The following is a 113,594-nucleotide window of genomic DNA, read 5'->3' as shown; positions in this document are numbered from 1 at the left end:
GGCGGTGGTCGTGGTCATGGGTTCACGGTCGCCGCGCGGTGTTCGGGTTTGCTTATGGTGGTGTCATGCGCTTCGGAGTGCTCGGTCCCGTGCGGGTCTGGACCGACGGCGGACGGCCGGTGAGGGTCCCGGAGCTGAAGGTACGCGTGCTGCTGGCCGCGCTGCTCGCCCGCGAGGGGCGGCCGGTGCCGCCGTGGCGGCTGGTCGACGACCTGTGGGACGCCCATCCGCCGGGGAAGCCGACGGGCGCGCTCAGGGCGAAGGTCTCCCAGTTGCGCCGGGCGCTGGGGGACGCCGAGCCGGGCGGGCGGGAGCTGGTCGCCTCGGGCGCCGCGGGGTACGTGCTGGAGGCCGCCACCGACGCCGGGGACTTCGCGAAGCTTGTCCGGCGGGCCCGTACGGCGCCGGGTCCCGCGCGCGCCGCCGACCTGCTCACCGAGGCGCTGGCGCTGTGGCGCGGGCCGGCCTTCAGCCCGTACGAGGACGCGCCCTTCGCCCGCGCCACCGCCGCGCGGCTGGAGGAGCAGCGGCTGACCGCGCTGGAGGAGCTGGCGCAGGCCCGGCTGGAGCTGGGCGAACACGGGCCGCTGGTGGCCGAGTTGACGGACCTGGTGGGCGCCCATCCGGTGCGCGAGCGGCTGACCGGGCTGCTGATGCGGGCGCTGTACGGATCCGGCCGGCAGAGCGAGGCGCTGGCCGCCTACCGTGCGCTGCGGGTGCGGCTGCGCGAGGAGGCGGGGCTCGACCCGGGGCCGGAGCTGGCCGGGTTGCAGCAGCGGATCCTGGCGGGCGACGAGGCGCTGGCCGCCGCGCGGCCCGCGGCGCCGCGGCTGCGCCCGCCGCGGCTGCCGGCGCCGCTGACGCCGCTTGTCGGCCGGGCGGCGGAGATTGCGGAACTCGGGCCGCTGCTCGGCGGGGAGCGGCTGGTGACGCTCACCGGACCCGGCGGCGTGGGCAAGACCCGGCTGGCGCTGGCCCTGCTGGGCGAGCGCCCCGAGCCGGGCTACGTCGCGGAACTGGCGGGGGCCGGCGGCGGGAGCGTCGCCGACGTGGTGGCGACGGCGTTCGGCGTGCCCGACGAGGACCGGATCGCCGCGGCGCTGGGCGACGCCCCCGCGGTGCTGCTGCTCGACAATGCGGAGCACGTCGTCGAGCAGGCCGCCAAGCTCGCCGACCGGCTGCTGCGCGCGGCGCCCGGGCTGCGGGTGCTGGCCACCGGCCGGGAGCCGCTGGGCATCGCTGGCGAGGTGGTGCGGACGGTGGCGCCGCTGGCCGAGGCGGACGCGGTGCGGCTCTTCGCCGACCGCGCCGCCGCATCCGCGCCGGGCTTCGCGCTCGGCGCCGGGAACGCGGCGGAGGTCGCCGAGGTGTGCCGCCGGCTCGACGGCATCCCGCTGGCGCTGGAGCTGGCCGCCTCCCGCGTCCGCGGTCTGGGCGTACGGGGCCTGGCCGCCGGGCTCGACGACCGCTTCCGGCTCCTGGACGACGGCCCGCGCGGCCTGCCGGAGCGGCAGCGCACGCTGCGGGCGGCCCTGGAGTGGAGCTGGCGGCTGCTGGACGACCGGGAGCGCGCGGCGCTGCGGCGGCTGGCGGTGCACGGCGCGGGCTGCACGCTGAGCGGGGCGATCTACGTCTGCGCGGACACCGGCGCGGGCCCGGACGGCGGGGTGTCCATCGAGGCCGGCGGCGAGCAGGCGCCGCCCGCGGGGCTGACCGCGGAGGAGGTGCCGGGGCTGCTGGCGCGGCTGGTCGACCGGTCGCTGGTCTCCCGGGACGGCGAGCGCTTCCGGCTGCTGGAGACCGTCGCGGCGTACGCCTGGGAGCGGCTGGAGGAAGCCGGCGAGACGGCGGAGGTGCTGCGGCGCCGCGACGACTACTACGTCCGGCTCGCGGAGTGCGCCGAGGCGGAGCGGGCGGGCCACGCGCGGCAGCGCTGGATCGGCCGGCTGGATGCGGAGATCGCCAACCTGCGCGAGGCCCTCGACGGCGCCACCCGCCGCCGCGAGACGGCCCTGGCCACCCGCATCAGCGGCTCGCTGGCCTGGTACGAGGCCGCCAGCGGCCGCCCGACGCCGCGCTGACGCGGGTCCCGGCACGCCCAGGACGTACGGCCTACGCCCCGGGCTCCCGGCTCACCGCCACCGCCGCCTTCAGGTCCGCCCAGAACTCCGGGCGCGCCGCGATGCGGTGGCCGAGGCGGTAGACCGTCGTACGGGACCGGCCGCGCACCCGCAGGTGCACGTCGGACGGGCCGGGGTGGGCCTGGAGCACGGCCTTGAGCCGGCCCACGGACTCGGGCGTGACCTGGGCCTCGGTGATGTCGAGGCGGACGGGGGCGCGTTCGCCCGCGGTACTGAGGTCGGGGACGGCGAGTTCCATGGCGACCAGCCGGGGCACGTCCTCGCGCTTGTCGAGCCGTCCCTTGACGAAGACGACGGCATCCTCGACGAGTTGGGTCGCCACGAGCTGGTAGGTGGCGGGGAAGAACATGCAGTCGATGGAGCCGCCGAGGTCCTCGACGGTGGCGATGGCCCAGGCGTTGCCCTGCTTGGTCATCTTGCGTTGCAGGCCGGAGATGATGCCGCCGATGGTGACGATGGCCCCGTCGGCGTGGTCACCCCCGTTGAGCGCGGCGATGGAGGCGTCGGCCTTGTCGTTCAGGACGTGCTCGATGCCGAAGAGCGGGTGGTCGGAGACGTAGAGGCCGAGCATCTCCCGCTCCTGGGCGAGCAGATAGGACTTCTCCCACTCCTCGTCCGTGAACTGCACGTCGAGCCCGAGGCCCGGCTCGTCCGCCGCGCCTGCCTCCCCCATGTCGCCGAAGAGGTCGAACTGCCCTTCCGCCTCCTTCCGCTTGACCTGGACGACGGCGTCGATCATCGGCTCGTACCGGGCGAGGAGACCTTTGCGGGTGTGTCCGAGAGCGTCGAAGGCACCCGCCTTGATCAGGGATTCGGTGGTGCGCTTGTTGCAGACGACCGGTTCGGACTTGTCGAGGTAGTCGGGAAAGGAGACATAGGGCCCTCTGGACTGCCGGCCGCGCACGATGGAGTCCACGACGTTCCTGCCGACGTTGCGGACGGCGGTGAGGCCGAAGACGATCGTGTCGTCGCCGCGGGGGGTGAAGTCGGCGTCGGACTCGTTGACGTCCGGCGGGAGCACCTTGATGCCCATCTTCCGGCACTCGTTGAGATAGACCGCGGACTTGTCCTTGTCGTCGCGTACGGACGTCAGCAGCGCGGCCATGTACTCGGCGGGATAGTTCGCCTTGAGATACGCCGTCCAGTACGACACGAGCGCATACGCCGCCGCATGCGCCTTGTTGTACGCGTAGCCGGCGAAGGGCACCAGGACGTCCCAGACCGCCTGCACCGCCTCGTCCGGATAGCCGCGCTGCCGGCAGCCGTCGCGGAAGGGGACGAACTCCTTGTCGAGCACTTCCTGCTTCTTCTTGCCCATCGCCCGGCGCAGCAGGTCCGCCTGGCCGAGCGAATAGCCGGCGAGCACCTGCGCGGCTTTCTGCACCTGCTCCTGGTAGACGACGAGCCCGTAGGTGATGTCGAGGACTTCCTTCAGCGGCTCGGCGAGCGCCGGGTGGATCGGGGTGATCTCCTGGCGGCCGTTCTTGCGCAGCGCGTAGTTGATGTGCGAGTTCATGCCCATGGGACCCGGCCGGTAGAGGGCGGTGACGGCGGTGATGTCCTCGAAGTGGTCGGGGCGCATCAGCCGGAGCAGCGAGCGCATCGCGCTGCCGTCGAACTGGAAGACGCCGAGGGTGTCGCCCCGGCCCAGCAGTTCGAAGGTCCTGGCGTCGCTCAGTGGCAGGGACAGCAGCTCGATGTCGGTCCCCTTGTTGGCGCGCACCATTTTCACGGCGTCGTCCATGATGGTGAGGTTGCGCAGGCCGAGGAAGTCCATCTTCAGCAGGCCGAGCGACTCACAGGTCGGGTAGTCCCACTGCGTGATCGTCACCTGGTCGCTGTGGCGCACCCAGACCGGGACGTGGTCGACGATCGGCTCGCTGGACATGATCACGCCGGCCGCATGCACGCCCATCTGCCGCACGAGCCCTTCGACTCCGCGCGCTGTGTCGATGACCTTCTTCACGTCGGGCTCGTTCTCGTACATCGACCGGACCTCGCCCGCCTCGGCGTGGCGGGGGTGCGCGGGGTCGGTGATGCCCGCGAGGTCGATGCCGTGGCCGCCGACGTCGGCGGGCATGGCCTTGGTGATGCGGTCGCCCATCGCGTACGGATACCCCAGCACCCGCGCGGAGTCCTTGATCGCGTTCTTCGCCTTGATCGTGCCGTACGTGCCGATCATCGCGACCTTGTCGGCACCGTACTTCTCCGTCACATAGCGGATCACCTCCGCCCGCCTGCGCTCGTCGAAGTCGATGTCCACATCCGGCATCGACACCCGCTCCGGATTCAGGAACCGCTCGAAGATCAGCCCGTGCTCGATCGGGTCCAGGTCCGTGATCCCCATCGCGTACGAGACGAGCGAACCCGCCGCCGAGCCGCGGCCGGGACCGACCGCGATCCCGTTGTTCTTCGCCCACATGATGAAGTCCGCGACCACCAGGAAGTATCCAGGGAACCCCATCTGGATGATGACGTCCATCTCGTACTCGGCCTGCTTGTGGTAGGTCTCGTCCCAGCCGTCCGGGTAGCGGCGGCGCATGCCGTTCCACACTTCCTCGCGGAACCAGGTGACCTCGCTGTAGCCGTCGGGCACCTCGAAGCGGGGCATCAGGTCGCGCTTCTCGAACCACCCCGCGGTGTCGATCTGCTCCGCCACCAGCAGCGTGTTCGCACACCCCTCCTGCCAGGCGTCCGAGGAATCGACCGCATACATCTCCTCGGTCGACTTCAGGTAATAACCCGTCCCGTCGAACCTGAACCGGTCGGGATCAGAAAGATTCTTCCCCGTCTGAATACACAACAACGCATCATGCGCCCCCGCCTCCTGCGCATACGTGTAATGCGAATCATTCGTCACCAGCGGCGGAATACCCAGCTTCCGCCCGATCTCCAGCAGCCCGTCCCGCACCCGCCGCTCGATCCCCATCCCGTGATCCATCAACTCCAGGAAATACCGCTGCTTCCCGAACACCTCCTGATACCACGCCGCCGCCGCCAGCGCCTCGTCGAACTGCCCAAGACGCAACCGCGTCTGCACCTCACCCGAAGGACACCCCGTAGAAGCGATCAACCCCTCCGCATGCTCCGCGATCACCTCCTTGTCCATCCGCGGCCACTTCTGCAGCCACCCCTCCTTGTACGCATCCGACGACAACCGGAACAAATTATGCAAACCCGTACGAGAAGACGCCCAGATCGTCTTGTGCGTATACCCACCGGAACCCGACACGTCATCACGCTTCTGATGCGGCTGCCCCCACTGCACCTTCCGCTTGTTCCGCCGCGACTCCGGCGCCACATACGCCTCGATACCGATGATCGGCGTCACCCCCGCCGCCGACGCCTGCGCAAAGAAGTCATACGCACCATGAAGATTCCCATGATCCGTCATCGCGATATGCGACATCCCCATCTCACGACACGCCGCGAACATATCCTTCAACCGCGCCGCCCCATCCAGCAGCGAATACTGCGTGTGCACATGCAGATGCGTAAAAGGCGGCTTGGCCACGACGGCTCCTCACACAACGGGGCGTTGTCAGGAGCGCCATCAAAGCCCCGGGTCGCGGACCGTTTCAAACAACAAACACGCCCCGCTGGACAACCCGGGGTTGTACCGGAGTAGTTGCCTCAGCGCGGGAGCACGTGCCGGGCCGCGGGCGGGGCGCCGCACGGAAGCCGGCCGCCACTACCCCGTCCGGACCCATGACGGCGGGGCCGCCTCTGCGGGACAATGGACGTTCGTTCGCGTCGCGACCTGCTTCGACCGTGGCCTGTTCGGATCCGGCTACGCCCGGCGGGAACCACCGCCCGCGCACCGCCCGGTTGCGGGGGTTTTGCCCCGGCCGTACGACGGACGGGGCGCCGGACCGGTGCCGGACAGGCAACGATTCGGCCGCATCGGTCCCGGATGGGCCGATCCTTGCCTAGCCTCACGGGGTGGGGCCGGCCGCGGCGGGGGCCGTATCTCCGCGCCGTCCGAGGTGCAGGGCCGACCAGCGGCTGGAGTAGCGAGTAGCGCATGACCGACCGGAAGTTGCCGCATCACCGCACGCTCAACGCGCTGCCGTACGCCGTCATGGGCTGCGTCGCGGTCGTGGACGTCACCGCGGGGCCCGACATCGGGTTCCTCCCCCTGGTCTCCCTGGGGCCGGCCTTCGCCGGCCTGGTCGGCGGCTGGCAGCGCACGGTGTTCGTCGGCGGGATCGCGCTGGTGCTCTGCGTCCTGCTGGGCATCTCCGACGTGATGTTCGAGTCGCGGCGCGGCTACGTGGCCCTGCTGTCCGTCGTCGGCGTCACGGTCGCCGCCCTGCTCGCGGTGCGGATGCGGCATCGCCGCGAGGAGGAACTCGCGAGCGTGCGGTCGATCGCCGAAGTGGCGCAGCGCGTGCTGCTGCGCCCGGTACCCCGCAGCGCGGGGCGGCTGCGGGCGGCGGTCTCGTACACCTCGGCCGTGGCGGAGGCGCGGATCGGGGGCGATCTGTACGAGGTGGTGACCTCGCCGGCGGGCGTCCGGCTGATCGTCGGGGACGTCCAGGGCAAGGGTCTGGAGGCCGTGGAGACCGCGGCGGTGGTGCTCAGCGCCTTCCGCGAGGCGGCGTACGACGAACCGGACCTGACGGCCGTCGGGGAGCGGCTGGAGCGGGCGCTCGACCGGCAGCTCGACGGCGAGAAGTTCGTCACCGCCATCCTCGCCGAGGTGGGCTCCGGCCAGGAGGTGACGCTGCTCAACTTCGGGCACCCCGCGCCGCTGGCGGTGCGCCAGGACGGCGACGTGCGCTATCTCGCGCCGCCGCAGCGGGCTTTACCGCTGGGTCTCGGGGAGCACGGCGTCGCCCAGCCGCAGCCGCACACGGCGGGGTTCGCGCCCGGAGACCAACTGCTGTTCTACACCGACGGCGTCACCGAGGCCCGCGACCGCGCCGGGGCCTTCTACCCGCTGGAGCAGCGCGCCGGGCTGCTCAAGGACCCCGATCCGGAGGGGGCGCTGACCGCCCTGCGCCAGGACGTGATCGAGCACGTCCGGGCGCCGCTGCACGACGACGCGGCGATGCTGCTGCTGCGCTACCGGGACGGCTGACGGACCGTCAGCCGAGGCGGCGGGCGATCCGCAGCTCGGTGAGGTAGCGCTTGACGATCCGGCCGCCGTGCCGCCCGTCGATCAGGCCCGCGAGACAGGCCAGCAGCGCGTCCCTGGCCGGGGCGGGCAGCGCCCGGTGGCCGGAGTACGTGCGCAGCACGTCGAGGTACTCCGCGGTGGAGTACGGCAGCTCCCACTCGTACCGGTGGAAGACCGGCGCCGCGAAGCGCTCCTCGCCGCGGAGGTCGTCGCGGTCCTCGGGGACGGCGGCCGCGGGCCGCAGCCGCAGGCCCGGCGGCGTCGCCGGGTCGAACCGCTCGTAGCAGCCCTGTGCCGCGGCGAAGAACTCCTCGCTGCCGCCGGCCACATGGTGCGTGCGGACGGTGGCCAGCACCCCGCCGGGGCGCAGCGCGTCCGCCGACTTCGGCACCCGGACCGCGGGGTCGACCCAGGCGAACGCGGTGGCGGCGAGCACCACGTCGAACGGCTCGGGCGGCAGCGGCCACTCCTCGAACACCGCGTTCTCGACCCGCACCTCCGGGAACGCGGCGAGGTTGCGGCGCGCCACCCGCGCCATGCCCGCGCCCAGCTCCACCGCGGTCACCCGGCAGCCGCGCTCGGCGACCGGCACGGTCGCCTGCCCGGTGCCGCAGCCGATCTCCAGCACCCGGCAGCCGGGACCGAGGCCGCCGGGCGCGGCGGCGTCGAGGTCGCCGTACATCTCCCGGGGGTAGCGGGGACGGGCGCGGTCGTACAGCTCCGGCGCCTCGGTGAAGGTCGCCCGCAGGCGCTCGCGTTCGTCGTCTGTCACCGCCTCACCTTATGATCGGCTTCCTTGCCCGTGCATCGTCATTTCGCGGCAGCCGCCACCGAGAGGAACGCCCCCTTGATCCGACGCGAGAGCTACTGCGGCGGCCGGCTGGTGAAGGAGGTCGAGCAGGTGCGCGACGACCGCGCACCCTCGGGCTTAGCGGCGCCGGGCGGCGACGGGCCCGTGCTGTGGCTGCTGGACGGTGAGCGCGTGGAGCCCGCGGAGGCGGAGGCGTTCTGGGTGGTATGGACCTCGGTCCGGCGGCGGCATCCGCTGGGCGAGACGGCGCGGAGCTGGCCGGTGGTCACGATCGGGTGCGCCATCGTGCTGTGGCTGGTGACGATGGTGCTGACGCAGTTCGGGTGAGGGGCGTACGGGCCGGGTGCCGGGCGCGGCGGAGGCCGGGGGCGCCGGGCGCTCAGTCGTCCTCGTCGCCTTCTTCGTCCTCGCCGTGGCCGCCGTCGCTGCCGCCGTGGTCGCTCCGGGCGCCGTCGCCGAAGTGCTTCTCGCAGAAGCCGGCGACGGCCTTCTCGCCGCCGGCCTCGCGGACGAGCCGGTTCCAGGACTTGTTGTCGTTGACCGGGCCCTCGCCGTCGCGTTCGGCGAGGAACATCTCGCACTGCCGGTGCACCGAGTTGCCCGGCGCGCCCTGCTCCTCGCCCTGGCCCGAGCCGCCCTGGCCGGCGTCCTCGTCCTGCGTGCCGTCCGGCTCGGCGGTGCCGTCGGCGCCGCCGCCGGGCGCGGTGCCGGTGTCGGGCTCGTCGCGTCTGCCCTCGGGTCTGTCGTCCAACCGGCTGCCGCCCGCGGACGCGGCACCCTCGTTGGCGTAGTCGCCACCGGTGGGGTCCTGATCCGGGGTGGCCGTCGGCGAGACGGCGGGGCCCGTGGAGGGGCCGGGGGTGTCGGGCGGCGTGCGCAGGATCGCGCCTGCCCCGAGCGCCACGCCGCCGAGTACGCAGCCGGCCGCGGTGACCGCGGCGGCGGTGCGCAGGCGCCGCAGCCGCCGGGGCGTACGGCGTGCGGGGGCGGCACCCGCGGCGGACGGCGCGAGCCGCACCACCTGCTCGGCGGGCACCGGCCTCCGCGGCACGCCGACCTCGCAGCCGGGGCGGGAACCGTTGACGGCGCGGCCGTTCACCGCCCGGCCGTTGGCTGCCCGGCCGCCCGGCGCCCGGTCGCCGGCCGCCTCCTCACCGCGGGCCGGCTCCAGCGGGCCCGCGGCGCGGGCGGCGCGGAACGCGGCCAGCGCCGCCTGCTCCCCCGGCAGTTCGGTGTCGAGCGCCGGGCGGGCGGCGCGGGCCGCGGTGTCCAGCAGCGCCGCCAGCCGCTCGGCGGTGTCCCGGTCGGCGGGCGGCAGCGCGGGCCCGGCGTCCAACTGCTCGCCGGCGATCAGCCGCTCGGCGGCGCGCTGGTCGAGCCAGGTGTTCCGGTCGTCGTCGCCCATCACATACCCCTGAGCATCCACGTGGCCGTGCAGGTCGCGTCACCTGCCGGTGCGCCGGCCGGACAGGCGCCGACCGCGGCGTCGCCGAGCTGGTCCGCCAGCAGGCGCAGGCCGCGCAGGGTGGCGGAGCGGGCCGCGGCGGGGCTCGTGCCGAGCACGTAGGCGGCTCGCTCGGCGTCCAGCCCCACGATCGCCCGCAGCGCGACGGCCTCGGCTTCCGCGCGCGGCAGCCAGGCGATCAGGGCAAGGGTACGCCCGCCCTCCGGCCGCTCCGGGACCCCCTCGGTCCGCGGGCCGCCGCCGGGGTCCCGCGGACCGCGGCCGGGGCCGCCGGGGCGGTCGCGGAGGCGCGCGAGCGCGCGGGTGCGGGCGATGCGGGCGCACCAGGCGCGAAAGCTCAGGGCGTCGCCGTCGAACGCGCGCAGATCGCGGGCGATGTCCTGCCAGGCGCCCGCGGTGACCTCCTCCGCGTCGCCGTCGCCCGCGGCATCGCCGACGAGGGTGCCGACGTAGCGGACGAGGCAGGGGTGCAGGGATCTGTAGAGATGCACGAACGCGGTCTCGTCGCCGGCCTGTGCGGCGCGTATCGCCTCCGCGAGCGGTGCGTCAGCCTCTGCCATGCCGGGTCAGCCCGTCCGTGGCCCGCTGGCCGGGCGCATACAGAACGGATCCATTCGGTAAGCACCCCCCAGGTGCCGGTTGATCGGGAGGCCGACCACATGCCTTCGCTGTCCGCCCGCGCGGAAGAGCACGCTACGGCCCGCCGCGGGATCGCGTCCAGTCCGCGGACACCCGGCCACACCGCTTGGGACGTAAGGGAGTTCTTGCACCGAATGGGTCGTGTGCGGGGCCGTCGCCCGGATGGTCACTGATCTTCGTCCGATCGCCCGCGGCCGCTGCCGAGGCCGTCGAGGAGCTGGCGTACGAGGGTGGCGGCGAGGTCGTCGGCGAGCGGGGCGTGGCCGAAGAGCAGCCGGTGGTAGACGGGCGCGAAGAGCTGGTCGAGGGCCGCGGTGACGTCGGTGTCCGGCCGGAGTTCGCCGCGGGCCACGGCGTCGTGGAGCAGCCGGGCGCAGGCGGCGCGCCGCGGGCGCACCCACCGCTCGTCGAGCGCGGTACGGATGCCGGGGTCGGCCTGCGCGGCGGCGGCGAGGTCGGCCACCAGGGGCCCGGCGGCGGTCTCGCGGAAGATCCGGACGAGCGCGCCGGCCTCGGCGGCGAGGGCGTCGGCGAGGCTCGTGCCGGCGGCCGGCCCGGCGGGCGGGTCCCCGGTGACGTGCGCCAGGCTGTCGAGCATCACGTGCCCGCGCGTGGGCCACCACTTGTAGACCGTCGACTTGCTGACCCGCGCCCGGGCGGCGATCGCCTCCATGGTGACCGCCTGCACCCCGCCGGCCACCAGCAGTTCCGTGGCGGCGGCGAGCACCGCGGCCCTGGCCCGCTCGCTGCGCGGCCTGCCCCGCGGCGAGCGCGGCCCGCCCGTTTCGCCCATGCCCGCCTCCGGCGTCCGCCTTATACTGAACGCACCGTACGATAAAGGGAAGGAGCACGTGTGACCAGCGTCCCGGTCCGCAGGCTCAACGACGGTACGAAGCTCCCCGCCCTCGGCCTCGGCACGTACCCGATGGACGACGCGCAGGCCGAGCGGGCGGTCGCCACCGCCCTGGAGACCGGCTACCGGCTGGTCGACACCGCGCTCAACTACGGCAACGAGACGGGCACCGGCCGCGGCATCGCCCGCAGCGGCGTGCCCCGCCAGGACGTCGTGGTCACCACCAAGCTCCCCGGCCGCCACCACGGCTACGAGGAGACGCTCGCCTCCTTCGAGGAGTCCCGCATGCGACTGGGCGTGGGCTACGTCGACCTGTACCTGATCCACTGGCCGCTGCCGCGCGTGGACCTGTACACCGACTCCTGGCGCGCGATGATCAGGCTGCGCGAGGAGGACCTCGTACGCTCCATCGGCGTCTCCAACTTCACCGTCGCCCAACTGGACCGGCTGGAGCGGGAGACGGGCGTCCTGCCGGCGGTCAACCAGATCGAGCTGCACCCGCACTTCCCGCAGGAGGAACTGCGCTCGTACCACGCCGAGAAGGGCATCGTCACGGAGAGCTGGAGCCCGCTGGGCCGGGGCACCGACGTGCTGCGCGACGCGTCGATCGCGCGGGTGGCCGAGGCGCACGGCGTGACGCCCGCCCAGGCGGTGCTGCGCTGGCACACGCAGCTCGACGCCGTGCCCATCCCGAAGTCCGCGGATCCGGTGCGGCAGCGCGAGAACCTCGGCGTCTTCGGCTTCGAGCTGTCGGCCGCCGAGATGGCCGCGGTCGCCGGCCGGCCGCAGCGGCGCGTGGGCGGCGACCCGGACGAACACGAGGAGTTGTGACCCGCGGTCCGTCGGATACGGCACCGCGCAGCCGAGCAACCACAGAGGAGTCCGCAAGGTGAAAGCAGCAGTACTGGGAACGGGCGTGATGGGCGCGGGCATGGCGCGCTCGCTGCTCCGCGGCGGCGTCGAGGTGACGGTCTGGAACCGCACGCCGGAGCGCGCGCAGCCGCTCGCCGCCGACGGCGCGCGGGTCGCGCCGAGCGCGGCGGAGGCGGTGCGCGACGCCGACGCGGTACTGATCGCGCTGTACGACGCGGACGCCGTGCTCGCCGTCCTGGGCGACGCGCTGGCGGCGTCGCCCGAGGACACCGTGTGGGTGCAGACGGCCACCGTCGGCCCCGAGGGCACCCGCAGGGCCGCCGAGTTCGCCGCGCAGGCGGGGCGCACGCTGGTGGAGGCCATGCTGCTGGGCACCAGGAAGCCCGCGGAGACCGGCCGCCTGACGCTGCTGACGGCGGGCGACCCTGCCGTCTTCGCCCGGATCGAGCCGCTGACGGCGGCAATCGCGGCGAAGACGGTGTGGACCGGTCCCGAGGTCGGCGCGGGTACGGCGCTGAAGCTGGCGTGCAACGCCTGGATCGCCTCGATCACGGCTGCGGCCGCCCAGTCGCTCGTCCTGGCCGGCGCGCTCGGGCTGGACCCGAAGCTGTTCCTCGCGGCCATCGAGGGCTCGCCCGCGGACTGCGGGTACGCGCACGCGAAGGGCGAGGGGATGCTCGCGGGCTCGTACGAGCCGCAGTTCGCGCTCGACGCCGCGCTCAAGGACGTCGACCTGATCGACGGCGCGGCGCGCGGCGCGGGGGTCGACACGACGCTGCTGGCGGCGCTGCGCGGGCTGTACGGGCAGGCGTCGGCGGCGGGGCACGGCCGCGAGGACGTGGCCGCGGTGTACACGAGCTTCGGCGGGCCGGGCAGCGCGGGAAGCTGAGCGGCGCCCCGGGCGGAGCGGGCAGGGGCACCACGGGCGCGGGCGGCGGCGGTGCGGGCCTGGCCTGGCCGCCGTACGGGCCGGGCGGCGGCACGGCGCCGCTGCCCGCCCGGCGGCCGGGGGCCGGCCCCGTACCGCCGGGCGGGCGTGGCGGTGGCCGGGGCTCAGCCGCCGTAGACGGTGGCCTCCTTCGCGGTGGCCGCGATGCCGTCCTGGCCCTGGAAGAAGCGCCGCCCCCAGTCGGTCAGCGCGGCCGGGTCGAAGTTCCGCACCATGTCGAGGTATTCGACGCCGCCGCCGTTGCCGCTGTACGACCAGCCCAGATAGCCGAGGCCCAGCTCCCGGGTGAGGCGCATGACGGCGTCCTCGTCGGGGTTGCCGTCGGAGTGGTTGTGCCCGAACTCGCCGACGGCGATGGGCAGTCCCGCCGCGGTGAACGACGTCAGGTAGTCCTCGATCTCCGCGGCGGTGTCGTAGACGCCGTACATGTGGATCGAGAAGAGCGTGTCGCCCTGCGGGTCGGAGTCGGCGACGGCGCGCGCGTTGGTGCGCATGGTGTTCGTCCAGTCCTGGCCCCAGTTGGGGGCGTCGGCCATCAGGGTGTGCTGCAGTCCGGCGGCGCGCAGCTTGGCGATGGCGCCCCGGGTGTCGGCGGTCCAGCGTTCGTAGCCCTGGTTGCCGTGCGGCTCGTTGCCGAGGTTGACGATGACGTAGTCCTCCTCGCCGACGAGGGCGTCGCGGACGCTGATCCAGTAGTCGGCGGCGCGGTCGAGGGAGACGGCGGCGCCCTCCTCGCCGTAGCCGGTGGTGTCGTGGACCTCCAGCACGCAGATCAGCCGGTTCGCCTTGCACTGGGAGACAACGTTGTCGACGTCGGCGGTGTCGCTGCGCGGCCAGCGGTCGCCGGTGGCCAGGACCACGCGCACGCTGTTCGCGCCCAGTTGCTTGATCTCGCGCAGCGAGTCCAGCTCGCCGGTGTACCAGGCGTGCGGGTGGTTCACGCCGCGCAGCACGAAGTCGCTGCCGTTGCCCTCCAGCAGCCGGCCGCCCTCGGTGTGCAGTCCCACGGCCGCGGCGGCGGGCTCGGCCTGCGCGCCGGGGCCGAACCCGGCGACGGCGGCGGCCAGGCCGAGCAGGGCGGCGAGCAGGGCGCGTCCGGTACGGGTCCGGCCGCGCCGGCGGCGTCCGCGAGCGGTGGGGGGTGTGGTTCTCGGTGCGCTCATGTGCGGCTCCTCGCAAGTCGGTGACGCGGAATATGGGAGCGCTCCCATACATCCACTCGCGGCGGCGCGCGTCAAGGCCCGCGGCAGCGAGCGCCGTCCGCGGCCGTCCGCGTACGGACAGAACGCGCCGCGCGCTGTCAGTCGCGGCCGGTAGCGTTCCCGAAGAGATCCCCGGGCCGATCGAGGAGTCGACCATGGCGCAGCCGGAGCGCACCGCGGACGCCGGGCCGGGCGCGGAGCCCGCCGGACTCGTGATCGAGGGCTGCACCGCGCTGGTCCACGGTCCCGGCGGCGAGGTGGACTTCGCCGAGGACGCCGGGATCGTGATCAGGGACGGCGCCATCGCGGCGGTGACGACGGCGGCCCGGGCCGCGCGGGTGCCGGCGGCCGAGCGCATCGACGCCCGCGGCCAGGTCGCCATGCCGGGGCTGGTCAACTGTCATACGCACGCGCCGATGGTCTTCCTGCGCGGGTTCGCCGAGGACGTGCCGGTCGAGGAGTGGTTCAACGACTGGATCTGGCCGGTGGAGAGCAACCTCACCGACCGGGACGTCGAGTTGGGCGCGCTGCTGGCCTGCGCCGAGATGATCCGCGGCGGCGTGACGACGTTCGCCGACCACTACTTCGCCATGGACCGGGTCGCCGACGCCGTCACGGCCACCGGGCTGCGCGCGGTGCTGGGCCTGGCGTACTTCTCGTCCCAGGGCGCGGAAGGCCGCGAGCGGTCACTGGACTTCGCGCTGCGTCGCGCCGGCGGCGCGGACGGGCGGATCACCACGTGCCTGGCGCCGCACGCACCGTACACCGTGACGGACGACGACCTGGCGGCCACCGCCGGGCTCGCGCGGGAGCACGGGCTGCTGGTCCATCTGCACGCCGCGGAGAACCGGGAGCAGACCGATGCCAGCCTCGCCCGGCACGGCCGTACGCCGATCGAGGTGCTCCAGCGCTGCGGGCTCCTCGACACCGGCGTGCTGATCGCGCACGGCACGGGGCTCACGGACGCCGACATCGAGTTGCTGGGCCGGGCGCCGGCCGCCGGGGTGGCGACCGCGCCGCGCGGCTATCTGAAGTTCGGCTGGGACACCACGCCCGTGCGCGCGCTGCGGGCGGCCGGCGTGCCGGTGGGGCTGGCGACCGACGGGGCCGCGTCCAACAACACGCTCGACGTGTGGGAGAGCATGGCGCTCACCGCGCTGGTGCAGAAGTCGGCCGAGCGGGACGCCGGCTGGGCCACCGCGCGCCAGGTGCTGCACCACGCGACGACCCAGAGCGCGCGGGTCGTCGGCCTCGGCGACCGGGTGGGTTCGCTGGCGTCCGGCCGCCGGGCCGACGTGATCCTGGTCGATCTGACCGGGCCGCACACGCAGCCCGTGCACGACCTCGCCGCCACCCTGGTGCACAGCGCCCGCGCGGGCGACGTGCGCACGACGATCGTCGACGGCCGGATCCTCATGCGCGACCGGCGGCTGCTGACCGTCGACGTGCCGGAGGTCGCGGCCGAGCTCGCGCCGCGCCTCGCGGCGCTGACCGAGCGCGGCCACGGCCGCCGGATCCAGAGCTACGGCACGTAGGCCCGCCGGGCTACCGCGCGGGGTCGGGCGTGGTGACGCGGACGTAGTCCATGACGAGCTGCTGCGGGAAGGACGTGCTGCCGTCCGGGTCCCCGGGCCAGTAGCCGCCGACCGCGAGGTTGAGGATCAGGAAGAACGGCTTGTCGAACACCCACCGCTTGCCGCCGAGGTCGGCGGGCGTGCGCGTCTGGTAGACGGTGCCGTCCACGGACCAGGTGATCTCGTTCGGCGACCAGTCCACGGCGAAGGTGTGGAACCCGTCGGCGAACGCCTCGCCGCCCGGCAGCGAGTAGCCGGCCCCGATGCCGCCGGAGCCGGAGTAGTCGGGACCGTGCAAGGTGCCGTGGACGGTGCCCGGCTCGAAGCCGACGTTCTCCATCACGTCGATCTCGCCGCTGGCGGGCCAGCCGACCTGGCCGATGTCGTCGCCGAGCATCCAGAACGCCGGCCACATGCCCTGGCCGCGCGGCAGCTTCATCCGCGCCTCGACGTGGCCGTACGTGGTGGTGAACCGCCCGGAGGTGTTGAGCCGGGCGGAGGTGTACTCGCACCGGCCATACCAGCACTGGTAGTCGCCGGGGTTCTCCTTGCGCGCGGTGATGACCAGGTTGCCCTGGCCGTCGAGCGCGGCGTTGGCGTTGCCGGCGGTGTAGTACTGCCGCTCGTGGTTGTTGACGTTGTCGCCGGTCTCGATCAGCCACTTGCCGCCGTCGACGGCGGAACCCGCGGGTCCGTCGAAGTTGTCTTCGAAGGTCACAGCCTGGGCGCCGTCCGGTGCGGCGCCCGCAGAGCCGGGTGTCCAGCTCAGCCCGGCGCAGACGGCCGCGAGCAGCAGGACGGCGGGCGTACGGCGACGCCGTTTGCTCCGTGATGTCATGAAGGTGCGCCTCGATCCTCTGGTGGGGGGTTGCCGACCGGGGGAACGCCGCTGGTGCCGGGCGTCCCGACTGGTCAGCCGGGTATCGAGCTTGGTCCAGACCTGTTTCGGTGCGAAAGTGAACTCCTTCGCGCGGGCGCCGTCAATGGATCCGGCGGATCCCGCCGCGTTCACCTCCCGAAGCGAACGGGGCCCGAACCCACGCCCGTTGCCCAACCGGGCACCGAACGGGCACGCGTCCTGGCCGGGGCGGGCACGCCCGGCGCGCGCCGAAAGCGGCCGACTGCCGCTCCCCAGCGGCGATACGGCGGTGAAAGCGGGCACAGTCGGTCACGACGTGCGGTGTATGAAGCCTGGCCTGTGGGTTCCGCCGCCTGTAGAAATGCCTTCGGAAGCCCGAACGGGCAGGGCTTCACCACTCCGACAGCACCCCCCACAGCCAAACCGCGAAGGCAGGTGGTCGTCGTGGACGGAGAAGAACGCAGACGGGTCATCCTGGAGACGGCTCGGCGCACCGGCAAGGTGGACGTCGCCAAGCTGGCCGCCGACCTGGGTGTGTCCCGGGAGACCGTGCGGCGTGACCTGACGCTCCTGGAGGACCACGGGCTCGTCCGGCGCACGCACGGCGGCGCGTATCCGGTGGAGAGCGCGGGGTTCGAGACCACGCTCGCGTACCGCACGACCATGCACGTGCCGGAGAAGTCGCGCATCGCCACCGCGGCGGCGGAGCTTCTCGGCGACGCCGAGACGGTCTTCATCGACGAGGGCTTCAACCCCCAGCTCATCGCCGAGGCGCTGCCGCGGCCCCGCCCGCTGACCATCGTCACGGCCTCGCTCGCCACCGCGAGCGCCCTGGCCGGGGACGACCGGGTCACGGTGTTACTGCTCGGCGGGCGGGTGCGCGGCAGCACCCTGGCCACCGTGGACCACTGGACGACCAGGATGCTCGCCGGCTTCGTCATCGACCTGGCGTACGTCGGCGCCAACGGCATCTCCCGCGCCTACGGGCTGACCACCCCGGACCCGGCGGTCAGCGAGGTCAAGGCGCAGGCGATGCGGGTGGCCCGGCGGAAGGTCTTCGCCGGGATCCACACCAAGTTCGGCGCGGTGAGCTTCTGCCGCTTCGCCGAGGTCTCGGAGTTCGACGTGATCATCACCGACACCGGGCTGCCCGCCGCGGAGGCCCACCGCTATTCGCTGCTGGGCCCGCAGGTCATCAGGACCTGACCAAGGACCGGCGCCCGTTCCGCACGTCCGCTCACCACACCCCATACCCGTGTACGCCCCGCCTTCCCGGAACGAGTAACAAGCCGGGTGGCCCGGCTCCATACGCCCCGATTCCCGCCCCCGACCCTCTTTGGGAGCATGCGATGCTCACTCCGACCCGCAGCAAGCGCACCATCCGCACCCTCGTGCCCGTGGCCACCGCCGCGGCCCTGCTCGCCGCGTGCAGCGGCGCGGGGGGCGGCGGCAGCTCCGGGGGCGACGACTCCGTCAACGTCGTCATGGTCAACAATCCGCAGATGGTCGAGCTGCAGAAGCTGACGGCCAAGCACTTCACGAAGAAGACCGGCATCGAGGTGAACTTCACCGTGCTGCCGGAGAACGAGGTCCGCGACAAGATCAGCCAGGACTTCGCCAACCAGGCGGGCCAGTACGACGTGGCCACCATCAGCAACTTCGAGGTGCCCTTCTTCGCTGAGAACGACTGGCTGCTGCCGCTCGACGAATACGCCGCGGACGACGCGAAGTTCGACCAGGAGGACGTCCTCGCGCCGATGCGCGAGTCGCTGACGGCCGAGGACGGCAAGCTGTACGCCGAGCCCTTCTACGGCGAGTCGTCGTTCCTCATGTACCGCAAGGACGTCTTCGCCGAGAACGGCCTGAAGATGCCCGACAAGCCCACCTGGCAGCAGGTCGCCGACCTCGCCGCCGAGGCGGACGGCGCCGAGCCCGGCATGAAGGGCATCTGCCTGCGCGGCCTGCCCGGCTGGGGCGAGGTCATCGCGCCGCTGACGACGGTGGTCAACACCATGGGCGGCACCTGGTTCGACGAGAACTGGGAAGCGCAGCTCACGTCGCCCGAGTTCACCAAGGCGGCGAAGTTCTACGTCGACCTGGTCCGCGAGCACGGCGAGGCCGGCGCGGCCCAGTCCGGGTACGCCGAGTGCCTGAACAACCTCACCCAGGGCAAGACCGCCATGTGGTATGACGCCACCGCGGCCACCGGCTCGCTGGAGGCCGAGGACTCCCCCGTCCGCGGCAAGATCGGCTACGCGCCGGCGCCGGTCGACAAGACCGAGTCCTCCGGCTGGCTCTACACCTGGGCGTGGGGCGTGCAGAAGGCGTCGGAACGGCCCGAGAGCGCCTGGAAGTTCATCTCCTGGGCGTCGAGCAAGGAGTACGAGGAGCTGGTCGGGAAGGAGCTGGGCTGGGCCAACGCACCCGCGGGCAAGCGCGCGTCGACGTACTCCAACCCGGACTACCTGAAGGCCGCCGGCTCCTTCGCCGACATCACCCGCGAGGCGATCGAGGGCGCAGACCCGCGCGACCCGGGCACCCAGCCGCGGCCCGCGCCCGGCATCCAGTTCGTCGGCATCCCCGAGTTCTCCGATCTGGGCACCAAGGTCTCCCAGGAGATCAGCTCGGCCATCGCGGGCAAGCAGTCCGTCGAGGACGCGCTGGAGAACTCCCAGGAACTGGCCGAGGAGGTCGGCGGGGAGTACCGGGACCGATGAGTACCCCGACCGCCGTACGCACCGAGCGCCCGGCGCCGCGCGCGGGCCGGCCGGCACCCCGCCGGCCGGGCCGCGGGGCCCGGGCCTGGGCCACCCGCGCGCCGCTGCTGCCGGCTCTGGTGTTCCTGATCGCCGTCACCCAACTGCCGTTCGTGGCGACGCTGGTGATCTCCCTCTTCGACTGGAACTCGCTGCGCCCCGACGACCGCAGCTTCACCGGGCTCGACAACTACAGCCAGGTGGCGAGCGACGAGAGTCTGCGCGAGTCGGTGGTGACCACGGCGCTGCTGACCGCCGCGGTCGTGCTGGTCAGTGTGGTGCTCGGGCTGCTCATCGCGCTGCTGCTGGACCGCGCGTTCCCCGGCCGCGGGGTGGTGCGCACGCTGCTCATCGCGCCGTTCCTGCTGGTGCCGGTCGCGGCCGCGCTGCTGTGGAAGCACGCGCTCTACAACCCCGAGTACGGCCTCTTCAACGGCGCCCTCACCTGGGTCGCGGAGCTGTTCGGCGACGACTCGCCGCCGCAGCCGGACTGGGTGTCGGACATGCCGCTGATCGCCGTCGAAGCCGCGCTGATCTGGCAGTGGACGCCGTTCATGATGCTGATCCTGCTGGCCGGGCTGCAGAGCCGGCCGACGGAGATGGTCGAGGCCGCCAGGCTCGACGGCGCCACGAGCTTCCAGATCTTCCGCTACCTCACGCTGCCGCATCTGCGCCGCTATCTCGAACTGGGCGTGCTGCTGGGCTCGGTGTACATCGTGCAGAACTTCGACGCGGTGTTCACCATCACCTCGGGCGGGCTCGGCACCGCCAACCTGCCGTACACGATCTACCAGACCTTCTACCAGGCGCACGAGTACGGGCTGGCCTCGGCCGCCGGCGTGCTCGTCGTCATCGGCTCCATCGTCATCGCGACCTTCGCGCTGCGCGTCGTGTCGTCCCTGTTCCGGGAGGAGGCGTCCCGCGCATGACCACGACCGTAGCGACGGCCCGGAAGCCGGCCCGCACCGGCCGCGCCGCGCTGCCGCCCGCCCTGCGCAAGGCGCGGCGCCGCAGCGCCGGGCTCGGGCTGCTCGCCTGGCTCGTCGGCATCGCGTTCTTCCTGCCGGTGGCGTGGATGGTGCTCACCTCGCTGCACGCGGAGACCGACGCCGCCGCCAACCCGCCGGCGGTCGCCGCGTCGCTCACGCTCGACGGCTACCGCACGTTCTTCGGCTCCGGCGGCGGCCCCAGCCCGTGGCCCGCGCTGCTCAACTCGGTGATGGCGAGCGTGTTCTCGACCGTGCTGGTGCTCGCGCTGGCGCTGCCGGCCGCGTACGCGCTGTCCATCCGGCGCGTGAAGCGCTGGACCGACGTGCTGTTCTTCTTCCTCTCCACCAAGATGCTGCCGGTGGTCGCCGGGCTGCTCCCGATCTACCTGTTCGCCAAGAACACCGGGATGCTCGACAACATCTGGCTGCTCGTCCTGCTGTACACGTCGATGAACCTGCCGATCGCGGTGTGGATGCTGCAGTCGTTCCTCGCGGACATCCCCGTCTCGATCGTGGAGGCCGCGCAGATCGACGGGGCGAAGCTCACCACCGTGCTGACCCGGGTGATCGCCCCGGTCGCCGGTCCCGGCATCGCCGCCACCTCGCTGATCTGCTTCATCTTCAGCTGGAACGAGATGCTGTTCGCGCGGGTGCTCACGGGGGTGACGGCGGAGACCGCCCCCGTCTTCCTCACCCGCTTCATCACCAGTCAGGGGCTCTTCCTCGCCCAGGTCTGCGCCGCCTCCGTCGTCATCTCCCTCCCGGTGCTCGCCGCCGGGTTCGCCGCCCAGGACAAGCTGGTCCAGGGCCTGTCCCTAGGAGCCGTCAAATGAGGGCCGCCGTCATCGAAGCCCCCGGCACGGTCACCGTGACCGACGTCCCCGACCCCTCCCCCGGCCCGCGCGAGGTCGTGGTGGACGTGGCGGCGTGCGGGCTGTGCGGAACCGATCTGCACATCCTGCAGGGCGAGTTCGCGCCCACGCTGCCGGTGGTGCCGGGGCACGAGTTCGCGGGCGAGGTCGTCGGCATCGGCCGCGACGTCACCGAGGTCGCCGTCGGCGACCGGGTCGCCGTCGACCCGTCGCTGTACTGCCACGAGTGCCGCAAGTGCCGTACGGGCCACGGCAACCTGTGCGAGCGGTGGGGGGCCATCGGCGTCACCGTCGCCGGCGGGGCGGCGGAGTACGCCGTCGCACCGGTCGCCAACTGCGTCCGGCTGCCCGACCACGTACGCACCCAGGACGCGGCGCTGATCGAGCCGCTGTCGTGCGCGGTGCGCGGCTACGACGTGCTCAACAGCAAGCTCGCCGCCCATGTGCTGATCTACGGCACGGGCACGATGGGGCTGATGATGCTGGAGCTGGCCAAGCGCACCGGCGCCGCGGGGGTGGACGTGGTCGACCTCAACCCCGAGCGGCTGGCCACCGCGCAGAAGGTGGGGTGCAGCCGGGCGGCGGCCACGCCGGAGGAGTTCGGGCAGCCGGAGGGGTGGGACGTCGTCATCGACGCCACCGGCAACGCGGCGGCGATCCAGGACGGCCTGGGCCGGGTCGGGAAGGCCGGCACGTTCCTGCAGTTCGGGGTGGCGGACTACGCGACGACGGCGACCATCGAGCCGTACCGCATCTACAACCAGGAGATCACCATCACCGGCTCGATGGCCGTGCTGCACAGCTACGAGCGCGCGGCGGAGCTGTTCGCCGCGGACGTGCTCGACCCCGAGCTGCTCATCAGCGACCGGCTGCCGCTGGAGCAATACCCGGCCGCCCTAGAGCAGTTCGCCTCGGGGAAAGGCCGGAAGATCGTGGTGGTGCCGTGACCGCCGGGGCCGGTGTGGGCGCCGTGTGAGACGAGTCTCAGGCGGCACTCATATATGCCGATTCAGTACGCTACAGCCGCAGTTGCCCGCTGGCAGACTGAGGAGTTGTCGGCAGACCCCTCCACGCCACGGAAGGACGGCGAGGTCAGGTGGCCATGATGGACTGTCCGGCCTGCGGCAGGTGGCACGACGCGGGCGGCGCGTCCTGGTGCGCCGCCGCCGGCCCGGCCCCGGACGCCCCGGTGGGCGGCGGGCCCGTCCCGCTCCAGGAGCCGGGCCCCGCGGTGCCGGGGCCGGATCCGCGGGATCTGGAGCTGTTCGCCGAGGGGCGCGCGGCGTACCCGGACACCGCCCCGTACGCGCAGGTGCCGCCGGACGACGACACGCTGGAGCACCCCGTCGCCCCCGGCCGTGCCCGGCACGGCCGGGGGCGGCGCCGGCGCCCGCCCCGCGCCCGGCTCGCGGCCCTCGCGGCGGCCGGGGTGGCGGCGATCTCCGGCGGGCTGGTCGCGGCGAACGTGCTCGGCGGTGACGGCAGGCCCGACGCCGACCGCGCCGACGAGCGCCCCGACGCCCCGTTCGGCCCGCTGCCGACGCACTCCGCCGGCACCCCCGACGCCCCCGGCACCCCGCCGGCGACGAGCCCGCCGGCCGCGCGGGCCGACGCGCCGGACCGCGCGCAGCGCTCCCGGCCCTCCACGGCCCCGCCGCCCGCTCCGACGGCGGACCCGGCGACCCCGGGGCCCAGCCCCAGCGGCAGCTCCACGGCGCCCGGCAGCCCGTCGTCGACCGCCTCCTCGCGGGCGACGGTGTCGGCGCCGAGCGCCACCCCGTCGGGCTCGCAGTCCTCCTCCCCTCCCACTCGCCCACCCCGGCGCCCACCGGCAGCGAGGGCGAGGAGGGCGAACAGGAGCGCAGCCGGCCGGACGGGCAGGGCGACCGGCACCCGAACGGGTGAGCCCGGAGCCGCTGCGCGCGGTGCCCGCAGGGGTGTGCGGATGCGCGATCCCCGTGCGGAGGCGAGATTGGAGGCATGGCCGGTGCCCAACCGAGCGCGCCCCGCGACGCGCAGCTCGACGCGCTGCTGCTCGGCGTCCTCTTCGACCGGGCACGCTCCGCGCTGCTGGTCTTCGACTCCGAGCTGCGGCTGCTGCGCGCCAACGCCTCCGCGCGCCTGCTGCCGGGGGTGCCTGAGGAGCCGGCGGAGGAGAACGGGGAGCGTACGGAGCGAAGCGCTCCGGCCGCGCGGGACGTGGGGGCGGTCGCCGACGGCGCCGAACTGCAGCAACTGCTCCGGCATGTGCTCGCGTCCGGCGACCCGGTACGCGGTGTGCGGATGGCCGGCGACGGCGACCGGGTGCTGTCGGTCTCCGCCTTCCCGATGGGGGACGGCGACGGCGCCCCTGTGGCCGCGCTCGCCCACGTCCGCGACATCACCGAGCGGCGCCGGGCCCGGTCCCGGCTGGAGCTGCTGTACGCCGCGGAGGCGCGCATCGGCGCGCTGCTCGACGTCGGCCGGGTGGCGCAGGAGCTGGCCGCGGTCGTCGTGCCCGCGCTGGCGGACGCGGTGATGGTCGACATCGCCGACTCGGTGTGGCGGGGCGAGCAGTCGGCGCCCGCGCAGGGCGTGGAGGTACTGGCGCTGCGGCGGGCGGCGGTGGCGCCGTCGGCGTACCGGGAGGAGGACGGCGTCGGCGCGCAGGTGCGCTACCCGTACGCCTCCCCGCAGTCCAGCGCGCTGACGGATTTGCGGCCGCGGCTCATCCAGCACCCCGCGCACCCCGGGCCCGCGGTCGGCGGCGACGGGGACCGGCGGCACTCCGTACCGGAGCCCGATCCCGCGAGCGGACCCCCGGGCGTGCAGGGCACGCCCGTGACCCTGCCCGACGCCGCGGACGACGCGCACTCGCTCATCCTCGTGCCGCTGACCGCGCGCGGCGCACTCCTCGGCCTGGTCACCCTCTACCGCTCCGAGCGCCCCACGCCCTTCGACGACGCCGACCTGCGGCTGGCCACCGAGGTCGCCGAACTGGCGGCGGTGAGCGTCGACAACGCCCGCCGCCAGACCCGCACCCACACCACCGCCTCCGCCCTCCAGCGCAGTCTGCTGCCCGCGCACCTGCCGGAGAACAGCGCGATCGAGGCGGGCCTGGCGTACGTGCCGGGCACCTTCCCCGGCACCGGCGGCGCGGGCGGCGACTGGTTCGACGTCATCGGGCTCTCCGGCGCCCGCGTGGCGCTGGTGGTGGGCGACGTCATCGGCACCGGGCTGCACGCCGCGGCGACCATGGGCCGGCTGCGCTCGGCGATCGACACCATGGCGGGCCTCGACCTGCCGCCGGACGAGCTGCTGACCCATCTGGACGCGCTGGTGTCCCGGCTGATGCAGGAGCCGCCCGACCCGTTCGCCGACCCGCAGCGCAACCGGCCGACGCCCGCGGCGACCTGCGTCTACGCCGTCCACGACCCCATCGCCATGCGGGTGACCCTGGCGCTCGCCGGGCATCCGCCGCCGGTCGTCGTGCGGCCGGACGGCAGCAGCGAGGTCGTCGAGGCGGCGACCGGCCCGGCGCTGGGCGGCGGCTCCGGCACGTTCGGCTGCGCGGAACTCGAACTGCCCGAGGGCAGTCTGCTCGCGCTCTACACCAACGGCCTGCTGCCCGAGCGGCACGAGGAGGCGCTGGCCCGGCTGCGCCGTACGCTCGCCCGCCCGGGGCGCCCGGTGCAGGACCTGTGCGACGCGGCCGTACGCGATCTGCTGCCCGCCCGGCCGAGTGACGACGCGGTGCTGCTGGCGGCCCGGCTCCGGGCGCTGCCGCCGGACCGCGTGGTCTCCGTCCGGCTGCCGGTGGACCACTCCGCCCTCTCCGATGCCCGCGACCTGGTGCGCCGGCGGCTCACGGACTGGGGGCTGCGGGAGCTGACCCTGCCCACCGAACTCATCGTCAGCGAACTCCTCGCCAACGCGGTCCGGCACGCGCCCGGCCCCATCGGGCTCAAGCTCATCCTGCAGTCGGTGCTGACCTGCGAGGTCTCCGACACCAGCCACGTCTCGCCGCATCTGCGGCACGCGACGAGCAACGACGAGGGCGGGCGCGGGCTGTTCCTCGTCGCCCAGCTGGCGGACCGCTGGGGTGTGCGGTACTCGCCCCGGGGCAAAGTCGTCTGGACTGAGCAGGAGATCCCGGGTAGTTGAGCCCTGCTGTGATGTGGCTCACACCTTCTCGTTTCACGTCACATTCGGCCGCCTGTTCCTGTCCTTTAGGTGGGAGTGCACCAGGGAGGCAGGAGCAACCGCATGTCCGTAACCCAGACGGAAGACTCATCGCAGGGCGCGATGGGCACCCGTCCGCCCACCCGGGCGAAGTCCGGCGAGCGCCTCGCGGACTGGGCCGATGGCCGGCTCGGGATACATGGCGCCGGGCGTAAGTACGCGAGAAAGGTCTTCCCTGACCACTGGTCGTTCCTCCTTGGTGAGATCTGCCTCTACAGCTTCATCGTCATCCTGCTGACGGGCGTCTACCTGACGCTGTTCTTCAACCCCTCGATGACCGAGGTCGTGTACGACGGCTCGTACGCTCCCCTGAACGGCGTGCGGATGTCCGAGGCGTACGCCTCCACGCTGGACATCTCGTTCGACGTGCGCGGCGGTCTGCTGGTGCGTCAGATACACCACTGGGCCGCGCTCATCTTCGTCGTCGGCATGCTCGTCCACATGATGCGGCACTTCTTCACCGGCTCGTTCCGCAAGCCGCGTGAGATCAACTGGGTGTTCGGCTGGACGATGCTGTTCATCGGCCTCTTCGAGGGCCTGCTCGGGTACTCGCTCCCCGACGACCTGCTCTCCGGTACGGGCCTGCGGTTCGTGGAGGGTGCGACGATCTCCACGCCGGTGATCGGAACGTACCTCTCGTTCTTCCTGTTCGGCGGCGAGTTCCCAGGCCACGACATCATCCCGCGCTTCTACGCACTCCATATCCTGGTGCTGCCAGGGCTGATGCTCGCCCTGCTGGTGGCGCACCTGATCCTGGTCTTCTACCACAAGCACACCCAGTGGGGCGGTGCCGGCAAGACCGAGAAGAACGTCGTCGGCGCGCCGTTCATGCCGGTGTACGTGGCCAAGGCGGGCGGGTTCTTCTTCCTGGTCTTCGGCCTCGTCACGATCATCGCGGCCGTGGCGTCGATCAACCCGATCTGGAACGTGGGACCCTACCGGCCGGACCAAGTGTCGACGGGCGCCCAACCGGACTGGTACCTGGGCTTCGCCGAAGGCATGGTGCGCATCATGCCCGGCTGGGAGATCAACGCCTGGGGCCACACACTCTCGCTCGGGGTGTTCATCCCCATCGCCCTCTTCCCGCTCATGCTGGTCGTCATCGGCGCGTACCCGTTCATCGAGGCGTGGGTCACGGGAGACAAGCGGGAGCACCACCTGCTGCAGCGGCCGCGCAACGTGCCCGTGCGGACGGCGCTCGGCACCTCCTGGCTGTCGCTGTACGCCCTGTTCCTCATCGGCGGCGGCAACGACATCTTCGCCACGCACTTCCACGTCTCGGTCAACAACGTCACCTGGGCCCTGCGGATCATGGTGTTCGTGGTGCCCGTGCTCACCTTCATCCTCACCAAGCGCATCTGCCTGGCGCTGCAGCGGCGCGACCGCGACAAGGTGCTGCACGGCCGCGAGACCGGCATGATCAAGCGGCTGCCGCACGGCGAGTACATCGAGGTGCACGAGCCGCTGTCGCAGGCCGAGCTGCACAAGCTCACCTCGCACGAGCAGCCGCAGCCGTACGAACTCGGCCCGGAGACCGACGCCAACGGCGTCCGCCGGCCTCCGGCCGGCATCACCAACCGGGTACGCGCCAAGCTGGCGCACGCCATGTTCGGCCCCCACACGCGCATCCCGAAGCCGACCATCGAGGAATACCGCGCGGTCGCACACGACCACGAGCACGCGGAGCTGCCGGCAGGCAGCGGGTCACGCGAGCTCGAATCCGCGGACGAGAGCCCGGGCGGCCCCTCGTCCGGATGAGGTACGGCCCCCCGACGGCCCTCATCCGGCACTGAGGCAGGCCCCCGACCGGGTGGGGCGCGGACCCCCGACCGCGCCCCACCCGACTTTTTTGGTTAGGCTACCCTAAGTTTCTTCGAGCGAGGGGTGGCGACGGCGTTGGGCATCGAGGTGTACCGCGACTCCTGGGGCATCCCCCACATCCGCGCCGCCGACCATCGCGAACTCGCCTACGCCCAGGGGCACAACGCCGCCTTCGACCGCGGCTGGCAACTGGAGGTCGAACGCCACCGCGCCGCCGGCACCTCCGCGGCGTTCCTGGGCGAGGCGGCCCGCGACTGGGACGTCTTCGCCCGCCGGGTCCGGCTGGACGACACCGCGCGCCGCTGCTTCCGCCGCCTGGCCGAGGAGGACCGCGAGACCGCCGGCTGGGTGTCGTCGTACGTCGACGGGGTCAACGCCGGGCTCGCCGAAGGCGCCGCGCGGGCCCCGGAGTTCGCGGCCACGGGGCTCGCGCCCGGCCGCTGGTCGCCGTGGACGCCGCTGGCCGTGTGGCTGTCCACCCACATCCTCTTCGCCGGCTTCCCCGCCAAGCTGTGGCGCCGGATGGTCGCCGGGTACCTGGGCGCCGGGGCGGTGGAGCTGTTCGCCACCGACGGCCCCGGCACCGCGGGCAGCAACGGCTGGCTGGTGTCCGGGGAGCGCACCGCGGACGGCGGCGCGCTGATCGCCGGGGACCCGCACCGGTTCATCGAGAACCCCGGGGTCTACCAGCAGCTCCATCTGGCCTGCCCGGAGTACGACGTCGTCGGCTTCGCCGTCCCCGGCGTCCCCGGGCTGCCGCACTTCGGCCACACCGGCGGCGTCGCCTGGGCCATCACCAACGCGATGGCCGACTACCAGGACCTCTACCGCGAGCGGCTGCGCCGCCGCGCGGGCCGTATCGAGGCGCTGGGCCCGGACGGCTGGCAGCCGGCCGCGGCGCACACCGAGACCGTCGAGGTCGCGGGCGCGGAGTCCAGCGGCATCGAGGTGGTCGAGACCGGCCGCGGGCCGGTGATCGCCGAGGTGCCGGGGAGCGCGGCGGACGGCGAGTGGGAGGCGCTGAGCCTGCGGTATCCGCCGCGGGTGTACGGGGAGCTGGGCTTCCCGGCGCTGCCCGCGCTGCTCAGGGCCCGCGGCGTCGCCGACGTGGACGCGGCGCTGGACCGCTGGGTCGAGCCGGTCAACGTGGTGCTGGCCGCCGACACCGCGGGCGGGCTGCTGCACCGGGTCGCCGGAACGGTGCCGGTACGCGACGAGGCCAACCTGCGCGGCGCCGTACCGGCGTGGGAGGCGGCGTACGCGTGGCGCGGGCGGCACGGGCCGATGCCGTCGGTGCCGGTGGCCGGCGGGATCGCCGTGATGGCCAACGAGCGTGGCCCGGCCGCCCCGTTCGGCGCCGAGTTCGCCCCGCCGTACCGCGCGGAGCGCATCCGCGAGCTGCTCGCCGGCGGCGCGTCCTGGCGCGCCGGGGACATGGCCGCCGTCCACACCGACACCCTCAACGCCGCGGCCCGGCCGCTGCTTGAACTGCTCGCCGGGCTCGACGGACTCGGCCCCGCCGCCGCGGAGTTGCGCGACCGGCTGCTGCGCTGGGATCTGCGGATGGGGGCGGACAGCACCGACGCGCTGGCGTACGCGCGGCTGCGCTCCGCCGTCGTCCGCGCCCTGGCCGCGCACCCCGCGCTGGTGCCGCTGGCCGACCCGCCCCCGTACCCCGCGCTGCTGCAGCCCTGGCTGGACCTGCACACCCGGATCGGGTACGCCCTGGGCACCCTGCTCACCACCGACCGGCTACCGGAGATCGACCGGCCCGCGCTGGTGCGGGCCGCCGCCGAGGCGACCGCCGCGCAGCTCGCCGCAGTGGCGCCGGGCGCCCCCGCGACCTGGGGCGAGGCGCACCGGCTGGCGCCCTGGCAGGCGCTGCCCGGCGGCACGGGCGGCTCCGGCGAGCCGTGGCCCGGGCTGGCCGGCGACCACGACTGCGTGCTGGCCACCGCCGCCGTCCCCGGCGTCACCGACCTGTGCGCCCGCGGCCCTGCCGCCCGCTACGTCTGGGACGTCGCGCGCCGCGAGGAGAGCCGCTGGGTGGTGCCGTTCGGCGCCTGCGGCGTCCCCGGCGCCCCGCACCACCGCGACCAGCTCGCGCCCTGGCGGCGCGGCGAGCTGATCCCCGTACTCACCGACTGGCAGGCCCTCAAGGAGTCCCATGGCGACCGCTGACCCCGCACCCCGCGACCGGACGCCGCGCCACGAGCAGCAGGCGGGCGGCTTCGGCACGGTGCGCGTCGTGCCGGTCGTCCCGGACGCGGACGCGGCCCTGCTGCACGGCTGGGTCACCGCGGAGCGCGCCCGCTTCTGGGGCATGGCCGGGCTGTCCCGCGCCCAGGTCCGCGACGTCTACGCGCACATGGACACCCTCCCCACCCACCACGCCCACCTGCTGCTGCGTGACGGCGCGCCGGTCGCGCTGGTGCAGACGTACGAACCGGCCGCCGACCGGGTCTCGGAGTGCTACCCCGCCGAGCCCGGCGACCTCGGCCTCCACCTGCTGGTCGGCCCCGCGGACGGCGCGGCGGAGCCCGGTTTCACGGCCGCGCTGATGCGGGTGATCACCGGCTTCGCCGCGGCGGCGGGCGCGCGGCGGCTGGTGGCCGAGCCGGACGCGGGCAACGGGCCCGCGATCGACCGGCTGCGCCGCGAGGGCTTCGCGCTGGGACCGGAGGTCACGCTGCCCGAAGTGGACCTGCCGGAGGTGCACTTGCCGCCGAAGCGCGCCCGGCTGGCGTTCCGCCCGCTGGCCGGGGGCTGACTTCTCCGGTCACCCGACCCGGGCACCGGCCCCGGCGCCGTCGTCGGGCGGCAGGCTGCTGCGGTACGGGGGCATGAAGCGCATCCGCGGCATCTGGTCGGCGAGCACGCCGCCGTCCACGACGATCCTCGCGCCGGTGATGTACGCCCCGGCGTCCGAGGCGAGCAGCAGCAGCGCGCCGACGCACTCCTCGGGCCGGGCGTAGCGGCCGAGCGGGATCCGCTCGCGGTACGCGGCCTCGAACCCCGCGCGCTCCAGCGGGAACTCGCCGTCGATGGGCGTGTCGACCATGCCGGGCGCCAGCGTGTTGGCGGTGATGCCGTGCGGCGCCAGCTCCACCGCCAGCGTCTCGGTGAGCAGTTGGGCGGCGGCCTTGGCGGCGTTGTAGTGGGCCAGCCCCGCCTCGGCGACGAGCGCGTTCTTCGAGGTGACGGTGACGATCCGGCCCGGCACCCGGTCGGCGGCCATGTGCTCGGCGAGCCGCTGGGAGAGGAAGAACACCGCGTCGGCGTTCACCTTCATGACGTGCGACCAGCTCTCCGGGGTGATCTCGTTGAAGCGCTCCAGGGCCGCGGTGCCGGCGTTGTTGACCAGGATGTGCACCGGCCCGGCCGCCGCGCGGATCCGGTCGGCGAGCCCGGCCAGCTCGCCGGTGCGCGCCAGGTCCTGCCCGTACGTCCGCACCCGCCGGCCGTGGGCCCGTACCGCCGCGGCCGTCTCCGCCAGCCCGGGGGCGTCCGGCAGGTCGACGAGCACGAGGTCGGCGCCCGCCTCGGCGAGCCCGGTGGCGAAGGCCCGGCCGAGGCCGCGGGCGGCGCCGGTGACGATGGCGGTGCGCCCGGTGAGGTCGAACCGGCCGGCGACCCGGTCCCCCGCGCCGGGCAGCCGCTCCCCCGCCCCGGTCACGTCAGCCCCAGCAGGTCGAGGGCCGGGCGGTGGATCAGCTTCTCCACCTCGTCCCGGTCCAGCGGCGGCAGCCCGGGGATCCCCGGGATCCGGGCGATCTCGCGCAGCCCGGCGACCGAGGCGTCGACCGTGGTGAAGGGGTAGTCGCTGCCGAAGAGCAGCTTGTGCCAGACGCCGTAGTCCTGCGCGAGGCGCAGGCTGTGCCAGAGCTGGAACGGCCGGTAGTGCAGGGCGCTGACGTCGGCGTAGACGTGCGGGTGCTTGCGGATGACGGCAAGGCACTCGCCCTCGAAGGGATGGCCGAGGTGGGCGAGGACCATGCGCAGCCCGGGGTGGCGGATGGCGACGGCGTCGAGGTGCCGGGGCATCGCGTACTCCAGCGGGGCGGCCGAGACGAACGTCGTGCCGGTGTGCACCAGCAGCGGCAGGCCGTGGCGTTCCGCGTAGCCGAAGAGGTCGTCGTACTCCTCGGCGGCGGGGTCGAAGCCCGCGTACATCGGCATCAGTTTGATGCCGCGCAGCCCCAGCTCCTGGTGGCCGTGGCGCAGTTCTTCCCGCCAGCCGGGCTGGGTGGGGTCGAGGGAGAGGTAGCCGACGAGCCGGTCGGGGTGCGCCGCGGTGTACGCGGCCACCGCGGCGTCGTCGACCCACAGCCCGCTGCGCCGGGCCTTGCCCCCGACGACGATGGTGCGGGTGTCACCGGGGGCGGCGGCCGCGTACTCCTCCCAGCGCACCGTGAGGTCCACCTCGCCCGCGTGGGCGCGGGCGGCCTCGGTGCGGAACGCGTCGTCGAAGTCCGCGCCGGGCCGGAAGAGATGGGAGTGGACGTCGGTGATCACGCCGGTGCGCTCCTGTCCCGCTTCTCCCAGCCGTCCTCGAACATGTTCCAGAAGCGGTGGGTGGGCGGGTGCTCGGCGAAGACCTCGTCGGCCAGCTCGACGCCGAGGCCGGGTGCCGTGGGCAGGCCGATACGGCCGTCGGCGATGGGCAGCGTGCCGCGCAGGGCCTCGAAGACGTAGGGCTCCAGCAGGCCGTCGAAGGTCTCCAGCACCTTGAGGTTGGGGATGCCGAGTGCCGCGTGTACGGAGACGGTGGTGCACAGCGGTGAGTTGGAGTTGTGCGGGGCGACGAGCATGCCGTGCGCGTCGGCGATGGCCGCGATCTTGCGCACTTCGGTGAGGCCGCCGGCCATGGACAGGTCGGGCTGCACGATGTCGACGGCGTGGGTGGCGAAGAGCTGCTTGTACTCGTAGCGGTCGTGGAAGTGCTCGCCGCCGGCGATGGGGAACGACGCCCGCTGCCGCAGCTCGGCGTAGCGCTCGATGTGCGTCCAGGGCAGCGGCTCCTCCAGCCAGCCGATGCCGTACGGCTCCAGCTCGTGCAGCAGCCGCACCGCGGTGGGCATGGCGAAGCGGGCGTGGCCCTCGACGAACAGCTCGACGTCCGGTCCGATCGCCTCCCGGACGGCGGCGACGAGGCCGACGGAGCGGCGCAGTTCGGCGGGGCTCAGCTCGTGCAGCCCGGAGCCGAAGGGGTCGAACTTCAGCGCACCGTAGCCCTTGGCGACGGTCGCGCGGGCCTTGGCGGCGAACACCTCGGGGTCGCGCTCGCCGTCGTACCAGCCGTTGGCGTAGACGGGGACGCTGTCGCGGCAGGCACCGCCGGTGAGGCGGTAGGCGGGCACGCCGAGGGCCTTGCCCATGAGGTCGTAGAGCGCCTGGTCGAGGCCGGACAGGACGATGCCGCCGACGTCGCCGCCGCGCAGGAAGTCGCCCTGGTGCAGCCGCAGCCAGATCTCCTCGACGTCGAAGGGGTCGGCGCCCAGCAGGTGCCGGCGGGACATCGCCTCGGCGAGCGCGCAGACCTCGCGGCCGCGGTACGGGTGGGTGATCTCGCCGACGCCGGACAGGCCCTCGTCGGTGTGCACGCGGACGTAACCGAAGTCACGCCAGGCGGTGCCGAGCATCAGGGTCTCGACGCGGCTGATCCGGCCGGCGGGTCCGGTGGGGCGGGTGGTGTCGACGGTGAGCATCAGCGGCCCGCCTCTTCCGGCCGCCCGGCGGCGGCCGGGGCGGCGCCGCCCATGGTGGAGGCATGCTCCAGGTCGCGGGCGCCGCCGTCGGCGAGCGCGGCGGCGACGGCGGCCTCGGTGGCCTCCAGCAGCCGGTCGACGTCGGCGTCGGCGTGGGCGTAGGAGAGGTGGCTGCGCTTGAGGTTCAGCGGCAGCTCGAAGATCCCGTGCTCCAGCAGCCTGCGGCGGTAGCCGACGAAGAGGGCCGCGTCGTTGGCGAGCAGATCGGCGTACGTCCGCGGGGTGGGGCCCTCGGCGCCGGCGGCACCGCCGTCGTAGCCCGGCATGAAGTACGTGACGAAGACGGAGCCGTAGCCGGTGACGGCGACGGGCACGCCGAGGCGCGCGTAGACGGTGCGCAGCCCGGTGCGTACCCGCTCGCCCAGCCGGAAGACGTGGTCGTGGACCGGCTCCTCGCGCAGCTTGCGCAGCGTGGCGAGCGCGGCGGCGACGACGGAGGGGTGCCCGTTGTACGTGCCGGCGAAGAACGCGGGGGCGCCGGGGCGGGTGGAGAACAGCTCCATGAGGTCGGCCCGGCCGCCGATGGCGCCGGCGGGGGCGCCGTTGGCGATGGCCTTGCCGAGGGTGGTGAGGTCGGGGGTGACGCCGGAGATCTGCTGCCAGCCGCCGAGGCCGTGGCGGACACCGGTGATGACCTCGTCGAAGACGAGCACGCTGCCGGCCCTGGCGGTCTCCTCGCGCAGCGTGGTCAGGAACTCCTGGTGCGGCAGGAGCGCGCCGACGTTGTGCGGTACGGGCTCGACGATGACGGCGGCGATGTCGTCGCCGTGCTCGGCGAAGCAGCGGCGCACGGCGGCGCTGTCGTTGAACGGCAGCACCAGGGTGGCGTCGAGGACCTCGGGCAGGATGCCGGCCGAGATCGGGTCGTGGCCGCCGACGCGGTCGGGCGCGGAGATCACGTTGAGGCTGACCGAGTCGTGCCAGCCGTGGTAGCAGCCCTGGAACTTGACCACCAGCCGGCGTCCGGTGGCGGCCCTGGCGACGCGCAGCGCGTGGAACGTCGCCTCGCTGCCCGTGCTGGTGAGCAGCACCTTCTCCAGCGAGGGCACCAGCGCGCACAGCTCCTCGGCGAGTTCGATCTCGCCCTCGGTGACCCCGACGCCCATGTGGCCGAGCGCGGCGCCGGCCTCGGCGGCGGCGCGGGCCACGTCGGGGTCGTTGTGGCCGAGCAGCGGCGGGCCGAAGGCCGCGTGGTAGTCGGTGAACTCGGCCCCGTCCGCGGTGCGGAAGCGGGCGCCGCCGGTGCCGGCGACGACGAGTCCGGGCAGGCCCGGGATGCTGCGCTGGCCGCTGTTCACCCCGCCGGGCACGACCCGCTGGGCGCGCTCGGCGAGGGCTGCTCCGGCTCCGGCGGTGGTGACGTCCGGGCCTGGGCTCATGGTGCGTGCTCCTTGCGTCGAGTGTCTCGGTTCCACGGGCCCTGCCCGGCCCGTGAACCCTGGCGCCATCCGCCCGGCAGTCGTCGCAGGAAGGTCGTACGAACGGTGAGTCGTGAACGGTGGGTTGAGTTTTTCAGAACACCGTTCTGCCTTACCGAACAGAGCCAGACTCTACGGCCGAAAAATGCGCCGGTCAACCCCTTGGATTCGACGTAACCCCGGCCTCACCCCCTAAGCTGTTCGGTCATGACGAACAGAGCGGATGCCGACCAGCCGAAGTACTGGGTCAAGAGCGTGGGGCGGGCGGCCGAGATCCTGGAGGCCCTGGCGAGCCCGCCGCCCGGCGACGGGCTGAGCGTCACGGAGATCGCCCAGCGGTGCGGCGTCTCGAAGAGCACCGCGTTCGGCACCCTGCAGACGCTGCGCGCCTTCGGCCTGGTCTCGGACGACGGCGAGGGCATGAGCCGGCGCTACCGGCTCGGCATGGGCCTGGCCCGGCTCGGCGACCGCGCCAGGTCCCAGGTCTCGCTGCGCCGGCTGGCCTACCCGGTGCTGCGCGACCTCAGCACCCGTACCGGCATGGCCTCCCGCGTGGCCGTGCCCGAGGGCGGCCTCGCCGTCGTCGTGGACCAGGTCGAGGTCGACCACCGCGTCCGGCTCGACCTGCGCATGGGCGAGCGCGAACTCCCCCACTGCACGGGACTCGGCAAGGCCCTGCTGTCGGCGATGCCCGAGGCGGAGGCGGCGGCCGTGATCGAGCGGCACGGCCTGCCGCGGCGCACCGGCAGGACGATCACCGACCCGGACACGTTCCTGGCCCATCTGCGCGACATCGCCCGCGTCGGCTACGCGCTGGACGACGAGGAGGACGCCGAGGGCATCATCTGCATCGGCGCGCCGGTACGGGACGACCGCGGCGCCTGCGCCGGGGCGGTCAGCATCACCGGCCTCAAGCTCGGCCTCCCGGCCTGGCGCTACCAGGAGTTGGGCGGCGAGGTGCGGGACGCGGCCCACCGGATCAGCCGCGAGCTGGGCTGGCCGGGCGAGGGCGCGGACGCGTCCGGCGCACCGGACGGCGCGGCGCCCCGGCCCGCCGTCCGCTAGCGCACCCGCGGGCCACCCGGCGGCCGGCCCGCGAAAATCGGCCCTTGACCGATCGGCGGGGGCAGCCGTACCTTTCCAGCCAACCGCCGCAGCCTCATGGTCACCGGCGCGACATGAACTGGACCCGTCCCCGGCGCCTGCCCTTCACGCCCGGGACCGGCCACCGGCCCCCCGCCGGCGGCCCGCGGTCCGCAAGGCCATCCGCCGTCACGGCAGTCACCGCAGGAACGCCTCTCACGATCCGGACCTTCTCGGAAGGCGAAGTCCGCCATGAGCGTTCCGCAGCACCCGAGCACCGCCCGCCGCAGCATGCTGCGCGTCACCGGTCTGGCCGGCCTGGCCGCCGCCGGTGCCGCCGCGGCCACCGCCGGCACCGCCCAGGCCGCCCCCGCGCGCGGCACCAGCGGCACCAACGGCCGCCGCCGGGGCGGTGTCGCGGACTTCCGCGACTACGGCCACTCCGGCCCCGGGCGTCCGGCCGACGACGCGCTGGACAAGATGCTCGCCGACAAGAGCATCCACCGCATCGAGGCCCACACCGACCTGCTCTTCACCCGCCGCCACACCACGGACCGCTCGGACGTCGAGCTGGACTTCGGCGGCAACCGGATGCTCACCGAGGGTATCGAGGAGAACGGCCACGACAACCCCTTCGGCGCGGTGCTGTTCTTCCGCGGCAAGGTCACGGACACCGTCCACGAACACAGGCTCGGCGCCGAACTGCCCGAGCTGTCCGACGTGTACGAGGTCGGCGACTCCGGCGCGTTCGGCGTCGGCCAGTGGTGGGCGGTCGAGTCGGACGCCGCCGGGGCCGGGAAGTACGAGAAGGAGATCCAGCGGCTGGTCCAGGTCACCGGGATCGTCGACGGTACGCACATCCGGGTCGGCTACCAGACCGGCTGGCCGCTGGCCGCCGGGCGCACGCTGACCTGGACCCGGGTCGAGCCCGTCGAGCGGGCGCACGTGCGCAACCTCGTCTTCGAGGGCGCCGGCGACGACCAGTACACCGGCTCGCACCCGGTGGCGTACGAGTACGCCGTCGGCTGCGACGTCTCCGGCATCGAGGCGACCGGCACCTTCTGGCCCGTGATCATGCGCCGCTGGTGCACCCGGTTCCGTACCGAGAACTGCAGCCTGGCCAACCCCAGATCGGTCACCTACGGCGGCGCGGGCTACCTCACCCAGCAGATCTACTGCCTCTACGGGCACGTCACGGACTGCCGCACCTCCAACGCCCGCCACCTCAACGACTTCACCGCCTCCGCCTACTGCTACGTCACCAACTGCCACGGCGACGGCGACGACCAGGGCCCGTTCGTCACCCACGGCCAGTTCGAGCACGACCTCGTCTACACCGGCAACTCGGGCCTGATGACGTTCGCCAACTCCGGTGCCGCCTGGGGCGGCGCGGCCAAGCGGATCACCGTCCGCCGGCACGTGTGCTCCTGGTTCGTCGCCCGCGTCAAGGTCACCGACCTGACGCTGGAGGACGTCACCGTCATCGGCAAGGAGTCACTGGACGGCTCGGGGATGCTGTGGGTGAACGCCGACGGCGTACAGATGCGCGGCTGTACGGCCAGCGGCCCGCTGATCGTCTCCCAGGCGTCCGACCGTTCCGCCCGGCCGAACGTCATCGCCGACTCCGCGTTCTCCTTCGCGCCCGGCGCCGAGATCACCGCCCCCGGGGTGAAGGCCGCGCTGACGCTGGAGCGCGTCGTGCTCGGCGGCGCCGAAGGCGCGGCGTTCCGCGGCACCGGGCCGCTGGTCCTCGACCACTGCCGGGTCACCGGCGCCCCGGGCGCGGAGCCCGTCTCGTACGCGCACGCCGACATCGCCGTCGAGGGCGGGGCGTTCACGGACACCGGGATCAGGCTGACCGGCGCGGGCGGGCAGCGGCTGCGCCTGGACGGCGCGCGGCTCTCGGGCACCAACAAGGCGGGCGCGCTGCTCTCCCGCGGCGGCGGGGACCGCACCGTCACCTGGCAGTTGACCGGCGTCGACGCCACCGCGGAAGACGGCACCGCGCACCTCGCGCTCGACGGCGGCGTCAACCGCTACCGGGCGCAGGGCTGCACCTTCACCGGCGGCCGGCTGGAGCTGGCGCCCGCCGCCTTCGCGGACGCCGGCTCGCACCTGCTGCACGCCGGCTGCGTCGAGGACGGCGTGACGCGGACGGCGCTGCCGGACGAGGGCGACCGCGTCGTCCACACCGCGGGCAACCTGCGGCTCTGACCTCTCCCCCGCACCCCCGCACCCCCGCACCCCGCACCCCCGACCGCCCGTACCCAGCACAGGAGTCGCCGTGTCCACGCATCCCCCGATCACCGCCAGGCCCGTCCGCGTCGCCGTCGCCGGCGCCGGGAACCGCGGGCGCACGTACGCCGACTGGGTGCGGGCGCACCCGGAGCGGGCCGAGCTGGTCGCGGTCGCCGACCCGAGCCCGGCCGCCCGGGCGGCGGTGGGCGCGCCGCGCGAGTTCGACGACTGGCGCGCGCTCGCCGCGGCCGGGGTGGAGGCCGACGCAGTCGTCGTCGCCACCCAGGACCGCGACCACGTCGACCCGGTACTCGCGTTCGCCGAGGCCGGCTACGCGGTCCTGGCCGAGAAGCCGCTCGCACCCACCGAGGAGGAGACCCGGCGCATCGTCGAGGGCGTCGAGCGGACGGGCGTGCTCTTCGCGGTCTGCCACGTCATGCGCTACATGCCGTACACCGACCTGGTAAAGGAGGTCGTCGACTCCGGCGTGCTCGGCGAGCTGGTCTCGCTGGACCATCTGGAGCCGGTCGGCTGGTGGCACTACGCGCACAGCTACGTGCGCGGCCCGTGGCGCAAGGAGGAGCTGTCCTCGCCGATGCTGCTTGCCAAGTCCTGCCACGACCTGGACTGGATCGCGTACGTCACCGGCGCCCGCATCGAGCAGGTCACCGGCTTCGGCGGGCTCAAGCACTTCCGCCCCGAGAACGCCCCGGCCGGTGCCGGGGAGCGCTGCACGGACTGCGCCGTCGAGGCGGACTGCCCGTACAGCGCGCCGAAGCTCTACCTGCCGGTGCTGCGCGAGAAGGGCGCGGTCTGGCCGGTCACCCACGTCACCGGCGCGACCGACGAAGCCGGGCTGATCGAGGCGCTGCGCACCGGCCCGTACGGGGTGTGCGCCTACCGCGCGGACAACGACGTCGTCGACCACCAGGTCCTCGCGATGCTGCTGTCCGGCGGGGTCGCCGCCACCTTCCAGATGGTCGCCTTCACCGAGCAGACGCACCGCCAGACCCGCGTCTTCGGCTCCCACGGCTGGCTGCGCGGCGACGGCGAGAGCGTCACCGTGCAGGACTTCCGCACCGGCGAGACCACCGTGCGCACCGTCGGCGCCGCCGGCTCCAACGCGGCCGAGGGCCACGGCGGCGGCGACGCCGGGCTGATGGACGCCTTCGTACGGGCCGTCGCCACCGGCGATTCCGGCGTGCTGCGCTCCGGCCCCGCCGCGTCGCTCGGCAGCCACCTCGCCGCGTTCGCCGCGGAGCGCGCCCGGCACACCGGCACCGTCCAGGCGGTGCCGGCCCGCTGACATCCGCACCGCCCCCACGACCCTTTTATCCCGCCCCATCCCCTTAAGGAAGTGCCATGACCCTGATCCACTACCGGCGTTCACGGACCAGAGCCGTCGCCGTACCGCTGCTCGCCACCGCGCTGGCCGGCGTCGCGCTCGCCGGCTGCGGCGGCAGCGACGGCGCGGGCGGCGGGAAGGGCTCCGTCACCATGTGGACGTACCCCGTGATCTTCGACGAGGCGGAGAACAAGGCGTACTGGGACGGCATGGTCGAGAAGTTCGAGAAGGAGAACAAGGACATCTCGGTCAAGGTGGAGACCTACCCGTGGGCCGACCGCGACACCGCGCTCGGCACCGCCATCGCCTCCGGCAAGGGGCCGGACGTGGTCTACCTGGTGCCGGACCAGTTGCCGAAGTACGCGCCGAACATCGTGCCGGCCGCCGACTACATGCCGGCCGACGCCCAGTCCGACTACACCGACTTCGCGCGGAAGTCCGTGACCGTGGGCGAGGACGTGCTCGGCACCCCGGTCCTCACCAGCGCCAACCCGCTGATATGCGACAAGCGCGTCTTCGATGCGGTCGGCGAGGACTCCTACCCGGAGACCTGGGAGGACCTGAAGGCGCTCGGGCCGAAGATGAAGGACGAGGGCTACTACGCCCTCAGCTACACCGGTGACACCGCGCAGACGCTGAACATGACATTCTACCCGCTGCTCTGGCAGGCCGGCGGCGAGGTGTTCGCCGAGGACGGCGAGTCCGTGGCGTTCGACGACGCGGCGGGCGTCGAGGCGCTGACGTACCTGACGGAGTTCGTCGAGGAGGGCTGGACGCCCAAGGACCTCATCACCACCACGCCGAACCTGGAGCAGACCCCGGTCGCCAAGGGCAAGGTCGCCTGTACGTGGACCAACGTCACGGCCGACGTCGAGCCGTTCTGGGGCCGCGAGAACATCGTCGTCCAGCCGCCGCTGACCGGCGAGGAGTCGGTGGGCTACGGCACGGTCGGCGCGCTGTCGATGCTGAAGGGCGCCGACACCGAGGCCGCCGGCAAGTGGATCAACTTCGTCGCCCGGCCGGAGAACGCCGCGGACCTGGAGAAGGGCGCCGGCTACTTCCCGGCCCGTACCTCGGCCGACGACCTCTACCCGGACGACGAGCTGCAGCAGGCCGTCGCCGACACGCTGCCCGCGATGAACGCGGGTCCGTTGGAGGAGAAGGCGCGCGAGGTGATGGGCGTGCTCGCGCCCGAGCTGCAGGCCGCGCTGCTGGGCAAGAAGAGCCCCGAGGACGCGCTGAAGACGGCGGCCGAGGCGGCCGACGCCCAGATCGCCCGCTGACCCCGCGGGGCCGCGGCCCCCTCCCCTCCCGTAGCCCGCGCGGCCCGGACCACCGACTGCTCCGGGCCGGCCGCGGGCCCCACGGACCGCGCGCCCGGCCGGCGGCGCCGAACCCCTGCCGCCGGCCGGGCCGCGCATCCACCCGCACCACCCCCGTACCGCAAGGAGACCCACCGTGGCAGTCGTCGCGGAACCCACCCGGAACAGGCGAAGGCGCCGCAGCGGGCCGCACGCGCGCCGGGAGGCCCGGATCGGCCTGCTGTTCGTCCTGCCCTGCTTCCTGCTCTTCCTCGCCTTCCGGTTCGGCCCCGCGGTCGCCGGGGTGCTGATGAGCTTCACCGACTACACCCTCACCGGGGGCGGCAGCTTCATCGGCGCCGACAACTTCACCCGGCTGAAGGACGACCCGCTGTTCTGGGACGCGCTGAAGGTCACGGTGCTCTACACGGTGCTTGCCGTGCCCGGCACCATCGCGGTCTCGGTGGGGCTCGCGCTGCTGACCCGGCGGGCGTTCCGCGGCTCGAAGGTCTTCCGCTCGGTGTTCTTCCTGCCGGTCGTCACCTCGCTGGTGCTGGCGGCCACCGTGTTCGTGTGGATCTTCTCCACCGGCGGCCCCTGGTCGACGGCGATGGGCTGGATCGGGCTGCCGGAGGAGTCGTGGCTCTCCCACGACACGCTGGTGGTGCCCGCGCTGGCGCTGGTGGGCGTCTGGTCGCGGTTCGGCTACGGGATGCTCATCCTGCTGGCCCGGATGCAGGACATCCCGCGCGAGCTGGAGGAGGCCGCGCTCACCGACGGGGCCGGCCCCTGGCAGCGGTTCCGGCACATCGTGCTGCCGCAGTTGCGGCCGGCGCTGTTCTTCCTCGCGGTGATCGAGACGACGGCCTCGTTCCAGGTCTTCGACGCGGTCTACACGATGACCGGCGGCGGCCCCGCCAACTCCAGCTACACGCTGGTCTTCCAGCTCTACGACGCCGGCTTCAAGTACTTCGACCTGGGCTACGCGGCGGCGATCGGCGTGGCGCTCTTCGCGCTGACGCTGGTGGTCGCGCTGATCCAGCGGCTGACGATCGGGAAGGACGACTGACCATGACCTCGGCCCCCGCGAAGACCCCGCACCGAGAGATACCGGCAGGACCGCCCTCGGCGCCCGGGCCCGGCAAGGGCCGCGCGCCGGGACGCGCCGCCCGGCGCGCCGAGCGCCGGCTGCGCCGCGCCGCGAACCGCGACTCCGTACCGCACGCGATGCGCGGCAGCACCGGCGGCCGGATCGCCCGCGGCCTGCTGCTGGCCCTGGCCGCCGTCGTCACCGTCTTCCCCTTCTACGCCATGGTGGTGCTGTCGCTGAAGCCCGCCGCGGCGGTGGAGTTCCCCGGCAGCCTGGTGCCGTGGCCGCTGGGCGGCGAGGCGTACGAGAGCGTCATGAACTCCCAGGACGTGCCGCGCTGGCTCTTCAACACGCTGCTGTACTCGCTGGTGTCGGTGGCGGGCGTGCTGCTGCTGTCGTCGCTGGCGGGCTACGCCTTCGCCAAGAAGCGCTTCCCCGGCCGCGAGGCGATGTTCTGGTCGTTCCTGTCGATGGTGATGGTCCCGTACCACGTCACGATGATCCCGACGTTCGCGATGATCGCGAAGCTCGGCGGCGTGGACACCTACTGGGGCCTGATCGTGCCGACGCTCGCCAACGCCCAGGCGGTCTTCCTCATGCGGCAGTTCATCCAGGGGCTGCCGGACGAGCTGTTCGAGGCGGCGCGCCTGGACGGCTGCAGCGAGCTGCAGATCTTCGGCCGCATCGTGCTGCCGCTGCTCAAGCCCATCCTGGCCACGCTCGGCGTCTTCGTCTTCCTGTGGCACTGGAACGACTTCCTGTGGCCGCTGGTCATCGGGCAGTCCACGGACATGCGCACGCTCACCGTCGGCATCGCGTCCCTGCAGCAGCAGAACGTGCCGCTGAACGTCGTGCTGTCCGGCTCCGTCATCGCGTTCGTGCCCATCTTCGCCGCGTATCTGGTGGGCCAGCGCTACTTCACCGAGGGCGTCACGGCGTCCGGGATCAAGGGGTGAGAACCGATCGTGTTCGCTGACGAGAAGGCGCTCGTGGAGCGCCTGGCCACCCCCTCGCCGGGGCTGACCGAGGACATGGCCCGGCTGGAGGGCGACCTGCTGGTGCTCGGCGCCGGCGGCAAGATGGGCCCGAGCCTGTGCCGGCTGGCGCGGCGGGCGCTGGATGCCGCGGGACGTACGGACGTGGCGGTGCACGCGGTGTCCCGCTGGTCGGACCCGGCCGCGGCCGAGCGGCTCCAGGCCGCGGGCGTATGCACCGTGGCCGCGGACCTGATGGACCCGGACGCCGATCTGGCCGCGCTGCCGGACGCGGGGAACGTCGTGTTCATGGTCGGTGCCAAGTTCGGCTCCGCCGGGGCGCCTTCGCACGCCTGGGCGGTGAACGCGGGGCTGCCGGAGCGGATCGCCCGCCGCTGGGCGGACGCCCGGGTCGCGGCGTTCTCCACGGGCAACGTCTATCCGCTGGTGTCCGTGGGCACCGGCGGCTCGGCCGAGTCGGACCCGGTGGGTCCTGTGGGCGAGTACGCCATGTCGTGCCTGGGCCGCGAACGGCTCTTCGCGCACGCGGCGCTCACCCGCGGCACGAAGGTCGCGCTGCTGCGCCTCAACTACGCGGTGGACCTGCGCTACGGCGTCCTCGCCGACGTCGCCCAGCGGGTGCACGCCGGCGCGCCCGTGGACGTCACCACCGGGCACGTCAACGTCGTCTGGCAGGGGTACGCCAACGAAGTCGCCCTGCGCGCACTGCTGCACGCCCGCGACGGGGAGCCGTTCACCCTCAACGTCACCGGGCCCGAGACCGCCGCCGTGCGCCGGCTGGCGCACCGGTTCGGCGACGAGTTCGGCACCGAGCCGGTCTTCGAGGGAACCGAGGCCCCCACGGCCCTCCTCTCCGACGCCGCGGCCTGCCACGCTCTCTTCGGCTACCCGGACGTGCCGCTCGGCACCCTCGTCGGCTGGCAGGCCGACTGGCTGCGCCGCGGGCTCCCGCTGTCCGGCAAGCCCACCAAGTTCCAGGTACGCGACGGAAGGTTCTGAGCCGCCCCATGCCCACCGACCGCCCCACCCCGCTGGACGTCCTCGCCGACGGCGCCGTCATCCCCGCCCACCCGCTCGCCCTGACCGAGGACCGGCGCCTGGACGAGCGCCGCCAGCGCGCCCTGACCCGCTACTACCTCGACGCCGGCGCCGGCGGCATCGCCGTCGCCGTGCACACCACCCAGTTCGCGATCCGCGAGCCGCAGGTCGGCCTGCTGCGACCGGTGCTCGAACTCGCCGCGGAGACCGCGGCGGAGAGCGCCGCCGCCTCGGGCCGGCCGGCGGTGAAGATCGCCGGTGCCTGCGGCTACACCGCGCAGGCCGTCGCCGAGGCGGAGCTGGCCGCCTCCCTCGGCTACGACGCCGTGCTGCTCAGCCCTGCCGTACCGGGCGCCAACGAGGACGGGCTGCTGGAACGGGCCCGCGCCGTGGGCGAGGTGCTGCCGGTCATCGGCTTCTATCTGCAGGAGGCGGTCGGCGGGCGGTACTTGTCCCCGGCGTTCTGGGCGGCGCTCGCCGACCAGCCCTCGACGGCGGCCATCAAGATCGCGCCGTTCGACCGCTACCGCACGGCGGACGTGGTGCGCGCGGTCGCCGGCGCCGACCGCGGTCCGGAGGTCGCCCTCTACACCGGCAACGACGACGACATCGTCGGCGACCTCCTCACCCCGTACGACACGGCCGGGGGCCAGTGCTGGTTCGCCGGCGGGCTCCTCGGGCAGTGGGCGGTGTGGACCCGGCCGGCGGCCGGGCTGCTGGCCGACGTGCGCCGGGCCCGCGCGGGCGACCACGGGGCGCTGCTGCGCTGCCTGGCGCGCCGGCCGCAGCTCACCGACGCCAACAGCGCGGTCTTCGACGTACGGGGCGGGTTCCGCGGCTGCATCGCCGGGGTGCACGAGGTGCTGCGGCGGCAGGGGCTGCTCGCGGGCACCTGGTGCCTCGACCCCGGCGAGGTGCTTTCGCCGGGGCAGGCCGACGAGCTGACCCGGGTGGCGGCCGCATACCCGTGGCTGACCGACGACGACTTCGTGAAGGAGCACCTGGATGCCTGGCTCCGCTGACCGCGGCGCCGCCCGGGACCGGGTGGTGGTGTGCGTACCCCCGGAGCTGCGCGCGCAGTTCTTCACCGGCGCGGTGTGGCGGCGGCTCGCGGACGCCGCGGAGCTGACGGTGCTCGACGAGCACCGCGACCGGGCGGCGCTGGCCGCCGCCCTGCCCGGGGCCCGGGCGCTGGTCACCGCGTGGGGCGCGCCGCGGTTGGACGCGGAGCTGCTCGCGGTGGCCGACCGCCTCGAACTCCTCGCGCACACCGGCTCCGCCGTCGCCCCGTACGTCACGGAGGACGCCTTCGTCCGCGGCGTACGGGTCACGCAGGCCGGCGACGCGATGGCGCGGCCGGTCGCCGAGGTCGCGCTCGCGTTCACCCTCGCGCTGCTGCACCGGATCCACCGCTTCGACCACGCCATGCGCCGCGGCGCGGACTGGGAGAGCGCCGCGCAGGCGCCGCCGCGGCACGAGCTGGGCGCGAGCGGGGTGGGCGTCATCGGCGCCTCCCGCACCGGCCGCGCGTACATCGAGCTGGTCCGCGCCTTCGGCGCGCGGGTGTCGGTGACCGACCCGTTCCTGTCCGAGGCGGACGCGGCGGAGCTGGGCGTACGCATCCTGCCGCTGGACGAGCTGCTGCGCACCAGCCGCGTCGTGGCGGTGCACGCCCCGGCCACCGAGGCCACCCGGCGGCTGCTGGGCGCGCCGCAGTTGGCGCTGCTGCCGGACGGTGCAGGTCTGGTGAACACCGCGCGCTCGTGGCTCGTGGACGAGGACGCGCTGCTCGCGGAGGTGCGCGGCGGCCGTATCGACGCGGCCCTCGACGTCTTCGACACCGAGCCGCTGCCCGCCGGGCACCCGTTCCGGCAGTTGCCGAACGTGCTGCTGACCCCGCACCAGGCGGCGGGCACGGCGGAGTGCCGGGAGCGGCTGGGCGAGTCCGCGGTCACCGAGGTGCTGCGGCTGCTGGCGGGCGAGGAGCCGCTGCACCCGGTGGACGCCACGGCGCTGACCCGTCTCTTCTGACCCGTCTCTTCTGACCGGCCCCTTCTGACCGGCCGCTGCGGCGCCGTAATCGGTTGGCCGCGCTCCGCCCGCCGGTGGCAGGATCCGGCCATGGAACCGCAGGTGACACCCGCGGAGCCGGACCTCCCCTGGCTCGGCCCGCCCATCGACGCCCGGCCGCTGTTCGCCCCCGAGCAGCGCGCGCTCATGTCGACGCTGCGCGCACTGCGGCCGGACGACTGGCGGCGCGCGGCGGTGCCCGGCTGGACGGTGCACGACGTGGCCGCGCACCTGCTCGGTGACTTCTACGGCCGCCTCGCCCGCGAGCGCGACGGGCACACGGGCGGCCCGGTGCCCGCGCCCGGCGAGCCGCTGGCGGCGTTCATCCACCGCATCAACCAGGAGTGGGTCGACGCCCACGCCCGGGTCAGCCCCGCGTCGCTGACCGCCGCGCTCGACGCGGCCGGCGCCGGCATCGCCGCCCACTTCGCGGGCGACGCGCTGCGCGGCCCGTCGCTGGGCGTGTCGTGGGCGGGCGCCGAGCCGGCGCCGCGCTGGCTGGACGTGGCGCGGGACTTCACCGAGTTCTGGACCCACCGGCAGCAGATCCGGCACGCCGCGGGACTGCCCACCGACCCGGAGGCCGGCCCGCTGGCCGCGGTGCTCGACACCTTCATGCGGGCCCTGCCGCACACCCTGCGCGACACCGCCGCGCCGCCCGGGACCCGGGTTGTGATGTCCGTGCCGGGACCGGCCGGCGGCGCCTGGACGGCGACGGCCACTCGGCCCGCTCCGGCCGGCGGCACCCGCTGGTCGCTGGCCGCCCCGCCCGGGGACGGCGAGCCGGACGCGCTGGTACGGCTGGACGCGGAGACCGCCTGGCGGCTGTGCGTACGGGGCGTGGAGCCGACGGCGGCCCTCGCCCGCGCCGAGGTCGCCGGTGACCGGGCCCTCGCGGAGGCCGCCTGCCGCATCGTGTCGATCATCCGCTGACCGACGGCGCACGGGACATCACGCCAGGTCCGGACAAATGCCACCGGCGCCCATTTTCTCATCGAATGTTCATCTGATTCCCTGTCGTTTCCGCACCCGGGTCCCCTAGCCTCCGGCAGCGTGTCGAGAAACCTCCCCTCGCTGCGCTCCGCGGCGGTCGCCGCGGGCACGCTCGCCGTGATCGCCGCGACCGCGTCGTCCTCCGCTCCCCTCGTGGCGGACACCGCGGAGGCAGCGGGTGCGCCCCGCACGCGCTACGTCCAGTACGCACCGGCGGCCGGGAAGGCACCGGCTCCGGCGCCCTCCGCGGACAAGGCCGTGACGAAGGCGCTGAAGGCGCTGCCGAAGCCGGCCGGGGCGTACGACCTCGCCGTGGCGGACCTCGACTCGGGCGCCCAGGCCACGTACGCCTCGGGCAAGGACTCGTTCGACACCGCGAGCATCGTCAAGGTCGACATCCTCGCCGCCCTGCTGCTCCAGGCCCAGGACGACGGCGGCACGCTGACCGGCGCGCAGAAGAAGCTGGCCGCGGAGATGATACGCAGCAGCGACAACGACGCCACCGACGCGCTCTGGTCGGACATCGGCGGCGGCTCCGGCCTCGCGGACGCCAACCGCCGCCTCGGCCTGACCGAGACCGCGCCCGGCGACGGCCGCACCTGGGGGCTGACGCAGACCACCGCGTCCGACCAGCTGGCGCTCCTCGAAGCGGTGTACGGCGACGGCCGCTCGCCGCTGAACGGCGACTCCCGCCACTACGTCGAGAAACTGATGACCTCGGTGGTCGAGGACCAGCGCTGGGGCGTGTCCGCGGCGGCGGACGACGCCGGGGCAGCGGCGCTGAAGAACGGCTGGCTGCCGCGCTCGGCGACCGGGCTGTGGGACATCAACAGCATCGGCCGCGTCGAGCACCGCGGCCACACCCTGCTCGTCGCCGTCCTCTCCGACGGGCACGACTCCCACAAGGCGGGGGTCGACGCCGTGGAGACCTACACGACGACGGCGGCGAACGCGCTGCGTGACTGACCGGGCGCCGGACGCGTCCTCGGATCCACCCCGCCGGGCCCGGTGCGGCCCGTATGCCCGACTTGCCGGGGGACGTGCACCTGTGCTTGCGGATGAAAGTGCATCTGTACTTGCATCCGGAGGTCTATATCACTCACCATTGAACAACCAGCACGTTCCAAGGCGACAGCATCGATCGGGGAATCGGCATGGCGGCAGCTTTCGGGGAGCGGGCCGAGGCGTCGGCGTTCGCTGCCTGCGCCCTCGATGCCCATCCGCGGTCGATAGCCGAAGCCCGGCGCACGGTCCGCGCGACGCTGCGTGACTGGGATCTCGCCGAGCTGGCCGACAGCGTCGAGTGCGTCGTCTCCGAGCTGGTGACCAACGCCGTACGCCACGGCGTGCCCGGCTGCCCCCCGCTGCCCGTCGCCGAGCCGCAGCCGGTGACCCTCACCCTCGTCCGCCGCGGCGGCGAGGTCGTCTGCGCGGTCTTCGACCCTGGCGAGGGCGTGCCGGCGCCCTGCGAGGCCGACGAGGTCGCCGAGTCCGGCCGGGGGCTGCAGATAGTGGCGACGCTCAGCGACGCGTGGGGCTGGAGTGCCCCGGGGCCGTTCGGCAAGGCCGTGTGGTCCCGGTTCACCGCGCCCGCCGGGACCGGCGGCCCGGCGGACGTGGGCGCCGGCGGGGACTGCGACCGGGATCGCGAGTGGCAGTCCTTCGCCCGCTGCCTGGCACTGCTGGAGTCGCTCGTGCCCGGGCGTGCCGACCCCGCCCCGGCCGTCGCCTGACCGCCTCCGGTACGAAGCAGCCGCGCCCCACGGAACCTCCCGGCGGGTCCGCGCGTTCCCCCGCAGTGGCGCCCGGCCACCGGGACGAGGAGGCGACCATGGCGGAACTGCGGCTCGGGCCGCTGCTGCGGTACGCCGACGACACCCGCGCCACCGTCTGGGTGGAGACCGGCGGCCCGTGCGAGGCCCAGGTCCGCTGCGGGGACGGCGCCGGCGGCAGCGCCCGCACCTGGCAGGTCGGCGGCCACCACTACGCGCTGATCACCGTGACAGGGCTGACGCCGGGTGCCCCCACCCCGTACCGCGTGCTCCTCGACGGCCGCGAGGTCTGGCCGCTGCCCGGCGCCCCCGCGAGCACCATCCGCACCCCGCGCCCCGGCGCCGCGCTGCGCGTGGCGTTCGGCTCCTGCCGCTGGGCCGCCAAGCCCGGCGGCGGCCACGACCCCGTCGGGCCCGACGCCCTCGACACCCTCTCGCGCCGGCTCGACACGGATCCGGACGCCGAGCGCCCCGACATCCTGCTCCTCCTCGGCGACCAGGTGTACGCGGACGAGACCTCCGCCGCCACCCGCGAGTACCTCGCCGGGCGCCGCGACCTCGACGTGCCGCCGGGCGACCAGATCGCGGACTACGAGGAGTACACCCACCTCTACGACGAGTCCTGGCTCGACCCCGAGGTGCGCCGGCTGCTGGCCTCCGTGCCCTCCTGCATGATCTTCGACGACCACGACGTGATCGACGACTGGAACACCTCCGCCTCCTGGCTGGAGGCGATCCGCGCCGAGCCCTGGTGGCGCGAGCGGATCCTCGGCGGGCTGATGTCGTACTGGGTCTACCAGCACCTCGGCAACCTCTCCCCCGACGAGCTGGCGGCCGACCCGCTCTACGCGGCCGTGCGCGAGGCCGGCGACGGCACGGAGCTGCTGCGGGAGTTCGCCGAGCGCGCCGACGCGGACCCGGCCGCCGTGCGCTGGAGCTACCGCCGTGACCTCGGGCGCACCCGGCTGCTGATGGTCGACTCGCGCGCCGCGCGGGTGCTGGAGGAGAAGAGCCGCGCGCTGGTCGACCCGGACGAGATGGACTGGGTGCGCCGGCAGGCGCTGGCCGACCCGGGCGCGTACGACCACCTCCTGATCGGAACGTCGCTGCCGTGGCTGCTGCCGCCCGCGGTGCACAACGCCGAGGGGTGGAACGCGGCGCTGTGCGCCGGTGAGCGGGGCGCGCGCTGGGCGCGGCTGGGCGAGAAGCTGCGGCGGCGTGCAGACCTGGAGCACTGGGCGGCGTTCCCGCGGTCCTTCGCCGAACTGGCGGACCTCATCGCCGAGGTCGGCCGCGCCGACCGGGCGCCGGCCTCGGTGCTGGTGCTCTCCGGCGACGTCCACCACGCCTACGTGGCCGAGCCGCGGTGGCCGGAGGCGGCCGGTCCCGGGGGCCCGCGGCCGGTGGTCGCGCAGCTCACCTGCTCGCCGATGCACAACAGCGTCCCCGCCCCCATCAGGGCCGGCTTCCGCTTCGGCTGGAGCCGTGCGGGGCGGCTCCTCGGCCGGGTCCTCGCCCGGCACGGCCGGCTCGCCGCGCCGCCGATCGAGTGGCGCAAGACCGGCGGCCCGTGGTTCGGCAACCAGTTGATGACCCTCACCCTCGGCGGCCGCGACACCGCCCGGCTGCGGCTGGAGCAGGCCCGCGAGGAGGGCGGCGGCACCCGGCTCGTGCGGGCGGACGAGCGGGAACTGCTGTAACTGCCCCTGTACGGGCGGCCGCAGGCCCGTTCCGGCGGATTCGCCTGCCGGCCTGCGCATCGGCCTGCGCGAGGCGTTCCCAGCCCGGGTGAACTTCGCTATCTTTCGGGGCCCGTAATCCAACTGTGCACGTCTACCGCATCCTTGTCGCCGAAAAATGGAACAAAACACCATGTCACGTGCGATATCACTGGACTGCGTCACCAAGGTCTACGAGCGCGGCATCCGGGCCGTCGACCGCTTCTCGCTCGACATCGAGCCCGGCGAGTTCGTCGTCCTGCTCGGCCCCTCCGGATGCGGCAAGTCCACCGTGCTGCGCATGATCGCAGGACTGGAGTCCGTCACCGAGGGGCAGTTGCTGCTCGACGGCGAGGACGCCGCCGAACTGGCGCCCGGGCAGCGCGGCATGGCGATGGTGTTCCAGAACTTCGCCCTCTACCCACGGATGACCAACCGGGACAACATCGGCTTCCCGCTGAAGCTGGAGGCCCGCGGCGACGTCGGCCCGCGGGTGGACGCCACCGCCCGGCTGCTCGGCATCGAGGATCTGCTCGACCGCTACCCCGCGCAGCTCTCCGGCGGCGAGCGGCAGCGCGTCGCGATCGGCCGGGCGATCTCGCGGGAGCCCACCGCGTTCCTCATGGACGAGCCGCTGTCCAACATCGACGCCAAGCTGCGCAACCACCTGCGCGCGGAAGTCGCCCGGCTGAACCGCGAGTTGGCGGTCACCACGGTCTACGTGACGCACGATCAGGCCGAGGCGATGTCGCTCGGCGACCGGATCGCCGTGATGCGCGACGGCGTGCTGCAGCAGGTGGGTTCGCCCCGCGAGGCGTACGCGCTGCCGAAGAACATCTTCGTCGCCGCGTTCATCGGCACCCCGCGGATCAACCTCCTCGAAGCCGTCGTGCACGCCCCGCTGCCCGGCCGCATGACCATCGACCTCGGCCGGCAGAGCCTGGTGCCGCCCGAACCCCTCTCCCCCGACCACCAGATGCTCCGCATCCAGCAGGGCCGGCCGGTGATCGTCGGCCTGCGCTCCGAGGCCGTGCGCATCGCCCGGCCGTCGCTGGCGCGCGCCGGCGAGTGCGCGATGAGCGGGATCGTGGAGCACGTGGAGTACCTGGGCCACGAGGCGCTGCTGCATCTGAACACGGGCTCGCGCGCGGCCCTCGTACCGGCGCTGGAAGGTCCGCGTACGGACACCGCGCCCGGCGGCCACCGCAAGAACAAGGAGGGCACGGTCCTCGGGCGGCTGCGCGACAGGGCGGTGGCCCATCTGCACGGCCTCGGCCAGGACGACCGGGGCGAGGGGGCGGTGGGCGTGCTGGAGGAGCCCCCGGTGCCGGCCGCGCCGCCGCAGAGCGCCGAGCGCGCCGCGATCGCCGGGGGCGACCTCGTCGTACGGACCGGGCCCGACGTCCAGGTCCGGCCCGGCACGCACGTGCCGCTGCTGATCGACCTGGAACACCTGTACGTCTTCGACCAGCAGGGCCGCCGCGTCTGCCCCGCGCCCGCGCACCAGCCGCGGCTGGACGAGTGACGCGGCCCGCGCGGGCAGCGCGGCCCGCCCGCCGGTGCACGGCCGGCGCGGGGCGGCGACCGCTCTCCGGCCACTCGGGTGAGCATGGGGTAAATCACCCAATTGCCGCTTTTCTTCGGTAAATCTCACTGCCAGGCTGGCAAACGACCTCTGACGGCTCCGTCGCCCCTGGAGATTTCCGTGATTCTGTCGATCTCAGGCGTTGTCCTGCTGGGAGTGATCGTCTTCCTGTTCTTCCGCAAGGACGGGCTGAAGCCGTCCCATGCCATCATCTGCGCCCTCTTCGGGTTCTACTTGGCGGGCACCGCGATCGCACCCAGCATCAAGGCCGGCGGCCAGAGCCTGGCCAGCCTGCTGGGCGGCATCAAGCTCTAGGGCGCCCCCGCCGGCGTCCCGCACCCAGGACTCGGAGACCCGACGATGCGACGACCGTTGGCCCGGCTGCTCGGCCGCGAGACGCCCCCGGCGGCCCGCGGCCGCGAGCCGGCCAGGACGGCGGCGGACGGCGCCGCGGACGTGCTGCGTCCTGTGGTGGTCGTGACCCGCGGCGCGGGCCGGCTCGCGGCCGCCGCCCGGCGGCGCTGGAGCGCGACCCCGAAGGAGCGGCGCGGGCCGACGGCCTTCCTCGCCGGTGCCTGCCTGCTGCTGGTGTACCTGATGCCGTACGGGCCGCTCGCCGCCGCCGTGGCGCTGCTGGCCGCGGCGGTGTGGGCCGGCCGCGACCGGGGGGAGAAGGACCCGGCGGAGGAAGCGGACGCGGCGGCCCGGCGGCAGGAGCGGCTGGCGGCGCTGTACGAGGCGCTGGTGCCGTACTTCTCCTCCCGCGACGACCCGCACCCCCTCTACGCCCACGAGGGCGACATCGAGCAGGTCTTCGGCGACGCCGAGTTCGACGGCGACGACCGGCTGACCGCGCTGCGGCTGCGCTACCCGCCGTACTTCCGCGACGGCGAGCCGGAGTCCCGGGCGCGCATCGAGCAACTGCTGTACGCCAAGTGCGGACGCGGGCGCGAGTACCTCTTCGACTGGCACGAGGACGACAACCGCCTCGACCTCGCCGTCCTCGACCCGCTGCCCACCGATATCGGCGCGCAGCCCTACGTCACGGCGCACGGCGAGTCGGTGCTCGGCTTCACCGACGCCGAGGGCGTGCGGCGGACGCTGCCGGTGCGCACCGAGGACGGCGACCGGGACGAGCCGCCGGTGCTGTGGCGTACCGGACCGCGCTCCACCGAGCCCCATCTGCTCGCCCTCGGCCAGCCCGGCACCGGCACGACGACGCTGCTGCGGTCGCTGGCGCTGCAGGCGCTGCCGCACGGCGAGGTGCTGGTGGTCGACGGCGGCTGCGCGGGCGAGTTCGCCCTCCTGGCGGGGCGTCCCGGGGTGCTCGGGGTGGAGTCCACGGTGGCCGGCGCGCTGGCGCTGCTGCGCTGGGCGGCGGAGGAGACGGAGCGCCGGCTGCAGCGCCCGGTCGCCGCCGGGGGCGACGCGGCGGACGGCGGCCGGGCGGCGGGGCCGCGGCCGCTGTGGGTCGTCGTGGACCGGCCCGCGGCCCTGAGCCATCTGGCCGCCGCGGCCGGGCAGGAGGATCCGCAGGGGCTGCTGGAGGTGCCGCTGCGGCACGGCCGGAGGGCGAACGTCACCGTGGTGGTGGCGGACCAGTTCGACTGCGCCGCCTCCCTGGGGCCCGCCGTACGGGACCACACCCGCGCCCGCGTCGTGCTGGGCCCCGCCTCGGCGGCGCAGGTCGCCTCCGTCCTCGGCGCCCCGCCGCACACCACGCCGGTGTACGAGGTCCCTCCCGGGCGCGGCTACGTACGCCTCGGCCAGGGTGAGGTGCACCGGCTGCAGGTGCCCGCGACGCCCGACCCGCACCACCGCGAGACGCCGGAGGCGCTGCGCCGGGCGGTGCTGGAGTTGCTGCCGGACCCGCCGGCCGACGGCTCCGCGGCCGGCACGGCGGCGGCCCAGGCCGGCGGCTGACGGACGGCACCGGCCGGCACGGCCGGTATCCACGGCGCCGGCCAGCCCTCGGCGGCCGGACCAGCAGGCGGGTGCGGGTCCCGGCCCCGCCGGTCCGCACCGCCCACGCGTGATCGCGGTCGTCAGCGCTGGTCCCTCCCGCGCCCCCGTCCCTCCCCGGTGACCGGCCCGTCAGGCGATGAACGCCCCCGCCGGCTCCGCCGCCACGGGCCCACCGCCCTCCGACACGGCGCGGGCCGCCGCCGCGAGCCGGCCGACCGCCTCCTCCGCGACCGCCCCGGTGACGGTGAACGGCAGCCGCACGTACCCCTCGAAGGCCCCGCCGACGCCGAACCGCGGGCCCGACGGGATCCGTACCCCCACCCGCTCGCCCGCCTCGGCGATCCGCGAGCCGGACAGACCGCCCGTGCGCACCCACAGGGTCAGCCCGCCGTGCGGCACGGTGTACTCCCAGTCGGGCAGATGGCGCCGCAGGGCGGCGACGATCGCGTCGCGGTTGGCGCGCGCCTGGGAGCGGCGCAGGCCGGTGGCCGCGGCCCAGCCGCCGCCCTCCAGCAGCCAGGTGGTGGCCAGTTGCTCCACCACGGGCGAGCCGAGGTCGGCGTACGCGCGGGCGGAGACCAGGCTGCGGATCACCTCGGGCGCGGCGCGCACCCAGCCGATGCGCAGGCCCGCCCAGAACGCCTTGCTGGCCGAGCCGACGGTGACGACGGTGGAGCCCGCCGGGTCGTATGCGGCGACGGGCCGGGGGCGTTCGCCGGTGTCGTCCAGGCGCAGTTCGCTCATCGTCTCGTCGGCGACGACGACGGTGCCGGCGCGGCGGGCGGCGTCGACGAGCGCGCGGCGCTGGTCGTCGTCGGCCAGGGCGCCGGTGGGGTTGTGGTAGTCGGGGATGACGTACGCCAGCCGCGGGGCGGCGTCGCGCAGGGTCTGCCGCCAGGTATCGACGTCCCAGCCGGTCAGCCCCTCGCCCATGGCCACGGGCACGAGCCGGGCGCCGTCCTCGCGCATGAGCTGCAGGATGTTGGCGTAGCTCGGCGAGTCCACCGCGATGCGCTCGCCGCGGCCGGCGAAGAGCCGGCACAGGGCGATCATCGCGCCCATCGCGCCGGTCGTGATCATGATCTGCTCGGGCATGGTCGGCACCCCGCGGGCGGTGTACCGCTCGGCGATGGCGGCACGCAGGCCCGGCAGCCCCGCGGGGTAGTCGCCGTGGGTGTGGGCGTAGAGCGGGAGTTGCTCCAGTGCGCCGTGCATGGCGCGGGTGAGCCAGGGCTCGGGGGCGGGCAGCGCGGCGCAGCCGAGGTCGATCATCGAGCCGGTGGCGTCCGGCGGCAGCGGTTCCAGGCCGCGGGTGGGCAGCGGGTGCCCGGCCGGCACGGAGGTCCAGCTTCCGGCGCCGCGGCGGGATTCGAGGAAGCCGGCCGCGCGCAGGTGTTCGTACGCCGCGGCGATGGTGGTGCGGCTGACGCCGAGGGCGGCGGCCAGCTCGCGCTCGGCGGGGAGCCGGGTGGCCACCGGGATGCGCCCTTCGAGCACCAGCAGGCGCACGCCGTCGGCCAGGGCGCGGTACGCGGGCAGGCGGCGGCCCGGCCGGTCGAGGGCCACGGCGCCCGCGCTCTCCTGCGACCGCAGCAGGCGCGCGAGCTGAACCGCACCGACGGCCGACGTCCATTCCGCCATGAGAACCAGGCCACCTTTCCCCGATTGGCCATATCACCTGCACAAGCCCAGTCCACATAGTGGCACGCAGCCATCCAACAGGACCAGAGGGGAGCCAGTCTTGTCGCGCTGGAGGGGATCTCGTACGGCCCGCCGGCTCGCGCATCTGTACGTCGGCCTGACGCTGTACGGGCTGAGCTGCGCGCTGATGGTGCGCGCCGGGATCGGGCTCGACCCGTGGGACACCTTCCACCAGGGGCTCGGCAAGCAGACCGGATGGTCGATGGGCGTCGCGACGATCGTGGTCGGCGCGGCGGTGCTGCTGCTGTGGATACCGATCCGGCAGCGCCCGGGGCTCGGCACGGTGTCGAACGTGGTGGTGATCGGCGTCGCCATGGACGCCTCGCTCGCCGTCCTGCCCGACGTGCACGGCCTGGCCCTGCAGATCCCGCAGATGCTCGCCGGCGTCGCCCTCAACGGCGTGGCCACCGGCCTGTACATCTCCGCCCGCTACGGCCCCGGCCCCCGCGACGGCCTCATGACCGGGCTGCACCGGCGCACCGGCCTGTCCGTCCGGCTGGTGCGCACCCTGATCGAGATCACCGTGCTGGCCTCCGGCTGGGCGCTCGGCGGTGCGGTCGGCGCCGGCACGGTCGTCTACGCCCTCGCGATCGGCCCCCTGGCCCAGTACTTCCTGCGCGTCTTCGCGATCCCGGAACCGGCGCAGACCGGGCCGGAGACGGCCCGGCGGGGCGGAGTGCGACGCGACACCCGCGAGGTGAATTATGTGCCGCCTGGCGCGGAGCGGTAGTGTACGCCTCCGGCTCGGCAGGCGGACCGTTACAGCATGCAGTGAGATGAAATCAGTCGGTGACATCTCCGTCACATGTGACAAAGCGGACGCCTGTGGGTAGAAGCAATGGGGCGGCACGACGGGCGACGCATGTCCCGGAACGGGAATCTTCATCGCCGACCGGACGTTGACCGGATGACGACGACAGCGACACCTGTCCTGTGGGCGACAAGCCCGGGAGGCAACGATTCATGAGTGAGCGAGCTCTTCGCGGCACGCGACTCGTGGTGACCAGCTACGAGACGGACCGCGGCATCGACCTGGCCCCGCGCCAGGCGGTGGAGTACGCATGCCAGAACGGCCATCGGTTCGAGATGCCGTTCTCGGTCGAGGCGGAGATCCCGCCGGAGTGGGAGTGCAAGACGTGCGGCGCGCAGGCGCTGCTCGTCGACGGCGAGGGACCGGAGGAGAAGAAGGTCAAGCCCGCCCGGACGCACTGGGACATGCTCATGGAGCGGCGCACCCGCGACGAGCTTGAAGAGGTCCTGGCCGAGCGGCTCGCGGTACTGCGCTCCGGCGCGATGAACATCGCCGTGCATCCACGCGACAGCCGCAAGTCGGCCTGAGGCGCGGCGCGGCTTCCGGACGAACGGCATCGGCAAGGGCCCGTCCCGCAGTGGGACGGGCCCTTCCGGGTGCCCGAAAACGGTGGACGGCGCACAGTGACCTCCGGGCGCGTACGCCGCGAAGGCGGCCGGGCCTGAGGTGACGGACGGCCGGGCGAGGACCGGTGGCCGGGGCTCAGCGCTCCGGCGGCCGGTCCTCGTCCTCGTCCCGAATCACCTCGCCCTGGACGACCTTGCCGTCCGGGCGGTGGATGCGCGCCTGTGTGTACGCCTGTCCCAGATCGCTTCCGGAGGCCGAACGCTCGATCGCCCGGGTCAGCCTCCGGCGCACCAGCGCCCGTACCGGCGGCAGCAGCAGAAGCAGCCCCGCGGCGTCCGTGACCAGGCCCGGGACCATCAGCAGCAGCCCGGCGAGCATCGTCAGCCCGTTGCCCGAGCCGCGCGCGCGGTCCGGCTCCGGCGCCTCGCCGCGCTGCTGCCGCTGGAGTTGCTCGGCGAGCGAGCGCCAGGCCCGCCGGCCGGCCCGCTTGATGACGACCGAGCCCAGGATCAGCCCGCCCACCAGCACCGCGAAGACGCCCAGGACGCCGATCTGGGAGCCGAGCATGATCAGCAGCCACAGCTCCAGCAACGCCCAGGCGGCGACGCCCAGCGGGGCCAGGGTGCGGGCGAGCGACCGGCGCCTGCGCGGCGGACGGCCGCGGCCGTCACCGGGGCCGTTGCGACGGCCCGGGCCGCCGGGGCCCGCCCCCCGGTCGTCGGAGCCTGCCGGGTCCTCGTACGGCTGCGGAATGCGATCGCTCATGACTCAAGTGTGCCTGCGGCCGAGAATCCGCCCCAGCCGGGACCGTACGCCCCAGGCCGGCACCCGCCAGGCCGCCTCGGCGAAGATGTCCTTGCTCATCTTGGAGTCGCCGCGCTCGCGCTCGACGAAGGTGATCGGGACCTCCACGACGTGGTAGCCGGCGTCGGCCACCCGCCGGGCCAGATCCACCTGGAAGCAGTACCCCTGCGAGGCGATGTTCGCCAGCCCGATGCCCTCCAGGGTCTCCCGGCGGAACGCGCGGTAGCCGCCGGTGACGTCCCGGATGCGCAGCCCGAGCCAGAGCCGCGAGTAGGCGCTGCCGCCGCGGGAGATGAACTCCCGGGACTTGGGCCAGTTGACCACCCGGCCGCCGGGCACCCATCGGGAGCCGAGTACCAGGTCGGCGCCCTTGAGCGCGGTGAGCAGCCGGGGCAGTTCCTCCGGCCGGTGCGAGCCGTCGGCGTCCATCTCGACCAGGACGCCGTAGTCCCGCTCCAGCCCCCAGGCGAAGCCGGCCAGGTACGCGGCGCCCAGGCCCTCCTTGCCCGCCCGGTGCAGCACGTGTACGTGCGCGTCGTCGTTGCTCAGCTCGTCGGCGAGCTTCCCGGTGCCGTCCGGGCTGTTGTCGTCGACGACCAGGACGTCGGCATCCGGCACCGCGGCCCGCACCCTGGAGACGATCGACTCGAGGTTCAGGGCCTCGTTGTACGTGGGGATGATCACCAGGATCCTGCCCAGCGGGCCGTAGCGCCCCTGAACCCCGTCTGTCACTGCCGTCCCTTCCGCAATTCCCGCTCGAGCCGTCCACGCACGCACACGGCCGCACGGGACGGACGCCCACCATAGCCAGAGTCCGGCGGAGTCCGGCACCGAGGCGGTGCGCAACGGTACCGCGGGACGGTCCGGGGACATGACCCGGACGGTCGCGGAGACCGCGGAGGAAGGGGAATCGGGAGTGGCGGCCGGTGGCTCGCGGGGCCGTGCCCGCACGGCCGTCGCCGCTGCGGGTCGGGCCCGGCGCCCTTCGGTCCGACCTGGGACCCGCTGGCTGCGGATCGACCGAGGGCCGTTGTCTACTGAGCGTCCGGGCCCCACCCGGGGTCACACCAGCCCGACGGATGCCATCCTCCCTCGCCCCCGTGCCGGAGTCCTGGACCTGGCTGCCTGCGATGGGGCGCCGGTGCGGCACACCATCCGTGGCCCAGAGCGTTCCACGACTGCGCGGAGGTGATCCAGCCGGACGTCCTGTGGTGGACTCGGCCGAAACTACCCGCCGTTGCCCGTTGCGTGTCAACAGCCGTGTCACCTGTGGCGTTTTGCCGAAGCGGCTGGTCAGTCCCGAAATCAGGCCGCGGTCCCACGCCCGGGACGGCCTTCGTTCGGCCTATCGAAGATCGTTAACTCACCCGATCGGCCCCGGGTGGACGGTGTTTCCGGCCACGACGGTACGCAGGCACACGGGCAGTTCCGCGCCGGGCGTGAGGTCGGGCAGGCCCGGAGTGCCGGAGCGCGGGTCGGTCGACCAGTTCGCGACCCGCTCGTCGGGCACCTGTACGACGAGGTCGCCGGCCGCCCAGACGGCGTAGTCCGCGGGCGCGCCGGGCACGAGCACGCCGGCGTCGTCGCGGCCGACGGCCCGCCAGCCGCCGCGGGTGTGGGCGGTGAAGGCGGCGCGGGCGGAGATGCGGTGCTCGGGCGTGCGGTGGAACGCGGCGGCCTGGACGGTGCGCCAGGGGTCGAGCGGGGTCACCGGGGCGTCGGAGCCGAGGGCGAGCGGCACACCGGCGCGCAGGAGGGCCGCGTACGGGTTGAGGGCCCGCGCCCGCTCCGGTCCCAGCCGGCGCGCGTACATGCCCTCCTCGCCGCCCCAGGCGGCGTCGAACGCCGGCTGCACGGACGCCGTGAGCGCCAGCTCCGCGAACCCGGCGACGGTCTCGGGGGTGAGCATCTCCGCGTGCTCCACGCGGTGCCGCAGCGCCCGTACGCGGTCCAGGCCGACCCGCTCGGCCGCGGCCCGTACGCCGTCGACCACGGCGGCCACGGCGGCGTCCCCGATGGCGTGGAACCCCGCCTGGAGCCCCGCCTCGGTGCAGGCGGCGACGTGGGCGGCGACGGCGGCTGAGTCGAGGTAGCCGTTGCCGCGGTGCCCGGGGCGGTCGGCGTACGGCTGCGTCAGGTGGGCGGTACGTGAGCCGAGGGAGCCGTCGGCGCAGAAGTCGCCGGCCGCGCCGAAGGCGCCGAGTTCGCGGAGGCGCCGGGCGTCCGCGGGGCCGGTGACGGCCTCGCCCCAGTAGCCGGTCACCCGCGGCCCCGGCCGCTCGGCGGCGAGCGCGAGCAGCGCCGCGAAGTCGTCCTCGCCGCTGAGGTCGGGGCCCGCGCACTCGTGCACGGAGCCGATGCCGACGGCCGCGGCCCGGTCGAGCGCGGCGCCCTGCGCGGCGGCGCGCTGGGCGGGCGACATGGCGGCGTACGCGGCGCGGCGTACGGCGTGGTGGGCGTCGCGGGTCAGCGGCGCGTCGGCGGCGTAGCCGTCGCGGTCCGCGACGCCGGGCACCAGGTCGAGCAGGGCGGTGCTGACGGCGGCGGAGTGGACGTCGACGCGGGTGAGGTAGAGCGGCCTGCCGCCGGCGGCCTCGTCGAGTTCCGCGCGGGTCGGGGGGCGGCCCTCGGGCCAACCGGTCTCGTCGTACCCCTGGCCGATGAGCGCCCGCTCCGCGGGACGTCGGGCGGCGTGCGCGCGGATCCTGGCCAGCGCGTCGGCCAGCCCGGTGGCGCCGGAGAGGTCGAGCCCCGTCAGCGCCAGTCCGGTGGCGGTCACATGCACGTGCGCGTCGGTGAACGCCGGGGTGACAAGGGCGCCTTCGAGGTGGACGACCTCGTCGGCGGCGTCGGCGAAGCCGTCGGCCGCTCCCTCGGAGCCGACCCAGGCGACACGGTCGCCCTCGACCACCATGGCGGTGGCGAACGGGTCGGCGGGGCTGTGGACGGTGCCGCCGCGCAGCAGCACGGTGCGGCGGGCGGAACCGGCCCGGGAAGGCGCGGAGTTCGCGGGTTCCGCGGGTCGGGCGGCGGGGCTGTCGGCGGTCACGGCTGCGGTGCCTCGGATTCGGATCGGGGGCGCCGCGCCGTCAGATGCGCGGCGGCCTGGCTTCGTACGGCGTGGAGAGCACGACGGTCGTGCGGGTGGAGACGCCGGCGAGCGAGCGGATGCGGGCGAGCAGGTCCTCCAGCTCCGCCGGGGCGGCGACGCGCACCTTGAGGATGTAGTTCTCCTCCCCCGCCACGCTGTGGCACGCCTCGATCTCGGGGACTTCGGCGAGCCGGTCCGCGATGTCGTCGGGGGCGCTGGGGTCGAAGGGCTTGACCGAGATGAACGCGGTCATCGGCAGGCCGATGGCCTCCGGGTCGACAATGGCGCCGTAGCCGCGGATCACGCCGCGCTGCTCCAGCCGCCGCACCCGCTGGTGCACGGCGGAGGTGGACAGGCCGGTGGCCTTGCCCAGGTCCGTATAGCTCATCCGCCCGTCTCTGACGAGCAGCTCCACGATGTGCCTGTCCAACTCCTCCACAACGCATCAACCTACTTCGTTTGCGGCGGTCAGGTACATCCGGGGCCGCCGGGTCGGCCGGGGAGGGCGCCTTCGGGGGCGCACGGGGCGCACGCGGTGGCGTGTGACGAAGGCCACAGTCCATCGGGGGGCGAGGGGGACCCTGCGGACGATTATTCGGATGACAGCGAGGGAAATCCTTGCTGTGGTCGAGACCACCACGTGACCGTCCAGGTGGCCCAACCTGAGGGGGAGCAGCATGCGCCGTTCCGAGCATGTCGAACTCGTCGATCCCGACGCCGTCGACGACGAGGAGGGCGGCAGTTACGCCGAGACCTCGCTGATCTTCCGGGTGCTCTGCCCGGACTGCGTCCAGCCCATCGCCCTGCTGGAGGGCGAGGACGTGCTCCCCGAGCACGCCCGCGTGACCCCGGCGAACCCCTTCGGCCTGACCGTGTGCACCGGCTCCGGCAGCCCGCTGTCGGCCGCGGTGCCCGAGGACGCGCGGCTGGACGCGCGCGCCGAGGACACCGCCGTGCTGCTCACGCTGCCCGAGGGCCTCGACTGGCGCCGCCAGCCCTTCTCGCACGTCGGCGGCCCGGGGAACGACCCGGTGCGGCGGCGGCTGCCGGGGATGCGCCGGCGCAAGTAACGCCCGCACGCCGCCCCGCGGCACCCGCCCGCGCCCCGGCCCCGTCCCGCGCTCCCGAAGCGCTGCGGACCGGCCCCTAGCCCCGGTCGGTCTCCGCGCCCAGCAGGTGCCGCGCAACGACCACGCGCTGGATCTGGTTGGTGCCCTCCACGATCTGCAGCACCTTCGCCTCGCGCATGTAGCGCTCCGCGGGGAAGTCGGCCGTGTAGCCGTAGCCGCCGAGCACCTGCACGGCATCGGTCGTCACCCGCATCGCCGCGTCCGTGCAGAACAGCTTGGCCATCGCGGCGTCCTGGGCGAAGGGCAGGCCCGCGTCGCGCCGCCGCGCGGCGGCGAGGTACATCGCCCGCCCGGCCGCGATCTGCGTCGCCATGTCGGCGAGCAGGAAGCGCAGCCCCTGGAAGTCGGCGACGGGCCGGCCGAACTGCTGCCGCTCCAGCGCGTATCCGTGCGCCGTGTCGAGCGCCCCCTGCGCCACCCCGATCGCGCACGCCGCGATCCCGAGCCGGCCGGAGTCGAGGGCGTCGAGCGCGATGGCGAAGCCCTGCCCCTCCTCGCCGATGCGGCGCGCGTCGGGGATCCGTACTCCGTCGAAGTGCAGCAGGCCGGTGGGCGAGCCCTTCATGCCCATCTTCTTCTCCGGCGGCGCGGCGGTCAGCCCGGGGGCGTCGCCGGGCACGAGGAAGGCCGTGATGCCGCCGGCGCCGGGGCCGCCGCTGCGGGCGAGGACGGTGTAGAAGTCGGCGACGCCGGCGTGGGTGATCCACGCCTTGGTGCCGTCCAGGGTCCAGGTGTCGCCGTCGCGTACGGCCCGGGTGGTCAGGGCGGCGGCGTCGGAGCCCGAGGCGGGCTCGGAGAGGCAGTACGCGCCGAGCAGGCCGCCGCCGAGGATGGCCGGAAGGAACTCCTTGCGCTGCTCCTCGGTGCCGTAGCCGGCGACCGCGTGGGTGGCGAGGGTGTGCACGGAGGTGCCGAGGCCGACGGTCAGCCGGGCGGCGGCGAACTCCTCCAGCACCTGCAGGTAGACCGTGTACGGCTGCTCCCCGCCGCCGTACTCGGCCGCGTAGGGCAGCGCGAGGAGTCCCGACTGCGACAGGGTGGTGAACAACTCCCGGGGGAAGCGGCCCGCTTCCTCTTCTTCTGCGGCCACGGGAGCGATCTCCCGCCGGACCAGCTCGCGGACGAGGGCCAGCAGGTCGCGTGACTCCTCGGTGGGCAGCTCGCGTTCCACGGGCAGCGGACCACGTACGGCCATGCGGTGCACTCCTTCTTCGCCGGGCGCGCGTACGGCGCTGTCGACGGCGGCACCGGCCGGGATATGGCGGCGCCGCCCGTTGTGTTCGTGCAGCCCGATGCTGCCCCGCCGGATTGCGGCGAGCCGGCATGTCAGGCTGCGGTGAAGGGGAGTATGCCCGATCGGCGGTATGCCGAGACAGACGGGGTACGCACCGAACCGGCCACCGGCCGGGGCGGGTTCCGGTGTCAGGGGGCGGCGGCACCGCCGTCGGCGGCGAGGCCCGCGAGCAGGTCGTCGTAGCCGGCCTTGACGCGGGCGACGCTCATGCCGCCGGTGCGGCGCTGATAGCCGTAGAGATTGGCGGCCAGCGGGGCGAGCAGGGCGTCGGCGAGCCAGCGCACGTCGGCCTCCGGCCGGATCCGGCCGACGAGCAGTGCGAGGTGCTGCCGGTACAGCTCGTACGAGCCCTCGGTGAACCGGGCGTCGGCGGAGTCCATCTCGGCCACGAGCAGCAGCCCGAGCTGGTCCTCGGTGCGGTCGACGAGGGCGTGCAGGAAGGCGCGGATGCGCTCCGGCGCGGCCGCCCCCGGCCCGAGCGGCGGCGGGCCCTGGAGGAACGCGGCCTGGAACTGCACCTCGCGGTCGTCGATGACCGCGTACGCCAGCCCCGCCCGGTCGCCGAAGCGGCGGTAGACGGTGCCGACACCGACGCCCGCGGCCTTGGCCACCTCGTCCATGGACAGCGCGTCCGGGCCGCGCTCGGCGACCATCGCGGCCGCGGCGGCGAGGATCCTGCGGCGGTTCTGCGCGGCGTCCGCGCGCTCCGCCGGCGGCCCGCCGACCAGGGGCAGCCCGGCGCCGGCCGGGCGCCGCCGGCTCGTCGCGTCGTCGTGTGTCACCTGCGCTCCTTCCTGTCCGGAGGATAGCGAACAGGAGACTTCTCCGGTTCCTGCTGGCATCCGGAGAACTCTCCGGTTACCCTTCGAGTGCCAACCGGAGAACTCTCCGGATATCGAAGGGAACGAACATGACGCAGCTCGCGGGCCGGACGGCCCTGGTCACCGGCGGCAGCCGCGGCATCGGCGCCGCGATCGTGCGGCGGCTGGCCGAGGAGGGCGCCGATGTGGCGCTGACGTACCACCGCTCGCCCGAACGGGCCGCGGAGGTCGTACGGGCCGTGGAGAAGACCGGCCGCCGGGGGCTGGCCATCCCGGCCGACGCCGCGGACCCCGACGCCGTCGTCGCCGCGGTCGACCGCGCCGCCGCCGAACTCGGCCGGCTGGACGTGCTGGTGAACAACGCGGGCATCGCGCCGTACGGGCCGCTGGCCGAGGTGCGCCGGGAGGACGTGGACGCGGTGCTCGCCATCCACGTCCGCGCGGTCTTCCTCGCCTCCCAGGCGGCCGCCCGCCACCTCGGCCCCGGCGGCCGGATCATCAGCATCGGCAGCAGCTTCGCCGAGCGGGTGCCGATACCGGGCTGGACCCTCTACGCCGCCAGCAAGTCCGCGCTGACGGGCCTCACCCGCGGGCTCGCCCGCGACCTGGGGTCGCAGGGCATCGCCGTCACCGTCGTCCACCCCGGCGACACCGACACCGAGATGAACCCCGCCGACTCCCCCGACGCCGACGCCGCCCGCGCGCTCAGCGCGCTGGGCCGCTACGGCAGCCCCGAGGACGTCGCCGCCACCGTGGCCCACCTCGCGGGCCCCGGCGGCGCGCAGATCACCGGCGCGGCGATCGCCGTCGACGGGGGCTTCGCCGCGTAGTGCGGCCGCCCGCGGCCCCGCGCGCCCCTCCCCGTACCACCCGAACGACCGACCCGGGAGACACCGTGCCCTGGATATTCCTGCTGATCGCCGCCGGCCTCGAACTCGTGTGGGCCACCGCCCTGAAGCAGTCCGACGGCCTCACCCGCCTCTGGCCCTCGACGATCGGGCTGGTGATGGCCATGGCGAGCGTCGTCGTGCTGACGATGGCGCTGCGCAGCCTGCCCGTCGGCACGGCGTACGCCGTGTGGGTCGGGCTCGGCTCGCTGGGGGTGGCCGCCGTGGGCATCCTCGCGCTGGGCGAGAGCGCGTCGCCGGCCCGGCTGGCGTGCCTGGGGCTGATCCTCGTGGGCGTCATCGGGCTGAAGTTCGTCGAGGGCTGACCGCGCGGAACCCCGCGGGCGCACCGGGAGTTGTCCCGTGCATGGACGCGACGGCGGTGGTTGCGGGCGTCGCACGGCTGCGTCGTCCGGAGGCCGGGGACGGAAGGGGGGTTGTATGGGTGACGTCGTGCCGTATCTGGTGGTGTTCGGCTGCCTCGTTGCGGTGATGGGCTTCTTCACCTGGCTCAAGGGTGTCGTGCGCCGCCGCGGGCTCGCCGGTTCGGCGGTTCAGAGTGCACTGGCCGCGTGCGAGGAGGCGATACGCATCACCTCGCACGACTCCCATCACGAGGTCCGCGCTGCGGCAGACCGCCGGGCGCCGGTCGCCGCCCCCGGCGATCCGTTCCGGCCGGGCGGCTTCGCCGGCGGGCCGCGGAGCCCGGTCGCGGCGCCGCCCGGGCGGCGCCGGGGCATGCCTCGCCGCCGGTTCGGGTTCCGGTTCCGGCGGTAGACCGGCCGTTGATCTCCCCGTGTGCTCCCCGGCGAGTACGCCGAGGACCCGCCCGCCGTCCGGCGGCGGATCCTCGGTGACGTGGCGCCGCGGCCTCAGCGGATGCCGACGGCGGCCAGCGCCGCCTGCTGGGCACCGGTGATCTCGCTGCCCCACAGCACGTAGCAGATGCCGCCGGTGCCGGAGCGGACCTTGCCTGCGGCGTCGTAGCGCTTCGTGCGGAGCCAGATATTCTCCCACTGGCGGCGCTTGTAGACGTGCCGGACCGCCGGGTTGTTCGGCGAGGCCGGGTCGTTGGCGACGACGTCACCGTCCTTGGTGAAGCCGACGACGGTCATCAGGTGGCCCGACGTGCCGTAGCCCGCACCGTCCAGCTCCGCCTCGATGAAGGACTGGGACGTTATCAGCGGGATGCCGGCGGCCACGAGGAGTTCGGCGTCGGCGAGCGAGCCGAGCCGGGTGACGACGCCGTGCATGTCGCGGTACGTGCTCGCGTAGGCGGTGTTGAACGGCCAGTTGCCGCAGCCCTCGTACTGGTAGTCGTACGTGAAGCGGGCGGCGTGGCAGACCTGCGGGTCGTCGTAGTCGGGGTTGACCCACTCCAGGTCCCCGGCGGTGGGCTTGCGGCCCCAGTACTCGATGATCATCTGCGCGGAGGTGGGGCTGCACCAGGCCTCGCCGCCGTTGTCGTACTCCGGGTAGCGGCCGGCGTGGATGTTCTGCGAGTAGCGCGGGACGATCAGCTCGCGCGACAGCCGCGGCGTGCTCGCGGGCGCCTCGAAGCGGTCCGGCACGTCGGAGCCCATCGCGCCGACCCGCCACACCTGCGGCGTCGCGTCGCTGCCGGGCTTGCGGTAGAGCGTCACCCGCAACTGGTAGTCGACGAGCCGCAGTCCGCTCGCCGCGTCGTCGACCGAGAAGGTGTCGGTCCAGATGCTGCTCTTGCCGTCCGACTGGTCGTCGACCGTGGTGCGGCGGATGTCCCCGTCGCCGGCGGCCCAGCGGCCCATCACGTACCAGGGCGTGCGGCCGCCGTCGTTGTACGTGCCGCGCAGCTCGACCATCAGCCAGGTGCCGGCCGGGGTGGCGGCGTTCCAGGAGGCGACGACCTCGGTGGCGGCCGGGGCGAGCCGGTGGACCGGGGAGGTCCAGGTGGCGTACTCCCAGGAGGCGGTGGTCCCGGTATGCGGGTCGGCGTACTCCGTACGGCCCGCGGGGCGGCCGATCACGATGCCGGGGCGGCCGTCGGAGACGACCTTCGTGCCGCGGGCGCTGCCGTGGCGCCAGGCCGGCGCGGAGGCCCAGCCGTGGTAGTCGACGAGGGAGCTGCCGAGCGGCGGCCGGCCGGCCGTGCCGCCCGGAGCGGCGGGGGCGCTGAGCGCGGCGGCGGACGCGGCCGGGGCGGCTCCGGCCGCTGCGGCTGCCAGGGCGGCAGCCAGCACGGCGCGCCGTGACGCACTTCGGGGCATGGCGGACTCTCCAGACGATTGCGTCGCGTGCTGGGGGGCAGGCCACAACTATTCACCCTCGCTCTGCCGTTAGGAAGTCAATCCGTGCTATGAGATGGGTGAACATTGGTTCATACCACTGGTGTGACCTGGGGCGGAGAACGGGCCCGCCGGGCGGTCGCCGTAGCCTTGCGGCGATGAGCGCACCCGACCCCCCGGCGTCCGGCCCCGCGCCGGCCGCCCTGGCCCGCGAGCTGCGGGACCTCGAACCGTCCTGCGGACCCGTGCGGCTGGTGGCCGTCGACGGGCACGCCGGGTCCGGCAAGACGACGTTCGCCGGCCGGCTCGCCGCGGCGCTGGGCGGGGCGCCGGTACTCCGGCTGGACGACTTCGCGACACACCGCGAGTTCTTCGGCTGGACCGGACGGCTGCGCCGCCAGGTTCTCGACCCGCTGGCCGCGGGGCGCCCCGCGGTCTACGACGCGTACGACTGGGACGCCCGCGCGTTCACCGCGCGCCGCACCCTGCCGCCGGCGCCCGTGGTGCTCGTCGAGGGCGTCGGCGCGGGCCGCCGGGAGCTGCGCCCGTCCCTCGCCCGGCTGCTGTGGATGGAGGTGCCGGCCGCGGAGGCGTGGGCCCGCGGGCGGGAGCGCGACGGCCCCGGGCTCGCGGGGTTCTGGGACGACTGGGAGCGGGCGGAGCGGGCGCACTTCTCGGCCGACCCGTCCCGCCCGTACGCCGGTCTTCTGGTGGTGCGCCGGGGGGACGCGTACCGGCTGGTCCCGGGCCCTGCGACCGCCCGCTGACCAGGCGGTGCGCACACCCTGCGTAGCCGGTCGGAGGCCCGGCCGGAATCGGCCCCTCCAGGCCCCAACTCCGCTTGACCCAGGGGTAGTACAGGACTTACGTTCTCAGTGAGCGGGCCCCACCGGCACCGCCTCACGCGCGAAGCCCCCGATTGTTCCCCCGTGATCGGGGGCTTCGTTCTGTCCTCAAGAGGGAACAATGGGATGACTTACGTACCGGCCGCCCCTCACCCACGGTCACCGCGGCGGGCGGCCGGGTCCCCCGCGCGCGCGTCCGATACGTGCCGTCGGCCCGCATCGCCGCCGCGGGTACCATGCGAGCAGGCCGTCTTTGCTGCAACTCCCCTCTTCTGCAAGGGAGTTGGCAGGAGGCGGCCGACCAGCGACCCGAGGAGATCCACGGGGGAACGGTTGGTGGCTACGTGATGGACAACGGCGCGCGCGGGCCCGAGGCCCCCGCGGAGCTCGCCTGGCTGCGGGGCGTCGACGCCTACACCATGGGCGCGTACACCCGGGCCGAGGAGGAGTTCAGGTCCGCCGTGCGGCTGGACCCGCAGATGGCCGACGCCTGGCTGGGGCTGCACGCGCTGCGGGCGGACACCGCCACGGCGCTGCTGGAGATGTACCGGCACCGCGACCGCTTCGGCGAGCAGCGTTCCCGGCACCGCCGCCCCCTCAACTCCTGGTACTGGCTGGGCTGGTGGGTGCAGCCCGTGCTCGACTCCGGCCGCGACCTGCTGCTCGCGCACGCCTCGCACTGGCTGGACGGCCGGCACGTCGCCGAGCTGGAGCAGGCGCTCGCCGCCTGTCCGCCGGCCGAGGCCGACCCGCAGGTGCGCTTCCTGCACGCCTGCCGCGCGTACCTGGTCAAGGACTGGGAACAGCTCGTCCGGCTGACCGTGCCGCTGACGGACGACCCGCTGCTGGGCATCGAGGCGGGGCTGTTCGCCGGCATGGCGCGGGTACGGCTGGAGATGTACGGGCAGGCCGTGCCGATGCTCTCCGCGGCGCTGATGCGCTGCCGCAGCGAGCAGCCGCAGCGCAAGGAGCTGCGCTACTGGCTGGCCCGTGCGCAGGAGGGCTCCGGCCGCAGCGCCGCCGCGCTGCCGCTGTACCGCGCGGTGCACCGGATCGACCCCTCCTTCATGGACACCGCGGCCCGGATCGCCGCCATCGACGGGCTCGACGACTTCGACGGCCTGGACCCGGTGCCGGGCCTTGCGTCGGTGTCCCTCGGCGGCGCCGAGCAGGAGACCGCGCCGGGCGACCCCGCTCCCCCGGCGCCCGACGGCCGGGAACTGGTGCCCGCCGACGAGGTGCTGCGCCCGCCGCCCCCCGCCGGCGGCTCGGGCATCCTGCGCGAGCGCGCCTCGCTGCACGCGGGCTCCGCGCACCAGCCGGCCGCCGCCGACCCCGGGATGCTCGCCGAGGCGCTGGCCGACCTCGACCGGATGGTGGGCCTCGACCCCGTCAAGCGGCAGGTGCGGGCGCTGTCGGCGCAGCTCAACATGGCGCGGCTGCGGGCCGGCGAGGGCCTGCCGGTGCAGCCGCCGAAGCGGCACTTCGTCTTCTCCGGCCCCTCCGGTACGGGCAAGACCACCGTGGCGCGCATCCTGGGCCGGGTCTTCTACGCCCTCGGGCTGCTCGCGAGCGACCGGCTGGTGGAGGCCGGACGGGCCGATCTCGTCGGCGAGTTCCTCGGCCAGACCGCGGTGAAGGCCAACGACCTCATCGACTCGGCGCTCGGCGGCGTGCTCTTCATCGACGAGGCGTACAGCCTCGCCGGCGTCGGCTACTCCCGCGGCGACGCGTACGGCGACGAGGCCCTCCAGGTGCTGCTCAAGCGCGCCGAGGACAACCGCGACCGGCTCGTCGTCATCCTCGCCGGCTACCCCAAGGGCATGGACCGCCTGCTCTCCAGCAACCCGGGCCTCACGTCCCGCTTCACGACGCGCGTCGACTTCCCCAGCTACCGCCCGCTGGAGCTGACCGCCATCGGCGAGGTGCTGGCCGCGCAGAACGGCGACAAGTGGGACGAGGAGTCGGTCGAGGAGCTGCGCAGCATCTGCGGGCACGTCGTCGAGCAGGGCTGGATCGACGAGCTGGGCAACGGCCGCTTCCTGCGCACGCTGTACGAGAAGAGCTGCGCCTACCGCGACCTGCGGCTGTCGGCCTACCCGGGGCCGCCGGGCCGCGAGGACCTGGCGACGCTGCGGCTGCCGGACCTGATGCAGGCGTACGGCGAGATACTGTCCGGCCGCGAGCCGAAGGCCGAGCCGGACGCCGGCTGACCGGCCGCACCAAGCCGGTTCCGGCCGGCCGAGGCCCGCCCGCCTCCGGTCAGCCGACCGAGGTGGGCACGGACTCCGCGGCCGTCCCGCCCGCCGTGCGCTGCCGCACCGTCAGCCGGTGGGCGGGATCCCGTACCTCGCCGACCAGCAGCTCCAGCACGTCCTCCAGCGTCACCAGCCCCAGCACCCGCCCCGGCGCCGCCGGGTCGGCCACCGCCGCCAGGTGGGAGGCGCCGCGCCGCATCGCGGCCAGCGCGTCGTCCAGCGGCAGCTCCGGGCGCAGCACGGTCATCGGCCGGAACAGGTGTGCGGGCACGGCCCGTTCACGCTCGTCCAGGTCGAGGACGTCCTTCACGTGCAGATAGCCGAGATACGTGGGTCCCGCCGCGCGGGTGGCGTCGGCGTCGCGCACCGGGAAGCGCGAGTAGCCGGTGCGTACCGTCAGCTCCTCGACCTGCCGCGGGGTGGCGGAGGCGGTGACGGCGACCATCGAGTCGGGGTCGAGCAGCACGTCGGTCACCGGCCGCGAGCCGAGGCCGAGCGCGTCGTTGAGCCGCCGCTGCTCGCCGTCGCCGAGCAGCCCGGCGTCGCGGGAGTCGGCGACCAGGTCGGTCAGTTGCTCGGTGGTGTACACGCTGGTGAGCGCCGAGCGCGGCTCCACCCGCACCAGCCTCAGCAGGTGCCGGGCCAGGGCGCCGAGCAGCGCCGTGACGGGGCGGCACAGCCGGGCGAACGCGACCAGCGCGGGCGCGAGCCACAGCGCCGCCGCGGCGGGCGCGGCCAGCGCGAGGTTCTTGGGCACCATCTCGCCGATCACGAGGTGGAGGCAGACGACGACGGCCAGCGAGACGGCGTAGCCCAGCGGGTGGATGAGGCCGTGCGGCACGTGGGCGGCGTGGAAGGCGGGCTCCAGCAGCGAGGCGATGGCGGGTTCGGCGAGCGCGCCGAGGGTCAGCGAGCAGACCGTGATGCCGAACTGCGCGGCGGCCATCATCTGCGGCAGGTGCTCGAGGCCGTGGAGCACCCGGCGGGCGCGGGCGGAGCCGGCGGCGGCATGCGGCTCGATCTGGCTGCGGCGTACGGAGACGAGGGCGAACTCGGCACCGACGAAGAACCCGTTGGCCAGCACCAGCAGCGCGGCGAAGGCCAGTTGGAGCGCGCTCACGCGGCCCTCCCCTCCACCCCGCCCCGGCCCGCCGCGGCGGGCACCGGGGTCGCGTCGCCGGCGGTACGCACCAGCCGTACCAGCGCCGCCCGGTGGTGGTCGACGTGCCGTACGGCGAGCCGCCAGCCCGGCAGCGCCGCCGTGTCCCCGGCCGCCGGAATCCGGCCCAGCAGCGCGGCGACGAGCCCCGCCACCGTCTCGTACGGGCCCTCCGGCGCCGTCAGCCCGATCCGGCGCAGCGCGTCGAGGCGGCAGCCGCCGTCGGCATCCCACGCCGGGCGGCCGTCGACGGCGGGGGCGGCCCGCAGGTCGGGGACGCCGTCGACCTCCCGGTCGTGCTCGTCGCGGACCTCGCCGACCAGTTCCTCGACGATGTCCTCCAGCGTCACGACGCCCGCCGTGCCGCCGTACTCGTCGACGACCACGGCTATCGGCTGCCCGCCGCGCAGCTTCTCCAGCAGCGGCTGCGCCGGCAGCGTCCCCGGCACCAGCAGCGGCGGCACCGCGATCCGCGCGACGGGGGTGCGCGCCCGGCGGGCGGCGGGGACGGCCAGGGCGTCCTTGAGGTGGACCATGCCGGTCACCTCGTCCAGCCGTCCTGCGTAGACGGGGAAGCGGGACAGTCCGGTGGCGCGGGTGAGGTTGAGGACGTCCGCGGCGGTGGCAGAGGACTGCAGCGCGACGACCCGTACCCGCGGGGTCATCACGTGCTGCGCAGTCAGCTCGCCGAGCGAGAGGGTGCGTACGAACAGGTCGGCGGCGTCCGGCTCGATCATCCCGGCCTGCGCGGAACTGCGCGCCAGCGACCCCAGCTCGGTGGGCGTACGGGCCGACGCCAGCTCCTCGGCCGGCTCCACACCCAGCAGCCGCACCAGCCGGTTGGCCGCGGCGTTGAGCAGCGCGATGAGCGGGCGGAAGAAGCGCGAGAACGCGGCCTGCGGCCCGGCGACGAAGCGGGCGACGGCCAGCGGCCTGGACACCGCCCAGTTCTTCGGCACCAGCTCGCCGAGGACCATCTGCGCCGCCGAGGCGAGCAGCACCCCGGCGGCCAGCGCGGTGCCGGGCACCGCGCCCGCGGGCAGCCCCGCGGCGGTCAGCGGGCCGCGCAGCAGCCGGCCGAGCGCGGGCTCGGCGAGCATGCCGACGACCAGCGAGGTGAGGGTGATGCCGAGCTGGGTGCCGGAGAGCTGGAACGACAACTGCCGCAGCGCGGCCACGACGCGGGCGGCGCGCCGGTCGCCCGCCGCGGCGGCCCGCTCCGCCTGCGGGCGCTCCACCGCGACCAGCCCGAACTCGGCCGCCACGAAGAAGCCGTTGGCCAGGATCAGCAGGAACGCGAGGCCCAGCAGGGCCAGTGAGGTGATCATCGCGCCGCCTCCGGGCGGGGGGCGGCGACGGTACTGCAGGAGGATCCGTCCATCGCCCTGGGGGGCTCACTCCTCGGGTCGCCGGGTGACCCGGTGCGCGCGGCTCCGGGAGGGCCCCTCGGGGGCCCTGCGCACCAGAGTAAACACGACTCGGGGGCGCGGGGCAGAGTCAGGCGCCGGCCGTGCCGCGCTCCGCGGCCATCCCGGCGAGCGCCCGCGCGTCCTGCTCGGCCTGCTCCCTGGCGATGCCCGGCTGGATGCCCATCACCGGCAGGCTCGTGCCGTCGGCGAGGTCCAGGGAGACCCAGGGGTCGCCGGGCCCCAGGTTGACGCGGAGGATCTCGGCCCAGGCCAGGTGCCGGCGGTGGGTGAGGTTGGTGACGGTGACGCCGGCGTCGTCCGCGACCACTTTGGGGCGGCCGAGCAGCAGCAGGCCGCCGAGGAAGAGCAGCCCGACGACGACGAAGCTGATCCGCTCCCCCACGTTCAGGCTCAGCGTCAGGCCGATCGCGGTGAGCGTGGCGAAGATGACCAGGCCGGCGCCGACGAGCACCACCCGGGTGCGGTGGGGCCGGAACGTGACCGGCAGCTCGGCGGCGCTCACAGGCGGCAGGCGTGGATCGTGGTGGTGAGGATGGCCCGCGCCCCCAGCTCGTACAGCTCGTCCATGATCCGCTGGGCATCGGCGGTGGGCACCATCGAGCGGACGGCGACCCATCCCTCGTGGTGCAGCGGCGAGACGGTGGGCGACTCCAGCCCGGGGGTGAGGGCCACCGCCTTCTCCAGGTGCTCGGCGCGGATGTCGTAGTCCATCATCACGTACCGTCGGGCGACGAGGACGCCCTGCATCCGGCGCAGGAACTGCCGTACCTTCGGCTCCTCCCGGGGCGAGCCGGTGCCGCGGATGACGATCGCCTCGGAGGTGAGGATCGGCTCGCCGATGATCTCCAGACCGGCCTGCCGCAGCGTGGTGCCGGTCTCCACGACATCGGCGATGATCTCGGCGACGCCGAGCTTGATCGCGGTCTCCACGGCGCCGTCGAGGTGGACGACCTCGGCGTCCACGCCGTTGTCCGCCAGGTGCTTGGCGACCAGCCCGGAGAAGGACGTGGCGACCGTCTTGCCGCCGAAGTCGGCGACGCCGGCGGCGGTGCCGGGGCGGGTGGCGTAGCGGAAGGTGGAGGCGCCGAAGCCGAGCTGCATGATCTCCTCGGCGCCGGCGCCGGAGTCGAGCAGCAGGTCGCGGCCGGTGATGCCGATGTCCAGGCGGCCGGAGCCGACGTAGACGGCGATGTCGCGGGGGCGCAGGAAGAAGAACTCGACGTCGTTGTCGGCGTCGGTGAGCACCAGTTCGTGGCGGTCCGTGCGCTGCCGGTAGCCGGCCTCATGGAGCATCGCCGACGCAGGCTCGGCGAGGGAACCCTTGTTGGGGACGGCGATGCGCAGCATGGTCGTGACTCTTCCTGTTCTGCCGGGTCGGCTGACGGGTGCGTACGGGCGTCAGAGGTGGGCGTAGACGTCGTCCAGGGAGATGCCCCGGGCGACCATCATCACCTGGAGGTGGTAGAGGAGTTGGGAGATCTCCTCCGCGGTGCGCTCCTCGCCCTCGTGCTCGGCGGCCATCCAGACCTCCGCCGCCTCCTCGACGACCTTCTTGCCGATGGCGTGCACGCCCTGCTCGACGAGCTGGGCGGTGCGGGAGGTGGCGGGGTCGCCGGTGGCGGCCTTCTGGCGGAGCTCGGCGAAGAGCTCCTCGAATGTCTTGCTGGCCATGGTGGGCCCAAGTCTACGGGGTCCGCGGGGGCACTCAGCGCCAGGGTTCCGCGACGGTCCGCAGCGCCGTGGCGGTGGCCACGGCGGCGGTGGCCGCCTCGTGGCCCTTGTCCTCCACGGAGTCCGCGAGCCCGGCGCGGGCGAGCGCCTGCTCCTCGGTGTCGCAGGTGAGCACGCCGAAGCCGACGGGCACGCCGGTCTCCACGCCGACGCCGGTCAGGCCCTGGGTGACGCCCTGGCACACGTAGTCGAAGTGCGGGGTGCCGCCGCGGATGACGACGCCGAGGGCGACGACGGCGTCGTAGCCGCGGCCGGCCATCGCCTTGGCGACCACCGGCAGCTCGAAGCTGCCGGGCACGCGCAGCAGCGTGGGCTCGGCGATGCCCAGCTCGCCGAGGGCGCGCAGGGCGCCGTCGACGAGCCCGTCCATCACCTGCTCGTGCCAGAGCGCGGCGACGACGGCGACCCGCAGGTCCTCGCAGTTCTTCACGGTCAGTTCTGGTGCGCCCTTGCCGCTCACGGCTCTCCTCGTTCGCTGTGCTCTACGGATGTGCGGGGTGTTCGGGTAGCGGTGCCGCTACGGGGTCACTGGTTGCTGCACACCGCGACGGGCGCGCCGTCCAGCCACGGCAGGTGGTGGCCCATGCGGTCGCGCTTGGTGCGCAGGTAGCGCAGGTTGTGCTCGCCGGCCTCGACGGGGGTGGGCTCGCGGCCGGTGACGGCCAGGCCGTGGCGGAGCAGGGCGTCGACCTTCTCCGGGTTGTTGGTCATGAGCCGCACGGAGGTGACGCCGAGGTCGGCCAGCATCCGGGCGCCGGCGGCGTAGTCGCGGGCGTCGGCGGGCAGGCCCAGCTCCAGGTTGGCGTCGAGGGTGTCGCGGCCGCGCTCCTGGAGTTCGTACGCGCGCAGCTTGGACAGCAGGCCGATGCCGCGGCCCTCGTGGCCGCGCAGGTAGATCACGACGCCGCGGCCCTCGGCGGCCACGCGGCGCAGCGAGGCGTGGAGCTGTGGGCCGCAGTCGCAGCGCTGGGAGCCGAAGACGTCGCCGGTCAGGCACTCGGAGTGGAGGCGTACGAGCACCCCCTCGTCGAGGTCGTCGTCCCCGCCGACGTCGCCCATGACCAGGGCGATGTGCTCGACGCCGTCGGCCGCCGAGCGGTAGCCGTACGCGGTGAAGTCGCCGTACGCGGTGGGCAGCCGGGTCGCGGCCTCGCGGCGTACCGCGGGGGCGTCCGCGGGCACGGCGGGGGGCTCGGCGGCGGCCGGTCCCGCGGGAGGCTCCGGGTCGGCCGGGGCGGGCTCGGTGGTCCGGCGGTACTCGATGAGGTCGGCGATGGAGATGATCGCGAAGCCGTGCCTGCGGGCGAACGGCACGAGCTGCGGCAGCCGCAGCATCTCGCCGTCCTCGCCGGCGATCTCCACGATCGCGGCGGCCGGCCGCAGCCCGGCGAGCCGGGCCAGGTCCACGCTCGCCTCGGTGTGCCCGTCGCGGGCGAGCACGCCGCCCTCGCGGGCGCGCAGCGGGAAGATGTGCCCGGGGCGGACGAAGTCCGCGGCGACGGCGGCGGGGTCGGCGAGCAGCCGGATCGTGGCCGCCCGGTCCGAGGCGGAGATGCCGGTGCTGACGCCGTGGGCGGCGGAGGCGTCCACGGTGACGGTGAAGGCGGTGCGCAGGGACTCGTTGTTCCGCTGGACCATCTGCGGGATGCCGAGCCGGTCCAGCTCCCCGCCCGTCATCGGCACGCAGATCATGCCGCTGCACTCGCGCATCATGAACGCCACGGTGGCGGGCGTGATCAGCTCGGCGGCGACGACGAGGTCGCCCTCGTTCTCGCGGTCCTCGTCGTCCACGACGACCACGGGCCGGCCGGCGGCGATCTCCTCTATCGCGCGCTCGACCGGGTCGAGGCGGAGATCCTCCACGTCCCCGGCGGGCTGCCAGGTCGTAAGAGCGGTCATGCGGCGGCTCCTTCCAGTGCCTCCGGCCGCCCGGCGGCGGGCGGGGCGGTGCGGCGGCTCGCGGTCCACCAGGCACGCAGGCCGAGGAGGACGACGACGCCGTAGACGACGTACACGAGGGCGGAGAACTTCAGGTCGCTGGAGTACGCGAGGGGGACGCCGACCGCGTCCACGGCGAGCCAGGCGAACCAGAACTCGACCCAGCCGCGGGCCATGGCGACCATGGCGGCGACGGAGCCGGTGAACAGGTAGGCGTCCGGCCAGGGGTTCCAGGACAGCGACGGGACGGCGAGGAAGAGCAGGGCGACGGCGGTGGTGCCGGCCGCGGTGGCGGCGACGAGCCAGGCGCGCTCGGTCCAGGTGGCGAAGCGCACCCGTATCGCCCCGCTCTCGCGCCGGCCGCGCGTCCACTGCGCCCAGCCCCACACCGAGACGCCGACGACGAGCAGTTGCTTGCCGACGCCGCCGGTGAGGCCGGCGGAGGCGTACGCGACGACGAGCACCGCGCCGGAGAGCAACTGGGCCGGCCAGACCGCCACGGAGCGGCGCCAGCCGAGGGCGAAGGCCCCCAGGCCCAGCACGTTGCCGGTCATGTCGGCCCACTTGATGTCCTCGCCGAAGACCGAGAAGGCCACGCCGTTGAGGGAGTCGAGGGCGCTCACTCCCCGGCTCCGCCCGCGCGGGCCGCGTGCGGGGCGACGAGCCGCTCGACGTACTTGGCGACGATGTCGACCTCCAGGTTGACCCTGTCCCCCGGCTGTTTGAAGCCGAGGGTGGTCAGCGCGAGCGTCGTGGGGATGAGGCTGATCGTGAAGAAGTCGGGGCCCGCCTCCACGACGGTGAGGCTGACGCCGTCGACGGTGATGGAGCCCTTCTCCACGACGTAGCGGGCGAGATCGGCCGGCAGCGAGACGGTGACGACCTCCCAGTTGTCGGAGGTCTTGCGCCCCGTGATCTCGCCGGTGCCGTCCACGTGGCCCTGCACCAGGTGCCCGCCGAGGCGCCCGCCGACGGCGGTGGGGCGCTCCAGGTTGACCCGGTCGCCGGGGCCGAGGCCGCCGAGGCTGGAGCGGTCCAGCGTCTCGGCCATCACGTCGGCGGTGAACTCCGCGCCCTCGTGGTCGACGACGGTCAGGCACACGCCGTTGACGGCGATGGAGTCGCCGTGCCGGGCGCCCTCGGTGACGACGGGGCCGCGCAGCCGGTAGCGGGCGGCGTCGGGCAGTTCCTCGACGGCGACGACCTCGCCGAGCTCTTCAACGATTCCGGTGAACAACGTCAGCTCTCCTTGGTGGCGGGCGGCTCGGGCGCGGGACCCGGCACGGCGGTCAGCCGCAGGTCGGGGCCGAGGTGATCGACGGCGGTCACATCGAGGCGCAACGCCTCGCCGATCGTCCCGATTCCGGCGTCGGCGAGCGCGGCGGGCCCGGCGCCCAGCAGGACGGGGGCGAGGTAGCAGACGACCCGGTCGACGACGCCGGCGGCGAGGAACGCCCCGGCCAGGGCCGGGCCGCCCTCCAGCAGTACGGAGCGCACGTCCCGCCCGTACAGCGCGGCGAGCAGCGCGGCGACGTCGAGGCCGCGGCCGCCGGCGGCGCGCGGCAGCCGCACCACGTCGGCGCGGCGGCCGGCGCGGGCGGCGGCGGCGTCGAGGACGGCGGTGAGGTGGCCGAGGGCGGAGTCGGCGGCGTCGGCGGCCACGGCGACGAGGGTGGGGGCGGCGCCGTCGAGGATCCGGGCGCCGGGGGTGAGCGCGGTGCCCCCGGTGTCGGCGACGACCCGCAGCGGCTGGGTGACGCCGGCCTCGGCGCGGGGGCCGCGGACGGCGAGTTGCGGGTCGTCGGCGCGCAGGGTGCCGGAGCCCACGACGACGGCGTCGGCCTCGGCGCGCAGCCGGTGGACGTCGGCGCGGGCGGCCGGCGAGGTGATCCAGCGGCTGGTGCCGTCGGCGGCGGCGCTGCGGCCGTCGAGGGTGGCGGCGTACTTCCACAGCACGTAGGGGCGGCCGCGGAGCACGGAGGTCAGCCACGGCTCGTTCCCGGCCGCGGCCTCGTCGGCGAGCAGGCCGCCCTCGACCTCGATGCCGGCGGCGGCGAGCGCGGCGGCCCCGCCGCCGGCCGCGGGGGTGGGGTCGGCGACGGCGTAGACGACGCGGACCACGCCGGCTTCGGCGAGGGCGCGGACGCAGGGACCCGTGCGGCCGGTGTGGCTGCAGGGTTCGAGGGTGACGACGGCGGTGCCGCCGCGGGCCCGCTCCCCCGCGTCGGCCAGCGCGGCGACCTCGGCGTGCGGGCCGCCGGCGCGGGCGTGGTGGCCCTCGCCCGCCGGGTGCCCGGCGGCGTCGAGGATCACGCAGCCGACGACGGGGTTGGGGCTGGTGTCGCCGAGCGACCGGGAGGCGAGCGCGATGGCGCGGCGCATCGCCTGCGCTTCGGCTGGGGTGGCCACCGGGTCCTCCTGCCTCGTCGGGCACGGACTCCGGGGCCTGTCTTCACGACAGTCACGGAACGCGATCACCGGAGCGCCGGCCGGGAAACGGGTGGACCGCCCGGAAAGGGGCGGGCCGCCGCCGGCGGCGCACCTGTGGCATCCCGCCGCGCACTGCCTCCCATCCGGACTTTCACCGTCGGTCCAGGAATTTCACCTGGTCAACCGGCCGCTGGCAGCGGCCGGGTCGCGGACTTTAACCGCCGGTTCGGATTTTCACCGACCCCGGAGTGCGCGTACGTCACTGGTACGCCTCCAGTCTGCCACGCCGCGGCGGCGGTCAATCCGCCGGATCCTGTGGGCTGGATCACCTCCGCGCGGCCCGGGGCGGCCCCGGCGGGGCGGCGGGCACCACTCGTACGAGGGGTGCTCCGGGCCCCGCCCGGGCGGGTGATGGCCGCGCGGTCGCCCGGCTGCCAGGGTGACCGCCATGACGTCTGTGCAGGACACGGCGGCCCCCGGCGCCCTCGCCGCCGCCGCGGAACGGATGCGCGCGCTGACGTGCGAGCTGCCCCGGCGCGACGGGGTGGCGGTCTTCACCTCGGTCTATCTCGCGGTGACCGACGAGGTACTGCTGCAGCTTCCGGCCGGCCGCTTCGCCGACCGGACCGCGGCCGCCGGGCTCGCCGCGGACTTCGCCGGCCGGTTCCTGGCCGCGGTGGACGACGCCTCCGCGGGCCGCCGCCCGCCGGCCTGCTGGCGGCCGCTGTTCGAGGCCCGCCGCCATTCCGGCGTGCACACCCTGCAGTTCGCGCTCGCCGGCATCAACGCCCACATCGGCTACGACCTCCCGCTCGCCGTCGTCGCCACCTGCCGCGCGCTGGGGCGCGACCCCCAGGACGTCGAGGGCGACTACGAGCGGGTGGGCGAGCTGCTCGTACTGCTGGAGGAGCGGATCCGCGAGCAGCTCATGCCGGGGCCCGACCTGCTGGACGTCGCGGATCCGCTCACCCACCTCGCGGGCGCCTGGAGCCTGGAGCGCGCGCGGGACGCGGCGTGGGCGGCGGCCCGGGTGCTGTGGGGGCTGCGCGGACTGCCGGAGGTGGGCGAGGAGTTCACCGAGCGGCTGGATCAGTCGGTGGGGCTGGTCTCGCGCTGTCTGCTGGTGCCGCTGGGCGGCCGGCCGGACGGCTGAGCCGGCGGCCGGTCCGCAGCGCGGCATCCCGCTTCCGCAGCGCGGCATCTCGCTCATGCCGTACGGACCGGGCGCCCGGCCGCCGCCGTCGTCAGTCCTCCGGCAGCTCCACCGGGGCGATGGCGTCGAAGACGTCGCCCGGCCCGGGGTTGGCCGGGTCGGTGGCGCCGCCGAATTGCCGCATCACGCCCCACACCGCGTTCAGCGCGGTCTGCACCGCGCCCTCGGCCCAGCCCGCCGTCCAGGAGATGTCGTCGCCGGCCAGGAACAGCCCGCGCTTGTCCTCGGGCAGCGCCTCCTGCATGAAGTGGGTGAACAGCCGCCGCTGGTAGCGGTAGTGGCCGGGCAGGTTGGCCTTGAACGCGCCCATGAAGTACGGCTCGTCCTCCCAGGAGACCGTCACGGGCGGGCCGATGACGTGCTTCCTGATGTCGACGCCCGGGTAGATCTCGCCGAGCGACTTCAGCATGACCTCCATCCGCTCCTCGGCCGGCAGCGGCAGCCACTTCAGGCTGTCGTCGCACCAGGTGTACGACAGGCAGATCGCCGCCGGGCGGTCCGGGCCGTCGTCGAGGAGGTAGGTGCCGCGGGTCATGCGGTCGGTGAGCGTCATGGACATCACGTCGCGCCCGGTCGGCCGCCCCTTGTCGTCGACGGCCTGGTCCAGCCAGAACGGCCGGTCCACGGGCACGAAGAGCTTGGACGAGGCCATGTAGTGGGTGCGTTCGACGGCGGTCCAGTGGTCGATGGGCAGCAGTTCGTCGGCGCAGTCGATCTTCGACAGCAGCATCCACGACTGGGCGGTGAAGACCGCGGCCCGGTAGGTGCGTACGTCGCCGGCGGAGTCGGTGACGGTGATCCCCTCGCCGGCGGCGCGGGCGAGCCTGGTGACCGCCGGGCGGGGGGCGCCGCCGGGGTGCAGGGCGGCCAGCGAGGTGCCCTGCGGCCAGTGCACGAGCTTGCCGGGTGCGCGGTCCCAGAGCCGCAGCGGCAACTGCCGGCTGCCGCCGACGATGCCGTGGTGGTCGTCGTCGGCCTCGGTGTAGACGACGCGCAGGATCTCCAGGATGGAGTTGGGGAAGTCGGTGTCCCAGCCGCCCGTGCCGAAGCCGACCTGGCCGAAGATCTCCCGGTGCCGGAAGGAGCGGAAGGCGGCCGAGTCGCAGAGGAAGCCGTAGAACGTCTGGTTGTCGAGCCGTTCGACCAGCGCCGCCCACAGCTCGCGGATCCGCGGCACGTCGCGCTCGCGGATGGCGCGGTTCATGGCGCTGAAGTCCGCGCCCTCCTCCAGGCAGTCGGCCCAGGCGGCGGCGACGTCGCGGTAGACCTGCGGCAGGTCGTCGATGGAGCGGGCGTAGTGCGACTCGCCCTTGAGGTCGACGACGGTCGAGGGGGTGCCGGGGGCCAGCGGGTTGGGGAACGGGCGGGTCGCGAGGCCCGCGAGGTCGATGTAGTGCCGCAGCGCCGTGGACGACGGCGGGAAGCGCATCGCGCCCATCTCGGCGGTGAGCGCGGGGTCGCAGCCGGGGAACGTCTCGGTACGCAGCCGGCCGCCGATCCGGTCCGCCTCGTAGACCACCGGCTTCAGGCCCATCTTCATCAGCTCGTACGCGGTGACGAGGCCGGAGAGCCCGCCGCCGATCACGGCGACCTCGGTGCCGTGCTCCGTCGCCGGTATCTGGCCGAGCCCGGCGGGGTGAGCGAGGTAGTCGTCGTACGCGAAGGGGAAGTCGGGGCCGAACATCGTGATCGGCCGCCGGGCGGTCTCCTCCCCCGCGGGGTGGACGGCGGTGGGCACGGTGGACGTCATCGGGCGGGGCTCCTCGGGCGTGCGGGCAGGGCGGCGCGCGGCCGCCGCCGGGGCGTGCGTGGGTACGGGTCTGGGGGGCTACGGGCTACGGGGGTGCGGGACTTTGGCGCGGGGCGTCAGGCGTACAACTCGGGCCTCAGGTCCGCGAGATAGGTGTTGTCGCGGCGCGCGGCGGCGATCCGGGCCGGGTCGACGTCGGCGAGCAGCAGGTCCTCGCCGTCGTGCCCGGCCCGGGCGCGCACGGTGCCGTCGGGTGCGGCCAGGCAGCTCAGCCCGGCGAAGTGGTGCTCGCCCTCCGCGCCGACGCGGTTGGCGTACGCGACGTAGAGCTGGCTCTCATAGGCGCGCGCCGGGACGAGGGTGCGGGGCACGATCTCGTACGGGCGCATCAGCGCGGTCGGCACGAGCAGCAGCTCCGTGCCGGCCAGGGCGTGCGCCCGCACGGGCTCGGGGAACTCCACGTCGTAGCAGATCAGGATGCCGACGCGGATGCCGTCGACGTCGGCCTGGACCACGGGGGTGTCGCCGGGGGTGAAGAACTGGCGCTCGAAGTCGCCGAAGAGGTGCGTCTTGCGGTAGTTGGCCAGCGGATAGCCGTACGGGGAGACGAGCTGGACGGCGTTGTACACGTCGGAGCCGTCCCGCTCCGGGTAGCCGTAGGCGATGGAAAGGCCGTGGTCGGCGGCGATCCCGGCGACGGCGCGGGCCCCGGGTCCTCCGGCCGGCTCGGCGCTGCCCGCGGGGTCGGTGGCGTACCCGCTGAGGAACAGCTCGGAGGCGACGAGCAGCCGCGCGCCCCCGGCGGCGGCGGTCCGTGCGGCGGCCTCCAGTGCGGCGAGGGCCTCCCGTCTGCTCGGGGGCACCCCGGCCGGCCCCTGGAGCAGGGCGGTGCGCAGCGGCGCCATGGGCAACCTCGCATGAGGGTGGTGGGTCCGTTTCCCCCGACGGTACGTCCTGCGCGAGGCCCGGAACAAGGCCCGTCGATTGCGTCCGACCAGGCGATTCGTTGCGTCTCCTCGGGCCTCGGCGGTGATCCGTTGCGTGCCGGGCGGTGCGGCTCAGAGCGGCGGGTCGGGGGCGTAGCGGCGGACGAGCGGGGAGAGGACGAGGACCGATCTGGTGCGCTCGACGAAGGGCTCGCCCGCGATCCGTTCCAGCACGTCCTCGAAGTGGCGCATGTCGGTGGCGAAGATCTGCACGATGGCGTCGGCGTCGCCGGTGACCGTGGAGGCGGCGGCCACCTCGGCGTAGCGCGACAGCGCGCGGCGGATGTCGCCGGGGCCGGTGTTGGAGCGGCAGTACAGCTCGACGTAGCCCTCGGTGGCCCAGCCGAGCGCGGCGGGGTCGACCCGTACGGTGAAGCCGGTGATGGCGCCGGCGGCGCGCAGCCTGTCCACGCGCCGCTTGACCGCGGGCGCGGACAGGCCGACCTCGGTGCCGATGTCGGCGTAGGTGCGGCGGGCGTCCTCGGCGAGGGCGCGCACGATCCGCTCGTCCAGCTCGTCGAGTCGCATGTCCGCAGTACACCACGGCCGGCCGGGCGGCTCCCGGTGCGGCCTGCCCGGTGCACCCGCCCGTACCGCGGCTACTGCCAGCTCGCGTGCAGCGGCTTGCCCTCGGCGTACCCCGCGGCGCTCTGCACGCCGACCACGGCCCGCTCGTGGAACTCCTCCAGCGTCGCCGCCCCGGCGTAGGTGCACGCGCTGCGCACGCCCGCGACGACGGCGTCGATGACGTCCTCGACGCCGGGACGCGCCGGGTCCAGGAACATCCGCGAGGTCGAGATGCCCTCCTCGAAGAGCCCCTTGCGGGCGCGGTCGTACGCGGACTCCTCGACCGTGCGGCCGCGTACGGCGCGCGCCGAGGCCATGCCGAAGCTCTCCTTGTACAGCCGTCCGTCCGCGGTCTGCTGGAGGTCGCCCGGGGACTCGTAGGTGCCGGCGAACCAGGAGCCGATCATGACGTTCGAGGCGCCGGCGGCCAGCGCCATGGCGACGTCGCGGGGGTGCCGCACGCCGCCGTCGGCCCACACGTGCTTGCCGAGCCGGCGCGCCTCGGCGGCGCACTCCAGCACGGCGGAGAACTGCGGGCGGCCGACGCCGGTCATCATGCGGGTGGTGCACATCGCGCCGGGCCCGACGCCGACCTTGACGATGTCGGCGCCGGCCTCGACGAGGTCGCGTACGCCCTCGGCGGCGACGATGTTGCCGGCCACCACCGGCACCTCGGGGCCCAGGGCGCGGACGGCGCGCAGCGTGTGGATCATCTGCTCCTGGTGGCCGTGCGCGGTGTCCACCACGAGGGTGTCGATGCCCGCGTCGAGGAGCTGTTTGGTGCGTCCTGCGACGTCGCCGTTGATGCCCACGGCGGCGGCGACGCGCAGCCGGCCGCGGGCGTCGGTGGCGGGGGTGTAGAGGGTGGCCCGCAGGGCGCCCTTGCGGGTGAGGAGGCCGACGAGCCGCCCGTCGGGGCCGACGGCGGGAGCGAGCCTGCGGTGGGCGCCGTCCAGCCGGTTGAACGCCTCGCGCGGGTCGATGTCCGCGTCGAGGGTCAGCAGCTCGCGGGACATGACCTCGGAGAGCTGGGTGAAGCGGTCCACGCCGTTCAGGTCGGCCTCGGTGACGACGCCCACGGGGCGGCCGTCCTCGACGACGACGGCGGCGCCGTGCGCCCGCTTGGGCAGCAGCGCCAGCGCGTCGGCGACGGTGGAGTGGGGGCCGAGCACGATGGGCGTGTCGAGCACCAGGTCGCGCTCCTTGACCCAGGAGACGACCTCGGTGACCACGTCGATGGGGATGTCCTGCGGGATGACGACGAGCCCGCCGCGGCGCGCCACGGTCTCGGCCATCCGGCGGCCGGCGATGGCCGTCATGTTGGCGACGACGAGCGGGATGGTGGTGCCGGTGCCGTCGGCGGAGGACAGGTCCACGGCCTGGCGGGAGCCCACGCCGGAGCGGCGGGGGACCATGAACACGTCGTCGTACGTCAGGTCGTACGGGGCGGGAGAGTCATTCAGGAAACGCACGTACCTGAGTGTCCCACGTGGCCGCGGTATCGCCCCCGGACGGATCGTCCGGGCGTGCGGCGGCGGGCCGGTGCGATCAGACGAACGCGGCGGTACGGCCCGAAGCCGCAGGTGCAGAAGAGCCGTCCGCGGGTACCCCGAGACCCATGCATACCGACCCGCACACACGCGCTTCCGGCACCGCCGCCGACACCGCGGTCACCGCCGGCCTGCTCCCCTTCCTCCTCGGCCTCGTCGTGGTCGCCGTGCTGATCGGCGCGGTGTGGTTCGGCATCCGGATACGGTCCCGTGAGCCCGCCCCGCCACGGCCCGGGGAGCAGCCGCAGCCGCCGGCGTCCGGCCCGGTCGGCCGGGTCACGGAGGAGCGCGAACCCGCGGAGCTGCCCCCGGACGGGCGCCGGCTGACCCCGCACCGGCTCCGGGGCCACGGCAACTCCGGCACCCGGCCCGCCAGGCACCGGCAGCACCGCCGCTGAGGCGGGGGCACTCCGCCCGCCGGCACCGCACCCGGTCCCGGGCGACGGCAATCGGGCGGATCTTCCCGCGCGGGGGCGTGAAGCGGGGCGCGGCGGGGCACCCGCCCCCTTGACCGCTACGGACACACGCGCACGCCCCGTCACGGGAGGACGACATGTCGACGCAGCCGACCCGGGTGCCGGCAGCGACCACCGGGACCCGCCGGGCCCCGGCGGCGGACCGGGAGCCCGACCCCGTACCGCCGATGCCGCCGCCGACGCCCCCCGCACCGCCCGGCCCCGGCCCGGATCCGCGCCCCGGGCCGGGGCCGGGTCCCGGGCCAGGGCCAGGGCCGGGGCCCGGGCCGGGACCAGGGCCGGGGCCCGGGCCGGGACCAGGACCAGGACCAAGGCCCCAACCCGTACCGCAGCCGCCGCCCGAGCCGGATCCGATCCCCCGGCCGCCCGGCCCCGACCCGGTGCCGGAGCCGGATCCGCAGCCGGGCCCCGTGGGCTGAGAGCAGAGGGGCGGCACGTCACGGTGAAGGAGGCGATCCAGGTGGCCGTTTCGGCCGACGAACTCGATCGTGAAGCCCTCGTCCGCTACATCGAGGACGGCTTCGTCTGTGCGCAGGCGTGCGCGGAGTGCGCGACGGCGTGCCTGCAGCCCGCGGGCGCGGCCGAGCCGGGCGCGGTGCAGCGGCTGGACCTGCGCTGCGCGGACGTGTGCGAGCAGACCGCCCGGATACTCTCGCAGCACGGCCGGCACGACGCACCGGGGCTGCGGGCCCAGGTCGAGCTGTGCGCGGCGACGTGCGCGGCGTGTGCCGAGGACTACGAGCGGCTGGCCGCCGAGGCGCCGGGGGCGGCCGAGCGGGCGGCGGCGTGCCGCCGCTGCGAGCAGGCGTGCCACGACTTCCTGGTGAACCTCGCCTGAGCCCCGGGCGCCGCCCGCGGTCAGCCCGCTACCCGGATCCCCTCGCCCGTCACGTCGACCACGATGCCGTCCCCGGTCGCGGTGACCATGTCGAGCCGCACGCCGTCCGGCAGCCCGCCGACCCGCCGGTCGAGGTCGACGGCGGCGCGCACCGCGTCCTCGGCACCGGGCACACCGGAGGCCGGGACCTCGTCCGCCTCCAGCCGGATGGTGTCGCCGCCCTCGGTGGTGACGGTGGAGAGCACCTCGGCCGGCTCCGGCGCGTTCAGCGCCTCCGCGCTCGCGGTGACCTTCACCTTGCCTTCGCCGCCGTAGGCGAAGCTGACGCCCTGCTGCCCGGCCACGACCGACAGGGCCTCGTACGCGATGACGGCGGAGCCCTCGGCGGTCTCCGCGGTCGCGCCGCCGTAGTCCCCGTCCAGCTCGACGCCGCCGAGGTCCACGCTGAACTCGGAGATCATCAGCCGCTCGCCGGTGCCGGCGGCGGCCGCATCCGCGCGGATGCCGGTCATGGTGACGTCGACGTCGTCGAGGTGCTTGCCGTAGATCTGGGTGAGGAACGGGAAGCCGTTGATGGACACCTCGGTGCTGCCCTCCAGGCCCTGTCTGGCCTGGATCTTCTCCGCGACCTTCCCCTCCGCGATGTAGACGGTCAGCCGGTCGGCGGCGACGAAGAGCACTCCGAGCACGAGACACACCACGAGCACGATTCGCAGTCCACGCATGAGACAGGTCCCCCCCGGGAGTGTCGGTTCCGGGAGCCTATCCGGTCCCCCGGGGGCGCTGTCCGGCGCCCGCCACGCAGGGGATATCTTGATATCAAGCAATCCGGCAGAGCAGCGACGCGGACTGGAGCACCCGGTGACCGAATCAGCATCGACGATCATCTACACCCACACCGACGAGGCCCCGGCCCTGGCCACGTACTCGTTCCTGCCGGTGGTCCAGGCGTACGCCGCGACCGCCGGGGTCGAGGTGGAGACCCGCGACATCTCCCTGTCCGGGCGGATCCTCGCCCACTTCCCCGAGCGGCTGCCGGCCGAGCGGCAGGTGGCCGACGCGCTCGCCGAGCTGGGCGCGCTGGCGCAGACGCCGCAGGCGAACATCATCAAGTTGCCGAACATCTCGGCGTCCATCCCGCAGCTCAAGGCCGCCATCGCCGAGCTGCGCACGCACGGCTACGACCTGCCGGACTACCCGGACGAGCCCAAGACCGACGAGGAGCGCGACATCCGCGCCCGCTACGACAAGGTCAAGGGCAGCGCCGTCAACCCCGTGCTGCGCGAGGGCAACTCCGACCGCCGCGCCCCCGCCTCGGTGAAGAACTACGCCCGCAACCACCCGCACCGCATGGGCGCGTGGACCCCGGAGTCGAAGACGAACGTCGCGCACATGATCGCCGACGACTTCCGCTCCACCGAGAAGTCCGCGGTCGTCGAGCGCGATGGCAGCCTGCGCATCGAGCTGGCCCGTGCCGACGGCACCACCGAGGTCCTGCGCGAGGCGGTGCCGGTGCTCGCCGGCGAGGTGGTCGACGCCTCCGTGATGCACGTGGAGGCGCTGCGCGCGTTCCTCGGCGAGCAGGTCGCCCGCGCGAAGACCGACGACGTGCTGTTCTCGCTGCACCTGAAGGCCACGATGATGAAGGTCTCCGACCCGATCGTCTTCGGCCACGCGGTACGGGCCTTCTTCCCCCGGACGTTCGCGCAGTACGGCGCGACGCTGGCCGCCGCGGGCCTGACCCCGAACGACGGGCTCGGCGGCATCCTCGCCGGCCTCGACGCGCTGCCCGAGGGCGCCGAGATCAAGGCGTCGTTCGACGCCGAGCTGGCCGAGGGCCCGGCGCTGGCGATGGTCGACTCCGACCGCGGCATCACCAACCTGCACGTCCCCAGCGACGTCATCGTGGACGCCTCGATGCCCGCGATGATCCGTACCTCCGGCCACATGTGGGGCCCCGACGGCGCCGAGGCCGACACCCTCGCCGTCATCCCCGACAGCAGCTACGCGGGCATCTACCAGGTCGTCATCGACGACTGCCGCGCCCACGGCGCCTTCGACCCGTCGACGATGGGCTCGGTGCCCAACGTCGGCCTGATGGCGCAGAAGGCGGAGGAGTACGGCAGCCACGACAAGACCTTCGAGGCCGCCGCGCCCGGCACCGTACGCGTCGTCGACGCGGCCGGCGCCGTCCTCCTGGAGCAGCCGGTCGCCGAGGGCGACATCTTCCGCATGTGCCAGACCAAGGACGCGCCGATCCGCGACTGGGTGAAGCTCGCCGTCACCCGCGCCCGCGCCACCGGCGACCCGGCCGTCTTCTGGCTGGACGAGGACCGGGCGCACGACGCCCGGCTGATCGCCAAGGTGCGGGAGTACCTGCCGGAGCACGACACCGAGGGCCTGGACATCCGCATCCTCGCCCCGGCCGACGCGATGGCGCTGTCGCTGGAGCGGATCCGCCGCGGCGAGAACACCATCTCGGTCACCGGCAACGTGCTGCGCGACTACCTCACCGACCTCTTCCCCATCCTGGAGCTGGGTACCAGCGCCAAGATGCTCTCCGTCGTCCCGCTGATGAACGGCGGCGGCCTCTTCGAGACCGGCGCCGGCGGCTCGGCGCCCAAGCACGTACAGCAGCTCGTCAAGGAGGACTACCTGCGCTGGGACAGCCTCGGCGAGTTCCTGGCGCTGGCCGTCTCCTTCGAGCACCTGGCGCAGACGACGGACAACGCCCGCGCCCAGGTCCTCGCCGACACCCTGGACCGGGCGACGGCGACGTTCCTGAACGAGAACAAGTCGCCCACCCGCCGCGTCGGCGGCATCGACAACCGCGGCAGCCACTTCTACCTGGCGCTGTACTGGGCGCAGGAGCTGGCGGGCCAGACCGCCGACGCGAAGCTCGCGGAGGCGTTCGCGCCGCTGGCGGCGACGCTGGCGGAGCGGGAGGAGAAGATCGTCGAGGAGCTGCTGGCGGTGCAGGGCAAGCCGGCCGACATCGGCGGCTACTACCAGCCGGACCCGGAGAAGGCCGCGGCGGTCATGCGCCCGTCGAAGACGCTCAACGAGGCGCTGTCGGCGCTGAGCTGAGTACCAGCGGGCCCCCGCGAGGGGGCGCCGCGCCCGTACCGCCGCCACCGCCCCGGCCGGAATCCCGGCCGGGGCGGTGGTGTGTCAGGCGGTGCGGCGGTGGGCCAGCCGGAGGGTGCGGCGGGCCTCGGCGACCACGGCGGCGTCGACGAAGCGGCCGTCCGGCAGCGCGAGGGCGCCGGCGTCCGCGGTCGCGGCGGCGACGATCTCCTCGGCCCGTTCGACCTCCTGCGGGGTGGGCAGGAACGCGCGCTCGATCACGGGCAGTTGGCGGGGGTGTATCGCCGTACGGCCCAGGAAGCCCAGGGCCCGTCCCGCGGCGCAGGAGCGGGCGAGTCCTTCGAGGTCGGCGACGTCCGGGTAGACCGACTGGGCCGGCGGGGCGAGCCCCGCGGCCCGGGCGGCGACGACCGCGCGGCTGCGCGGCCAGGCCAGCCCCGCGTCATCGGCCACGCCCAGCTCCGCCCGCAGGTCGGCCTCGCCGAGGGCGATGCCGCGCACGGCGGGGTGCGCGGCGGCGATCTCGTAGGCGCGCTCGATGCCGAGGGCGGATTCGAGGAGCGGGTAGAGGGGCGGGACACCGCCGGTCGCGGCGTGGCCGAGGGGCGGCGCCGGGAGGCCGTCCGCCCCGGCGGGACCGGGCCGTTGGCCGGGCGCGGGGGTGTGGGCGGGATACGGGCCTTCCGGGCCGGGTACGTCGTCCGGGCCCGCGGTGCCGGGACCGGAGACGGGTGTGCGGTCCCCGGGCGCCGGTACGGGCGCGGGGGCGCCGGCTCGGGCCGCCAGGGCGGCCGTTGCCACGCGCAGGACCTCCTCCCGGCCGCCGGTCTTCGGCAGCCGGAGTCCGGCCAGGCCGGGGAGCGGGGCCAGCGTGCGCAGTTCGCCGTCCGCCAGCGGGCCGGCGAGCGCGTTGACGCGGACGTGCACCGGCACCGGGCCGGGGCGCGGTTCGCCCAGCAGCTCCGCGGTGGCCGCCAGCGCGTACGCCTTGCGCTCGGGCGCCACCGCGTCCTCCAGGTCGACCAGCACCACGTCCGCGCCGCTGCGCAGCGCCTTGGCCACCACCGCGGGCCGGTCCCCGGGCACGTACAGCCAGGTGAGATACGTGTCCCCGGTGTCCCCCGGCCCGCCGCCGCCCGCCGGATCCGCCGCGACCGCGGACGCGCGCGGCGCGCTCACACCGCCCCCTCGTCGCGCAGCCCGGCTATCTCCGCGCCGGTCAGCCCAAGCCCTGCCAGCACCGCGTCGGTGTCCGCGCCGTGCGGCCGGCCTGCCCAGCGGATCGCGCCCGGGGTCTCGGAGAGCCGGAAGAGCACGTTCTGCATCTTCACCGTGCCCAGTTCCTCGTCCTCGACCTCGGTGATCGAACCCAGCGCCCGGTACTGCTCGTCGGCCATCACGTCGCGTATGTCGTACACGGGCGCCACCGCCGCCTGCGCCTTCTCGAAGGCCGCGACGACCGTCGCCGCGTCGTGCCGCGCGATCCACCCGCCGACCGCCTCGTCCAGCTCCTCGGCGTGCGCCGCCCGGCCGGCGCCGGTGCCGAACCACGGCTCGTCGATCAGCTCGGGCCGCCCGACGAGCCGCATCACGCGCTCCGCGATCGACTGCGCGGAGGTGGAGACGGCGAGCCAGCGGCCGTCGGCGGTGCGGTAGGTGTTGCGCGGCGCGTTGTTGGTGGAGCGGTTGCCGGTACGCGGCTGGACGTAGCCGAGCTGGTCGTACCAGAGGGGCTGCGGGCCGAGCACCGTCAGCATCGGCTCGATGATGGCCATGTCGACCACCTGCCCGCGCCCGGTGCGCTCCCGCCCGGCGAGCGCCGTCATCACGGCGTACGCGGTGGAGAGCGCGGCGACGGAGTCCGCGAGGCCGAACGGCGGCAGCGTCGGCGGCCCGTCCGGCTCGCCGGTGACCGCGGCGAAGCCGCTCATCGCCTCGGCGAGGGTGCCGAACCCGGGGCGGCCGGCGTACGGGCCGAACTGGCCGAAGCCGGTGACCCGGGCGAGCACCAGCCGGGGGTTGGCCGCGGACAGCTCCGCCCAGCCGAGGCCCCACTTCTCCAGCGTGCCGGGGCGGAAGTTCTCGATGATCACGTCGGATCCTGCGGCCAGCCGCAGCAGCACGTCACGCCCGCCGGGGGTGGACAGGTCGAGGGTGAGGTTCCTCTTGTTGCGGCCGAGCAGCTTCCACCACAGGCCGACGCCGTCCTTGGCGGGGCCGTGGCCGCGCGAGGGGTCGGGCTTGGCGGGGTGCTCGACTTTGACGACCTCGGCGCCGAAGTCGCCGAGCATGGTCGCGGCCAGCGGCCCGGCGAAGAGCGTCGCGAGGTCCAGGACGCGCAGCCCGGCGAGCGGGGCCTGCGGCGCCGGGGAGGCGGGGGTGTCGGTGGCGGTGGCGGGGGCATCGGAAGCGGCGGAGGCGGGGGTGTCGGTCATGGTTTCGCGCCTTCCTCGGTGGTGCGTTGCGGTTCCGTGCGCGGGCCGTACGCCCGTGGCCCCGCGGGGTGGTGCGGCGGTACGCGGGTCACGGGCCCTCGGCCGCCAGCCGGTCGATCTCCGCGCGCTCCGGCATGGACGACGACGCGCCCGGCCGCTGGACGGCGAGCGCGGCGGCGGCCGCCGCCCACGCCAGCGCCGCCGGCATCGGCCGGCCCTCGGCGTACGCCACGCACAGCGCGCCGACGAAGGTGTCGCCCGCGGCCGTGGTGTCGACGGCACGGACCGCGAGCGCCGGCACCACGACGGGCTCCTGACCGCGCGCCGCGTACAGGCTGCCCGCGCCGCCGAGCGTGACGACGACCTCCGGCACCTGGTCCAGCAGCGCCGCCGCGGCCCGGTGCGGGTCGGATCTGCCGGTGAGCGCGGCGGCCTCGTGCTCGTTGGGGATGAGCAGGTCGGTGGCGGCGAGCAGCCGGCCGGGCAGCGGCCGGGCGGGCGCGGGGGTCAGCACGGTGCGTACGCCGTGCCCGCGGGCCGCCTCGGCGGCGGCCACGACGCCGTCCATCGGCAGCTCCAGTTGGAGTAGGAGCGTGCCGGCGGCGGCGATGCGCTCGTCGTCGCCGGGGGCGAGCCCGGTGACGGTGCCGTTGGCGCCCGGGACGACGACGATGGAGTTGCCCCCGTCGTCGTCGACGACGATGTGCGCGGTGCCGCTGGCGCCCGGGGCGGTGCGCAGCCCCGCGGTGTCCACGCCTGCGCCGTCGAGGGCGGCGCGCAGCTCGCCGCCGAAGGCGTCGGCGCCGACCGCGCCGATCATCGTCACCGCCCCGCCCGCGCGGGCGGCGGCGACGGCCTGGTTGGCGCCCTTGCCGCCGGGCACGGTGCGGAACTCCCGTCCCGAGACGGTCTCGCCGCGCAGCGGGGCGGTGGCGGCGTACGCCACGAGGTCCATGTTGACGCTGCCGAAGACGGCGAGCGTCGCTTGGAGGGTGGTCGTCATGGGGAGGGCCTCCGGGGTTCGTGCGGTGGTACGGGTCCGGTACCGGCGGCCGCGGGGGCGCCGGCCGGCGCGGGCGGGGGGAGGGCGTGGGCGGCGGTGCGGGCGGCGAGTTCGTCGAAGCCGATGCCGTCCATGCCGCCGACGGTGGTCGCCAGCCGGTTACGCAGCGGCGCCGTCCACCGCTCCGGCAGCGCCCCGGGCGAACCGGCCAGCAGCCCGGCGACGGACCCGGCGGTGGCGCCGTTGGAGTCGGTGTCCCAGCCGCCGGAGACGACGCGGCAGATGGCGCCGGTGAAGTCGCCGCCCGCGTGGGTGAGCGCGGCGGCGAGCAGCGCGGCGTTGGGGACGACGTGCACCCAGTGCCGTCCCTCGTGCGCGGCGTGCAGGTCGTCGACGACGGCCGCGAAGCCCTCCGGGGTGCCGGTGGGTTCGCTGCGGGCCAGCTCGATGCCGTGCCGTACGGCGCGGGCCAGCCGGGAGCGCGGCGGCACGACGGCGAGGCCGGTGCGCAGCACCTCGTCCACGTCGGTGCCGCCGCCCGCCGCGGCGGCGAGGGCGGCGGCGGCGAACATGGCGCCGTAGACGCCGTTCGCGGTGTGGGTGAGCACGGCGTCGCGGTGCGCGGCGGCGGCGGCGCCCGCCGGGTCGCCGGGGTGGGTCCAGCCGTGCACGTCGGCGCGGATCTGGGCGCCGATCCACTCCCGGAACGGGTTGCGGTACGCGCCGGTGTGCGGGGGTTCCACCCCGTCGAGCAGGTTGCGGTACGCGACCCGCTCGGCGGTGAACGTACGGCCCGCGGGCAGCTCGTCGAGCCAGAGCTGCCCGACGTCCGCGGTGGTGAAGGCGTGGCCGTGGCGGTCGAGGAGGAGCAGGGCGAGCAGCGGGTAGTTGAGGTCGTCGTCCTCGGGTGCGCCGTCGATGGTCTCGGCCAGGGAGGTCGCGGCGCTGCGGCGGTTCCAGGGGTGCGCGGCGGCGACGGCGGGGTCGAGCCCTTCGGCGGTGAACCAGGTGTGGACCGGCCAGTTGCCGGTGGAGCGGGCGATGGCCCGGATGCCCTCCAGGGTCACCTTCTCGACGGGCTTGCCCAGGACGCACCCGGCGGCGCGGCCGAGCCACGCGGCGTGCAGCCGGGTGCACAGCCGGTCCGGGTACGCGCCGTCCGTGGACGGCCCGGGCGCGGGTGCGGGCACGGGCCAGCGCGGGCAGGCGGCCCTGATCTCGTCCAGGTCGGTCGGCTCGACCGCCGCCAGCGGGGTCTCCAGCGCGGCGAGTTCGTCCAGCAGCTCCAGCGCGAGGGCCCGCAGCCGCGGCTTCGGCGGGCCCGGCGAGGCGCCCGCGCGCTCCGGCGCCTGGTGGCCGCCGGCGCCGAGCCAGCGGCGGTGCAGCGGCCCGGCGGCGCGGCCGTCCTCCGCCGCCTGCCGCAGCTCGTGGCCGACGAGGTCTTCGGGCTGCACCCAGGTCAGCCGGAGCGGCGCCCCGTGCACGTCCGCCGGGGCCGTCACGACGCCTCCGCCAGCGCGCCGAACACGGCCTCGTGGGCGCGGCGGCGCGCCACGTCCCGTACGAAGACCTCGCGCGCGACCTCCGTGAGCGTGGCGGCGGGGGCGAGCAGGTCCAGCCGGCTGGCCCGCGCGACCTCCCCGGCCCACTCCCCCGGCACCGCCGCGGCGCCGCCGAGCGCACCGGCGATGGCGCCGCCCATGGTGGCGATCGAGTCACAGTCGCGGCCGTAGTTGACCGCGCCGAGGACCGTGTGCCGGTAGTCGCCGCGGCCGACGAGCAGCATGCCCAGCGCCACCGGCAGCTCCTCTATCGCGTGCAGCCGCGAGGGCCGCCGGGCGCCGAGCGAGGGATTGCGGTACTCGGGGCCGACCGTGTCGTACGGCTCGACCGCCGCGCGCAGCGGCGCCAGCGCCTCTTCGAAGTCCTTGCAGCCGGCGGCCGCTTCGCAGACCGCCTCGATGGCGGCGCGGGTGCCGTCCTTGGCCAGCGCGAGCGCCGCCTCGACCACGGACTCGGGCGTGGCGCCCGGCGCGAAGGCCGCCGCGACGCAGGCGGCGAAGACCCCGGCGGCCTCGCGCCCGTACGACGACTGGTGCGCGCCGGCGACGTCCAGCGCCTCGGCGTAGGCCGCCGCGGGGTTGCCGGCGTTGACGGCGCCGACGGGCGCCATGTACATCGCGGCGCCGCAGTTGACGATGTTGCCGACGCCCGCCTCGCGCGGGTCGACGTGGCCGTAGTGCAGCCGTGCGACGATCCACTTCTCGGCGAGGAAGATCCGCTGCAGCGGCAGCGCCTCGGCCTCCAGCTCGGGGATCCAGCGCGGCGTGCCCATGAGGTCGGGCACGAGGTGGTCGGCGACGGCGTAGGCGTCGAGGTGGTCGCGGACCTTGTCGTAGACGCGGATGAGGGCGTGGGTCATGAGGGTGTCGTCGGTGACGTGCCCGTCGCCCTTGTGGTACGGGGCGATGGGGCGGGCGGTGCGCCACTCGTCGCGGTGGAACGGCTCGACGATGCCGCGCACCCGGCCGCCGTAGCGCTCGGCGATGGCCTCGGGGGTCCAGCCCTCGACGGGCCCGCCGAGGGCGTCGCCGACGGCGGCGCCGACGAGGCATCCCGCGGTGCGGTCGGCGAGGCCGGGCCCCCCCGTGGCTGCGGTGGCTGCGGTGGCTGCGGGGTCGCCGGGCGTGGCGGAAGCGGTCGTGGGGGTCATGAGGCGAGGGGTCCTTCCGCGGGAGTGCTGAACTGCTTGTCGGCCAACTGCCGGGCGAGGTCGACGAGGTCGGCGCCGGCGAGCTGGGGCAGGGCGCAGCCGGAGAGGATCCGGCAGGCGTCCCGCCAGGTGGCGGGGAGTCCGGCGGCGCCGCCGAGCGCCCCGGTGAGGGCGCCGGCCAGGGCCGGCGCGGAGTCGGCGACGCGCGAGAGGCACGCGGCGGCGGGTACGGCCTCGGAGATGGCGCCGGCCGCGGCGGTGGCGACGGCGAGCGCGACGGGCACGGTCTCGGCGGCGGCGATGCCGTAGCTGTAGACGTGGTCGACGATCTCGTGCTCCAGCACGGGCACGAGGGCGAAGGCGTTGCCGGGCAGCCCGGGGCGGGTGGCGACGGCGGTGCGGCCGAGCTGCACCGCGCGTTCGGCGTTGCGCAGGATCTCGGTGCCCTGCGGGAGCTGGGCGAGGGCGGCGTCCACGCAGGCGTCGACGGGCCGGCCGCCGAGCGCCGCGGCGATCGCGGCGGCGGTGGCGCGGGCGCCGTGCACGCCGTCGCCGTCCTGGGTGTAGCGGGCGTCGAACTCGGCGAGGTCGGCGGCCCGTTCCGGGTCGCCGGGGTGGACGGCGGCGAGCACGGCGGCCCGTACGCAGGCGGCGTCGTCGAAGTAGTGCGGGTTGTCGTGGCCGGTGGCGGGCGGGCGCAGGCCGGCGGCGAGGTTGCCGAGCCCGGCCCGTACGGAGATACGGGCGCGCAGCGGGATCTCCGCCGACTCGATCTCGTCCGCGCGTTCGGCGGCGACCGCGACCTCGTCGGCCAGCGCGCTCCAGGCGAGGGTGAGCGCGGAGCGGACGCGCCGGTCGGAGGTGAGGTCGGTGTGCAGCCCGCTGCCGGCGGAGAGCACGGCGTACGCGGTGAACGCGGCCCACTCCGCGTCGTCCGACGGGCCCAGGCGCAGCGGCTCGGGCGGCTGGTTGAGCGCGATGGGCACCGGCAGGGTGGTCGTCGCGTTCTGCTCGGCGAAGGTGTCCAGCTCACGGGTGAGCCGGCGGGTCCACTCGGGCATCCGGGCCGCGCGGTGCCGGCCGGCGGGCCAGCCCGCGGCGTCGCCGGCGGCGATGCCCAGCAGCAGCCCCTCCACGCGCCGCAGGTCGCCGCCCGCCTCGGCGAAGCCGGCGGCGGCGACGGGACGTCCGGCGGCGGGCGCACCCGGTTCCGCGGCGGGCCGCTCCGCGCGCGGCGCGGCGACGACGGGACGCTCCGCGCCCTCGGCGGGGCTCGCGGGTGCACCCGCGGCCGCGCCCGTACGGGCCGCGCCCCCGGCGGCGCCGTCCGGCGCACCCGACGCGTCACGCGCCGCCCCGGACTCCGGGGCGCGGCGGGACCCGGGCAGCGGTGCGCTCACGAGGCGACCTCCTCGTCTGCGGGGGCGAGCCGGTCCGCGATGTCGAGCACGTGGTGTCCTGCCATGGACGGCAGGCACGTGCCGCGTACCGGCTTGATGGCCGCGGCCCAGGCGCCGGGAATGGCGGACTCGCCGCGCAGCGCACCCGCCAGCGCGCCGGCGACGGCGGCGGTGGTGTCGGCGTCGCGGCCCATGTTGACGGCGGCGAGGACGGAGTCCGCGAAGTCGCCGCGGGCGGCGGCGAAGGCGCCGAGCGCGAGCCCGACGGCCTCCGGTGCCAGGTCCGACCAGGGGTAGCCGCCGATGACGACCGAGGAGCGGACGGCGCGTTCGACGCTCAGCGGCGTGGCGCCGGGGGCGCGGCGCGCGCGGCGGCCCGCGGAGACCGCGCGCTGGAGGGAGCGCGAGGTCCAGGAGTCCTCGGGGATGACGGACAGGGCGGCCTGCACGACGACGTCCGGGGAGTCGCCGGCCATGGCGGCGGCCACCCCGGCGGCGACGGCCTGGCCGCCGTAGATGCCCTCGCCCTCGTGGCTGACGGTGCCGTCGATGGCGACCAGCCGCGCCGCCTCCGCCGGGCGGCCCGCGGCGAAGACGCCGAAGGGCGCGGCGCGCATGGCGAGTCCGTCGCTCCAGGCGTGCCGGTGCTGCGCGGTGATCGGGGCGGCCAGCCCGCGGCGCAGGTTCTCCAGGGTGCCGCGCTCGCTGAACCCGGCGCCGCGGAACGGGCCTTCGTCGAGGTCGGCGATGCGCTCGTGCCAGGCGGACTCCACGTGCGCGAGGCTGAGGGCCGCGCCGTGCTCGGCGAGCAGCAGCCCGGAGAAGATGGCGTACTCGGTGTCGTCCGTGCCCGCCGGGGCGGCGGCCACGAAGTCCTCGATGCGGCCCCAGCGCTCGCGGATCTGGGAGGGCTTCATGTTCTCGACGGGCGCGCCGAGGGCGTCGCCGACCGCGAGGCCGAGCATGGCGCCGCGGGCCCGGTCGCGGGCGGTCGGGGCGGCCTGCCCGGCGCCGCGGGCGACGGGGCGCAGGCGGACCGGAACGGAGTGGGCGGGGGCGGAGTGGGCGGGGGCGGAGTGGGCGGAGGCGGGACGGACGGGCGGTTCGGGGCCGGCTGCTGCGCTCATCGTGCGGTGCTCATGGTGCTGTTCGTGCTCTTTCCTCGTGCGCCTGCTCGGGTGCTTCTGATGCCTGCTCGTACGTTCCGGCCGGCCGCCGCCGTCATCTCTGGTACCGGTCGAGGACGAGGTTGCCGTCCTCGACCAGCGACTCGCGCAGCTCGTCCAGGTCGGTGTCGCCGTTGAAGTACCGCTGGAAGGCCGGGGTGGCGATCTTGTCCGACCACTCGCGGTACCCGCGGACGCCGAGCACCGGGGCGGGCCGCAGTGAGCGGGCCACCTCCACGCCCGTACGCCACCCGTACTTCTCGGTGTTCAGGGCCGGATCCTTGAGCGCCTCCGCGCCGGTGGGCAGCATCCAGTCGCCCGCGGCCAGCTCGGCCATGTGCTCCGGCCGGGTCATGAAGGCGATGAAGTCGGCCGCCGCCTGCTGGTGGCCGCTGTCCTCGGCCACCGACAGCGTCTGCGGGCTGACGCCCTGCGCGAGCCCGCCCGCGGGTCCCTCGCCCACGGGCATCGGCAGCACCGACCACTCGAAGTCGTCGGGCGCCTGCTGGGTGACGAGCTGGCGGTACGAGAAGTTCAGCGGCACCATCGCGTACCGCCCGGCGAAGAAGCCCGGCAGGGTGTCGGAGCCGGACATGCCCAGGCTGCTGCGCGGGGCGGTGCGGTCCTCGTTGACCTGGCGGTCGATGGTCTCGGCGACGGCGGAGTCCTCGGGTCCGTAGCCGACGCGGTTCTTCGGGCCGTCGTCGGTCTGCTCCCGGGAGAACAGCCCGCCGCCGGTGGACAGGGAGAGGTTCACCGACTGGCTGACGGGCTCCTTCATGCCCCAGGCGACGCCGTACCGGTCGGTCGTGCCGTCGCCGTCGGTGTCGGCGGTCAGCTCCTTCGCCGCGTCCTCGAACTCCTGCCAGCTCCACGGGTCGGCCGCGGTCGGCACCCGCACCCCCGACTCCTCCAGCAGCGCGGTGTTGGCGAACATCATCCGCGGCTCCTGGAGGAAGGGGACGCCGTAGATGCCGCCGTTCATGGTGGTGGTCCGCCACGACTGCTCCGGTATGTCGGTGCGCAGCGACTCGGGCAGCAGGTCGGTGAGGTCGGCGAGATAGCCGCCGTAGGCGAAGTCGGTGAGGTCGTCGGCGGCGTCGTGGATGATGTCCGGCGCCTCGCCGCCCTCGAAGGAGGTCAGCAACTGGTCGTGCACGGTGTCCCAGATGCCCTGTACGTAGCGGACCTGAACCTTCGGGTGCTCCTCGTTCCACTCCTCGACAAGCCGCTTGTTGGCCGCGACGGACTCCTCCTGCCAGGCGAGGCTGAGGTAGTCGAGGGTCACCGTGCCGTCGTCGGAGCCGCCGTCGCCGCTGCAGCCTGCTAGCAGCGCCAGGCTCAGGGCGGCGGCGCCGGCCGCGGTGGCGGCGTGGCGGATGCGTGCGGCGGGCCTCATCCCTTCACCGCCCCGGCGAGCATCCCGCTGACCAGCCGGCGCTGGAGGAGCGCGAAGAACAGCAGGCTGGGGATGGTGGCGAGGGTCGCGGCCGCGGCGAGCGGGCCGAGGTCCACGACGCCCTCGGCGCCGAGGAACTGGGTGAGGATGACCGACATCGTCTGATTCTCCGGGGACTTGAGCAGCACGAGGGCGAAGAAGAACTCGTTCCAGGCGGTGACGAAGGAGAACATCAGCGTCGCCACCAGGCCGGGGGCGAGCAGCGGGAGCACGACGCTGACGATGGTGCGCAGCCGGCCCGCGCCGTCCACGGCGGCGGCCTCCTCCAGGGAGACGGGCACCGCCTTGACGTAGCCCTGGAGCATCCAGAGCGAGAAGGGCAGGTTCCACACCACGTAGACGAGGATCAGCCCGGGCAGCGAGTCGATCATCCGCGCTTCCTTGAGCAGCATGAACAGCGGGATGATGATGAGCACGAACGGGAACATCTGGCTGACCAGGATCCAGCCGGTGGCGGCCGTGGTGACCTTCGAGCGGTACCGGACCATGGCGTACGCGGCGGGCACGGCGATGGCCACGGCGATGAGGGCGGCGCTGCCGGCGACGAGCAGGCTGTTGGCGGCGGACCGCAGCAGCGGCTGGGCGTCGAAGGCGGCGCGGAAGTTCTCCAGGGTGGGTTCCCGGGGGATCCAGGTGGGGTCGATCTTCCCCAGCTCCTGCGGCGACTTGAAGGCCGTGGAGACCAGCCACACCAGCGGGAAGGCGAGGAAGACCAGGTAGGCCAGCAGGGCGAGGTACTGCCCGGTGCGGCCGGCGGCGCGCTTGGTGCGCAGACCCGTGAGGCTGCTCATCAGCTTGCCTCCTCCTTCAGTCGCTTGCGCAGGAACAGGGTCAGGAACACCGCGATGACCGCGATCATCGCCAGGCCCATGGCGGCGGCGTAGCCGTACTGGCCGTAGGCGAAGGCCTCTTCGTACGCGAAGAGCATCGGCAGCCGGGTCTCGCCGCCCGGGCCGCCCTGGGTGAGCACGAAGACCAGGCTGAAGGAGTTGAAGTTCCAGATGAAGTTGAGCGCGGTGATGGCGATGACCACCGGCTTGATCGCCGGCCAGGTGACGGCCGTGAAGCGGCGCCAGACGCCGGCGCCGTCGAGGGCCGCGGCCTCCTTCAGCTCGTACGGGACGTTCTGCAGCCCGGCGAGGAGCACGACGGTGGTCTGCGGCATGCCGGCCCAGACGCCGACGGCGATGACGGCGGGCAGGGCCAGGGAGAGGCTGGTGAGCCAGTCGACGTTCTCGTCGATGAGGTGGAGCCGGCTCAGCGTCTCGTTGAGGATGCCCGCGTCCTGGTGGTAGACCAGCCGCCACATGATGCCGACGACGACCTCGGGCATCGCCCAGGGGACGAGCGCGAGGGTGCGGGCGAACCAGCGGAAGCGAAGGTTCTGGTTGAGCAGCAGGGCCAGGCCCAGCGCGAGCACGAACTGCAGGGCGGTGACGCAGACCGCCCATACGAGCCCGACGCGGAACGAGTCCCAGAAGAGGGTGTCGTGCCGCAGGTCCGCGAGGTTCGTGAGGCCGATGAACTCGGTGGGCTCGGTGCGGCCGGCCTGCGCGTCGGTGAACGCGAGCGAGGCGCCGTAGAGAAGGGGGCCGACGCTCAGCACCAGGATGGGTATGAGCGCGGGCAGCAGCAGGAACCAGGTGCCGCCGTCGAGGCCGAGGGCGGCCTTGCGGGCGCGTGGCGTGCGCGGTGGCGGGGTGCCGCGGCCCGCGGCCCTCGGTGGAGGTGGTGCGGCAACGCTCATGCGGACTTCGCGCCTTCCTGCTCGTCGGAGCCCGCGGGCGAGGCGCCCGGGGAGGTGGAGCCGCGCACGACGAGCCGCGGCGCGGCGGTCGTGCGGCGGGCGGGAACAGGCTCGCCGTCCTTCGGACCGAGCCGTTCGAGAAGCATCCGGGCGGCGCGCCGGCCGCGTTCGCCGGCGCCGAGGTCGACGCTGGTCAGCGGCGGCCAGGCGGCGACGGCCAGCTCGCTGTCGTCCATGCCGGCGACGGCGGTGTCCTCGGGTATGCGCCGGCCGCGGGCGTGCAGCGCCTGGGCGGCGCCGATGGCGAGCTGGTCGTTGGCGCAGAACACGGCGTCGAGGCCGGGGCGGGCGTCGAGCAGACGGGCGGTGGCACGGGCGCCGGCGCCGACGCCGAACTCGGTGGCGGCGACCAGGCCGGGGTCGTAGGAGATGCCGCAGGCGGCGAGCGCGGCGCGGTAGCCGCGGCCGCGGTTGCCGCCGGGGACGGTGTCGACGGGGCCGTTGACGAAGGCGATCCGGCGGCGGCCGGTCTCGACGAGGTGGCGTACGGCCAGTTCCGCACCGGTGACGGAGTCGGCCTGGACGGCGTCGACAGGCACGCCGTCGGGCAGCGAGCCGATGACGACGACGGGGCCGGGGGCGGCGGTCAGCGCCTCGACGTGCTCGGGGGTGATGCGGATCGGCACGAGGACGAGGCCGTCGCTGGTGCGGTCGGCGAGGCTGCGTACGACGCCCAGCTCCTCGGTGACGTCGGCGTCGGTGGAGTGCAGCAGCAGGCGGTAGCCGGCGGCCTTCGCGACGGCCTGGATCTCGCGGACCATGGCGACGTAGACGGGGTTGCCGATGTCCGGGACGGCGAAGGTCAACTGGCGGGTGTGGCCGTCCTTCAGGGAGCGGGCCACGGCGTTGGGCACGTAGCCCAGCTCGGCGGCGGCGCGGCGGACCCGGTCCTCGGTCTCGGGGCGGGCGCCGAGGCCGTTGAGGACGCGCGAGACGGAGGCGATGGACACCCCGGCGCGTTCGGCGATCGACACGATCGTGGGTGGCCCCCCGGAGGACATCGCACCCGCCCCTTCGCTTCGTATACGGCCCGGCCCAACCGGCCGCTCCTGTAAAGGTTTACAGCCGCTGGAAACGTTTACGTATGTTGCTCTCGCGTAACCCGGCCGTCAATGGCCGGACACATGTGATCTGCGTCTCGCCGGGCCGGAACACGGCAGGCGGCGTGCGGTGCGCCCCGCGGGCGGTGGCGGCGGAGAAGCCCAAGTCGCGGGCTGACTGGGGAGGATCCGGGTTCCGAATAGCCGCATCGGAAAGAGGGCCTTAACGCCGCCTCACGATCTTTCTAACGTCTACGGCACCACAACTTACGAGGTGACAGGGGGCCAGAATGCCTGCTGAGGCACTTTCTCGTCGCACCATGCTCGGAAGAGGCGCGGCGGCCGGGGGAGCACTCGCGCTGGGTCCGCTGCTGGCGGGTGAGGCGTTCGCGGCCACGTCCGGGGCGCCGTCCGCGGCGAACCCGGGCCAGGGCCCCGCCGAGGACGTCTACGGCCGCATCGGGGTCCGTCCGCTGATCAACGCGCGGGGAACGTACACCGTGCTCAGCGGCTCGCTGATACTGCCCGAGGTGCGGGACGCGATCGACGCGGCGGCGCGGCAGTACGTACAGCTCGACGAGCTGGCCGACGCCGTCGGCCGCCGTATCGGCGAGCTCACCAAGACGGAGTTCGGGCTGGTCAGCGCCGGCTGTTCGGCGGGGCTCACGCACGCGGCGGCGGCGTGTACCGCCGGCGGCAACCCGGACCTGCACGTCAACATCCCGGACCTGACCGGGTTCCAGAAGACCGAGGCGATCATCCCGCGGCACTCGCGGAACGTGTACGAGGCCGCGATCACCGCGGTGGGCCTCAAGGTCGTCCAGGTCGAGACGAAGGAGGAGCTGGAGGCCGCCATCGGCCCGCAGACCGCGCTGGTCTACATCATGGCCGGGCCGCGGGTGGACGACAGCGAGCTGGACACCGAGACGATCGCGTCGGTGACCAAGCCCGCCGGGGTCCCGCTGCTGGTCGACGCGGCCGCGGAGATCCTCACCATCCCCAACGTGCACATCGAGCGCGGCGCCGACCTCGTCGGCTACAGCGGCGGCAAGTGCATGCGGGGCCCGCAGTCGGCCGGTCTGATCCTGGGCCGCGAGGACCTCGTACGGGCCGCGTGGGTGCACAGCGCCCCGCACCACGGCTACGCGCGCGGCTTCAAGGTCGGCAAGGAAGAGGCCATGGGCATGCTCGCGGCCGTCGAGATGTGGGTCCAGCGCGACCACGACGCCGAATACGCCGAGTGGACGGGCTGGCTCAAGCAGATCTCCCGCCGGGTGTCGTCGGTGAGCGGTGTGACCACCGAGATCACCCAGCCCGAGGGGCTGTCGAACCGGACGCCTTCGCTGCGCATCCTGTGGAGCGCCAAGCGCATGGAGGTCACCGGCAGCACCATCGTGAACGCGATGTGGAACGGCGAGCCGCGCATCGCGCTCAACGCCGCCGGCGGCTCCGACCCGGACCAGACCGGCGTCTCCATCACGCCGTACATGATGGAGCCCGAGGACTGGCGGACCATCGCCGACGAACTCGTCCGGATGCTGCGCGACCCGCCGCCCGCGCCGGAGTCGCCCAAGCCGCCGACGGTGGACGTGGCCGGCACCTGGTCCGTGGAGATCACGTACGCCGCGGGCACGTCGAGCGCACACAAGCTCGAACTGGCCCAGGACGGCGCGAAGGTCACCGGCACGCACGCCGGCGAGTTCGTCAGCCGGCCGGCCTCGGGCAGCGTCAGCGACAAGCAGGTCACGGTGCGCAGCAACTACGGCGAGGAGCACGGCGACTCGCTGAGCTACACCTTCACCGGCACCGTCGACGGCGACAAGATCAGCGGCGAACTCGACATGGGCGAGTACCTGAAGGGCTCCTGGACCGCGACCCGGTCCTGACGGCCGGCGCGCGCCGGCCGGCCAGCCGCGGCCGGCGCGCGCCGACCCATATCCCCACATGTCATGCACCGAACATTCACCAAGGAGTAACCGCATGTCCTCCAACCGCAGGGACTTCATCCGCAAGGCGGCCCCGGTGGCCGCGGTGGCCGCCGTGCCGGTGGTCGCGGGCGGCCAGGCGATGGCCAGCGACAACGACCAGAGCACGGGCCACGGCCGACCGCCCCGCAAGGAGGTCCACTACCCCGGCGGCGGCGAGCCGCCGGAGAACCCGCTGTTCAGCCCGATCGTGACCTACGGCAACATGGTCTTCATCTCGGGTATCGGCGCGCACTTCGAGGGCGACATCCGCTCCCACACCGACCACGTGCTCAACGAGATCGAGCGCTACCTGGAGTCGGTCGGCTCGTCCATGGAGAAGGTCCTCAAGGTCAACGTCTACCTCAACACCCTGGACGACTACGCCGGGATGAACGAGGTCTTCCTCGGCCGCTGGGGCAAGGAGCCGGGCGTGCGCACCACCATCGCCGCCGCCGCCGGCATCCCCGGCGACTCCCTGGTCGAGATCGACTGCATCGCCGTCATCTGACGATCCGTAGCGCACGCGCCACCACCTGACACAGAGATGGGGAATCGAGCCGGCATGCACGTGAGATCGCGAGTTTCCTGGACGGTACTTCCCGCGGCGCTGACCCTCGTACTGGGCGCCTCCACCGTCGGCGCCACGGCGCCCGCGGGCGCCCAGGCCGAGGGGAAGGACGAGGGCGTCGCGTACGACCTCGTCATCAGGCGGGGTCACGTCATCGACCCGAAGAACGACATCGACGGCGTGCGTGACGTCGCCGTCAAGGACGGCAAGATCGCCAAGGTGGCGCCGAGCATCGACGCCTCGGGTGCGAAGAAGACGGTCGACGCGCGTGGCAACTACGTCACCCCCGGCCTGATCGACATGCACGCGCACATGTTCCCGGGCCCGAAGCAGGACTACGCCAACGGCTGGAACGGCGTGGCCCCCGACGGCTTCACCCTCCGGGCGGGCGTCACCACGGCCGTGGACACCGGCTCGGCGGGCGCGAGCAACTTCGACCAGTTCAAGACCGAGGTCATCGACAAGTCCAAGACCCGGGTGCTGTCCTTCCTGAACATCGTCGGCAAGGGCATGGCCGGCCACCCGTACGAGCAGGACCTCGCGGACATGAAGCCCGGGCCCGCGGCCGAGGTGGCCAAGGCGAACCCGGGGACCATCGTCGGCATCAAGACGGCGCACTACAACGGCCCCGAGTGGGACCCGGTGGAGAACTCCCTCGCGGCGGGCGAGGAAGCCGGCATCCCGGTCATGGTCGACTTCGGCGCGAACACGCCGGAGCGCCCGCTGTCGCAACTGCTCAACGAGAAGCTGCGGCCCGGCGACGTCTACTCGCACATGTTCTCCGGGCTCCGCGGCGAGCTGGGCAAGGACGGCAAGCTCAACCCGGCCATGCAGCAGGGCCGCGACCGCGGCGTCGTCTTCGAGGTCGGCCACGGCGGCGGCAGCTTCTCCTGGGACGTGGCTGTGCCCGGGATGAAGGAGGGCTTCACGCCCGACGTCATCTCCACCGACCTGCACATCTCCAGCATGAACAGCGGCATGAAGGACATGTCGAACGTCATGTCGAAGTTCCTGACGCTCGGTATGCCGCTGAAGGACGTCGTCGAGGCGTCCACCTGGACGCCGGCCCAGACCATCCAGCGGCCCGACCTCGGCAACCTGTCGGTCGGGGCGCCCGCGGACATCTCCGTCTTCGCGCTGGAGCGCGGCACGTTCGGCTACACAGACAGCTTCGGCTGGCGGATCGACGGCAACCAGAAGCTGGTCGCCGAGACCACCTTCCGCGCCGGCCAGGCCGTCTGGGACCTCAACGGCAAGGCCGCGAACGAGTGGTACCCGGGGGCGAACCCCCCGAAGGCCAGCGCGGCCGAGGACCACGAGCACCAGTAAGGAACCACCCCTCCCCGCCCCGGAGGGCGTCCCGGCCGGCCCAAGCCGGGACGCCCTCCGGGGCTCCGCGCTGCCGGGACCGTCCGCACCGCGGGTTCAACGCCCGTTCGCCGGGCGGGTCTTGACCTTGATCCGGGGCGCGCCAACACTGCACGGATGTCTTCCACCTCTCCCCTGCACCCCCGTCACGGGCGCCCGGGCAGACCCGTGCGGCCCACCCGCCCCAGCAGACGCCACGTGCTCCGGCTCACCGGTGCCCTCGCCGGGATGGCCGCGGCCGCGCAGTTCACGCCGGCGCCCGCCAGCGCCGCGCCCCGGTACCACGACAACCCCTTCACCCTCGGCGTCGCCTCCGGCGAGCCGCTGCCGCACGGCGTCGTGCTGTGGACCCGGCTGGCTCCGGTGCCGCTGGCCGAGGACGGCCTCGGCGGGATGCCGCCGCAGGACGTGGCGGTGCGCTGGGAGGTCGCGGAGGACCCCGGGATGCGCCGGGTGGTACGCCGCGGTACGGCCGCCGCCAAGCAGGACTTCGCCCACTCCGTCCACGTCGAGGTGACGGGGCTGCGGCCCGGGCGCGAGTACTGGTACCGCTTCCGCACGGGCGGCGAGCTGAGCCCGGTGGGCCGGACGAAGACCGCGCCGACGGCCGGTTCGCTGACCCCCATGACGCTCGCGTTCGCCACCTGCCAGAGCTGGTCGGACGGCTTCTACACCGCCTACCGCCACCTCGCGGCGCAGGACGTCGACCTGATCGCGCACCTCGGGGACTACATCTACGAGTACCCGGTGGGCCGCACCAGCGGCCCCCGCGGCACCGACCTGTCCGCCGCGCACAACGCCGAGACCCTGACGCTGGACCAGTACCGGCTGCGCTACGCGCTCTACCGCACCGACCCCGACCTCCAGGCCGCGCACGCCGCCGCCCCGTGGATCGTCACCGTCGACGACCACGACGTGGAGGACAACTGGTCCGGCGAGACGTCCTTCAGCGGCGCCTCCCCCGAGGACCTGCTCCGCCGCCGCGCCGCCGCCTTCCGCGCGTACTACGAGCACCTCCCGCTGCGCGCCTCCTCGCTGCCGCAGGGCCCGGACATGCGGCTGCACCGCACCCTCGACTACGGCCGGCTGGCCCGCTTCCACGTCCTGGACGCCCGGCAGTTCCGCGACCCCATCGACATCACCCGCCGCGACGACCCGGCCCGCTCCATGCTCGGCGCCGCGCAGGAGCGCTGGCTGCTCGACGGCCTCGCGGACTCCGGCGCCGTCTGGAACGTCCTCACCCAGCAGGTGCTGATGATGCAGCTCGACCGGCTCACCGACCCCGGGCTCCAGCAGCTCAACGGCGACGCCTGGGACGGCTACACCGCCACCCGCGGCCGCCTCCTCGCGGGCATCGCCGAGCGGCGCGTGGCCAACCCGGTCGTCCTCACCGGCGACATGCACGTCAACATGGCCGGCACCGTCAAGCGGGACTTCGCCGACCCCTCCTCCCCCGCCGTGGCACCGGAGTTCGTGACCACCTCGATCACCTCCGGCGGCAACGGGGCCGACAGCAGCCCGCAGGCCGAGGAGTGGCTGGCGGCCAACCCGCACCTGACGTTCTACAACGGCCAGCGCGGCTACGTCCGCTGCACCGTCTCCCCCGGCGAGTGGCGCGCGGACTACCTCGTCGTGGACAAGGTCTCCGTGCCGGACGGCGCGGTGAGCACCCGCCGTTCGTTCGTCGTGGAAGCCGGCCGGCCCGAGCTCCAGGAGGCGTGAGCATGCACCCGATACGCAGAAGGGCCGGCGCCGCCGTCGCCGCGCTGGCCGCGTTCGCCGCCCTGTCGCCGCTCACCGCGCCCGCCGCCCCGGCGGGCGCCGCGGCGCGGGAGCCGGTGGCGGCCGGAGAACTGCTGGTCGTGCAGGCCAGCCTCCAGGAGGCGGTACGTCCCGCCGACGCGGCCGAGACCGCCGACCTCGACACCTTCGTCGACCGCCTCACCGCCGCCGCCCCGGCCCCGCCGGACGCGCTGCTGCTCACCGAGGTGCTGGGCCCCGGCGCCCGGCACGTCGCCGCGCAGCTCGGCCGCGCCACCGGCCAGCGCTACCGCGTCGCCGTCGCCCCCGGCGACAGCCCGTACCTGCCGGACGGCGCGGTGCGGGAGTCGGCGATCGTCGTCAACGCCGACACCGTACGGACCGTCGGCACCCCCGGCTTCCACCGGGTGCAGAGCGAGGACCAGGCGTACGCCGTCGTGGAGACCCGCGCCCACCCGGTCCTGCGGGCGCCGCTGGTCAGCGCGCACGTCGCCGGCAGCCCGGCGCCGGCCGCCGAGGCGCTCGCCGGCTTCCTCGCCGAGCGCCACCCGGCGCAGGCCGGTACGCCGCAGGTCGACGTGCTCGGCGGCGACTTCCGCGCCGGCCGCTGTGCGGAGCCGGTGGCGTACCTGGCGATCGGCTGCGCGCCGGCCCCGTTCTGGGACGCCCTGACCGCGCAGCGGGCGTACCGCGACACGGCGTACGAGCGCGGGGCCGAGCCCTGGTCGGCGTACCGCACCTACCTCTTCGCCCGCGGCGACGTACGCGACGGCTACGTCGACGCCGCCTACCGGCAGGAGCTGCCCGACGCGCGGGCGTGCAAGGAGGCGTTCGACCGCGGCGAGGGCGCGAGCGCGCCGCCGGAGTGCCGCGGCACGTACTACGCCGACCAGCCCTTCTCCTTCGCGCGGCTCGCCGCCCCGCCGCCGACCGCGACCGCCGTGGTCCCGGGCCGGGCCGAGATGTCGCGCTGCGAGCTGGGCGAGCGGGTCGGCGACGCGGTGGCCCGGGTCGCCAACTACACCGCGGAACCGGTCACCCGCGAGGTCACGGCGGCGGCCGACGCGCCGCTGTCCGTATCGCCGGCCGCCGCGACGCTCCAGGTGCCCGCGGGGCAGGCGCGGGCCGCGCGGATCTCCCTGACCGCCGCCGCGGACACCCCGCCGGGCGAGTACCCGGTGCGCGTCCGGGTCGGGGACGAGGCGTTCACGGTGCCGGTCACCGTCACCCCGGAGTGCACGGAGCCGCGGGTGTACGCCACGAGCTGGCACTCCGGCTCGGAGCCCGAGCGCGCGGTGGACGGCGACCCGAACACCTTCTGGCACTCGGAGTACGTCCCCGTCACGCCGCTGCCGCAGTCGCTGACGCTGAACCTGGGCGCGGTCCGGCAGGTGGACCGGGTGACGTACCAGCCGCGGATCGACGGCAACCTCAACGGCACGATCCTGCAGTACAAGGTGTACGTCTCCGCCGACGGCCGGGAGTTCACCGAGGTCGCCGCCGGCACCTGGGACCGGGACGCGCGGCTGAAGACGGCCTCCTTCGCGGCGGCCGACGCCCGGTACGTACGCCTGGAGGCGCACACGGCCAGCGGCGGAAGCTACGCCTCCGCCGCCGAGGTCGCCGCCGGGTGAAGGAGGGTCAGGCGGTGCCGCGGAAGGCGCGCAGCACCGCCTGGCCCTTGGCGTTCTCCGCGACCACGTAGACCGTGCTGCCGTCCCAGGCGTACGTGGCCGTGGACGGCGAGCCCATCGACTCGCCCTTGACCGCCAGCGCGCCGATGACCTTCGGCTTGCCGCTGCGCACGTCGTACTCCGTGAGCTCCAGGTGGAAGCCCTCCTCGGGCTTCGCGCTGGCGATGAGCCGGCCGTCGGTGGCGTCGTAGCCGATCATCTGGAGCCAGGCGCTCTTCGGCGTCTTCCACAGCAGTTCGCCGGACTTCAGGTCCACGGCGGCGAAGTGGACGTTGTCCCCGTACTCGGCGACGAGCACCCCGTCCTCGGTGACGAAGGTGGTGTGCTCCTCGAACTGCAGCTCGGCGAGGGCGCCGGTGAGGGGTACCAGCTTGCCCTCCCCGCCGTCGTCGGTGAAGGACTGCACGAACCTGTTCTCGTCGTCGTCCTGGAGCAGCACGGTCAGCGGGTTCTCGCCCAGGACGCGCTGGACGTCGAGGTCCACGCCGGGGAACCGCCACGGGTCCTCCCCGCCGCGGGTGTCGAGGACGGTGAGCTGGTGGCGCGGGGAGACGTCGGTGCATTCGCTGCTGCCGACGGCGTGCTCGTCGCCGAGGACGAGGGAGGAGTCGCACTCCCGGCCGCGGGAGGTGAAGTCCAGGCCGGGGCCGCCGCCCTTGGAGTTCCAGTTGTTGACGTAGGTGCCGATGGTGGTGCTGATGGTGGAGTCGTTGACGGTGAGCACAGGGTTGGTGGTGCCGTACTCGTCGGCGAGGTTCTCCGACCACAGCACGGTGCCGGTGTCGACCTCGACGGCCGCGAGGTACGCGCAGTCGTCGCCGCCGGCGTCGAAGGCGACGGCGCCGATGCCGCCGGGGCTGATGCGGCGGGACATGGCGCACAGCTCGCCGGCGCGCTTCGGCGGCTTCACCCGCCACTTCTCCTTGCCGGAGCCTACGTCGTACGCGCGCATGCCACCGTCCTCGTCGCCGTAGACGACGTGGTCGCCGGCCGTCCACATCCCGGGCAGGCTGCTGGAGTCGCCGCCGGCGACGTGGCTGCCCTCCAGCGGTGTGGACCACAGTTGCTCCAGCGCGTTCGCGGGCAGTTCGTCCTGCGCGCTGCTTCCGCCACCGCCGTCGTCGCCGCCGGAGAGGAAGACGACCGCGGCGCCGCCGCCGAGCACCGCGAGGACGAGGAGCACCGACAGCACGATGCCGACGGCCTTCTTGCCGCCGCCGGAGCCGGGCGGGGGCGGCGCGGGGTACGCGTACGGGGGCGGGGCGGCCGGCCCGGGCTGCGCCGGCATGCCGGGCGCGGCCATGGGCTGGGGGTGCTGCGGCGGTCCGTACGGTCCGCCGGCCGGCTGCTGCGGCGGGACGGGGGGCGGTCCCGCGGGCGGGGGTCCCGCGGGCGGGGGTCCCGGCGGCGGTGCCGGCGTTCCGGGCGGCACACCGGGGCCGTTCGTCGGCGGTGGTCCGAAGCCGCCCGCCTGCCCGTTCTGCCCGTACTCGTCAGCCACGCTGCATCCCCCCGCCGCGCTCCGCCGGCGTCCTCCGCCGATCGGCGCCCCATCGTAGGGGCCCGCCCGGCGGCGTACACGCCGGACCCCGAAAGCCCGGCTCGGCGTCAACGGCCGTGCCGGGCAGGCGAGTTCGAACGGGCCGGGCCGGGCCGCCGGGACGCGGCACGGCCTGAGGGCACACCCCCAGGGCCCCTCCGGCCGCCTGCCGCCGCGGCGTCTTCATCCCCTTCTCTGCCGGTTCTCTGCCGGTCCGCGCAGTGCCGCAGTGGCCGGCGGTGACGAAGCCGCTCCGGCCGCCGCGGTTGACGGAGAAGCCGACGGAACAGCGGCTGCCGCTGCCGATGTAGTAAGCGTCGCCGCCGACGATGTCCGCGTAGGTACGGGGCTTCTCGTCGGACCGCTGGACCTTCAGCAGGCTCGCGTCGACCCCGGCCGCGGCGGCGAAGCGCTCGGCCGCGGCGGGCCTGGAGGTGTGCAGGACGACGCGGTTGGCGGTGGTGTCCACGTACCAGACGGGCACGTGGGCGGGCGAGGAGCGCTCGGCGACCCGGTCGAGGTCGGCCTTGGACGCGTCCAGCTCGGCGAGGCTGTGGTCGACGACCTTCGCCCGGGCGCCCTCGTCGGCGATCTTCCGCGCCTCGGTGGAGTCGGTCGTCGCCACCACGACCTCGGCGGAGGTCTTGCCCGACACCCACGCTCCCCCGTCACTGCGGTGCAGCGACAGCCGCAGCGTGCCGGCGACGGCGCCGGCCTCGCTCTCGTTGGCCAGCCGTCTCTCGGCCTGATCCGCGGTGAGGCCGAGATCCCGCTGCATCGCCTTGAGCAGGCCCGGGGAGTACTGCCCCGAGGCCGAGTCGGGCGTGCCAGGGGAATCGGACCAGTTCGAGCACGCCGGGCAGCAGCACCCGGGCGCGGTCGGGGACGAGCTCGCCGAGCGCCGTGGGGCGCACGCCGTGCCTGCCTCGGTCGAAGAGCGGGCCGCCGAGTGCGCGCTCGATGCGCTTCAACTGTGCGCTCAGCGCGGGCTGGGCGAGCCCGAGCGCGGTGGCGGCCCGGGTGAGGCTGCCCTCCTCGGCGATGGCCCGAATGGTCTTCAGGTGCCGCAACTCCAGGTCCATGCGGTCAGCTTGCGGTCCTGCGGCGGCCCCGGCAACCTTTTGGTCCGGACCAATGTCGAGGAGGGTGAACACGAGGTGTCCGCAGACCCCGTCCCCATGCACCGGCTGGAGGTCCCCGCCCCGGAGGCCCTCCCCTTCGCCCTCGGGTCGTTCGACTCGATCGGCCCGCTGTCCCGCGCCGGCTTCCCGCACCGGCACACGTTCCACGAGATCGTCTACGTCCGCGCCGGCCGCGGGCACCACGTGGTCGACCAGCGCAGATGGCCGATCACCCCGCCCCACCTGGGCCGGTGACACCGTCACGTACGGCGGCGTGACCTACCGCTGCCTCCAGGCGCACAGGGCCTCCCCCGGCTGGGAGCCGCCGAACGTACCCGCCCTCCGGCAGGCCGCCTGAGAGCCGCGGCCCGTCCGCGATCCGGCCGGGCCGCACCCAGACCCGCGCCGCCGCGGCGCCCGGGGCCCACCTCCCCGGCCCGCGGCGGCGCGGCTCCACGCGCTTCCGGCCGGTACGGGAAAGCGCTCCCCCGTGTCTTGACGGGGTGTCAATCCGCCGCGATCCTCTGGTTACTCAGTCGTAGAAAAGTTCCTCACCTTTTCGCGCCACCGGAGGCGGGACCCCCATGACCCGACAGCCGTACCTGCGCAAGGCCGGCCTGATCACCCTCGTCACGGTCCTCTTCGCCGCCCTGACGGCGCTCGGCACCGGGCCGGGCACCGCCGCCGCGGCGAACGACTGGTGGGACCCCGTCGCCCGGCCCGCCCCGGACTCCGGGGTGAACGTCACCGGCGAGCCGTTCCGCGGCACCGACGCCCAGGGCAAGGTGCGCGGCTTCGTCGACGCGCACAACCACGTGATGTCCAACGAGGGCTTCGGCGGCCGGATCATCTGCGGCGAGCCGTTCGACCAACGGGGCGTCACCGAGGCGCTGAAGGACTGTCCCGAGCACTACCCGGACGGAGCGCTCGCCCTCTTCGAGAACGTCACCGGCGGCGCCGACGGCCACCACGACCCGGTCGGCTGGCCGACGTTCGAGCACTGGCCGGCCAACGACTCGCTCAGCCACCAGCAGAACTACTACGCCTGGCTGGAGCGCGCCTGGCGCGGCGGGCAGCGGGTCCTGGTGCAGGACCTGGTCACCAACGGCCTGCTCTGCTCGGTCTATCCGGCCAAGGACCGCGGCTGCGACGAGATGGACTCGATCAGGCTGCAGGCCGAGAAGACCTACGAGATGCAGGACTACGTCGACGCGATGTACGGCGGCGCAGGGCGCGGCTGGTTCCGTATCGTCACCGACGCCGAGCAGGCCCGCGCGGTGGTCGAACAGGGCAAGCTCGCCGTCGTGCTGGGCGTGGAGACCTCCGAGCCGTTCGGCTGCAAGCAGGTGCTGGGCGTCGCGCAGTGCGACAAGGGCGACATCGACCGTGGCCTGGACG

Annotated in this window: 99 protein-coding genes, 3 pseudogenes and 1 riboswitch (2 of these 103 cut by a window edge); of the genes and pseudogenes, 52 read left to right on the top strand and 50 right to left on the bottom strand. The window is 74.3% G+C overall.

Annotated elements, in window-relative coordinates; genetic code table 11:
- Positions 1 to 18 carry the 5' portion of an MFS transporter gene (locus OG946_RS35650; RefSeq protein WP_326800063.1) on the bottom strand. The gene continues 1,500 nt to the left of window position 1, outside the view, so 18 of the gene's 1,518 nt are visible here — the first part of the coding sequence; it begins with the start codon at positions 16 to 18; its stop codon lies off the left edge, out of view.
- Positions 19 to 65: 47 nt separating this feature from the next.
- On the opposite strand from OG946_RS35650, the gene OG946_RS35645 reads away from it, so the two are divergent.
- The gene (locus OG946_RS35645; RefSeq protein WP_326800062.1) at positions 66 to 2,081 is read left to right on the top strand and encodes a BTAD domain-containing putative transcriptional regulator; all 2,016 of its coding nucleotides are present in this window, start codon (positions 66 to 68) and stop codon (positions 2,079 to 2,081) included.
- Between the two features lie 31 nt (positions 2,082 to 2,112).
- Here OG946_RS35645 and dnaE read toward each other — a convergent pair whose 3' ends face one another.
- Positions 2,113 to 5,655 (bottom strand): DNA polymerase III subunit alpha, encoded by a 3,543-nt coding sequence (dnaE, locus tag OG946_RS35640; RefSeq protein WP_326800061.1) that lies wholly within the window; start codon positions 5,653 to 5,655, stop codon positions 2,113 to 2,115.
- A 510-nt stretch (positions 5,656 to 6,165) separates the two neighbouring features.
- On the opposite strand from dnaE, the gene OG946_RS35635 reads away from it, so the two are divergent.
- Complete coding sequence (locus tag OG946_RS35635) at positions 6,166 to 7,224, top strand: PP2C family protein-serine/threonine phosphatase (RefSeq protein ID WP_326800060.1); 1,059 nt, start codon at positions 6,166 to 6,168, stop codon at positions 7,222 to 7,224.
- A gap of 7 nt (positions 7,225 to 7,231) precedes the next feature.
- Here the strand turns inward: OG946_RS35635 and OG946_RS35630 are convergent, their stop codons facing one another.
- Positions 7,232 to 8,035, bottom strand: a complete 804-nt coding sequence (locus OG946_RS35630; protein WP_326800059.1) for a class I SAM-dependent methyltransferase — start codon at positions 8,033 to 8,035, stop codon at positions 7,232 to 7,234.
- 75 nt (positions 8,036 to 8,110) lie between these two features.
- Here OG946_RS35630 and OG946_RS35625 point away from each other — a divergent pair, with 75 nt between their 5' ends.
- Positions 8,111 to 8,401, top strand: coding sequence for a hypothetical protein (locus OG946_RS35625; protein ID WP_326800058.1), 291 nt, complete (start codon positions 8,111 to 8,113; stop codon positions 8,399 to 8,401).
- 52 nt (positions 8,402 to 8,453) lie between these two features.
- On the opposite strand, the gene OG946_RS35620 is transcribed toward OG946_RS35625, so the two are convergent.
- The 3 genes from OG946_RS35620 to OG946_RS35610 all read right to left on the bottom strand — a co-directional run bounded on the left by OG946_RS35620 (position 8,454) and on the right by OG946_RS35610 (position 10,971).
- Positions 8,454 to 9,479 (bottom strand): hypothetical protein, encoded by a 1,026-nt coding sequence (locus OG946_RS35620; protein WP_326800057.1) that lies wholly within the window; start codon positions 9,477 to 9,479, stop codon positions 8,454 to 8,456.
- The gene (locus tag OG946_RS35615; protein WP_326800056.1) at positions 9,479 to 10,099 is read right to left on the bottom strand and encodes an RNA polymerase sigma factor; all 621 of its coding nucleotides are present in this window, start codon (positions 10,097 to 10,099) and stop codon (positions 9,479 to 9,481) included. The genes OG946_RS35620 and OG946_RS35615 overlap by 1 nt, the downstream gene beginning before the upstream one ends.
- Positions 10,100 to 10,344: 245 nt before the next feature.
- The gene (locus tag OG946_RS35610) at positions 10,345 to 10,971 is read right to left on the bottom strand and encodes a TetR/AcrR family transcriptional regulator (protein ID WP_326800055.1); all 627 of its coding nucleotides are present in this window, start codon (positions 10,969 to 10,971) and stop codon (positions 10,345 to 10,347) included.
- Positions 10,972 to 11,031: 60 nt separating this feature from the next.
- On the opposite strand from OG946_RS35610, the gene OG946_RS35605 reads away from it, so the two are divergent.
- The 3 genes and pseudogenes from OG946_RS35605 to OG946_RS35595 all read left to right on the top strand — a co-directional run bounded on the left by OG946_RS35605 (position 11,032) and on the right by OG946_RS35595 (position 12,793).
- Complete coding sequence (locus tag OG946_RS35605; RefSeq protein ID WP_326800054.1) at positions 11,032 to 11,862, top strand: aldo/keto reductase; 831 nt, start codon at positions 11,032 to 11,034, stop codon at positions 11,860 to 11,862.
- Positions 11,863 to 11,908: 46 nt separating this feature from the next.
- Positions 11,909 to 12,382, top strand: a pseudogene (locus tag OG946_RS35600) (NAD(P)-dependent oxidoreductase); the annotation flags it as partial.
- Complete coding sequence (locus tag OG946_RS35595) at positions 12,383 to 12,793, top strand: NAD-binding protein (protein ID WP_326800471.1); 411 nt, start codon at positions 12,383 to 12,385, stop codon at positions 12,791 to 12,793.
- Positions 12,794 to 12,957: 164 nt separating this feature from the next.
- Here OG946_RS35595 and OG946_RS35590 read toward each other — a convergent pair whose 3' ends face one another.
- On the bottom strand, positions 12,958 to 14,016 hold the full coding sequence (locus OG946_RS35590; protein ID WP_326800053.1) for a glycoside hydrolase family 5 protein: 1,059 nt from the start codon (positions 14,014 to 14,016) through the stop codon (positions 12,958 to 12,960).
- A 194-nt stretch (positions 14,017 to 14,210) separates the two neighbouring features.
- On the opposite strand from OG946_RS35590, the gene OG946_RS35585 reads away from it, so the two are divergent.
- The gene (locus OG946_RS35585) at positions 14,211 to 15,590 is read left to right on the top strand and encodes an amidohydrolase (protein WP_326800052.1); all 1,380 of its coding nucleotides are present in this window, start codon (positions 14,211 to 14,213) and stop codon (positions 15,588 to 15,590) included.
- A gap of 10 nt (positions 15,591 to 15,600) precedes the next feature.
- On the opposite strand, the gene OG946_RS35580 is transcribed toward OG946_RS35585, so the two are convergent.
- A complete protein-coding gene (locus tag OG946_RS35580) occupies positions 15,601 to 16,467 on the bottom strand; it encodes a glycoside hydrolase family 16 protein (protein ID WP_326800051.1) in 867 nt (288 codons plus the stop codon).
- 465 nt (positions 16,468 to 16,932) lie between these two features.
- On the opposite strand from OG946_RS35580, the gene OG946_RS35575 reads away from it, so the two are divergent.
- From OG946_RS35575 to OG946_RS35555, 5 genes are all read left to right on the top strand, one after another.
- Positions 16,933 to 17,694 carry a DeoR/GlpR family DNA-binding transcription regulator gene (locus OG946_RS35575; RefSeq protein WP_326800050.1) on the top strand — a complete coding sequence of 254 codons (762 nt, stop codon included), beginning with the start codon at positions 16,933 to 16,935 and terminating at the stop codon, positions 17,692 to 17,694.
- A gap of 143 nt (positions 17,695 to 17,837) precedes the next feature.
- Positions 17,838 to 19,205, top strand: coding sequence for an ABC transporter substrate-binding protein (locus OG946_RS35570; protein ID WP_326800049.1), 1,368 nt, complete (start codon positions 17,838 to 17,840; stop codon positions 19,203 to 19,205).
- Complete coding sequence (locus tag OG946_RS35565; RefSeq protein ID WP_326800048.1) at positions 19,202 to 20,173, top strand: carbohydrate ABC transporter permease; 972 nt, start codon at positions 19,202 to 19,204, stop codon at positions 20,171 to 20,173. The genes OG946_RS35570 and OG946_RS35565 overlap by 4 nt, the downstream gene beginning before the upstream one ends.
- The gene (locus OG946_RS35560) at positions 20,170 to 21,066 is read left to right on the top strand and encodes a carbohydrate ABC transporter permease (protein ID WP_101419968.1); all 897 of its coding nucleotides are present in this window, start codon (positions 20,170 to 20,172) and stop codon (positions 21,064 to 21,066) included. Before OG946_RS35565 ends, OG946_RS35560 begins: the two co-directional genes overlap by 4 nt.
- The gene (locus tag OG946_RS35555; RefSeq protein ID WP_326800047.1) at positions 21,063 to 22,052 is read left to right on the top strand and encodes a zinc-dependent alcohol dehydrogenase family protein; all 990 of its coding nucleotides are present in this window, start codon (positions 21,063 to 21,065) and stop codon (positions 22,050 to 22,052) included. Before OG946_RS35560 ends, OG946_RS35555 begins: the two co-directional genes overlap by 4 nt.
- A 145-nt stretch (positions 22,053 to 22,197) precedes the next feature.
- On the opposite strand, the gene OG946_RS35550 is transcribed toward OG946_RS35555, so the two are convergent.
- A complete protein-coding gene (locus OG946_RS35550; protein WP_326800046.1) occupies positions 22,198 to 22,914 on the bottom strand; it encodes a hypothetical protein in 717 nt (238 codons plus the stop codon).
- 171 nt (positions 22,915 to 23,085) lie between these two features.
- On the opposite strand from OG946_RS35550, the gene OG946_RS35545 reads away from it, so the two are divergent.
- The 4 genes from OG946_RS35545 to OG946_RS35530 all read left to right on the top strand — a co-directional run bounded on the left by OG946_RS35545 (position 23,086) and on the right by OG946_RS35530 (position 29,917).
- On the top strand, positions 23,086 to 25,248 hold the full coding sequence (locus OG946_RS35545) for a SpoIIE family protein phosphatase (protein WP_326800045.1): 2,163 nt from the start codon (positions 23,086 to 23,088) through the stop codon (positions 25,246 to 25,248).
- Positions 25,249 to 25,350: 102 nt separating this feature from the next.
- The gene (gene qcrB / locus OG946_RS35540) at positions 25,351 to 27,084 is read left to right on the top strand and encodes a cytochrome bc1 complex cytochrome b subunit (protein ID WP_442814578.1); all 1,734 of its coding nucleotides are present in this window, start codon (positions 25,351 to 25,353) and stop codon (positions 27,082 to 27,084) included.
- Positions 27,085 to 27,222: 138 nt separating this feature from the next.
- Entirely contained in the window at positions 27,223 to 29,328 is a 2,106-nt protein-coding gene (locus OG946_RS35535; protein WP_326800469.1) for a penicillin acylase family protein, read from the top strand.
- Complete coding sequence (locus tag OG946_RS35530; protein WP_326800044.1) at positions 29,315 to 29,917, top strand: GNAT family N-acetyltransferase; 603 nt, start codon at positions 29,315 to 29,317, stop codon at positions 29,915 to 29,917. Before OG946_RS35535 ends, OG946_RS35530 begins: the two co-directional genes overlap by 14 nt.
- A gap of 9 nt (positions 29,918 to 29,926) precedes the next feature.
- Here OG946_RS35530 and OG946_RS35525 read toward each other — a convergent pair whose 3' ends face one another.
- Genes OG946_RS35525 through OG946_RS35510 form a run of 4 tightly spaced genes read right to left on the bottom strand, consistent with a single transcriptional unit; the run spans position 29,927 to position 34,294 of the window.
- Entirely contained in the window at positions 29,927 to 30,823 is an 897-nt protein-coding gene (locus tag OG946_RS35525) for an SDR family NAD(P)-dependent oxidoreductase (RefSeq protein ID WP_326800043.1), read from the bottom strand.
- On the bottom strand, positions 30,820 to 31,662 hold the full coding sequence (locus OG946_RS35520; protein ID WP_326800042.1) for an amidohydrolase family protein: 843 nt from the start codon (positions 31,660 to 31,662) through the stop codon (positions 30,820 to 30,822). Before OG946_RS35520 ends, OG946_RS35525 begins: the two co-directional genes overlap by 4 nt.
- A complete protein-coding gene (locus OG946_RS35515) occupies positions 31,659 to 32,855 on the bottom strand; it encodes a mandelate racemase/muconate lactonizing enzyme family protein (protein WP_326800041.1) in 1,197 nt (398 codons plus the stop codon). The genes OG946_RS35520 and OG946_RS35515 overlap by 4 nt, the downstream gene beginning before the upstream one ends.
- Positions 32,855 to 34,294 (bottom strand): aspartate aminotransferase family protein, encoded by a 1,440-nt coding sequence (locus OG946_RS35510; RefSeq protein WP_326800040.1) that lies wholly within the window; start codon positions 34,292 to 34,294, stop codon positions 32,855 to 32,857. The genes OG946_RS35515 and OG946_RS35510 overlap by 1 nt, the downstream gene beginning before the upstream one ends.
- Before the next feature lie 246 nt (positions 34,295 to 34,540).
- Here OG946_RS35510 and OG946_RS35505 point away from each other — a divergent pair, with 246 nt between their 5' ends.
- The 16 genes from OG946_RS35505 (at position 34,541) to OG946_RS35430 (ending at position 53,484) form a co-directional block, all read left to right on the top strand.
- A complete protein-coding gene (locus OG946_RS35505) occupies positions 34,541 to 35,398 on the top strand; it encodes an IclR family transcriptional regulator (protein ID WP_326800039.1) in 858 nt (285 codons plus the stop codon).
- Positions 35,399 to 35,707: 309 nt separating this feature from the next.
- Positions 35,708 to 37,630, top strand: a complete 1,923-nt coding sequence (locus OG946_RS35500; RefSeq protein ID WP_326800468.1) for a peptidase C14 — start codon at positions 35,708 to 35,710, stop codon at positions 37,628 to 37,630.
- Positions 37,631 to 37,700: 70 nt separating this feature from the next.
- Positions 37,701 to 38,960 carry a Gfo/Idh/MocA family protein gene (locus OG946_RS35495; RefSeq protein ID WP_326800038.1) on the top strand — a complete coding sequence of 420 codons (1,260 nt, stop codon included), beginning with the start codon at positions 37,701 to 37,703 and terminating at the stop codon, positions 38,958 to 38,960.
- 56 nt (positions 38,961 to 39,016) lie between these two features.
- Positions 39,017 to 40,282, top strand: a complete 1,266-nt coding sequence (locus OG946_RS35490; protein WP_326800037.1) for an extracellular solute-binding protein — start codon at positions 39,017 to 39,019, stop codon at positions 40,280 to 40,282.
- A gap of 175 nt (positions 40,283 to 40,457) precedes the next feature.
- A complete protein-coding gene (locus OG946_RS35485; RefSeq protein ID WP_326800036.1) occupies positions 40,458 to 41,369 on the top strand; it encodes a carbohydrate ABC transporter permease in 912 nt (303 codons plus the stop codon).
- A 2-nt stretch (positions 41,370 to 41,371) separates the two neighbouring features.
- A complete protein-coding gene (locus OG946_RS35480; RefSeq protein ID WP_326800035.1) occupies positions 41,372 to 42,346 on the top strand; it encodes a carbohydrate ABC transporter permease in 975 nt (324 codons plus the stop codon).
- 9 nt (positions 42,347 to 42,355) lie between these two features.
- Positions 42,356 to 43,384: an NAD-dependent epimerase/dehydratase family protein gene (locus OG946_RS35475; protein ID WP_326800034.1), complete on the top strand. Its 1,029-nt coding sequence runs from the start codon at positions 42,356 to 42,358 to the stop codon at positions 43,382 to 43,384.
- Positions 43,385 to 43,392: 8 nt separating this feature from the next.
- Complete coding sequence (locus OG946_RS35470; protein WP_326800033.1) at positions 43,393 to 44,445, top strand: dihydrodipicolinate synthase family protein; 1,053 nt, start codon at positions 43,393 to 43,395, stop codon at positions 44,443 to 44,445.
- Positions 44,429 to 45,454, top strand: a complete 1,026-nt coding sequence (locus OG946_RS35465; protein WP_326800032.1) for a hydroxyacid dehydrogenase — start codon at positions 44,429 to 44,431, stop codon at positions 45,452 to 45,454. Before OG946_RS35470 ends, OG946_RS35465 begins: the two co-directional genes overlap by 17 nt.
- Positions 45,455 to 45,544: 90 nt before the next feature.
- A complete protein-coding gene (locus OG946_RS35460) occupies positions 45,545 to 46,426 on the top strand; it encodes a maleylpyruvate isomerase family mycothiol-dependent enzyme (RefSeq protein ID WP_326800031.1) in 882 nt (293 codons plus the stop codon).
- Between the two features lie 120 nt (positions 46,427 to 46,546).
- Positions 46,547 to 47,452, top strand: a complete 906-nt coding sequence (locus tag OG946_RS35455; protein ID WP_326800030.1) for a serine hydrolase — start codon at positions 46,547 to 46,549, stop codon at positions 47,450 to 47,452.
- A 188-nt stretch (positions 47,453 to 47,640) separates the two neighbouring features.
- Positions 47,641 to 48,219 (top strand): ATP-binding protein, encoded by a 579-nt coding sequence (locus tag OG946_RS35450; protein ID WP_326800029.1) that lies wholly within the window; start codon positions 47,641 to 47,643, stop codon positions 48,217 to 48,219.
- 98 nt (positions 48,220 to 48,317) lie between these two features.
- The gene (locus OG946_RS35445) at positions 48,318 to 49,958 is read left to right on the top strand and encodes an alkaline phosphatase D family protein (protein WP_326800028.1); all 1,641 of its coding nucleotides are present in this window, start codon (positions 48,318 to 48,320) and stop codon (positions 49,956 to 49,958) included.
- Positions 49,959 to 50,130: 172 nt separating this feature from the next.
- A complete protein-coding gene (locus OG946_RS35440; RefSeq protein ID WP_326800027.1) occupies positions 50,131 to 51,501 on the top strand; it encodes an ABC transporter ATP-binding protein in 1,371 nt (456 codons plus the stop codon).
- A gap of 180 nt (positions 51,502 to 51,681) precedes the next feature.
- Positions 51,682 to 51,876, top strand: coding sequence for a hypothetical protein (locus tag OG946_RS35435; RefSeq protein ID WP_326800026.1), 195 nt, complete (start codon positions 51,682 to 51,684; stop codon positions 51,874 to 51,876).
- Between the two features lie 45 nt (positions 51,877 to 51,921).
- Positions 51,922 to 53,484, top strand: a complete 1,563-nt coding sequence (locus tag OG946_RS35430; protein WP_326800025.1) for a hypothetical protein — start codon at positions 51,922 to 51,924, stop codon at positions 53,482 to 53,484.
- Positions 53,485 to 53,655: 171 nt separating this feature from the next.
- Here OG946_RS35430 and OG946_RS35425 read toward each other — a convergent pair whose 3' ends face one another.
- Positions 53,656 to 55,167, bottom strand: coding sequence for an SCO1417 family MocR-like transcription factor (locus OG946_RS35425; protein WP_326800024.1), 1,512 nt, complete (start codon positions 55,165 to 55,167; stop codon positions 53,656 to 53,658).
- On the opposite strand from OG946_RS35425, the gene yczE reads away from it, so the two are divergent.
- Both yczE and OG946_RS35415 read left to right on the top strand, forming a co-directional pair.
- Positions 55,166 to 55,957, top strand: a complete 792-nt coding sequence (yczE, locus tag OG946_RS35420) for a membrane protein YczE (protein ID WP_442814576.1) — start codon at positions 55,166 to 55,168, stop codon at positions 55,955 to 55,957. The genes OG946_RS35425 and yczE overlap by 2 nt on opposite strands.
- 233 nt (positions 55,958 to 56,190) lie before the next feature.
- Positions 56,191 to 56,565: an RNA polymerase-binding protein RbpA gene (locus OG946_RS35415; RefSeq protein ID WP_026276152.1), complete on the top strand. Its 375-nt coding sequence runs from the start codon at positions 56,191 to 56,193 to the stop codon at positions 56,563 to 56,565.
- A gap of 175 nt (positions 56,566 to 56,740) precedes the next feature.
- Here the strand turns inward: OG946_RS35415 and fxsA are convergent, their stop codons facing one another.
- The 4 genes from fxsA to OG946_RS35395 form a co-directional block, all read right to left on the bottom strand.
- Positions 56,741 to 57,370: an FxsA family membrane protein gene (gene fxsA, locus OG946_RS35410; protein WP_326800022.1), complete on the bottom strand. Its 630-nt coding sequence runs from the start codon at positions 57,368 to 57,370 to the stop codon at positions 56,741 to 56,743.
- A gap of 3 nt (positions 57,371 to 57,373) precedes the next feature.
- The gene (locus tag OG946_RS35405; RefSeq protein ID WP_326800021.1) at positions 57,374 to 58,141 is read right to left on the bottom strand and encodes a polyprenol monophosphomannose synthase; all 768 of its coding nucleotides are present in this window, start codon (positions 58,139 to 58,141) and stop codon (positions 57,374 to 57,376) included.
- Positions 58,142 to 58,772: 631 nt separating this feature from the next.
- The gene (locus OG946_RS35400; protein ID WP_326800020.1) at positions 58,773 to 60,458 is read right to left on the bottom strand and encodes an amidohydrolase; all 1,686 of its coding nucleotides are present in this window, start codon (positions 60,456 to 60,458) and stop codon (positions 58,773 to 58,775) included.
- Between the two features lie 40 nt (positions 60,459 to 60,498).
- Positions 60,499 to 60,939 (bottom strand): Lrp/AsnC family transcriptional regulator, encoded by a 441-nt coding sequence (locus OG946_RS35395; RefSeq protein WP_018835479.1) that lies wholly within the window; start codon positions 60,937 to 60,939, stop codon positions 60,499 to 60,501.
- 238 nt (positions 60,940 to 61,177) lie between these two features.
- On the opposite strand from OG946_RS35395, the gene OG946_RS35390 reads away from it, so the two are divergent.
- Positions 61,178 to 61,570: a hypothetical protein gene (locus OG946_RS35390; protein ID WP_326800019.1), complete on the top strand. Its 393-nt coding sequence runs from the start codon at positions 61,178 to 61,180 to the stop codon at positions 61,568 to 61,570.
- A gap of 76 nt (positions 61,571 to 61,646) precedes the next feature.
- On the opposite strand, the gene OG946_RS35385 is transcribed toward OG946_RS35390, so the two are convergent.
- Positions 61,647 to 62,825 (bottom strand): acyl-CoA dehydrogenase family protein, encoded by a 1,179-nt coding sequence (locus OG946_RS35385; protein ID WP_326800018.1) that lies wholly within the window; start codon positions 62,823 to 62,825, stop codon positions 61,647 to 61,649.
- A gap of 227 nt (positions 62,826 to 63,052) precedes the next feature.
- The gene (locus tag OG946_RS35380) at positions 63,053 to 63,706 is read right to left on the bottom strand and encodes a TetR/AcrR family transcriptional regulator (RefSeq protein ID WP_326800017.1); all 654 of its coding nucleotides are present in this window, start codon (positions 63,704 to 63,706) and stop codon (positions 63,053 to 63,055) included.
- 128 nt (positions 63,707 to 63,834) lie between these two features.
- Here OG946_RS35380 and OG946_RS35375 point away from each other — a divergent pair, with 128 nt between their 5' ends.
- The 3 genes from OG946_RS35375 to OG946_RS35365 all read left to right on the top strand — a co-directional run bounded on the left by OG946_RS35375 (position 63,835) and on the right by OG946_RS35365 (position 65,409).
- Positions 63,835 to 64,575 carry an SDR family oxidoreductase gene (locus OG946_RS35375; RefSeq protein WP_326800016.1) on the top strand — a complete coding sequence of 247 codons (741 nt, stop codon included), beginning with the start codon at positions 63,835 to 63,837 and terminating at the stop codon, positions 64,573 to 64,575.
- A 65-nt stretch (positions 64,576 to 64,640) separates the two neighbouring features.
- A complete protein-coding gene (locus OG946_RS35370; RefSeq protein WP_326800015.1) occupies positions 64,641 to 64,958 on the top strand; it encodes a DMT family transporter in 318 nt (105 codons plus the stop codon).
- 115 nt (positions 64,959 to 65,073) lie between these two features.
- The gene (locus OG946_RS35365; protein ID WP_326800014.1) at positions 65,074 to 65,409 is read left to right on the top strand and encodes a hypothetical protein; all 336 of its coding nucleotides are present in this window, start codon (positions 65,074 to 65,076) and stop codon (positions 65,407 to 65,409) included.
- Positions 65,410 to 65,504: 95 nt separating this feature from the next.
- Here the strand turns inward: OG946_RS35365 and OG946_RS35360 are convergent, their stop codons facing one another.
- A complete protein-coding gene (locus OG946_RS35360) occupies positions 65,505 to 66,878 on the bottom strand; it encodes a peptidase C39 family protein (RefSeq protein WP_326800013.1) in 1,374 nt (457 codons plus the stop codon).
- Positions 66,879 to 67,054: 176 nt separating this feature from the next.
- On the opposite strand from OG946_RS35360, the gene OG946_RS35355 reads away from it, so the two are divergent.
- Positions 67,055 to 67,663: a uridine kinase family protein gene (locus OG946_RS35355; RefSeq protein WP_326800012.1), complete on the top strand. Its 609-nt coding sequence runs from the start codon at positions 67,055 to 67,057 to the stop codon at positions 67,661 to 67,663.
- Between the two features lie 425 nt (positions 67,664 to 68,088).
- Positions 68,089 to 69,954: an AAA family ATPase gene (locus OG946_RS35350; RefSeq protein ID WP_326800011.1), complete on the top strand. Its 1,866-nt coding sequence runs from the start codon at positions 68,089 to 68,091 to the stop codon at positions 69,952 to 69,954.
- Positions 69,955 to 70,003: 49 nt separating this feature from the next.
- Here OG946_RS35350 and OG946_RS35345 read toward each other — a convergent pair whose 3' ends face one another.
- The 10 genes from OG946_RS35345 to ribD all read right to left on the bottom strand — a co-directional run bounded on the left by OG946_RS35345 (position 70,004) and on the right by ribD (position 78,639).
- Entirely contained in the window at positions 70,004 to 71,119 is a 1,116-nt protein-coding gene (locus OG946_RS35345) for a hemolysin family protein (protein WP_326800010.1), read from the bottom strand.
- Positions 71,116 to 72,486 carry a hemolysin family protein gene (locus OG946_RS35340; protein ID WP_326800009.1) on the bottom strand — a complete coding sequence of 457 codons (1,371 nt, stop codon included), beginning with the start codon at positions 72,484 to 72,486 and terminating at the stop codon, positions 71,116 to 71,118. Before OG946_RS35340 ends, OG946_RS35345 begins: the two co-directional genes overlap by 4 nt.
- 169 nt (positions 72,487 to 72,655) lie before the next feature.
- Complete coding sequence (locus OG946_RS35335) at positions 72,656 to 73,090, bottom strand: PH domain-containing protein (RefSeq protein WP_326800008.1); 435 nt, start codon at positions 73,088 to 73,090, stop codon at positions 72,656 to 72,658.
- Positions 73,087 to 73,935 (bottom strand): ATP phosphoribosyltransferase, encoded by an 849-nt coding sequence (gene hisG / locus OG946_RS35330; RefSeq protein WP_326800007.1) that lies wholly within the window; start codon positions 73,933 to 73,935, stop codon positions 73,087 to 73,089. The genes OG946_RS35335 and hisG overlap by 4 nt, the downstream gene beginning before the upstream one ends.
- A 51-nt stretch (positions 73,936 to 73,986) precedes the next feature.
- Positions 73,987 to 74,259: a phosphoribosyl-ATP diphosphatase gene (locus OG946_RS35325; protein ID WP_101420011.1), complete on the bottom strand. Its 273-nt coding sequence runs from the start codon at positions 74,257 to 74,259 to the stop codon at positions 73,987 to 73,989.
- Positions 74,260 to 74,293: 34 nt separating this feature from the next.
- Entirely contained in the window at positions 74,294 to 74,779 is a 486-nt protein-coding gene (ribH, locus tag OG946_RS35320) for a 6,7-dimethyl-8-ribityllumazine synthase (protein ID WP_326800006.1), read from the bottom strand.
- Positions 74,780 to 74,844: 65 nt separating this feature from the next.
- On the bottom strand, positions 74,845 to 76,218 hold the full coding sequence (gene ribB / locus OG946_RS35315) for a 3,4-dihydroxy-2-butanone-4-phosphate synthase (RefSeq protein ID WP_326800005.1): 1,374 nt from the start codon (positions 76,216 to 76,218) through the stop codon (positions 74,845 to 74,847).
- Complete coding sequence (locus tag OG946_RS35310) at positions 76,215 to 76,880, bottom strand: nicotinamide mononucleotide transporter family protein (protein WP_326800004.1); 666 nt, start codon at positions 76,878 to 76,880, stop codon at positions 76,215 to 76,217. Before OG946_RS35310 ends, ribB begins: the two co-directional genes overlap by 4 nt.
- Positions 76,877 to 77,494, bottom strand: coding sequence for a riboflavin synthase (locus OG946_RS35305; RefSeq protein WP_326800003.1), 618 nt, complete (start codon positions 77,492 to 77,494; stop codon positions 76,877 to 76,879). The genes OG946_RS35310 and OG946_RS35305 overlap by 4 nt, the downstream gene beginning before the upstream one ends.
- A gap of 2 nt (positions 77,495 to 77,496) precedes the next feature.
- A complete protein-coding gene (gene ribD, locus OG946_RS35300) occupies positions 77,497 to 78,639 on the bottom strand; it encodes a bifunctional diaminohydroxyphosphoribosylaminopyrimidine deaminase/5-amino-6-(5-phosphoribosylamino)uracil reductase RibD (RefSeq protein WP_326800467.1) in 1,143 nt (380 codons plus the stop codon).
- A gap of 173 nt (positions 78,640 to 78,812) precedes the next feature.
- Positions 78,813 to 78,943, bottom strand: a riboswitch (FMN riboswitch).
- Positions 78,944 to 79,135: 192 nt separating this feature from the next.
- Here ribD and OG946_RS35295 point away from each other — a divergent pair.
- Positions 79,136 to 79,840, top strand: coding sequence for a DUF5995 family protein (locus OG946_RS35295; RefSeq protein WP_326800002.1), 705 nt, complete (start codon positions 79,136 to 79,138; stop codon positions 79,838 to 79,840).
- A 91-nt stretch (positions 79,841 to 79,931) separates the two neighbouring features.
- On the opposite strand, the gene OG946_RS35290 is transcribed toward OG946_RS35295, so the two are convergent.
- From OG946_RS35290 to OG946_RS35275, 4 genes are all read right to left on the bottom strand, one after another.
- Entirely contained in the window at positions 79,932 to 81,650 is a 1,719-nt protein-coding gene (locus OG946_RS35290) for a flavin monoamine oxidase family protein (protein ID WP_326800001.1), read from the bottom strand.
- Between the two features lie 116 nt (positions 81,651 to 81,766).
- A complete protein-coding gene (locus OG946_RS35285) occupies positions 81,767 to 82,555 on the bottom strand; it encodes a carbon-nitrogen hydrolase family protein (RefSeq protein ID WP_326800000.1) in 789 nt (262 codons plus the stop codon).
- Positions 82,556 to 82,708: 153 nt separating this feature from the next.
- On the bottom strand, positions 82,709 to 83,164 hold the full coding sequence (locus tag OG946_RS35280) for an Lrp/AsnC family transcriptional regulator (RefSeq protein WP_326799999.1): 456 nt from the start codon (positions 83,162 to 83,164) through the stop codon (positions 82,709 to 82,711).
- Between the two features lie 71 nt (positions 83,165 to 83,235).
- On the bottom strand, positions 83,236 to 84,675 hold the full coding sequence (locus tag OG946_RS35275) for a GuaB1 family IMP dehydrogenase-related protein (RefSeq protein WP_326799998.1): 1,440 nt from the start codon (positions 84,673 to 84,675) through the stop codon (positions 83,236 to 83,238).
- Positions 84,676 to 84,821: 146 nt separating this feature from the next.
- On the opposite strand from OG946_RS35275, the gene OG946_RS35270 reads away from it, so the two are divergent.
- Together OG946_RS35270 and OG946_RS35265 are read left to right on the top strand one after the other, a co-directional pair.
- On the top strand, positions 84,822 to 85,151 hold the full coding sequence (locus OG946_RS35270; RefSeq protein ID WP_326799997.1) for a DUF6479 family protein: 330 nt from the start codon (positions 84,822 to 84,824) through the stop codon (positions 85,149 to 85,151).
- Between the two features lie 538 nt (positions 85,152 to 85,689).
- Complete coding sequence (locus tag OG946_RS35265; RefSeq protein ID WP_240662642.1) at positions 85,690 to 86,067, top strand: hypothetical protein; 378 nt, start codon at positions 85,690 to 85,692, stop codon at positions 86,065 to 86,067.
- Between the two features lie 20 nt (positions 86,068 to 86,087).
- Here the strand turns inward: OG946_RS35265 and OG946_RS35260 are convergent, their stop codons facing one another.
- Positions 86,088 to 86,792, bottom strand: coding sequence for an LmeA family phospholipid-binding protein (locus OG946_RS35260; RefSeq protein ID WP_326799996.1), 705 nt, complete (start codon positions 86,790 to 86,792; stop codon positions 86,088 to 86,090).
- Between the two features lie 136 nt (positions 86,793 to 86,928).
- Between OG946_RS35260 and OG946_RS35255 the strand changes: the two genes are divergently transcribed.
- A complete protein-coding gene (locus OG946_RS35255) occupies positions 86,929 to 89,154 on the top strand; it encodes an NADP-dependent isocitrate dehydrogenase (protein WP_326799995.1) in 2,226 nt (741 codons plus the stop codon).
- Positions 89,155 to 89,238: 84 nt separating this feature from the next.
- Here the strand turns inward: OG946_RS35255 and OG946_RS35250 are convergent, their stop codons facing one another.
- From OG946_RS35250 to OG946_RS35200, 11 genes are all read right to left on the bottom strand, one after another.
- Complete coding sequence (locus tag OG946_RS35250) at positions 89,239 to 90,333, bottom strand: HpcH/HpaI aldolase/citrate lyase family protein (protein WP_326799994.1); 1,095 nt, start codon at positions 90,331 to 90,333, stop codon at positions 89,239 to 89,241.
- Positions 90,330 to 91,589 (bottom strand): CaiB/BaiF CoA transferase family protein, encoded by a 1,260-nt coding sequence (locus tag OG946_RS35245; protein ID WP_326799993.1) that lies wholly within the window; start codon positions 91,587 to 91,589, stop codon positions 90,330 to 90,332. Before OG946_RS35245 ends, OG946_RS35250 begins: the two co-directional genes overlap by 4 nt.
- Before the next feature lie 88 nt (positions 91,590 to 91,677).
- Positions 91,678 to 92,592, bottom strand: a complete 915-nt coding sequence (locus OG946_RS35240) for a ribokinase (protein ID WP_326799992.1) — start codon at positions 92,590 to 92,592, stop codon at positions 91,678 to 91,680.
- A complete protein-coding gene (locus OG946_RS35235; RefSeq protein ID WP_326799991.1) occupies positions 92,589 to 94,094 on the bottom strand; it encodes an ADP-ribosylglycohydrolase family protein in 1,506 nt (501 codons plus the stop codon). Before OG946_RS35235 ends, OG946_RS35240 begins: the two co-directional genes overlap by 4 nt.
- On the bottom strand, positions 94,091 to 95,305 hold the full coding sequence (locus OG946_RS35230) for an ADP-ribosylglycohydrolase family protein (protein ID WP_326799990.1): 1,215 nt from the start codon (positions 95,303 to 95,305) through the stop codon (positions 94,091 to 94,093). Before OG946_RS35230 ends, OG946_RS35235 begins: the two co-directional genes overlap by 4 nt.
- On the bottom strand, positions 95,302 to 96,705 hold the full coding sequence (locus OG946_RS35225) for an ADP-ribosylglycohydrolase family protein (protein WP_326799989.1): 1,404 nt from the start codon (positions 96,703 to 96,705) through the stop codon (positions 95,302 to 95,304). Before OG946_RS35225 ends, OG946_RS35230 begins: the two co-directional genes overlap by 4 nt.
- Positions 96,702 to 97,832: an ADP-ribosylglycohydrolase family protein gene (locus tag OG946_RS35220; RefSeq protein ID WP_326799988.1), complete on the bottom strand. Its 1,131-nt coding sequence runs from the start codon at positions 97,830 to 97,832 to the stop codon at positions 96,702 to 96,704. Before OG946_RS35220 ends, OG946_RS35225 begins: the two co-directional genes overlap by 4 nt.
- Before the next feature lie 94 nt (positions 97,833 to 97,926).
- Positions 97,927 to 99,270, bottom strand: a complete 1,344-nt coding sequence (locus tag OG946_RS35215; protein WP_326799987.1) for an ABC transporter substrate-binding protein — start codon at positions 99,268 to 99,270, stop codon at positions 97,927 to 97,929.
- Positions 99,267 to 100,121, bottom strand: coding sequence for a carbohydrate ABC transporter permease (locus OG946_RS35210; RefSeq protein WP_326799986.1), 855 nt, complete (start codon positions 100,119 to 100,121; stop codon positions 99,267 to 99,269). The genes OG946_RS35215 and OG946_RS35210 overlap by 4 nt, the downstream gene beginning before the upstream one ends.
- Complete coding sequence (locus OG946_RS35205) at positions 100,121 to 101,077, bottom strand: carbohydrate ABC transporter permease (protein WP_326799985.1); 957 nt, start codon at positions 101,075 to 101,077, stop codon at positions 100,121 to 100,123. The genes OG946_RS35210 and OG946_RS35205 overlap by 1 nt, the downstream gene beginning before the upstream one ends.
- Positions 101,074 to 102,138 carry a LacI family DNA-binding transcriptional regulator gene (locus tag OG946_RS35200; RefSeq protein ID WP_326799984.1) on the bottom strand — a complete coding sequence of 355 codons (1,065 nt, stop codon included), beginning with the start codon at positions 102,136 to 102,138 and terminating at the stop codon, positions 101,074 to 101,076. Before OG946_RS35200 ends, OG946_RS35205 begins: the two co-directional genes overlap by 4 nt.
- Before the next feature lie 359 nt (positions 102,139 to 102,497).
- Between OG946_RS35200 and OG946_RS35195 the strand changes: the two genes are divergently transcribed.
- From OG946_RS35195 to OG946_RS35175, 5 genes are all read left to right on the top strand, one after another.
- The gene (locus OG946_RS35195) at positions 102,498 to 104,063 is read left to right on the top strand and encodes an aminotransferase class V-fold PLP-dependent enzyme (protein ID WP_326799983.1); all 1,566 of its coding nucleotides are present in this window, start codon (positions 102,498 to 102,500) and stop codon (positions 104,061 to 104,063) included.
- A gap of 94 nt (positions 104,064 to 104,157) precedes the next feature.
- Positions 104,158 to 104,652, top strand: coding sequence for a RidA family protein (locus OG946_RS35190; RefSeq protein WP_326799982.1), 495 nt, complete (start codon positions 104,158 to 104,160; stop codon positions 104,650 to 104,652).
- 54 nt (positions 104,653 to 104,706) lie between these two features.
- Positions 104,707 to 106,041 (top strand): amidohydrolase/deacetylase family metallohydrolase, encoded by a 1,335-nt coding sequence (locus OG946_RS35185; protein ID WP_326799981.1) that lies wholly within the window; start codon positions 104,707 to 104,709, stop codon positions 106,039 to 106,041.
- 237 nt (positions 106,042 to 106,278) lie between these two features.
- Positions 106,279 to 107,802 carry an alkaline phosphatase D family protein gene (locus OG946_RS35180; protein WP_326799980.1) on the top strand — a complete coding sequence of 508 codons (1,524 nt, stop codon included), beginning with the start codon at positions 106,279 to 106,281 and terminating at the stop codon, positions 107,800 to 107,802.
- A 2-nt stretch (positions 107,803 to 107,804) separates the two neighbouring features.
- Positions 107,805 to 109,475 (top strand): discoidin domain-containing protein, encoded by a 1,671-nt coding sequence (locus OG946_RS35175; RefSeq protein ID WP_326799979.1) that lies wholly within the window; start codon positions 107,805 to 107,807, stop codon positions 109,473 to 109,475.
- Positions 109,476 to 109,482: 7 nt separating this feature from the next.
- On the opposite strand, the gene OG946_RS35170 is transcribed toward OG946_RS35175, so the two are convergent.
- The 3 genes and pseudogenes from OG946_RS35170 to OG946_RS35160 form a co-directional block, all read right to left on the bottom strand.
- Positions 109,483 to 111,036, bottom strand: coding sequence for an outer membrane protein assembly factor BamB family protein (locus OG946_RS35170; RefSeq protein WP_326799978.1), 1,554 nt, complete (start codon positions 111,034 to 111,036; stop codon positions 109,483 to 109,485).
- A complete protein-coding gene (locus OG946_RS35165; protein ID WP_326799977.1) occupies positions 111,029 to 111,853 on the bottom strand; it encodes an alpha-lytic protease prodomain-containing protein in 825 nt (274 codons plus the stop codon). Before OG946_RS35165 ends, OG946_RS35170 begins: the two co-directional genes overlap by 8 nt.
- 64 nt (positions 111,854 to 111,917) lie before the next feature.
- Positions 111,918 to 112,157, bottom strand: a pseudogene (locus OG946_RS35160) (LysR family transcriptional regulator); the annotation flags it as partial.
- 96 nt (positions 112,158 to 112,253) lie between these two features.
- On the opposite strand from OG946_RS35160, the pseudogene OG946_RS35155 reads away from it, so the two are divergent.
- From OG946_RS35155 to OG946_RS35145, 3 genes and pseudogenes are all read left to right on the top strand, one after another.
- Positions 112,254 to 112,445: pseudogene (locus OG946_RS35155) on the top strand (AraC family ligand binding domain-containing protein); the annotation flags it as partial.
- Between the two features lie 25 nt (positions 112,446 to 112,470).
- On the top strand, positions 112,471 to 112,554 hold the full coding sequence (locus tag OG946_RS35150) for a carbohydrate-binding protein (protein ID WP_442814661.1): 84 nt from the start codon (positions 112,471 to 112,473) through the stop codon (positions 112,552 to 112,554).
- A 226-nt stretch (positions 112,555 to 112,780) separates the two neighbouring features.
- Positions 112,781 to 113,594, top strand: the beginning of a protein-coding gene (locus OG946_RS35145) for a discoidin domain-containing protein (RefSeq protein ID WP_326799976.1). The gene runs 1,250 nt beyond the window's last position; the window shows 814 of its 2,064 coding nt (coding positions 1–814); its start codon is at positions 112,781 to 112,783; the stop codon falls past the right edge of the window.

Origin of the sequence: Streptomyces sp. NBC_01808 (assembly GCF_035917395.1) — a bacterium.
Lineage (GTDB): Bacteria > Actinomycetota > Actinomycetes > Streptomycetales > Streptomycetaceae > Streptomyces.
This window is presented reverse-complemented; position numbering and strand designations above follow the sequence as displayed.

What these genes read in the sequence shown, in the direction of transcription:
- OG946_RS35645 (WP_326800062.1), top strand. Translation starts at nt 66, where the DNA reads ATGCGCTTCGGAGTGCTCGGTCCCGTGCGGGTCTGGACCGACGGCGGA.
- OG946_RS35635 (WP_326800060.1), top strand. Translation starts at nt 6,166, where the DNA reads ATGACCGACCGGAAGTTGCCGCATCACCGCACGCTCAACGCGCTGCCG.
- OG946_RS35620 (WP_326800057.1), bottom strand. Translation starts at nt 9,479, where the DNA reads ATGGGCGACGACGACCGGAACACCTGGCTCGACCAGCGCGCCGCCGAG.
- OG946_RS35615 (WP_326800056.1), bottom strand. Translation starts at nt 10,099, where the DNA reads ATGGCAGAGGCTGACGCACCGCTCGCGGAGGCGATACGCGCCGCACAG.
- OG946_RS35610 (WP_326800055.1), bottom strand. Translation starts at nt 10,971, where the DNA reads ATGGGCGAAACGGGCGGGCCGCGCTCGCCGCGGGGCAGGCCGCGCAGC.
- OG946_RS35590 (WP_326800053.1), bottom strand. Translation starts at nt 14,016, where the DNA reads ATGAGCGCACCGAGAACCACACCCCCCACCGCTCGCGGACGCCGCCGG.
- OG946_RS35585 (WP_326800052.1), top strand. Translation starts at nt 14,211, where the DNA reads ATGGCGCAGCCGGAGCGCACCGCGGACGCCGGGCCGGGCGCGGAGCCC.
- OG946_RS35580 (WP_326800051.1), bottom strand. Translation starts at nt 16,467, where the DNA reads ATGACATCACGGAGCAAACGGCGTCGCCGTACGCCCGCCGTCCTGCTG.
- OG946_RS35570 (WP_326800049.1), top strand. Translation starts at nt 17,838, where the DNA reads ATGCTCACTCCGACCCGCAGCAAGCGCACCATCCGCACCCTCGTGCCC.
- OG946_RS35565 (WP_326800048.1), top strand. Translation starts at nt 19,202, where the DNA reads ATGAGTACCCCGACCGCCGTACGCACCGAGCGCCCGGCGCCGCGCGCG.
- OG946_RS35560 (WP_101419968.1), top strand. Translation starts at nt 20,170, where the DNA reads ATGACCACGACCGTAGCGACGGCCCGGAAGCCGGCCCGCACCGGCCGC.
- OG946_RS35555 (WP_326800047.1), top strand. Translation starts at nt 21,063, where the DNA reads ATGAGGGCCGCCGTCATCGAAGCCCCCGGCACGGTCACCGTGACCGAC.
- OG946_RS35545 (WP_326800045.1), top strand. Translation starts at nt 23,086, where the DNA reads ATGGCCGGTGCCCAACCGAGCGCGCCCCGCGACGCGCAGCTCGACGCG.
- qcrB (WP_442814578.1), top strand. Translation starts at nt 25,351, where the DNA reads ATGTCCGTAACCCAGACGGAAGACTCATCGCAGGGCGCGATGGGCACC.
- OG946_RS35530 (WP_326800044.1), top strand. Translation starts at nt 29,315, where the DNA reads ATGGCGACCGCTGACCCCGCACCCCGCGACCGGACGCCGCGCCACGAG.
- OG946_RS35515 (WP_326800041.1), bottom strand. Translation starts at nt 32,855, where the DNA reads ATGCTCACCGTCGACACCACCCGCCCCACCGGACCCGCCGGCCGGATC.
- OG946_RS35510 (WP_326800040.1), bottom strand. Translation starts at nt 34,294, where the DNA reads ATGAGCCCAGGCCCGGACGTCACCACCGCCGGAGCCGGAGCAGCCCTC.
- OG946_RS35505 (WP_326800039.1), top strand. Translation starts at nt 34,541, where the DNA reads ATGACGAACAGAGCGGATGCCGACCAGCCGAAGTACTGGGTCAAGAGC.
- OG946_RS35500 (WP_326800468.1), top strand. Translation starts at nt 35,708, where the DNA reads ATGCTGCGCGTCACCGGTCTGGCCGGCCTGGCCGCCGCCGGTGCCGCC.
- OG946_RS35490 (WP_326800037.1), top strand. Translation starts at nt 39,017, where the DNA reads ATGACCCTGATCCACTACCGGCGTTCACGGACCAGAGCCGTCGCCGTA.
- OG946_RS35480 (WP_326800035.1), top strand. Translation starts at nt 41,372, where the DNA reads ATGACCTCGGCCCCCGCGAAGACCCCGCACCGAGAGATACCGGCAGGA.
- OG946_RS35470 (WP_326800033.1), top strand. Translation starts at nt 43,393, where the DNA reads ATGCCCACCGACCGCCCCACCCCGCTGGACGTCCTCGCCGACGGCGCC.
- OG946_RS35465 (WP_326800032.1), top strand. Translation starts at nt 44,429, where the DNA reads ATGCCTGGCTCCGCTGACCGCGGCGCCGCCCGGGACCGGGTGGTGGTG.
- OG946_RS35460 (WP_326800031.1), top strand. Translation starts at nt 45,545, where the DNA reads ATGGAACCGCAGGTGACACCCGCGGAGCCGGACCTCCCCTGGCTCGGC.
- OG946_RS35450 (WP_326800029.1), top strand. Translation starts at nt 47,641, where the DNA reads ATGGCGGCAGCTTTCGGGGAGCGGGCCGAGGCGTCGGCGTTCGCTGCC.
- OG946_RS35445 (WP_326800028.1), top strand. Translation starts at nt 48,318, where the DNA reads ATGGCGGAACTGCGGCTCGGGCCGCTGCTGCGGTACGCCGACGACACC.
- OG946_RS35440 (WP_326800027.1), top strand. Translation starts at nt 50,131, where the DNA reads ATGTCACGTGCGATATCACTGGACTGCGTCACCAAGGTCTACGAGCGC.
- OG946_RS35430 (WP_326800025.1), top strand. Translation starts at nt 51,922, where the DNA reads ATGCGACGACCGTTGGCCCGGCTGCTCGGCCGCGAGACGCCCCCGGCG.
- yczE (WP_442814576.1), top strand. Translation starts at nt 55,166, where the DNA reads ATGAGAACCAGGCCACCTTTCCCCGATTGGCCATATCACCTGCACAAG.
- OG946_RS35425 (WP_326800024.1), bottom strand. Translation starts at nt 55,167, where the DNA reads ATGGCGGAATGGACGTCGGCCGTCGGTGCGGTTCAGCTCGCGCGCCTG.
- OG946_RS35415 (WP_026276152.1), top strand. Translation starts at nt 56,191, where the DNA reads ATGAGTGAGCGAGCTCTTCGCGGCACGCGACTCGTGGTGACCAGCTAC.
- fxsA (WP_326800022.1), bottom strand. Translation starts at nt 57,370, where the DNA reads ATGAGCGATCGCATTCCGCAGCCGTACGAGGACCCGGCAGGCTCCGAC.
- OG946_RS35390 (WP_326800019.1), top strand. Translation starts at nt 61,178, where the DNA reads ATGCGCCGTTCCGAGCATGTCGAACTCGTCGATCCCGACGCCGTCGAC.
- OG946_RS35385 (WP_326800018.1), bottom strand. Translation starts at nt 62,825, where the DNA reads ATGGCCGTACGTGGTCCGCTGCCCGTGGAACGCGAGCTGCCCACCGAG.
- OG946_RS35375 (WP_326800016.1), top strand. Translation starts at nt 63,835, where the DNA reads ATGACGCAGCTCGCGGGCCGGACGGCCCTGGTCACCGGCGGCAGCCGC.
- OG946_RS35365 (WP_326800014.1), top strand. Translation starts at nt 65,074, where the DNA reads ATGGGTGACGTCGTGCCGTATCTGGTGGTGTTCGGCTGCCTCGTTGCG.
- OG946_RS35360 (WP_326800013.1), bottom strand. Translation starts at nt 66,878, where the DNA reads ATGCCCCGAAGTGCGTCACGGCGCGCCGTGCTGGCTGCCGCCCTGGCA.
- OG946_RS35355 (WP_326800012.1), top strand. Translation starts at nt 67,055, where the DNA reads ATGAGCGCACCCGACCCCCCGGCGTCCGGCCCCGCGCCGGCCGCCCTG.
- OG946_RS35350 (WP_326800011.1), top strand. Translation starts at nt 68,089, where the DNA reads ATGGACAACGGCGCGCGCGGGCCCGAGGCCCCCGCGGAGCTCGCCTGG.
- OG946_RS35340 (WP_326800009.1), bottom strand. Translation starts at nt 72,486, where the DNA reads ATGATCACCTCACTGGCCCTGCTGGGCCTCGCGTTCCTGCTGATCCTG.
- hisG (WP_326800007.1), bottom strand. Translation starts at nt 73,935, where the DNA reads ATGCTGCGCATCGCCGTCCCCAACAAGGGTTCCCTCGCCGAGCCTGCG.
- OG946_RS35325 (WP_101420011.1), bottom strand. Translation starts at nt 74,259, where the DNA reads ATGGCCAGCAAGACATTCGAGGAGCTCTTCGCCGAGCTCCGCCAGAAG.
- ribB (WP_326800005.1), bottom strand. Translation starts at nt 76,218, where the DNA reads ATGACCGCTCTTACGACCTGGCAGCCCGCCGGGGACGTGGAGGATCTC.
- ribD (WP_326800467.1), bottom strand. Translation starts at nt 78,639, where the DNA reads ATGCGCCGCGCCATCGCGCTCGCCTCCCGGTCGCTCGGCGACACCAGC.
- OG946_RS35295 (WP_326800002.1), top strand. Translation starts at nt 79,136, where the DNA reads ATGACGTCTGTGCAGGACACGGCGGCCCCCGGCGCCCTCGCCGCCGCC.
- OG946_RS35290 (WP_326800001.1), bottom strand. Translation starts at nt 81,650, where the DNA reads ATGACGTCCACCGTGCCCACCGCCGTCCACCCCGCGGGGGAGGAGACC.
- OG946_RS35285 (WP_326800000.1), bottom strand. Translation starts at nt 82,555, where the DNA reads ATGGCGCCGCTGCGCACCGCCCTGCTCCAGGGGCCGGCCGGGGTGCCC.
- OG946_RS35280 (WP_326799999.1), bottom strand. Translation starts at nt 83,164, where the DNA reads ATGCGACTCGACGAGCTGGACGAGCGGATCGTGCGCGCCCTCGCCGAG.
- OG946_RS35270 (WP_326799997.1), top strand. Translation starts at nt 84,822, where the DNA reads ATGCATACCGACCCGCACACACGCGCTTCCGGCACCGCCGCCGACACC.
- OG946_RS35260 (WP_326799996.1), bottom strand. Translation starts at nt 86,792, where the DNA reads ATGCGTGGACTGCGAATCGTGCTCGTGGTGTGTCTCGTGCTCGGAGTG.
- OG946_RS35245 (WP_326799993.1), bottom strand. Translation starts at nt 91,589, where the DNA reads ATGACCGACACCCCCGCCTCCGCCGCTTCCGATGCCCCCGCCACCGCC.
- OG946_RS35240 (WP_326799992.1), bottom strand. Translation starts at nt 92,592, where the DNA reads ATGACGACCACCCTCCAAGCGACGCTCGCCGTCTTCGGCAGCGTCAAC.
- OG946_RS35230 (WP_326799990.1), bottom strand. Translation starts at nt 95,305, where the DNA reads ATGACCCCCACGACCGCTTCCGCCACGCCCGGCGACCCCGCAGCCACC.
- OG946_RS35220 (WP_326799988.1), bottom strand. Translation starts at nt 97,832, where the DNA reads ATGAGCGCAGCAGCCGGCCCCGAACCGCCCGTCCGTCCCGCCTCCGCC.
- OG946_RS35215 (WP_326799987.1), bottom strand. Translation starts at nt 99,270, where the DNA reads ATGAGGCCCGCCGCACGCATCCGCCACGCCGCCACCGCGGCCGGCGCC.
- OG946_RS35210 (WP_326799986.1), bottom strand. Translation starts at nt 100,121, where the DNA reads ATGAGCAGCCTCACGGGTCTGCGCACCAAGCGCGCCGCCGGCCGCACC.
- OG946_RS35205 (WP_326799985.1), bottom strand. Translation starts at nt 101,077, where the DNA reads ATGAGCGTTGCCGCACCACCTCCACCGAGGGCCGCGGGCCGCGGCACC.
- OG946_RS35200 (WP_326799984.1), bottom strand. Translation starts at nt 102,138, where the DNA reads ATGTCCTCCGGGGGGCCACCCACGATCGTGTCGATCGCCGAACGCGCC.
- OG946_RS35195 (WP_326799983.1), top strand. Translation starts at nt 102,498, where the DNA reads ATGCTCGGAAGAGGCGCGGCGGCCGGGGGAGCACTCGCGCTGGGTCCG.
- OG946_RS35190 (WP_326799982.1), top strand. Translation starts at nt 104,158, where the DNA reads ATGTCCTCCAACCGCAGGGACTTCATCCGCAAGGCGGCCCCGGTGGCC.
- OG946_RS35185 (WP_326799981.1), top strand. Translation starts at nt 104,707, where the DNA reads ATGCACGTGAGATCGCGAGTTTCCTGGACGGTACTTCCCGCGGCGCTG.
- OG946_RS35175 (WP_326799979.1), top strand. Translation starts at nt 107,805, where the DNA reads ATGCACCCGATACGCAGAAGGGCCGGCGCCGCCGTCGCCGCGCTGGCC.
- OG946_RS35165 (WP_326799977.1), bottom strand. Translation starts at nt 111,853, where the DNA reads ATGCAGCGGGATCTCGGCCTCACCGCGGATCAGGCCGAGAGACGGCTG.